A 97,082-nucleotide genomic window follows, 5' to 3' on the forward strand; every position below is an offset into this window, starting at 1 on the left:
GATGAAAACGGCATCACCAAGGATTGGGAGCCGCTCGACAATATCGATCGCAATCTTGTCGCCGCTGTGATCGCGGCCGAGGATTCGCGCTTCTGCGAGCATTCGGGCTTCGACACCGAAGCGATCGAGCAGGCGATGAAGGAAAACATGGAAGGCGGCCGTATCCGCGGCGGCTCCACCATCAGCCAGCAGACCGCCAAGAACGTGTTCCTGTGGCAGGGTGGCGGGTTCTTCCGCAAAGGCCTTGAGGCGTGGTTCACCTTCTGGATCGAGCTGGTGTGGGGCAAGCGGCGGATCATGGAAGTCTATCTCAATGTCGCGGAAACCGGGATCGGCACCTATGGCGCCGAGGCCGGGGCGCAGCGCTATTTCGGCAAGTCCGCCGCGCGGCTTTCCCCTGATGAGGCAAGCCGGATGGCGGCGGCCTTGCCCAGCCCCAAGAAGCGCTCGGTCAAGAACCCGCGCGGCTGGCTCGCCCGGCACGGCAACCGGATCGAACGGCGCATCGGGATCGTGAAGCGCGATGGGCTGGATGCCTGCGTCTATGACTAGGCCGGAACCGGCGCACCGGCCCATGCGTTCCGCGGACACCATGCCCGTCCCTTGTGACCTCCCCCGCCGCCGCGCATGATGCCGCAGCACGAGCGCCCCGCCGCCGCGGCCCCTGCGGCCTCGGCTGAAGCCCGAGAGGCGCTGCGCGCGGCGATGCTGCGGCTTGCCGAAGGCGACAAGGCCGCGCTCGAGGAAATCTACCGCGCCACGCGGGTGAAGCTATTTGGCATATGCCTGCGTATCTTGGGCGATCGGAAGGAAGCCGAGGACGCTTTGCAGGACGTGTACGTCAATCTCTGGCAGCGGGCTGACCGCTATGATCCCGCGCGGGCCAGCCCGATCGCGTGGCTGGCGGCGTTTGCGCGCAACCGCGCGATTGATCGGCTGCGCACGGGCAAGGTGCGGCAGGGCGCAGTGCCGGTCGATGAAGCGGCACCGCTGGCGGACGAAGCACCGCTCGCCGAAGCTTTGCTGATTGATCTTGAACGCAACGCACAAATCCACATCTGCCTGGGTGCGCTTGATGAGCGCACCCAGGGGCACATCCGCGCGGCCTTTTTCGAAGGCAAGACCTACGCCGAGCTGGCCGATCAGGCGGGCGTGCCGCTTGGCACCATGAAAAGCTGGATCCGGCGCGGGCTGATGCGGCTGCGCGCCTGTCTCGAAGCGAGCGAGCAGGCATGAGCAGCACCCCGCCCGACAGGGATGATGACGTGCGCCGCGACGATCCGCTGATCGCCGCGGAATGGTCGCTCGGCCTGCTTGAGGGCGAGGAACTGCTTGCCGCGCGCGGCAAGCATGCGGTCGATCCCGATTTCGCTTGGCGCAAGGAGTGGTGGGACAACTGGTTTGCCCCGCTGGCCGATGAAATCGCCCCGGCCGAGCCATCAACGGATTTGTGGGACCGGATCGCCACGGCGATTAACGCGCCTGCGCCCGTCCCGGCCGAAGTGATTGCGCTGCGCGCAGGGGTCAAGCGCTGGCGGATCATCGCGGCGCTGACCTCGGCGGCGGCAGCCGTGGTCCTGATGGTCGGTGTCCTGGGGCCGACACCAACGCCGCAGCCGCAACCGCAGGCCCCGGCGCTGGCTGCTGCGCCGCTCGTTGCCACCGTGCCGATTGGCGAGACCGGCCTGCGCCTCGATGTCACCTATATCCCCGCCTCGCGCCAGATGCTGGTGAGCGCGGCAGGGCTGACCGCCGATGGCGTGCATGATCACGAATTGTGGCTGGTGCCCAAGGATGGCGGCGCCTTGCAATCGCTCGGCGTGATCGCGCCGGGTGAAGTCAACAGCATGGCGCTTCCGGACGAGGTCACGCGCAATCTCGCGAGCGGGGCGCAGCTCCTGCTCACCCGCGAACCGCTGGGCGGCAAGCCGGCCGAGGCGCAGGCAGGGCCGGTGGTGGCGCGCGGCGCCTTCGCCCCCGTCTAGGTTTGGCGCGCGGCGAGCAATTCGTCGTGCACCAGCGGCAACTCGCCCGCTTTACACCGCTGCCGTGCATCCTTAACGCTGCTGGCGCGTAACTACCACACAGGGCGACAATGACGCTTTGTTATCCAAGGAGAATTCCATGTCCGCTACCCCCCGTCTGACATTCAAGGCCGCTGCCCTCGCAGTTCTCGCCGCCGCCACCCCGCTCGCCAGCGCCCCGGCGCTCGCCGACAACCACGCCAGCCATGCCGCGGCCAAGGGCAACATCGTGGAAACCGCGCAGAGCACCGGCATGCACAACACGCTGGTCGCCGCGGTGCAGGCTGCCGGCATCGCCGAAATGCTCGCCGCTCCCGGCCCGTTCACCATCTTTGCACCGACCGACGCGGCTTTCGGCAAGCTGCCAGCTGGCACGGTGGAAACGCTCGTCAAGCCCGAGAACAAGCAGATGCTGATCGGCATTCTCGCCTATCACGCCGTCGCGGGTGAAGTGAGCAGCACCGATCTCGTCAAGCTGATCAAGGACAATGGCGGCAAGGCCACTGTCAACACCGTCATGGGCGGCACGCTGACCGCCGAGATCGTCAACGGCAAGGTCGTGATCACCGATGCCAAGGGCGGCAAGTCGACCGTGACCATGGCCGACGTGAAGACCACCAACGGCGTGATCCACGTGACCGACGGGGTGTTCCTCCCGGCCTAAACCCGCATTGGGCTAGCGCAGCTCTAGCCATTCCCCACCTCCCACGGTTGGGGCTGCGCCTCTTGAACCCCGTCCGGCTCCTCCTCCACGGGCCGGGCGGGGTTTTTGCTGTGGGGGGCAGGCACACCAAGTGCCAAAGCCCACGCGCTTCGCAGGCCGGGCCGTTTGCTTCCGTGACAGCATGAAGTGGCCTCCCCATTGCTTGGCAACGGGGAGGAAACCGGCCGTCAGGCCAAGCCGCTTCGCTTAGGCTGCCGCTTCCTTCTGCTCTTTCGAGCCGTGAACGCGGATCGGGTCCTTCTTGCCAGCGACCACATCGGCGTCGATCACGATTTCGGTGACGCCTTCCATGTCGGGAAGATCGAACATCGTGTCGAGCAGCAGGCCTTCGACAATCGAACGCAGGCCGCGCGCGCCGGTCTTGCGCTTGATCGCGCGCTCGGCAATCGCCTGAAGCGCATCGTCGGTGAAGGTGAGTTCGACATCTTCCAGTTCGAACAGCTTGCGATACTGCTTCACCAGCGCGTTCTTCGGCTCCTTAAGGATCGTCACCAGCGCATCGACATCGAGATCGTGCAAGGTGGCGATCACCGGCAGGCGGCCGACGAATTCGGGGATCAGGCCGAACTTGAGCAGATCTTCCGGCTCGCTCTTTTCGAGCAGCTCGCCGACGCGCCGCTTGTCGGGATCGGCGACATGCGCGCCAAAGCCGATCGAACGCTTCTGCAAGCGATCAGCAATGATCTTGTCGAGCCCGGCAAAAGCCCCGCCGCAGATGAACAGGATGTTGGTGGTGTCGACCTGCAAGAATTCCTGCTGCGGATGCTTGCGCCCGCCCTGCGGCGGCACGCTAGCCGTGGTGCCTTCCATCAGCTTGAGCAGCGCCTGCTGCACGCCTTCGCCCGAAACGTCGCGGGTGATCGAGGGGTTTTCGGCCTTGCGGGTGATCTTGTCGATTTCGTCGATATAGACGATCCCGTGCTGGGCCTTTTCGACATTGTAGTCCGAGGCCTGGAGCAGCTTGAGAATGATATTCTCGACGTCTTCGCCGACATAGCCCGCTTCGGTCAGCGTGGTCGCATCGGCCATGGTGAAGGGCACATCGAAGGTGCGCGCCAGCGTTTGCGCCAGCAGCGTCTTGCCCGAGCCCGTCGGCCCGACGAGCAGGATGTTCGACTTGGCGAGTTCGACATCGCCTGCCTTGCCGCTGTGCTTCAATCGCTTGTAGTGGTTGTGCACCGCGACCGAGAGCACGCGCTTGGCGCGGTCCTGCCCGATGACGTAATCATTGAGCGTCGTGAAAATATCCATCGGGGTCGGAATTTCGCCTTCCTTGCGGCCGGCAATTCCTGCCTTGGTCTCTTCACGGATGATGTCGTTGCACAGCTCGACGCATTCATCGCAGATGAACACCGTGGGGCCTGCGATAAGCTTGCGCACCTCGTGCTGCGACTTCCCGCAGAAGCTGCAATAGAGGGTACTCTTGCTGTCAGAACCGCTCAATTTGGTCATTCCTGTGTCCTCGAATCCGCATGGACAAGCCGGGCTTCGTCTTGCGCGGATTCGTCAAGTGTATCTTCAGCGCCGGATGAATCAACCAACGGCGCGCTTTTTCCTGTCCACTGCGCCCTGACAAAAGAAGGGGGTGAGCCGGAGATCCGGCCCTTTTCCTTGCCCGTGTCCCGCAGTGACGCAGCTTTGGAGTCGCTTATTCCGGAGCGCCGCCCGAGCCGTCAGCCGAGGCCTCCTCGTTTTCGGGACGGCTTTCGAAAACCTTGTCGATCAGCCCGAAGGCCTTGGCTTCTTCGGCTTCGAGGAAGGTGTCGCGGTCCATCGCGCGTTCGATCTCTTCGAGCTTCTGGCCAGTGAACTTGACGTAGAGATCATTCATCCGCGAACGGATGCGCAGGATCTCGCGCGCCTGAATCTCGATGTCGGATGCCATCCCGCGTGCCCCGCCCGAAGGCTGGTGGATCATGATCCGGGCATTCGGGAGCGCGATGCGCATCCCCGGCTCGCCCGCTGCGAGCAGGAAGCTGCCCATGCTGGCGGCCTGCCCGATGCACACCGTCGACACGCGCGGCTTGATATACTGCATGGTGTCGTAGATCGCGAGGCCCGCTGTCACCACCCCGCCGGGCGAGTTGATGTACATGCTGATCGGCTTCGAAGGGTTTTCGCTTTCGAGGAACAGCAGCTGCGCCACGATCAGCGAGGCCATGCCATCTTCGACCTGCCCGGTCACAAACACGATGCGTTCGCGCAGCAGGCGCGAGAAGATGTCGAAGCTGCGCTCACCCCGGCTGGTCTGCTCGACCACCACGGGCACCAGTGCGCCGGTTACCGGATCACGGGTAAACTGGCCTTGGGTTCCGTAGGTCTCGCCGAGATTGCCGAACAGATCGATCATGGGGCTGTGCATCCTTTGTGTTTTCGCATCCCGCTATGTCGGAGCCGGGTAGGCAATTTCAAGTGCGTTTACCGCGTCGGCTGTGAATTGTGGGTGACGGATAGGCCGGGTGGGTGTTTTCCCGCTTGCATGGCACAGGCAGCGTGGCACACCTTGGCGCCCATGACCCATCACAGCCTTGCGCGCGCCGCGCTCGCCGCCCTTCTTGCCACCACCGCATCAGCCGCGCTCGCGCAGACGGCCGCGCCGGCAAGCCCCGATGCAGCCGCTGCCACCCACATCGAGCGGATCCGCACGCTGGATGATGCCGGGCCGCAGCTCAATGCCGTGATCGTCTATGATGCCGCTGCGGCCGCCAAGGCGAAAGCGGCCAAGGGCGCGCTGCAAGGGCGCACGGTGCTGGTGAAGGACAATGTCGAGACCGCCGAATGGCCGACGACCGCCGGCAGCCTCGCGCTCAAGGACAATGCGACAGGCCGCGATGCGCCGCTGGTCGCCAATCTGCGGCGCGCAGGCGGCGTGGTGCTTGGCAAGACCAACCTTTCCGAATGGGCCAACATCCGTTCAAGCGATTCGACCAGCGGGTGGAGCGCGGTCGGCGGATTGACCAAGAACCCCCACGCGATTGATCGCAATGCCTGCGGCTCGTCCTCGGGCAGCGGCGCGGCTATTGCCGCAGGGCTGGCCTGGGCGGCGATCGGCACCGAGACCAATGGCTCGATCACTTGCCCTGCCAGCGTCAACGGGATTGTCGGCTTCAAGCCGAGCGTCGGCATAGTCAGCCGCACGCATGTCGTGCCGATTTCGAGCACGCAGGATACCGCCGGGCCGATGACGACAAGCGTCCATGATGCGGCCCTGTTGCTCAATGCCATCGCCGGGCAAGACCCTGCCGATCCCATTACGCTCGAGGCCAAGCGCGTCGCGGATTACACCGCCGGGCTGGCCACCGCCTCGCTTCAGGGCGTGCGGATTGGCGTGCTGCGCAAGGCAGTGGGGGAACGGGCCGATATCGCCGCCCTGTTCGAAACCGCGCTGGCCGATCTGACCCGCGCGGGCGCGGTGCTGGTTGACCTCGATTACGAAACCCCGCCCACCTTCTGGCGCAGCACCTTGCCGGTACTGATGTATGAATTGCGGGAGGAGATGGACAAATACCTCTCGACCCGCCCGGTTGCCGATGGGCCGCGCAGCCTTGCTGATGTGGTGGCGTTCAACAAGGCCCAGCCACGCGATGAGCTGCGCTGGTTCGGGCAAGACCTGCTCGAACAGGCGCTCACCACCACCGACGCGGCCGCCTATCAGGAAAACCTCGCCACCATCCGTCGCATGACCCGCGCGGAAGGGATCGACAAGCTGCTGGCCGATAACCAGGTCGCCTTCCTGATCGCCCCGACGATGGGCCCGGCGTGGAGCACGGATCTGGTGCTCGGCGACAATTTCTCCGGGCGAACGGGCGCGGGCTATCTCGCAGCGATTGCGGGCTATCCGCATCTCACCGTGCCGATGGGCGCGGTGGAAGGCTTGCCCATCGGCCTCAGCATCATGGGCGGCCAATGGCAGGATCACGAGGTTCTGAAGGCGGGTGCCGCCTACGAAAAAGCGCGGACAGCCAAGCTGCCCACGCCTTCGTTCGAGCGGTGGAAACCTGCGGGGGAGTGATTATCGCCAACGCGGATAGCATTCCGGGGCGCGCCCCCTGATTAATTGTGGCATGTCTCGTGACGGCAGCAATTCCGCTGTCAGATCAACGAGGTAGCAAGCATGTCACTGGTTGAAATGTGCGTGTTGCTTGGATTGATGATCGCTTTCGCCACCCTCATTTTAAAGGTGGTCGAGGTGTCACGATCAAAGTAGCTGTCAGTCACGGTTCGGGGAGCTGGTTGCAGCCGGCTCCTCGGGCTTCTGAAACAATTGACCCCCAGCCGTTGCAGCGGCCGGGGGTCGATCAACAGGTACAACCTGTCACTGGTACGGTAAGACTATACGCAACGTCCGGAAAACGCAAGCATTCGTCCCTCGAGACGCTGATTGCGCCTTCGCCTTACTTCTTCGCAGCCGCCTTCTTGGCCGGAGCCTTCTTGGCCGCCGGCTTGTCAGCGCTCGCTTCGGCCTTCTTCGCCGGAGCCTTCTCGGCCTTGCCCGAAGCAGGCTTCTTGGCAGGCTTGGCTTCCGCATCGTCAGCAGCCGTTTCGGCCTTCTTGGCCGGGGCTTTCTTCTTGGCCGGAGCCTTCTTCGCAGCGGGCGCAGCTTCGGCGGTTTCGTCGGCTTCGATGGCAGCCTGCAGCTCTTCCACCGTCACTTCACGCTCAGTGATGTCGGCCTTGTCGAACAGGAAGTCGACGACCTTGTCCTCATAGAGCGGGGCGCGCAGTTGGGCAGCAACCATCGGCTCGGACTGGACATATTCGATGAACCGCTGGCGATCTTCCGGACGGTATTGCGCAGCCGCCTGCTGCACCAGCATGCCCATTTCCTGCGACGTCACTTCGACGCCATTGGCCTGGCCGATTTCCGACAGCAACAGGCCCAGACGCACGCGGCGCTCGGCGATGGTGCGGTATTCGTCCTTCTCGTCCTCGATCTGCTTGAGCGCAGCGGCAGGATCAGCATCCTGCGCCGCTTCCTGCTGGAGCTGGGTCCAGATCTGCTGGAATTCGGCTTCAACCATGCTCGGCGGCACTTCGAAGCTGTGACCGGCAGCCAGCTGATCGAGCAGTTGGCGCTTCATCTGGGTGCGGGTGAGGCCTGCGGTCTGCTGCTCGAGCTGCGCCTTCATGATCTCCTTGAGCTTATCAAGGCTATCGAGGCCGAGGTTCTTGGCGAAATCTTCGTCGATCACGGTCTCGGTCTCGGTCTTCACGGCCTTCACCGTGACATCAAAGGTCGCTTCCTTGCCGGCGAGGTGATCGGCCTGATAATCCGCCGGGAAGGTGACGGTGATGGTCTTTTCCTGACCGGTCTTCACGCCCACCAGCTGATCTTCAAAGCCGGGGATGAACATGTTCGAGCCGAGCACCAGCGCGGTGTCTTCCGCGGCGCCACCTTCGAACGGCTCACCATCCAGCTTGCCGACGAAATCAATGATCAACTGATCGCCTTCGGCGGCCTTCTTGGTCTTGGGCGCGTCCTTGTAGCTCTTGTTGTTGCCAGCAATCCCGGCGAGCGCTTCGTCGATTTGCGCGTCGGTGACCGGCACCACGAGGCGCTCGATCTTGAGGCCATCGGTGCTCGGCGCTTCGATCACGGGCAGCACTTCGAGGCTGATCGTCAGCTCGGCATCCTTGCCCTGCTCGTAACCGGCGCCGAGTTCGACTTGCGGCTGCATGGCCGGACGCAGCTGTTCATCACGGATCAGCTTGTCGAGCGAATCGCGAATCGCATCATTGACCACCTGGGCGTGGACGCTTTCCCCATGCATCTTCTTGAGCAGGTTGACCGGCACCTTGCCCGGCCGGAAGCCCGGCATCCGCACTTGCGGCGCGATCTTCTTCAGCTCGGCATCGACACGCGCGGTGATGTCACCCGCCGAAATCGTTACGGCGTAGCTGCGCTTCAAACCTTCATTGACAGTCTGCTTGGTTTGCATGGGATTGGGCAAAGCCTTCTTGAAGTGAAATCCGAATAAGCCAGGCGGCGCGGGATCAGGCGAAGTTGGTGCGGGCGAAGGGACTCGAACCCCCACATCTTGCGATACCAGAACCTAAATCTGGCGCGTCTACCAATTTCGCCACGCCCGCATTGCCCGAACGAAGCCGCGCGGGAAGCAAGGCCCCCCGCGCGTTCTTGCGTGCGCCTCTATCCCGCTTGGATCAAAAGGGCAAGCGCAACACGCTTGAAGGCAGGCCAAAGGCGGATTAGAGGCCCGCATCATGACCGACAGCACCGCAACCGACCTGCCGCCCGATCACCTTTCGGTGAACCCGGCGAGCCCCTATTTCAACGCCGAACTGCTCCAGCGCGGGATCGGCATCCGCTTCAAGGGCAAGCAACGCACCGATGTCGAGGAATATTCGATCTCGGAAGGCTGGGTGCGGGTGCAGGCGGGCAAGACCGTGGATCGCCGCGGCCAGCCGCTGCTGATCAAGCTGACCGGCGAGGTCGAAGCGTGGTTTGAAGACCTTGGCGAGGATGCTCCGGTCGCTCGCAAGGAGTAGCCCGAGGTTTCGCTAACGCGAACCGCGGTGCGCGCGGTCTGAGCCGCAACAAACTTGCCAAACCGCCTGTTTGCGCCCACTTGGGCCGCAATCATGAGCGTTCCCAGCAAACCGCAAGTCATCATCATCGGTCGGCCCAATGTCGGCAAGTCCACGCTGTTCAACCGGCTGGTGGGCAAGAAACTCGCGCTGGTCGATGATCAGCCGGGGGTGACGCGTGATCGCCGCATGGGCGATGCGGTGATCGCCGGGCTGCACTTCACGATTGTCGATACTGCCGGGTGGGAGGATGAAGACCCTTACACCCTGCCCGGCCGGATGCGCGCCCAGACCGAGGCGAGCCTTGAAGGTGCTGATGCCGCGCTGTTCGTGATTGACGCGCGTGCCGGGCTCACCCCGCTCGATGAAGAAATCGCCCGCTATCTGCGCGAACAATCCGTGCCGGTGGTGCTCGTCGCCAACAAGGCCGAAGGCGCGGCTGGCGAAGGCGGCGTGCTCGAAGCCTATGCGCTCGGGCTGGGTGATCCGATCGCGCTTTCCGCCGAACATGGCGAAGGCATTGCCGATCTGTTCGGCGCGCTGTGGCCGATCATCGGCGCACAGGCCGAAGCCTTTGAGGAAGCTCAGGAAGCTGCCAATGCGGCCTTTGATGACGACGAGGAGCGCCCGCGCGGCCCCTTGAAACTCGCGATTGTCGGGCGACCGAATGCGGGCAAATCGACGCTGATCAACCGGCTGCTTGGCGAGGATCGCCTGCTGACAGGCCCCGAAGCGGGCATCACCCGCGATTCGATTGCGGTCGACTGGCAGTGGACCGATCCGAAAACCGGCGACGTGCGCGAAATCCGCCTGATCGACACCGCCGGGATGCGCAAGAAGCGCAATGTTACCGAGAAGCTGGAAAAGCTTTCGGTCGCCGATGCGCGCCGCGCGGTCGATTTTGCCGAGGTGGTGGTGCTGCTGCTGGATGCCACCCAGGGCCTTGAGCACCAGGATCTCAAGATCGCCAGCCTCGTGCTCGAAGAAGGCCGCGCGCTAATGGTGGCGATCAACAAATGGGATGTCGCCGAGGACGCGAGCAAGCTGTTCAATGGCATCCGCGCCGCGCTTGACGATGGGCTGGCGCAGGTGCGCGGCCTGCCGCTGCTCGCGGTCAGCGCCAAGACCGGCAAGGGGCTGGATCAGATGCTCGGCGCGGCCTTTGAACTGCGCGAGACATGGTCACGCCGCGTGCCCACCGCTGCGCTGAATCGCTGGTTCGATGATGCGCTCGATGCCAATCCGCCGCCTGCGCCCGGCGGCAAGCGGATCAAGCTGCGCTACATCACGCAGGTCGGCACCCGCCCGCCGCGCTTTGTGATTTTCGGCACGCGGCTTGATGCCCTGCCCAAAAGCTACGAACGCTATCTGATCAACGGCATCCGCGCAAAGCTCGGTTTTGATGCCGTGCCCGTGCGCGTGACCTTCCGCCAGCCGAAGAACCCCTTTTCGAAGGAGAGCTGATGCTGCTGCTCGATCTGCTTTCGGCGGGGGCAAACCCGCTGCTGGCGCTGGAAATCCTGGAGCGCACGGCCTCGACCCCGCGGGTGCAGCAGGTGGTGCAGCTCAGCCTTGCGCCAGCCTTCCTGCTTTCCGGGATCGGGGCGATCATGAATGTGATCATGAGCCGGATGATCTGGATCGCCCAGCGCGTCGACAAGATCGAGGACAAGCTCGAAGACGAACGCACGCCCAAGCAGATGCGCGAACATGGCTGGCTGATGCGGCGCCGCAAGCTGGCGCAGGGCGCGATCCTGTTTTCAACCGCAGCGGCGGTGATGATCAGCCTGGTAATCGGCCTGCTGTTCATCTCGGCCTATATCACCGCGCAGATCGGCACGCTGATTGCCATGCTGTGGGTGCTGACCATGGCGCTGTTGGTGACGGGGCTCGGTTTCTTCCTGATGGAAACGCGGCTGGCGGCGCGCGGCGCAGACGAGATTGACTCCTTCTAGGCGGCGCACCGGATAGCAAAAGGGCGGCGCATCGCTGCACCGCCCTTTCACATGATCACGGATCTTTCAGCTTCAGCCTTCGCCGGCAGGCGCGCTCTGCAACTGGACGTAGTTGGGAAGGCCCATCAGCTTGATCATCTCGAACTGCTTTTCAAGAAAATCGACATGCTCTTCCTCGTTCTTGAGGATGCTTTCGAAAATCTGGCCTGAAGTAAAGTCTTTGACTTCCTGACAATAGGCCGAAGCTTCCTTGAGCAGCGGGATGGCTTCGTGTTCCAGCGCGAGATCGGCCTTGAGGATTTCCTCGACCGTTTCGCCCACTTTCAGCCGGTGGATCGCCTGGAAGTTCGGGAGCGCTTCGAGAAACAGGATGCGTTCGGCCAGTTGATCGGCGTGCTGCATTTCCTCGATCGATTCGTGGCGCTCATACTCGGCGAGCTTCTTAAGGCCCCAATTGTCGAGCACGCGATAATGCAGCCAATATTGGTTGATCGCGGTCAGCTCGTTGGTGAGCGCCTGATTGAGATAGTCAACGACTTTGGGATCGCCCTTCATGGGACACGCTCCTTGCGGTAAATCAAAGTGCCTCGCGGCTTGGCGCTCTAGATAGCGCCTGCCGGGCTGTATTCGCAAGGGGTATTAGGAAGTTTTTCTTTGTGAATCAGGCATTTGCGATCTGTTCGCAATCGCGCTGTCAGCAATTTATACTGCTAATACTTCGCAGGATTGAGCGGCGCGCTGCTCTTCAATAATTTCCTGCGCGTCTTCAAGGCACTGACCGCAATTCGGACGCTTGCCGAGCGCGGCATAGGTCGCTTCCGCGTCGCCCTTGCAACGCATGGCGGCATGGCGGAAGTCAGTCTCGCGGATTGCGTTGCAGATGCAGATATACATGGCCGCCGAATCACTCCTGCGAAGCGTTTGCAGGAGCAATATATGCGAGTTATTCGCAATAACAAGAGGTGTTTTGAAGCCCGCACGCCCTCCGGTGCCAGATGGCGTGCGCCTTGCCTGATCGGGAATGCTGCGCGCGGCCGCTATTTCCGCAAGGCAAACACCCGCCGATAGGTCAGGCAGCGCCACAGCCATTCGAGCGGACCATAGCGGAAGCGATCCAGCCACGGTTTGGACCACGCCAGCATCAGCACACAGGCCAGCACCACCACGATATAGAGCTGCGGGCGGTTCAGCTCGCCGAACAGGCCCAGCCCCCAGCCGTGGAATACCACCATCATCACCACCGAGGTGCCGAGATAATTGGAAAACGCTGCGCGGCCGGCGGCGCGCACCCGATCGCCCAACCACCCCGTGGCCAACGGCGCATAGATCACCAGCAGCGCCGCCATGCCCAACACCATCGCCAGGCGCGGCAGCGGCGTCCAGGCGACAAAGCCCGCGAGCGTTCCATAGTAAGAAAACCCGCTCGCCTTCACCACCAGCCCGAGCGCGAGATGCATCAGCGCGCCGCCGATCAGCCCCAGCCACCCCCATAGGCGCATGGCCCGCGGATCGAATCCGCCGCTGAAAAAGCCCATGCGATAGAGCGCCATGCCAATCAGCATCAGCGGCAGGGTCTCGAACCCGAACAGCATGGCATTTGTGATTGGCTCATACCATTGCTCGGAGATGCGGTGCGCCACCAACGTGCCGTAATCGCCCGCGGCAATCGCCGCATTGGGCACATCGCCGTGTGCCAGCGTCTCGTCGATGGCCTTGACCATCTCTTCGCGGGTTTCAGCCATCGCCGGATCATCGCCAAGGCTGGTGTCGACCATCAGATAGGGCATCGAGAGGCTGACCGCATACAGCACCGCGCCGAGCAGATAGCCGGTCAGCCCGACGGCAAATTGCCGCTTTACCGACCAGGTGATGCATGCAAGCGCAATCAGCCCGAACAGCCCGTAGTAGAACAGGATGTCACCCGCCCAGATGAAGAAGAAGTGCACCATCCCGAACAGCATGAGCAGGATCAGGCGCCACGCCTGAAGCTTGCGGGTCGCCCCGCTTGCCCAGGCCCGCTCCATGAAGAGATACATGCCTGCGCCAAACAGCAGGGTGAACAGCCCGCGCATCTTGCCATCGATCAGCACGAATTGCGCGATCCACAGCCACCCGCCCGGATCGCCCGGCTCGGTCAGGAAGGCAGCCGGATACATATAGGCATCGAATGGCTGGCCGAAGGCGACAATATTGGCCGCCAGAATCCCCATCACAGCAAGGCCACGAATGAAATCGAGTGTGGCGATCCGTTCGCCCGGCGCGACCGGAGCGATCGCTTCGCCCGCGCGCCATTCATCAGCAGTCTTTTCCACTCACCCACATCCCCTGTTGGAAAGCGCCCTAGCCTAGCAGCTTGATGCCGCAAGGATAGTGGCAATTCAACATCTTGATCGAAGCGGTTTGTCGTCCGGTCGAACGCAACCTTGCCCATTCAGCTTGCTATGGCTCGACCACCAGACAGGCCTGCCCTTCCTGCAAGAGCGCGTCGCAAGCCGCTTGCGCCGCCGCCGCGCTGGCAAAGCCCACGGCATGCAGGCGGGTCAGCCGCTTGCCGGGCACAAGGGCTTTGCCGGTGCCTGCCAAAGCGGGGCGATCGGCCAGCGTCCGCCAGAGCTTTTCGGCATTGGCCACCACGGCGAAGGCACCCAGTTGCACCCGCCAGCGCCCCGCGATTGCCTCATCCGGGACAGGGCCGACAAAGCGGCCTTCGTCGGCCGCGCCATCGGATGGTTCAGGAGCATTGAGCGCAATCACGTCGCCCTCCTCCGCAGAAGCCGCGAGCCGCGCCGCAAGCCGCGTGGCCTGCTCGCGCTGTGACTTCGGGATATGCTTGTCCATCTCGACGAGCGGCGCGGCCGCCTGCGGCAACCCCGCCTGATGTGCCAGCGTCATCAGCGCGTAGGCGCGCACCCAATCGCGGGTCACGAAGTCCCCGTTGTAATGGGCGAGCGCCACCAGATATTGCGCAGGCGGATCACCGCGATCAGCGGCGGCCATCAGCAGCGGCATGGCCTGCTTCTTCTGCCCTTCATGGAACAGGATCAGCCCGTAATGATCCGAGGCATCCCGATGCCCCTTGGCGCTGGCTGCGGCGTAATAGGCGCGCGCCTTGGCGCCGTCTGCCGCAACCCCGCGCCCGAGCCGATAGGCCTGCGCGAGATGGAACAGAGCGTCGGCATCACCCGCCGCCGCCGGCGCTTCCCATGCGGCGACCGCGCGCGCATAATCCCCCGCCTCCCAGGCTTCGATCCCGGTCGGGACATCGGCCCGAGCCGGGCCCACAACGAGCCCCAGCGCGCTTACCGCCGCAGCGGCGCGCAGGCACAAAAACAACCGGCCACGGCCACACGCCGCACTATCTTTCCGGATCTGCTCGCAAAGTCCCATCCGCGCCAACTCATCACGCCTTATCAATCAGTTACAAGCCATGCGCTGCATGCCAAGCAACCCACGGGAACGCCAGCAAAACTTTCGAAAAACCCTTCAAGGCGAGGATGTTAACCTTAAATTAGGGGTATCCTGCGATCCCATGCTCAATTCGCCGCAATCCAGCGGCTTACTTGATTGAAAGAGCAGGGGGACCCAGGCGTTGCGTGTACTCGCTTTGGCATCGCAAAAAGGTGGATCGGGCAAAACGACCCTGTCCGGGCATCTCGCCGTTCAGGCCCAGCGCGCTGGCGCTGGCCCGGTCGTGCTGATCGATATCGACCCTCAGGGCTCGCTGGCCGACTGGTGGAACGAGCGCGAGGCGGAATATCCTGCCTTTGCCCAGACCACGGTGGCGCGACTCGCCAATGATTTGCAGATCCTGCGGCAACAAGGCTTCAAACTGGCGGTCATCGACACCCCGCCTGCGATCACCATGGCGATCCAGTCGGTGATTTCGGTGGCAGAGCTGATCGTGGTGCCGACTCGCCCCAGCCCGCACGATCTGCGCGCCGTGGGCGCAACGGTTGATCTGTGCGAGCGCGCGGGCAAGCCGCTGGTCTTTGTCGTCAACGCCGCGACCCCCAAGGCCAAGATCACCTCGGAAGCAGCGGTTGCGCTGTCGCAGCACGGCACGGTTGCTCCGATCACACTGCATCACCGCACCGATTTCGCGGCCTCGATGATCGACGGGCGCACCGTCATGGAAATCGATCCCGAAGGCCGCAGCGCGGCCGAGATCACGGCGCTGTGGCGCTATGTCTCCGACCGGCTGGAGAAGAACTTCCGCCGCACCGTCTTCGCGCCCGCCCCGGCAGGTCAGCCCATGATGGGCGGTGTACCCCGCCCGGCTGGTGGCTTTGGCCGCCGAGTGGCCCAGTAGCAGGGTGATGCAAGCGATGTCCGACAGCGGATACGCCTCGCTCGGCCCCTCCTTGTTGGCGCGCAAGGGCGGAGCCAAGCCCGCCATGCGCCCCCAGCTTCCGGTGCTGGGCCAACTTTCCGATGCGCCCGCGCTTGCCGAGGAACAGCTCGAGGATCTCGGCTGGAACGACATGGGCGAGGATGATGATGACACCGCGCAGGTGGTCGTATCGATCGATCCCGACACCCCGTTCAACGCCGCCGCGGCTGCCGCCAGCCCGATCGTGCGGCGCCAGCAGCGCCGCCTTGAAGAGCGTCTGCTCGCCGATGCGGTGATGACCGGGCCGGAAGATTCCGAATCGGCCTCGGCTGAACTCGACGACGAGGACGAAGCCGGTTGGGCCGAAGACGAAACGGCCTACGCACCGCTTCATGATGACGCGCCCAAGCTGGCACCTGCGCCTGTTGTGCCCTTCGCGGCGCGACCGGCGCGCAAGCCTGCTGCGCCGGCCATCAGCCGTCGTGCCGCCTTTACCCTGCGGCTTGATCCGGAACGCCACCTCAAGCTGCGCCTCGCCGCCACGATGCGCGGGGTCAGCGCGCAGGCGCTGGTGACCGTCGCACTCGACGCCATGCTTGCCGAGTACGAAGAACTCGACACCATCGCAGCTCATTTGCAGCGCCACTGAGCCAAAGCCTACGCCGCTCGATTAACGAGGAAAGACACCATGGATCGCACATCGAATAGCCAGAACGCGCAACGCAGCCTTGGCAAGCGGGTAGCGCCGATGCTCGCGCTGGTGGCTCCTGCGGCGCTCGCCGGCGCGGCCCTTGCAACCTATGAAGTGGCAGCGGCGGCCCCGCAGCAGGATGGCCCTGCGCAGATTGCCAAGGCCGAAGCCGCGCTCAAGAACGGGCAGGCGAGCAAGGCCATTCCCCACGCCGAAGCAGCGGTGGCGGCCGATCCGCTCAACGCGCAATACCGCGCCTTGCTCGGCGCTGCCTATATGGGCGCAGGCCGCTTCATGGCGGCGGCCACCAGTTTTGAAGATGCGCTTGATCTTGGCAACGACGATGCGCGCACGGTGCTGAGCTATGCCCTCGCCAAGATCGCCGTGGGCGATTCGCGGGTGGCGATTGCCACGCTTGATGACGCGCGCGACCGCTTGAGCGCTGCCGATTATGGCCTCGCACTGGCGCTCGCGGGTGATGCCCAGCGCGGCGTGCAGATGCTGATCCAGGCCGTGCGTTTCGAGGAAGAGGTCACCCCCAAGTTGCGCCAGAACCTTGCCTATGCCTATGCGCTGTCGGGCAATTGGCGCGCGGCGCGGGTGATGGCGGCAGAAGACGTGCCTGCTGGCCAGATTGATGATCGCATGGTCGAATGGGCGGCGACCGCCGGGGCCGATCAGACCCAGCAGCGCGTCGCCAGCCTGCTCAAGGTCAAGCCGTCCTATGACATGGGTCAGCCGGCCCACCTCGCGCTTGCCAACTTCCGCAGCAATGCCGCGTTCGCAGCGGCGGAGCCGGGCATTAGTGATCAGCCCGAAGCCCCGCGCCAAAGCGAGGCGCTCGCCTTCGGCATGGCTGATACCGCACCCGTCCCGCAGCCGATCGAGCGGATTGATCCGACCCCGTCACAGGCGCCGGTCGCAGCCCCTGCTGCGCGCAGCAATGCGGTGCGGTTTGTTTCGAACCCGGTGGTGCAAGCCTTGCCGCGCGCGGGCAGCCGCCCTGCCCCGGCACCGCAGCGCCGCATGGCCGCCACCACCGTCGCCAGTGCCGAACCGGCACCGCGCGCCGCCGCGAGCGAGACGTCGCAGGACAGCCATCTGGTGCAGCTCGGCAGCTACAGCAGCCGGGTCGAGGCCGAACGCGGCTGGGCCGTGCTCAAGTCGCGCTTCCCGCAGCTTGCCGCGCATGATGTTGTGATCACCGAAGCCGTGGTGAACGGGCGCACCTTCTTCCGCGTCGCTGCCGCTGGTTTCGGCGCGCAGAGCGCCAAGAGCCTGTGCGGCACGGTGAAGTCCGCAGGGCGCGGCTGCTTCACTTACGCCGCGTCGAGCCCGCCGGCGGGTGCCGTCGACAAGGGCGTGCGGCTGGCCGCGCGCGCACGCTGAACCGATTCCTGATTAGCGCGAAATCGCGACTCCGCCCTTGAACAGGGCGGTGACGCGGCCCTGCGTCCCCTGCCGGTCAAACGGCGTGTTATCGGCTGTCGCCGCCATCTTGCGGCGATCGATGATCCACGGCGCTTCCGGGTCGATGATGGCGATATCGGCTTCCAGCCCCGGCACGAGCGCGCCAGCGGCAACGCCTAGCAGATGCGCGGGGTTGCGCGCCATCAGATCAAAGGCGCGCGGCAGATCAAGCACGCCGTCCCGCACCAGCCCGAGCACCATCGCCAGCAGCGTTTCCGCCCCCGCCATCCCCGGTGCGGCATCGGCAAAGGGCAAGCGCTTGTCTTCCGGCCCCTGGGGATCATGCCCGCTCGCGATCACATCGACGACGCCTTCGGCAAGGGCAGCGCGCGCGGCCTGACGATCCGCTTCAGTGCGTAAGGGCGGCGAAAGCCGCATGAAAGTGCGGAAATCGGCTGTCGCCAGATCGGACAGCATGAAATGGGCCGGCGTGATCCCGCACGTGACGGGAAGCCCGCGCGCCTTGGCCTCGCGCACCAGCGCAAAGCCCTTGGCGGTTGTCACCTGACGGATATGAAGCTGCGCGCCGGCCAGTTCGGCGAGCGTGATATCCCGCGCAATCGCGAGCGCTTCGGCCTCGGCAGGCGCGGCTGGCAGGCCGAGCCGGGTCGCGATTTCGCCCCCAGTGGCCGCTGCCTCACCGACGAGGGCGGCATCCTCGGCATGGGTTACGACCACCAGATCAAGCATCGCGGCATATTGCAGCAGCCGCAGCATGACCCCCGAATCAGCAATCCAGCGCCGCCCAGTGGCGATCCCGCGGGCACCCGCTTCTTTCATCAACGCGATTTCCGCAAGCTGCTGACCTTCGAGCGCGCGGGTCGCCGCAGCCAGCGGGTGCACCCACAGATCGGGCTTGCCGCTTTTGGCGATAAAATTGATCCGGCTGGGGTAATCCAGCGGCGGCGATTGATCGGGCATCAGCGCGGCGCGCGTGATCCCGCCAAAATGGAACGCGGGCTTGTCGATGGCGAAGACACCAAGATCGACAAGGCCGGGAGCGACAAGCTGGCCCTTGGCCGCGATGACCGCATCGCCTGCCTCGGGCGCAACATCGGCGCCGACCGCAACAATCATCCCGCCCGCGCAGCGCACCGCGCCTGCGATCACGCCTGCGGGCGTCACCACCTGCCCGCCGGTGATGGTGAAGGGCTGCACCTGTTTCATGCTGTCCAGCCTTCGACACCGCGCGCCGCGCGGGTCAGGATATCGAGGCAGGCCATGCGGATCGCCACACCCATTTCGACCTGCTGGGTGATGATCGCGCGATCAAGCATATCGGCCACCTCGCTATCGATCTCGACCCCGCGGTTCATCGGGCCAGGATGCATCACCAGCGCGTGCGACGCAGCCCGCGCGAGGCGCTGCCGGGTCAGACCATAGAGGTGATGATATTCGCGCGCCGAAGGGATGAACTGCCCGGCCATACGTTCTTGCTGCAAGCGCAGCATCATCACCACATCCACCCCTTCCAGCGCGGCATCGAAATCATGGAACACAGCAACACCCATCGCCGCAATCCCGGCGGGCATCAGCGCGGGCGGCGCGCAGACCCGCACGCAGGCCCCCAGCGCGGTGAGACTGAGGATATTCGAACGCGCGACGCGGCTGTGCAGGATATCGCCGCAGATCACGACTTTGAGCCCGGTGAAATCTTCGCTCGCCTGCCCCAGCTCTGCCAGCTTGCGCCGCAGCGCCAGCGCATCGAGCAAGGCCTGCGTCGGGTGTTCGTGGCTGCCATCGCCCGCATTCAGCACCGGACAATCGACCTTGTCGGCAATCAGCCGGGTTGCCCCTGACGAACCATGGCGGATCACGATCGCATCGGCGCGCATCGCGTTAAGCGTGATCGCCGTATCGATCAGCGTCTCGCCCTTTTTGACGCTCGAGGTGGCGGCATGCATGTTGACGACATCGGCGCCAAGCCGCTTGCCGGCAATCTCGAAGCTGAGAAGCGTGCGGGTCGAATTTTCGAAGAAGGCGTTGATGATCGTCAGCCCGGCGAGCAGATCGGAATGCTTGGACCGCTGGCGGTTCAGTTCGACCCACTGCTCAGCCTCGGCCAGCAGATAGAGGATTTCATGGCGGGCCAATTGGCCGATCCCGGTGAGATCGCGATGGGGAAATGCCAGCCGCCCTTCCGGAAAGCGGCCTGTCGCCTGAAAAGTGCCCTGTTCACCCATCGCGTCAACGCCCTTAGTCGAGCGCCATCGACTGCTCAACCCATAGGAACCTCGCTTTTGCTTGGAAGTTTGCTCTGGGCGCGTCACAACGCTGAAAAGACGCAGAATGCGCAAAAAGCGACGCCGTTGCGCGCAAAAGGGGCCCGTTGATGAATTTTGTCCGCACGATCTGGAAAGTACTGGTGGCGATCAAGGACGGGTTGGTGCTCCTGTTCATGCTGCTGTTTTTCGTGGTGCTGTTCGGCGCGCTGGCGTCCCGGCCGAGCCCCGGTCAGGTGCGCGAAGGCGCGCTCGAGATCGATCTGGCGGGCTTCATTGTCGAGGAAGCCTCGCCGGTTGATCCCTTTTCTGCCTTGTTGAGCGGCGAAGCGCCGGTCGAAGAATTCCAGGCGCGCGATCTGGTGCGCGCGCTTGATGCCGCTGCGGAAGACAAGCGGATCAAGGCGGTGGTGCTTGATCTCTCGCGCTTTCTTGGCGGCGGGCAAGTCAACATGCAGGAAGTCGGCGATGCGCTTGATCGGGTGCGCAAGGCCAACAAGCCGGTGCTGACCTATGGCCTCGCCTATGGTGATGATCACCTTCAGCTTGCGGCCCATGCCAGCGAAGTCTGGCTCGATCCGCAGGGCGGCGCGGTTATCAACGGGCCGGGCGGCAGCAGGCTCTATTACGCGGATCTGCTCGATCGGCTGGGGATCAACGCACGCATCTATCGTGTGGGCGAGTTCAAATCGGCGGTTGAACCCTATGCGCGCAATTCGATGTCGGATGAAGCGCGCCAGAACCTCGCCGGGGTCTATGACGCGCTGTGGAGCGAGTGGCAGGCCCATGTCAAAAAGGCCCGCCCCAAGCTCAAGCTTGACCTTGTGACCAGCGATCCGGTGGGTTGGGTCAACGCGTCGGGCGGCGACCTCGCCAATGCCTCGCTGGCGGCGGGGCTGGTCGACAAGCTGGGGGATCGGGTCGCTTTTGGCCAGCGTGTGGCCAAGATCGTGGGCGAGAGCCGGTCGAGCAAGCTTCCCGGCGCCTATGCCAGCAGCGACTATAGCGCCTTCCTTGCGGCCCATCCGGCGCCGAGCAAGGGCAAGGCGATCGGCGTTGTCACCATCGCGGGTGAGATCGTCGATGGCGAGGCCGGCCCTGGCACCGCTGGCGGCACGCGGATCGCAACGCTGTTGGATGAAGCGCTACAGGAAGATTTCGCCGCGCTGGTGGTGCGAGTCGATTCGCCGGGTGGCTCGGTGATCGCCTCGGAAGAGATCCGCCGCGCGATCCAGCGTCACCGTGACAAGAAAATCCCGGTCGCGGTCTCCTTCGCCAATGTCGCGGCAAGCGGGGGGTATTGGGTATCCATGTCGGCCGACCGGATCTTTGCCCAGCCCGAAACCATCACCGGCTCGATCGGCGTCTTCGCCGTGCTGCCGACGCTGGAGAAGGCGATCGGCAAGATCGGGGTCAGCGCCGATGGCTATCGCACCACGGCGCTTTCGGGCCAGCCAGACCTGCTCGCGGGCCTGACACCGGAAGCCGACGCGATGGTGCAGGCTTCGATCAGCGCGACCTATCGCGAATTCCTTGGCCTTGTCAGCAAGGGCCGCGGGATCGAGGTCGCCAAGCTTGATGCCATTGCGCAGGGCCGGGTGTGGGACGGCGGGACCGCGCGCCAGCTTGGCCTGGTGGATCAGTTCGGCGGACTTGAGGATGCGCTCGCGTGGTCAGCCAGCAAGGCGGGGCTGAAGGATGGCGAATGGCATGCGCGCTATCTCGGCAGCGAAAGCGGGCGGTATGATTCGCTGCTCCGCCAGCTCGTGATCGGCGAGGCGCAGGCTGCGCCCGCGGCGCAGCGCGCCGACCTGTTCGGGCTTGCCGCACGCCAGCAGACGATGCTGGCGCGCCAGCTCAGCGCCGATCTTGCGCGGCTGATGAATGGCGGCGGGGTGCAGGCGCTGTGCCTTGAATGCCCGGAGCGTCGCCCGGCACAGGTCACTGCGGATACGCAGCTTCAGGCTTCGGGCCCGTGGCTGATCACCGCGCTGCGCTGGCTGGCCTTGTAGCCCCGATCAGGAAATGGCGCCCTGCGCGCGCTTGACGCTTGCCAAGCGCGCGCGGCCTGATTAAAGGCGCCCCCCTGTCCGGGCCGTATCAGCCTTTTCGGACGGGCGCGTAGCTCAGCGGTAGAGCACACCCTTCACACGGGTGGGGTCACAGGTTCAATCCCTGTCGCGCCCACCATCTTTTCAGCAGCTGACGGAAAAAGATGGCGCGGTGGCCATGGCCTGCCGCCATCCCCATTGCGGGGCTAGGATCGCCGCGCGATCTGTGCAATTTTCGCATCATGGCGCTGTTCGAAGCCCTTGTTGTTGTCCACATCATCACCGGCACCACCGGCCTGATTGCCTTCTGGGGCCCGATTGCCACCCGCAAGGGTGCCGCCAATCACCGCAGCTGGGGCAAGGTCGCCTGCTATGGCTTTCTCGGCGCGGGGGTGCTCGCCATCGCGATGGCGCTGCTTTCGCTCTACGGCCCGGACAAGCGCATCCCTTCGATCACCGATCGTGAGCTGTTCGCCGGCCTGTTCGGCTGGATGATGCTGTACCTCGGCTGCCTGACGATCGGCTTTGTCGATTATGGCCTCGCCGTCGTGCGCCACGCGCGCGATCACAGCGCCTTGCGGCGGCTGCGCTATCAGGGCGTGATCGCAGCGGTGGTGATTTCGGGGGCGTGGTGCGGCTGGTTCGGCTGGAAGGTTGGCCATCCGCTGATGATGATTGTAGCAGGGATCGGCCTTGTCGCCATGGCGATGCAGCAGCGCTTCATCTGGAGCGCGGCCCCGCCGCGCAGCATGTATGTGGGCGAGCATTTCCGCGCGCTCATCGGGATGGGGATCTCGGCCTACACCGCGTTCCTTTCAGTAGGGCTGGTGCGCGCCTTTCCCGAGCATGTGTTCAATCCGCTGATCTGGGCCGGGCCAAGCACGATCGGGGTCGGCCTGATCATCTACTTCACGATCAAGGACAAGGCCTCACGCCGCCGCGCGCCATCACGGCTGCGCCCAGCGCCGCAGGAGATTGGCGATGGTCTTGTCCAGAGTGAGTGATTCGGGAGCCTGAGCAGGCAGCCGGGCGCGCAGCGCCACGCGCAGGTTTTCCAGATCGAACAGAATCTCGCGCGCGGCCGCATCTGCCACCATACTTTCGATCCAGCCAACGCAGACGACCCGCGCCCCGCGTGTGACAGGGCGCACTTCGTGCAGCGCAGTGGACGGATAGAGCACCAGCTCGCCCGGTGCGCCCTTCACCGCTTCGGTGCCGCTGGCGGAATGGATCACCAACTCGCCCCCGTCATAGGTCTCGGGCGGGGTGAGGAAGAGCGTGAAAGAGAGATCGGTGCGCATCGCTGCGCCGCTGGCGGCCTTCATCACGGCATTATCGACATGCAGGCCATAATGCCCGCCGCCTTCCGTCTTGCTGATGATGAGGTTTGAAAAGCGACGCGGCTGGGCCGCAGCCCGCAGCACGGGGTGTGCCGAGAGGATCGCCTGCACATCATCGGCGAGCGCTTTGGCCGCCGGGGTGCGCATCACCGCTTGCAGGTTGTGCTTGACGGCGCGCGCCACCGGCCCGGCTGTCGCCGCGCCGTCCTGCCAATCGAGCTGCGCGGCCCGCGCGGCCAAGGCCGCCGCGTCAGCAGGATCAGGCATGGCGGAGATGAGGAGGATCATGATGGGGTGGCTCTAGCGCGCCTTGCGCCCAAACGAAACCCGCACCCACGCAGGCGCAGCAGGGCTAGTCGCGCATCACGCCGCGCGCGATCAAAGCGTTGACCGTCGCCGCCACATCCTCAAGCGAACGACGCCCCGCGCCCGCCTCATCGCGATCATCCCACACCGCAAAGCGCAGGCCGACAAACACGTTCATGCCCATGAGCGCCCAGGCCTCGATCTCGCCCAGTCCCTCGCGAAATTCGCCGCGCGCGCTGCCCGCCGCCAGGCGAGCGGTGATGCGCTCGGCGACGGTTTCGTAATGCGCGCGGTAGCTGGCAGGATCGACGAATTCGGACTCGTCGATGATGCGGTAGATTTCCTTGTGCTCGCGGGCGAAGCGCAGGAAGGCGGCAAGCGCTGCGCGTTCAATCGCGATCGCGGGCATATCGGGAGCAATCGCGGCGCGCGCGCTGGCGCGCACGTTCTCGCTCATATCCTGCACCAGCGCGCGGAACAGCGCCTCCTTGCTATCGAAATAGGTGTAGAAGCTGCCGAGCGCGACACCGGCGCGGCGGGTGATCGAGCTGACCGAGGCTTCGTGAAAGCCTTTCTCGCCGAATTCGATGGCCGAGGCATCGAGCAGCTTGCGCAAGGTCCGGCGGCCACGCTCGGTGCGCGGGGTCTTGGCCTCGCTCCCCGCACGCGGATGCGGCCCTTTGCCCGGGCCCGACAAGGGACCGTGCTTGTCGCTGGCAGCCATGGGACTGTTGCTCATCGGCATCTCCCTCCCCCTTTCGCTAGCCCGCCTTAGGGAGCGGCGCAACGATTAACTTGAAAGATGGTTCAACTTTCAATATCACCGCGGACATAAGGGTAGGAGAGGAACCAATCCATGAATTATCGGGCTACCACGTTTCGTAGCTGCCGCCGGGCAGCCTTGCTTGCCGGATGCGCCGGCATGGCCGCTTTTGCCGCCCCTGCCGCCGCGCAGGACGTGGCCGAGGAAAGCGCCGAGGCCGCTGTCGCTGTCAATGATGGCGAGATTGTCGTCACGGCACGCCGCCGCGAGGAACGCCTGCTCGATGTGCCGCTGTCGATCACGGCCTTCACCGGCGAAGCGCTGCTCCAGCAGGGCATTCAGGATCTCACCCAGATCGGCCAGCAGGTGCCCAACATCACGCTCGAAGTGAGCCGCGGCACCAACACCACGCTCACCGCCTTTATCCGCGGCGTGGGTCAGCAAGATCCGGTCGCCGGTTTCGAAGCGGGCGTGGGCCTCTATATCGACGATGTTTATCTCAACCGCCCGCAGGCTGCGGTGCTCGATATCTACGAGGTTGACCGCGTCGAAGTGCTGCGCGGCCCGCAAGGCACGCTGTACGGACGCAACACCATCGGCGGCGCGATCAAGTATGTGACGGCGGCCCTGCCGGATGAAACCCGGCTCAAGGTGCGCGGCACCTATGGTTCGTTCGATCAAGCCGATCTGATCGTGACCGCATCGACCCCGATCACTGATGGTCTCAAGATCGGGGCAACCGGTGCACGCCTGTCGCGCGGCGGGTTCGGGCGCAATCTCAATCTCGGCACCGAGAATTACAACAAGGATATCTGGGCCGGGCGCGGCACGATCGAATTTAACAGCGGCCCCGTGGCCGTGCGGCTCACGGGTGATTATCTCAAGGACACCAGCGAGCCGCGTCAGGGCCATCGCCTGATTCCCGGGCTTGTCAGCGGTGCGCCCGTCCTGCGCAATGTGTTCGACACCCGCGCCGGGCTCAACATTACCGACCAGCAAGTCGAAGCCTATGGCGGCGCGCTCAATATCGCGATCAATCTGACCGACACGCTCACTTTCAAGTCGATCACCGCCTATCGCGAGGACAAGTCGACCACGCCGATCGATTTCGACAGCTTGCCTGCCGTGGATGTCGATGTGCCGGCAGTCTACAACAACGATCAGTTCAGCCAGGAATTGCAGCTGCTTTATGAAGGCGAGCGGCTTTCGGGGGTGCTCGGGTTCTATTACCTCAATGCCAATGCTTTCACCGCGTTTGATGTGGGCCTGTTCACCACTGGTGCGCTGATCGGGGTGCCGGGGCTGACCGCGCAGACGCTGGGCGATGTCAACACCGATACCTGGTCGGTCTTCGGCGACTTCACCTACAAGCTGACCGATCAGCTCAGCATTTCGGCAGGCGGCCGCTACACCCGCGACAAGCGCACTAGCCAGGTGCTGCGCACCAGTTTCGCAGGTGGCTTCTCCAACCTGTTCAATGGCGCGGGCGTGCCCTTTGCTGTCACCAGCAATTTCAACGGCAGCGCCACCTTCGAGGATTTCAATCCGCGCGCCTCGATCAGCTACCAGCCGAACCGCAATCACAATTTCTACCTGACCTATTCGCAGGGCTTCAAGGGCGGCGGGTTTGACCCGCGCGGCCAGACGACCGCCTGCCGCAACCCGACCGGCGGGCTATGCACCCCGGATCAGATCTTCGACTTCATGAGCTTCGAGCCGGAAACGGTCGACAGTTATGAAGCGGGGTGGAAGGCCTCCTTGCTCGATAACCGCGTGAATATCCGCCTCGCGGGCTTCCTCGGGCAGTACAAGAACGTCCAGATCCCCGGCTCGGTCGGGTTCGACAGCAATGGCGACGGGATCAACGACAGCTTTATCGGGATCACCTCGAACGCGGCGAGCGCCGATATCAACGGGGTTGAGTTCGAAGGCTCGGCGCTGGTCGGCAAGGATTTTGCCGGGGCAGGCAGCCGCTTGTCGATCAACTGGTCGCTGGGTTACATCGATGCCAAGTTCAACACCTTCATCGACAATTTCGGCCGCGATGTGGCGAGCCAGCGGGTGTTCCAGAACACCCCTGATCTGACTGCGCACATGGGCTTCAACTTCGGTGTGCCGGTGGCCAAGGGGATGCTTGATTTCATTGGCACCCTGTCGCTGCGCTCGGATGCGAGCCAGTTCGAAGTGCCGAGCCCCTTCCTCGATCAGGATGGCTTCGTGCTGGCTGATGCCAGCATCGTCTACACTCCGAACAACAGCCGTTTCACCATCGGGGTGCATGGCAAGAACCTGTTCGACAAGGAATACCTCGTCGCCGGGTACAACTTCACCGTGGGCGGTTTCCCGCCGGGCACGCCGATCATCCCGACACTGGGCCGCGAAGGCACGCTGACCGGGTTCTACGGCGATCCGCGCCGGATCTTTGTCACGGGCGAAGTGCGCTTCTGAGGTCTCTCCCCGGAAAAGCATAATCGCTCATGATCGGCAGGCGCGCACAATGGCTGGGGGGTCTTGGTGCGCCTGCCGATCAACTCTTTTCATGGGCAGCACGAGCGGGCATAGGCGCTGGCCATGCATGATATCCGCTTTATCCGCGAAAACCCGGAAGCCTTTGACGCAGCGCTCGCGCGCCGTGGGCTGGAGCCGCTGGCCGCGCATCTGATCGCGATCGACGAGGAACGCCGCGCGCTCACCACCGAAGTGCAGGTGGCGCAGAGCCGCCGCAACGAGGCGAGCAAGCTGATCGGCGCGGCGATGGCCAAGGGCGACAAGGACGCAGCCGAAGCGCTGAAGGCCGAAGTCGCGACCCTGAAGGACACGATGCCCGCGCTTGAGGCCAAGGCGGATGAGGCAGCGGCAAAACTCAAGGCCGCGCTCGACGTGATCCCGAACCTGCCTGCCGCCGATGTGCCCCAGGGCGCGGGCGAGGAGGAGAATGTCGAGGTGACCAGCTGGGGCACGCCGCGCACCTTTGACTTCACGCCCAAGGAACACGCCGACCTTGCCCAGGCGCTCGGCATGGATTTCGAAACCGGCGCACGGCTTTCGGGTGCGCGCTTTACGTTCCTGCGCGGTGACATGGCCCGGCTCCATCGCGCGCTCGGCCAATTCATGCTCGACGTGCAGACCCGCGAGCATGGCTATGAGGAATGCAACCCGCCGGTGCTGGTGGGCGACGATGCCATGTATGGCACCGACAAGCTGCCGAAGTTCGACAACGGGTTCCAGACGACGGATGATCGCTGGCTCATCCCCACATCGGAAGTCTCCCTCACCGCCAGCGTCATGGGCGAGCTGCTCGACGAGGCGGCACTCCCCATGCGCCTCACCGCGCTCACCCTGTGCTTCCGTTCCGAAGCGGGCGCCGCCGGGCGCGACACGCGCGGCTTCATCCGCCAGCACCAGTTCGAGAAATGCGAACTCGTCAGCATCGTGCGCCCTGAGGACTCCGAGGCAGAGCACCAGCGCATGGTCCGCGCGGCGGAGACCATCCTCGAACGCCTCGCCCTGCCCTATCGCAAGCTGCTGCTGTGCACCGGCGACATGGGCTTCGGCGCGCGCAAGACCTATGATCTCGAAGTCTGGCTGCCCGGCCAAGGCGCCTTCCGCGAGATTTCCTCGTGTTCGAACACCGGCGATTTCCAGGCCCGCCGCATGGGCACCCGCTACCGCGTGGCGGGTGAGAAGAAGACCGAATTCGTCCATACCCTCAACGGTTCGGGCCTTGCGGTGGGCCGCACGCTGGTGGCGGTGATCGAGAATTACCAGAACGCCGATGGTTCTGTCACAGTGCCGGACGCCTTGCTGCCCTATATGGGCGGGGTCACCAGGCTGGAGCCGCACAACTGATGCGTATCCTCCTCACCAATGATGATGGCTATCACGCACCGGGGCTTGAAGTGCTCGAAGCGATCGCGCGGCAGTTTTCCGATGACATCTGGATCTGCGCCCCTTCGGAAGAACAATCGGGCGCAGGGCACGCGCTGACGCTCAATCGCCCGGTGCGGCTGGTGAAGTTTGCCGAGCGGCGCTTTGCCGTCACCGGCACGCCGACGGACAGCGTGGTGATGGCACTGCGGCAGGTGCTCGACAATCCGCCCGATCTGATCCTGTCAGGCGTCAACCGCGGGGCGAACCTCGCCGACGACATCACCTATTCGGGCACGGTCTCCGCCGCGATCGAAGGCGCGCTCGCCGGCATCCGCTCGGTCGCGTTCAGTCAGGTGCACACGGCGGCGAGCATCGCCTCGGGCAATCTGTTCGAAGCGGCGAGCCAGTGGGGCGCCAAGGTGCTTGCGCCGCTGCTCGATGCGCCGCTCGCTGCGCGCACGCTGATCAATGTGAACTTCCCGCCCGTTGCCGCCGCCGCAGTCAAAGGCATCCGCGTCACCCGGCAGGGGTTCCACGATTATGCGCGCGGCACGGTGATCGAAGGGCGCGATCCGCGCGGCTACAAATATTACTGGTTCGGGCTTGATCCGATCGAACACACGCTTGATCATGGCACCGATCTGGAAGCCATCGAGGAAGGCTTTGTGTCGGTGACCCCGTTGCAGCTTGATCTGACTCACTATTCCACCATCGGCGTGCTGGCCGAGCGGTTCGGGGACTGATGCCACCGCCCACACGCTCGGGCGGGCCGCTGCGGCGGCAGGTCAAGGTGCCGGTGTGGGCCGATATCGGCGTGCGCATGAGCATTGCGCTCGGGCTGATCCTGCTCCTGATCCTGATCCACTGGCTCGGCCGCGACGGGCTGAAAGACAGCCACGATGGCACCATCACTTTCCTTGATGTGGCCTATTTCACCGTGGTTTCGATCACCACCACCGGCTTTGGCGATATCACGCCGATTTCCGAACAGGCCCGTCTGATCGAAACGCTGGTGGTGACACCGATCCGGCTCGCCGTGATATTCATCTTTGTCGGCACGGCCTATACTTTCGTGATCCGCCGCAGTTGGGAGAATTGGCGCATGGCGCGCATTCAGAAGAAATTGAGCGGCCATGTCGTGGTGCTGGGCTACGGCGTGTCCGGCTCGCAAAGCGTGCGCGAGCTGATCGATCGCGGGATTGAGCCGGAAAACGTCGTGGTGGTGGATCCGGGTGAGGATCGCCTCGCCGAAGCGGAAAAGCTCGGCGTCAATGTGCTGTGCGCCGATGCAACGCGCGACGACACGCTGCGCGCGGTGCGGATCACCAATGCGCAAAGCGTGCTCGTCTCCGCCGGGCGCGATGACACGTCGATCCTGATCGTGCTGACAGTGCGGCACCTTGCGCCCGATGTCCCGATCAGCGTGGTGGTGCGCAACGAGGACAACGAAGTGCTCGCCCGGCAGGCGGGGGCGAATAATGTGATCAACCCGGTGCGCTTCACCGGGCTGTTGCTGGCGGGCAGTGCCAGCGGAACCTATATCGCGGATTATCTCGCCGATCTCGCCAGCGTCAGCGGGCGGGTGCAATTGGTGCAGCGCGTTGTCAGCGATGCGGAATGTGGCTGCTCGCTCGAAACGCTCAAAAGCGGCGGACGGGGCTTGCGCGTCTATCGCAATGGCCGCGCCATCGGCTTCTGGGAAGACGAATGCCAGACCTTGCAGGCAGGTGATGTGATCGTCGAGATCGTGCCGACCGCAGGGAGCGAGAGTTAGGCTAAGCCCCGCCTGAGAATCCGATCCTCAAGTCGCGAAGCCGTGGGATTTAACGAAACAGCACAAATACGCCGCCCATCGCCGCCATGCCGATGATGAAGTGCCCGGCATCGATCAGGAACAAGGCAAAGCGTTTTCTCAGGAACAGGTAATTGATCCCGATGGCCGGGATCATCACCCCCACGGCAAAACCCACCGCCATCATCATCACCACATGCGGGGCGGGATCAGTGCGGGCGATAAGGTGCCACAACACCATCGCGACCAGCACTTCAAAGGCGAAGGTCAGGCCGAAAATCACGGCCATATTGCCCGATTGCAGATCGCGGTCGGAAAGCCCCGCCGCGCGCTGCCACGGCTTGGCGAACAGCACGCCGTACCACAGCGCCCCGACCACAAAGAACGCCGCGGCTCCGGCCAGCACGGGCCATAGGGCAAAATCACTCATCGGCGCGGCTCCTTATGTGGGCATGGCAGGGGCGCACAGCGCGCTAGATCACATAGGCGAATTCTTCCTCGGCGGGCGTTGCCTTGCGACCGCGCATCTCGGCATCGAGCTGCACCACCGTGCGGCTGGCGGTCTTGACGAACAGCCCGGGCACGATGGCGTGCACCATGCAGGCAAGTCCGCCTGTAACCATGCGCCAGCCAAAGCGCCACGCGGTGCGGGCGTGCTGAGTGTAGGTTTCGCCAATGGCGCGCGGGTGTTCGGTGAAAAGCTTTGCGATCATGCGCGCGACATTGCCTCTTAGGCCAGCCCGAGGTCAAGCCCGGCGAGACTGGGCGCGGCGCGGCCTCTAGCGCTGGGGCCGCGCACGGTGTAGAGGCGCGCCGCTATGAACGCCCCCGCAACCACACTTCCCGAGCCCAAGAAGATCGGCATGGTCAGCCTTGGCTGTCCCAAGGCTCTGGTCGACTCCGAGCGCATCCTCACCCGGCTGCGCGCCGATGGCTATGCCTTTGCCGAAGATTACGCGGGCGCCGATGTGGTGCTGGTCAACACCTGCGGGTTCCTCGACAGTGCCAAGGAAGAAAGCCTTGCCGCCATTGGCGAGGCGATTGCCGAAAACGGCCGCGTGATCGTGACGGGCTGCATGGGCGAGGAAGCGGACGCGATCCGCGCCGCCCATCCGCAAGTGCTCGCGATCACCGGGGCGCATCAATATGAACAGGTGGTCGAGGCGGTGCACACCCACGCTCCGCCCGCGCAAGGCCCGTTCATCGACCTGATCCCGCAGCCGTCCGATACGGATATCAAGCTGACGCCGCGCCACTACAGCTATCTCAAGATTTCCGAAGGCTGCAACCACGCCTGTGCCTTCTGCATCATCCCGGCGCTGCGCGGGAAACTCGCCAGCCGCCGGATCGATGCCGTGCTGCGCGAGGCGGAAAAGCTGGTGGCAGCGGGGACGCGCGAATTGCTGATCATCTCGCAGGACACCAGCGCCTACGGGGTCGATACCCGCCACGAGACCCGGTCGTGGAAGGGGCGAGAGGTGCGCGCCCATATGACCGATCTCGCCCGCGAACTGGGCGGTCTGCGCACGCCCGATGGCCAGACCCCGTGGGTGCGGCTGCACTATGTCTACCCCTACCCCCATGTCGATCAGGTCATCCCGCTGATGGCAGAAGGGCTGCTGACGCCCTATCTCGACATCCCGTTCCAGCACGCGAGCCCCAAAGTGCTCAAACTGATGAAGCGCCCCGCGAACGAGGCCAAGGTGCTCGAACGGCTCAAATCGTGGCGCGCCATCTGCCCCGACATCGCCATCCGTTCCTCCTTCGTGGTGGGCTTCCCCGGCGAGACCGAGGAGGATTTCCAATACCTGCTCGACTGGCTGGAAGAAGCCCAGCTTGATCGGGTCGGCGCCTTCCGCTTCGAACCGGTCGAGGGTGCTGCCGCGAACGCGCTGCCCGATCAGGTGCCCGAAGCGATCAAGGAAGAACGCTACGCGCGGATCATGGAAGTGACCGAGCGTATCTCGGCCGCCAAGCTTGCCGCCAAAATAGGGCGCACGCTGCCTGTCATTATCGACGAGGTGGGTGAGCCGGACGAAGATGGCGACATCGGCGCGACCGGCCGTTCACAGGCCGATGCGCCGCAGATCGACGGAGCGGTGTATCTGCGCAACGTGCCCGCGACCCTTGTACCGGGTGACATCGTGCAGGCCACCATCGAAGATGCCGATGCGCATGATCTGTTCGGCGTGATTGGCTGATCTGCTGCGCCGTCAATGCAAGCGGCGCGGCGGCTCGGGCGCAAAGCGCCAGCAGCGCAGTTCCACGCCGACACCCTGCATCCGCTCGATCCCCGGCACGGCCAGCACCCCACTGAGCGAGGCATTCTCCCCGCGCCACAACCGATCAAATGCGCGCGCAGCCTCGCTGCGGGTGCAATGCCCGCCCAGTTCGCGGATGATGCGGCAGATCGTTTCGATCGCCACCACCCGCGGCACATTGGCGTAATAGACGAGGCCAGGGCTGGCATCGGGCCGGTCTTCATCGGGGTGCACCATTTCGTCCCAATCGAGCCCGGCATACCATTCGATTGCGCGCCAGCCTTCGGCAAGATGCGCCGCACTGGTCGCCAGCGCGCGCACATCAAGCCAATCGCTGTTCGCGAGATGCGCGCGCATCTGCACCCGGTCGAAATCGCGGTTGGCGTTCGAAGGGTCTTGCGCCGCGATGATCCCGGCGCGCGCGGTCACCTCGGCCAGTTCGCCCTTGCGCCAGCCCAGCAGCGGACGCAGCAGCAGCAATTCATTATCATCGAGCAAGCTGACCGAGCGGACCGCCGCCAAGCCTGACAGCCCGCTGCCCCGGTTGAGCCGCAGCAACAGGGTTTCGGCCTGATCATCGGCATGGTGCGCCGTGGCAAGCGCCCCCAGCCCGCGCGCCTGCGCCCATTCGCCCAGCACGGCATAGCGGGCGCGGCGCGCCTGCGCTTGCAGATTGCCGGGCGGGACATCGGCTTGGAGCGCGGCAAAGGGGATCTTGCGTTCGGCACAGACCTGCTCGACCAGCGCCACTTCGCCCGCAGCCTCGGGTCGCAGCCTGTGATCGACACTCGCCACCGCGATGCGCCCCGGCAAGGCGGCATGGGCCAGCAGCAGCAAGGCGAGGCTATCCGGCCCGCCCGACACTGCTAGCCCGAGCGCGGCCCCATCGCGCACATCGCGCGGCCAAAGCGCTTCGAGATCAGCGGCAAAGCGCTCGACCAGATCGGGATCGATCAGCTGCACTTCACCTTGGCGCGATTGGCCTGATACTCACCGGCCAGCCGCCCGGTTGCAACCGCCGGATAGGTCTCGCCAAACTCGGCAAGCGCGATGCAGGCGCGCTTGGTGTCCTTCATAGCGATCATCGAGACCCCGAGATACAGCAGGCTGTCGGCGGCGCGATCGCCATTCTTGTCGGCCTGATAATTGCGCAGGAACCAGCGCGCCGCTTCTTCGGCCATGCCATCATCGAGGTAGGCGCGTCCGAGCAGGTTGCGGCCAAAGCTGATCCGGCGATGACGCGGGTATTGTTCGACAAACAGCGTCAGCTGCTGGCGAGCTTCGGGGTAGAAACCGGCATTCCACAGGCGGAAACCATAGGAATATTCATCATCGCCGGGGTCTTCGGTCTGTGGCTTGGCAATCGCCTGCACCGCGGCCAGCCGGGCAGCATTGGGCGCGGGCGCCGCTGCCGAGGTTGCCGGACGGGTGGCGGGGGCAGTGCCCGACATGGCAGCGAGATTGCCCGCGGTCGCGTTGGGGGCGGCAGGCAAGGCCGCCGCTGGCGCGCCCGCCGTGGGCGTAACACCCGGCATGCCAGCCGGATTGCTTGGCCCGCCTGCTTCAAGCGCGGCGAGCCGCCGCTCCATTTCGGACAGGGTGTTGGCCTGTTCTTCCGAGCGCGCTGTAAGACGCTGCATCTGCAATTCGAGCGCATCGAGCCGTGCCAGCACATCGGTCAGCGCGCTCGCCGTCGGCGCGGTCGTGGCGGGCATGGTCGGCGCTGTCTGGCTGCCCGGCTGGATCTGCGGTTCGAAGAAACGGGCATCGCCGCCCGGAAAGACCTTGCGCTGGAGCGCGCGGACTTCGGCTTCGAGCTTGCGGATGCGGGTTTCATCGGCGCTGTCCTGCGCGGCAACCGGCAGCGGTGCAGCGGCCAGCACGGCACCGACAAGCAGCGCTCCGGCCGTCCGCTGCACGAGAGTCTGCAAGGTGATTGTCATGGCGTCTCAAGCTCCCTTTGGCTGCCCTGGGTGATGCCAAGCCCCGGATGAATGACAGCGAAACTCCTGCCGCCTTGCGTCCGCCAAGTCGAGCCTTGCCCCTGCGCTATTCACCGCAAAATTGGCGTTATGTTGCGGCTTATTCGCCACTTTCCGCCGAGGCGGTCGGTTCGGCGGCAGGCGCCGGGGCTGTGACCGTCTCCGCTTCGGGAGCAGGCGCCGAATTGGTGACGACCGGAGGCCGCGTCGCGGCCCTGCGCTGGCGCATCACCGGGGCTGAATTCGCAGGGGTCACCGCTGCCGGCACTGTGCCTGCACGGGCCAGCAGAACAGCGGCGGCAACCGGCTCGCTTGCGAGCACCACGGGGCGCTCGGCCAGGGGAGCAGCGGGCTGGCCATCGATAGTCAGCGCCAGTGCATCGGGCCGCGCGGTGTTGAGCCGCGGATCACGCGCCGTGGTCGGCACGGTAAAGCTTTCGCCCTTGGTGAGGGTCTTTTCGAGATAACGCGCGCCGCCTTCCTCGAACAGGCGCACCCAGACGCCATCGTCCAGCGCGGTGAACACCACCGTGTCGCCGCCGGTCGGCGCGGGGAGCGCGGCAGGCGTCGGCTCCGTCACCACCGGCTCCGGGGTTTCGGCAACGACGGGCGGCGCGCCCTCGCCAGCGCGGAAATACTCCGAAAACCACGCAAACAGCCCGGCAGCGAGCAGCACGGCCGCCAAAGCGCCTGCCCAGGCGAGCCCTTGCGACGGCAGCTTGGCGGGATCGCCTGGCTCCATGCCGCCAGCCATGGCACCGCGCGGTTCGCTGCTATCGCCCAGCTCGGCGCGCACCGCCTTGGTGACCTCCGCCTCGTTGAGCCCCATGGCCCGCGCATAGGTGCGGGCAAAGCCGATCGCATAGGTGCGCGAGGGCAGGGAATCGAACGCGCCCGCTTCGATCACCTCAAGCTGACGGATGGGGATGCGGGTGCGCGTCGCAATATCGGCGAGCGAAAGCGATTGTTCCTCGCGGGCGCGACGCAACATCCCGCCGGCACCCGAGTGGGTTTGTTCAGGCTCTGCGCCCGCGCTGTTATCCTGTTCGCTGTTCATGACCCGATCCGCTTTGCTGGGCCGCCGTTGCCCATCCATGGAAGCTGTGCACACAGCCGATGAGAGCTTGCCAAGTCAAGGGCGCTGTGCCCGCTTTCGCCAAGCCGTGCAGCAACCCCGATCAATCATATTCAATGCCCCGTTCATCGGCCCATAGCGCCAGTTCATAGCGCAGGTTTCGCCCCGGATCGGAAAGCCAGCCATTCATGGCAGTGGTGATCTCGTCGAGATCCACCTTGCGGATCAGCTCTTTGATCGGGCCCACCGCGGCGGGCGTGATAGAGAGGCGGCGATACCCGATCCCGAGCAAGGCCAGCGCTTCGAGGCGGCGCCCGCCCATTTCGCCGCAGACGCCGACATCAACACCTGAACCAATGCTCGTCTGCATCACCCGCTTGAGGAACCGCATGATCGACGGGCTGAGCCAGTCATAACGTTCCGCCAGCTTGGGATTGGCGCGGTCAGCCGCGAACAGGAACTGGGTCAGATCATTGGTGCCGATCGACAGGAACGACAGGCGCGGCAGGAGATGATCGAGCACTTCTGCCAAGGCCGGCACTTCGAGCATCGCGCCGAAATGAATGCGCTCGGGCAGCAGCCGCTTCTTGGCGCGCAGGAAGGCGAGCTGTTCATCGAACACCGCCTTGGCATCGTCAAACTCCCACGGTTCGGAGACCATCGGGAACATCACATAGAGCGAGCGTCCGGCAGCAGCCTCGAGCAGCGAGCGTGCCTGCGCCTTCATCAGGCCTTCGCGTTCGAGCGCAAGCCGCAGCGCGCGCCAGCCCATTGCCGGGTTTTCATCATGCTCGCCGCTGCCCGCAGCCAGGTAGGGCACCGATTTGTCGCCGCCGATATCGACCGTGCGGAAGATCACCGGCTTGTCGCCCGCGGCATCGAGCACGTCGCGGTAAAGCCGCGTCTGGCGCTCGCGCTGCGGCAAGGTGGCGGAGACGAGGAACTGGAATTCGGTGCGGAACAGACCCACGCCGTCCGCCCCTGTCATCGCCAGCGCGCTCATATCATCGCGCAGACCCGCATTCATCATCACCTGGATGCGCGTGCCGCAACGCGTGAACGGCTCGACATCCCGCAGCGACGCATAGGCCGCCTGCTTTTCGCGCGATTTGGCAAAGCGGGTCTGAAACGCCTCGGCCACCTGCGGCAAGGGGCGAATGATCGCGTGGCCCGCATTGGCATCAAGCAGCACTTCATCGCCTTCGCGGATCACACCGCGCAGGCTCTTGGCGCGGCCCAGCACCGGCACATTCATCGCCCGCGCGACAATCACCACATGCGCGGTGAGCGAGCCTTCCTCGAGGATCACGCCCTTGAGCCGTCGGCGATCATATTCGAGCAATTCGGCAGGCCCGAGATTGCGCGCGATCAGGATGGTATCGCGCCGCAGGCCCTGCGATGCGGCTGTGCCGAGCTGGCCCGACACGATCCGCAGCAGGCGATTGGAGAGATCTTCGAGATCGTGCATCCGTTCGGCGAGCAGCGGATCATCGATCTCGCGCATCCGCATCCGGGTGTGCTGCTGCACCCGCTCGATTGCCGCTTCGGCGGTAAGGCCACTGTCGATCGCCTCGTTGATACGGCGGGACCAGCCTTCGTCGTAAGCGAACATCTTGTAGGTTTCGAGCACCTCTTCATGCTCGCCCCCGACGCCGAATTCGGCTTGCCCGGCAAGACCATCAATCTGCTCGCGCATCCGGGCAAAGGCGCGATAGACCCGCTGGCGCTCGGCCTCGGTGTCCTCGGCCATCACCTGCGTGATTTCGACGCGCGGCTGGTGATAGACGGCAAAGCCCGAACCCAGCCCTTTAACCAGTGTCAGGCCGGAGACAGTCTGCGGCCCGGTCTGCTCGGCGGTGAGCCCGCGGGCTTCTTCCTCGTCGACCAGTTCGGCATTGGCGATCAGCTCGCTCAGCACCATCGCAGTGGTCTGAAGCGCCTCGATCTCGACCTCTTCGTAGCGGCGCGGCTCGACATGCTGGACGCACAGCACGCCCACCGCGCGTTCGCGATAGACAATCGGCACCCCGGCAAAGGAATGGAACTTTTCCTCGCCCGTTTCAGGGCGATACTGGAAATCGGGATGGGCCTTGGCCTCAGCAAGATTGAGCGTCTCGACCTTCTGCGCAATCGCGCCGGTCAGCCCCTCGCCGATCGCCATGCGGGTGACGTGCACCGCGCTCTGGTTGAGGCCGCGGGTCGCGAACAATTCGAGCATGCCTTCGCGCAGGAGGTAGATCGAGCACACCTCGCTCGAAAGGCATTCGCCGATGATTTCGACGACCTGATCGAGTTTGCCCTGCGCATGGAGGCGCGAGGCCATGACTTCCGTGAGGCGGGTAAGAATCTGGCGGGCGGCAGCAGCAGCGGTCATAGGCCCCAAGGCTTAAGGCCAGTGGGCGCGAAAAGCAAAAGGGGGTTTTGCCGCCGCGCTGCCATCCGCCTGCCCGTCAGGCGCGGGCAATTTCCTCCTTGAGCCGGAGCTTCTGCTTTTTCAGAGCTTGGAGTGTTCCGGCATCAGGGATGGGCCGTGCCATTTCCTCTCGCAAGCGGGCTTCGAGCCCGGCGTGCTTGGCGGTGAGAGCCTCGAGGTGGGAAGACAGGGCTTGTGATGCCATAATCGCATACTCCTTCCAGTTCGGGGGTCTGCCCCCGGGAAAGCGACTCGGCGCACAACGCGGCCGAGCCGCAGGTTCAAGTTGAACCATATTCAGGCTAGCTTTGAAAGCACTTCCGGATGATGAACGGATGTCTTGCGGTTGACTTGCGGCCAAACGAGCATGGCGCATCTTTTGCGCAGCGCGAATGCGGCGCGAACGGGTTGCACGCTTGCTCATTGGCGCGCTTCATCGCATAGCGCCTCGGGCACGGCTTTGGGACACGGGTTTCACAACAGATGAACGAGCAGGAACTGCGCAAACGGCTTGAATTGCTGCGCACCGAGCACCGTGATCTTGATGCGGCGATTGCCGCGCTCACCGAAGCCGCCCGGCAGAATGCCTTTGCCGATCAACTCCAGATCGCCCGCCTCAAGAAGCGCAAGCTGCGCCTCAAGGATCAGATCGCGATCATCGAGGATACGCTGCTGCCCGACATCATCGCGTGAGGCGGAGCGGGCGCGTGCAATACGCGCAAAAACGTACCGCAGCGGGACGGATCCAAATAGGGGCGGGAAATTAACCATGCACCGGTGGCGTGCTAGCCTGGGAGCGGATATTCTTCGCCCCAATGACAGCGCGAACCACCAATCTTTCCCGCCCGATCATCGAGGCGCTTTACACCGAAGCACTGTTGCTGACGGATGATGTGCGCGCGGTGTTTGCGCTCGGCATCCGGGAGCCTGTCGGGCCCGAGGATACGATGATGCGGCTTGCGCTCTCGACCGAGGGGCTGAAAACCACCACCCGCATGATGCATGTGCTGGCATGGCTGCTCAACCAGCGCGCGCTGTTCGCCGGGGAACTCAACGAAACCCAGATGCGGCGCCACGGCGCGCTGCCACCCGATCGCGGTTCCGATCCCGAGCATCTGGCGATGCTCGAGCCGGAAACCCGCGCGCTGATTGCCGAGACCGAACACCTGCATCGCCGGATTGCCCGGCTGGATGAGGCGTGGCGCCAGCGCTTCACGATGGATTCGCCGGCGCGCGCCTTTCAGGAACGGATTGGCCGCGAACTTGGCCGATTGAGCGACCGCACCGGCTAGGCCGCGCGCAAGGCGTGTTGCCAGCGGGCGAGCCGCTCGTCACGCACCGCATCGGCCATGGCGGGCTCGAACCGCATCGCCTGTCCGCGCATCGCCGCGGCCGCGCTGCCAAGCGCGGGATAGAGCCCTGCCCCGGTCGCAGCCAGCATTGCCGCGCCGAGCGCGGTGGTCTCGACAAAGGCTGGCCGTTCGACCGGCACGCCGAGCACATCGGCAAGATCCTGCGCCATCCAGTTATTGGCCGACATCCCGCCATCGATCCTGAGCGTCTGCCATTCGGCCCCGTCCGCCGCAAAGGCCCGCGCGAGATCATAGGTCTGATGCGCCATGGCCTCGAGCGCGGCACGTGCGAGCTGCGCCTTGCCGCTCGAGAAGCTGAGCCCGGCAATCACCCCGCGCGCCTCGGCCCGCCAATGCGGCGCGCCAAGCCCGGACAGGGCAGGGACGATCACCACCCCGCCGCTATCGGGGATCGAACGGGCGAGTTCCTCGGTCTGGCTGGCGACTTCGACAATGCCGAGCGAATCCCGCAGCCACTGGACAAGGCTGCCCGCGACGAAAACCGAACCTTCAATGGCGTAAATGCGCTCGCCGCCAAGCTGGGTCAGCACAGTGCCGAGCAAGCGATTGGTCGAACGGGGGATCGCGCTGCCACGGTTCGCCAGCACAAAAGCGCCCGTGCCATACGTCGCCTTGGTCTCGCCCGGGGCAAGGCAGGCCTGCCCGATCGTGGCTGCCTGCTGATCGCCGACAAGGCCGGTGATCGGGATGGCACGCCCGAACAGCGCGCTTTCGGTAGCAGCCAGTGCGCCTGCCATATCGGTCACCTGCGGCAGCGCGTTCATCGGCACACCGATCAGATCGCACAGCCCCGCATCAAAGCCGGGCGCGGCAAGATCCATCAGCAGCGTGCGGCTGGCATTGCTCGCGTCGGTGATATGCGCCCCGCCCGAAAGCTTGAAGGTGAGCCAGCTTTCCACTGTCCCGAAGGCGAGCGTGCCGCGCTCGGCCGCCGCACGGACTTCGGGCACATTATCCAGCATCCAGCGCATCTTGGTGCCCGAGAAATAGGGATCGAGCAGCAAGCCGGTGCGCGCCTGTACCTCGGCCTCGTGCCCGGCCTCGCGCAGCGCCATGCAGAAGGGCTCGGTGCGGCGATCCTGCCAGACAATGGCGCGGGTCAGCGGCTCGCCGCTCGCCTTGTCCCACGCCACCACCGTCTCGCGCTGGTTGGTGATTCCGATGGCGGCGATCCGTTCCGGCCCGCCGGCGCGCGCGATCATCTCGGCCGCACAATCGCGGGTGCGCTCCCAGATTTCGTGCGGACAATGCTCCACCCAACCGCTTTGCGGATAATGCTGGGTCAACTCGCGCTGGCTGGTGCCGATACAAGCCCCCTCGGGCGTAAACAGCATCGCGCGCGTGGACGTGGTGCCTTCATCGAGCACCAGAATATTCTGTGACATGGGATCTCCCTCTCTCGCACGTGACTTCTGCCACGCTGCCCGGCATATGCAAGGGCATGGCCGATATTCCTCCCAAGCCCTGGCCGACAGGCCTTGCCGAACAGGTTGAACCGCTGGTGCTGCGCGTGCTGGCGCCCAATCCGTCGCCCTACACCTACACCGGCACGCAGACCTATGTGGTAGGCCCGGTGGATGGGCCGGATTGCGCGGTGATCGATCCCGGCCCCAACGAGGCCGCGCATATTGATGCGATCATCGCGGCGATCGGCGGGCGCAAGGTGGTGGCGATCATGTGCACGCATACCCACCGCGATCACTCCCCCGCCGCCGCGCCGCTCGCCACCAGGACGGGCGCGCCGATTGTCGGCTGCGCGCCGCTGATGCTGCAAGTCGCCGGGCCGCGTTCGGACGAGGCTTTCGATCCGACCTATGCGCCCGACCGGGTGCTGGCCGATGGCGAAGGGATGCGCGGTGCGGGCTGGACGCTCACCGCCGTCGCCACACCGGGGCACACCTCGAACCACCTGTGCTTCGCGCTCGAAGAAAGCGGCGCGCTGTTCACCGGCGATCACGTGATGGGCTGGTCAACCAGCGTCGTCATCCCGCCCGATGGCGACATGGGCGATTACATGGCGAGCCTCGAGAAATTGATGGCGCGCGATGACACGCGCTACCACTCGGCTCACGGCGCGGCGATCGAGAAGCCCAAGCAATTGGTGCGCGGCATGATCGGCCACCGCCGCCAACGCGAAAACCAGATCATGCGGCTGCTGGCCGAGGAAGCCCGCCCTGTCAGCGCTTTCATTCCGGCGATGTACAAGGGGCTCGACCCGCGCCTGATCCCCGCTGCGGAGATGAGCGTGACGGCCCATCTGCTCGATCTGGAGAAGCGCGGGATGGCGCTTTGTGCAGGGGACATCTGGCAAGCAGCCTAAAGTCTTGTTTATTTGATTTATTTCTGCTGCAATCCGCCTTCGGTGAACCATCAGGAGGGTATCGCCATGGCTACGAATGTACCTGCCGCCGCTGCTGTCGTGACGGAGCGCGAGGCGCGATTTTACTTCCTTCTGGCCTGCGCGATGGCGCTGGTGCTGGTTGGCGGTTTCTCCTTTCATCTAGCGATGGGCTGGTCGAGCTTTGCTGCGCCACTTGTTGTGCATGTCCATGCCGTGCTGTTCATGGGCTGGCTCGGCTTCTACGTCTTTCAGAATTATCTCGTCGCCAGCGGCAACGTGGCGGTTCACCGCAAGCTCGGCTGGGTGGCCGTGCCATGGATGATCGGATTGCTGGGCATGGGTGTGGCGATCACAGTGCACACCACGCAGCAGGGCCGGGCGCCGTTCTTCTTCCTGCCGCAGCACTTTCTCCTCGCCGACATCGCGATGCTGCTGTGCTTCCTGATCCTTACGAGCGCTGCCCTCGTCATGCGCCGCAGCACCGACTGGCATCGCCGCTTGCACTTGTGCGCGATGGCCGCGCTGCTGGGGCCGGGTTTCGGGCGGGTGCTGCCCATGCCCTTCATGGGGCCCTACAACCTTGAGATCGCATCCGGGCTCGGCGTGATCTTTCCACTCGTGGCCATGGCCCGCGATGCGCGGAGCGGAGCCTTGCATCCCGCCTGGACCTGGGGCCTGCCTGCAATCCCGCTGACGCTGCTTGCTGTCCATCTCCTCGCCCACTCGGCGCTGGGTGCTGCCATCTACACGGCAACAGGTGCCGGGACGCCGGGCGAGCTTGTCTCGGGCCTGTCTTATGGTCCACCCCCGCCCGACATGTAAGGCCAGCGTTTTTCGCTCGAAAATCGCGGGCCGTTCCCTATATCGCGGGCAACACGTGATCACGGGGACCGACGCATGAGCATCCTGACCAAGAACCCGACCGGCGCCGATCTGCTGGCCGAAATCGATCGCCTGCGCAAAGAGCGCAATGCCGTGATCCTCGCGCATTATTACCAGACACCCGATATTCAGGACATTGCCGACTTCGTGGGCGACAGCCTCGAATTGTCGCGCAAGGCGGCGGCAACCGATGCCGATGTCATCGCCTTTTGCGGGGTCAAGTTCATGGCCGAAACCGCCAAGATCCTCTCGCCGGAAAAGACCGTGATCCTTCCCGACATGGACGCCGGCTGCTCGCTTGAGGATTCCTGCCCGCCCAACAAGTTCCGCGCCTTCCGCGAAGCGCACCCCGATCACATCGCGCTCACCTACATCAATTGTTCGACCGAGGTGAAAGCACTCTCCGACATCATCGTCACCTCGTCCTCCGCCGAGACGATCCTTGCCCAGATCCCGCCGGAACAGAAGATCATCTTCGGGCCCGACCGCCACCTTGGCGGCTACCTTGCGCGCAAGTTCAACCGCGAGATGCTGCTGTGGCCGGGCGTGTGCATCGTGCACGAGGCGTTCAGCGAAACCGAATTGCTCAAGCTCAAGGAGCAATATCCCGATGCCCCGGTCGCCGCGCACCCCGAATGCCCGCCCTCGATCATCGATCATGCCGATTATGTCGGCTCGACCAGCGGCATTCTCCAGTTCGCCAAGACCTTCCCCGGCGACACGCTGATCGTGGCGACCGAACCCCACATCATGCACCAGATGGAAAAGGCCCTGCCCGAGAAAACCTTTATCGGCGCGCCGGGCGCTGACGGGAACTGCTCATGCAACATCTGCCCTTACATGGCGCTCAACACCATGGAGAAGCTCTACGTGGCGCTGCGCGACCTCGCACCGCAGATCCACATCGAGGAAGGCGTGCGGGTGAAGGCCAAGCGCAGCCTTGACCGGATGCTTGACATGGCGAGCGGGACTGTCGGGCTGGGCGATCTGGGGAAGGTGGCGTTCAGCGGGGATTGAGGGGGCAGCGTTAAATGAGCACAAGTGCGACATTAAGGCGATACACTAACGCCCTATCACTGCTTGATATTCTGAGGCACCAGCGCCTCACACTGCTTAATCCTTCCCGATGGTATGATCAGAATGACGCACTCGGCCTCAAGAGCTATGGTAGACATTTTGATAATATGTCGGTCTTTGCCGCTTGCTTCGCTGAAGGCGCAGAGCAAGCACATCATTGGCAAATTTTTGCTGGCGATGCTCATGGTGTCGCCATTATCTTCAATAAGGACAGACTTCTTCAAATATTTGATGCTTTAAAAGATTTTTACGAAATCCGTCACGGGCCAGTACTATACTGCAACCTCAAGCAATTGAGAGACCGAAGTCCGATACCCATTGAGCAGCTACCATTTCTAAAGCGCGAGACCTTCAAGGCGGAAGAGGAGTATCGTGTGGTAGCCCTAGACAATGCAATCTTTGGCACCGAGCTAATGCATATCCCGATCAGGTTAGATTGTATCGAAAGGGTGGTCTTAGGTCCGGGTATGCCTGACAGCCTTGCAAAGTCGCTCCGCGAGATCTCGATTGACCTGGAAGGTTGCTCCGAAATGAACTTCTCGAAATCGCGGTTGGTAAACAATGAGAGTTGGGCAGAAGCGCTCTCAGAGGCATTAGGCAAAGAGGCCCGCGAGAAGCTTGCCTAGGCCTTCGCCCGCGCCACCGCCAGCGCTGCGCCCACCAGCACCATGCCGGTGATATCCAGCGGCGAGAGCACTTCGCCGAACGCGAAGTAGCCATAGAGCGCCGCCACTGCAGGCTGGGTCAGCAAGGCCAGCCCGATGATCAGCGGCGGGAAATGCCCCAGCGCATAGACCATCAGCCCTTGCCCCACGAGCTGGCTCGAAATGAACAGGATGAGGATGGGCGTCCAGTCGGTCGGCCAGACTGGCTCACCCAGCATCAGCGCCACTGCCAGCAGCACCGGGCAGCCGAAGATGCTCACCCAGACAAGCAGGCTCCACGAACCGAACGCCTTGCGCGCATCCTGCAAGGTCAGCAGATAGACCGCATAAAGCAGCCCGGCAGCCAGGCAGAACAGATCGCCGATCAAGGTGCTGGTCGAGATTTCGAGACTGCGGCCCATCAGGATCGCCGCGCCCGCCAGCGCGAACAGGATCGCCAGCCCTTCAAGCGGCTTGGGCAAGACCCCGCGCGAAAGGAACACCCAGAACAGCAGCACGATCGAACCGGCATTGCCGAACAAGGTCGCATTGCCGATCCGGGTCATCTCGATCCCGATGTGCCAACTCGCCAGATCGAGCGCGAAGGTCACCGCGCCGAGCGCCACCAGCGCCAGCGTTTTCGCGCCCATCCCGGTGATCGGCTGGCGATTGATCCGCGCCAGCAGCACGAGGAAGGGCAACGCGAGGAATAACCGCCAGAACCCGGCCGAGACCGGCCCGGTATCGGCCAGGCGCACGAACCACGGCCCCAGCGCCAGCGCGATATTGCCCGCCAGCAGCGCGGCCAGCAGCAGCGCCGCCCGCCAACCGTGCGGGACGCTCAAAACTTTTGCTTGGACCGACCCGTCATTTTCCATGCTTGCGCCCTAGCCGCATCGCGCCCTAGTGCAAGTTGCAAAGAGCAATCGAAGGAGATCTCCCCCATGCACGAAGCCCTGTTCCAGCCGCTCCAGATGGGCGCGCTCCATGCCAAGAACCGCATCCACATGGCCCCGCTCACCCGCGGGCGCGCGGCCGATCCGATGTTCACGCCCAACGCATTGATGGCGACCTATTACCGCCAGCGCGCGGGCGCAGGCATGATCCTGACCGAAGCGACCGGCATCAGCCGCGAAGGCCTCGGCTGGCCGAGCGCCCCCGGCATCTGGAGCGACGAGCAGACCGAAGCCTGGAAGGCCACCACCACAGCGGTGCATGAAGAGGGCGGCCTCATCGTCATGCAGCTGTGGCACATGGGGCGGATCGTCCACCCGGTGTTCCTCGATGGCCAGCCGCCCGTCTCGGCCAGCGCCACCACCGCGCCGGGCGAGGCGCACACCCCGCAAGGCAAGCAGCCCTATGCGCAGGCGCGCGAAATGACGCATGAGGATATCAAGCGCACCATCGCCGATTATCGCCGCGCTGCCGAAAACGCCAAAAAGGCGGGCTTCGACGGCGTGCAGCTGCACGGCGCGAATGGCTATTTGGTGGACCAGTTCCTGCGCGACAGCACCAATCTGCGCACCGATGAATATGGCGGTTCGCCCGAAAACCGCACCCGTTTCATGCGCGAAGTGCTCGAAGCGCTGATCGATGTGTGGGGCGCGGACCGCGTTGGGATCCGCCTCTCGCCCAACGGCGAGACGCAAGGCGCCGATGACAGCAACCCGCCCGCAACTTTCGGTGCGGCGGCCAAGGTGTGCGAAGAGCTGGGCCTTGCCTTCGTCGAACTGCGCGAGCCGGGCCCGGACGGCACCTTCGGCCAGACCGATGTGCCCAAGCAGAGCCCGCTGATCCGCCAGATCTACACCGGCAAGCTGATCCTCAACAGCGACTACACCGCCGAGCAGGCGGAGGCCGACGTCACCAGCGGCAAGTGCGATGCGGTGAGCTTCGGCCGGCCCTACATCTCCAACCCCGATCTTGAAAAGCGGATCGCGGTCGGCGCGCACTGGAACCCGAACAAGGATGTGCCCAAGAGCTGGTACTTCCCGATCCCCGAAGGCTATGTCGATTATCCGACGCTCGCGGAAGAACAGGCGCAGGCAGCGGAGTAAACCGGTGCCCGGCAGCGTCCACTTGGGGCGCTGCCGGGAGCATCCTTGCGGTCCGCAAAGCGGCCTGAAAATCGCTCGTCCGGCGGACATCCATTCACACGGCATTCAGCGCAGCAACGGCTTTATTTCCCCCTCTTCATAGGGGGTTACGGTCACATGCAGCGGTTCGTATCGGTTCTCATAGTCATGGCGCTCGCGGCCGCGCAGCAGGCTAGCGCCAAGCCTGCCGCACCTGCGCAAAACGAGCTTAAGCTCCGGGTCGGCGAGACCCTTGCAGTCACGATCAACGATCAGCCCGTGCGCATCCGCCTCGAGCCGGACGCCATCTCCGTTCCCACCCTCAATGCCGACGTTGCGCAGCGCCTCGGGCTCAAGCCGAGCATGATCGGCTATATCTATGTCATCGGTCCCGAGCGGATCAGGTTCGGCACCGACAACGTGCCCTATCGCGCGGGCGATGCCGCCTTCAAGCGCCGCACCGCCTTCAGCAATCGGCAGCTGGTCGAGGGGGCGGACGGCGTCGCGGGCCCGGCGACCTTCCCCTTCCGCCGCACCGTCCTGACCCTGCGCGATCCGCAGCCCGGCGACCGCGCGGTCACCTTCCCGCTCGACGAGGAGATGGGCCGCACCCAGACCGGCACGACGATTGATGTCGGCGGGCGTCCCATCTACGTCGCCTTCAGTTTCGCCCGCGCGGAAAGCCTGGTGACCGCAACCGGGGGCAAATGGATTGCGGACGCGAATGGCGGGCAATTCAACGGCGAGGCACGCGAGGCGCCCGTTCTTTACGGCGTCTCCCGCCCCATCCGGTCGCTCAAGCTCGATCGGCCGCTGATGCTGGGCGAGCTCGAAGTCCGCAAACTCGCCGTGCGGGTGTCGGACATGGGCAATGCGCGCGGCATCGCCGAAGCGGCCCCGCCCGAACAGGACCCCAATGAAATCGTGGTGACAGCCGTGGGCAAGGGCAAGGTCCCGAGCCAGCGGCTTTACGCGGGGCTGGATACCATCGGCCACTGCGCATCAATCACCTATGATTTCGACGCGAAGACGATCACGCTGATGTGCCCCGCCCAGCCGTGAGGGGCGGCGGACGGGTGACGGCCTATTCCTGCGGCTGATCGCCAGCCGGGGCGGCGGGGGCCGCAGCGGGTTCGGCCGGCGCGCCCTCGGTGCCTTCCATCGGGGTGACATCAGGTTGCTGGGCGTCAACCTCGCTCGGCACCGGCCCCTCGCGCGGGGCGAGCGGCGCTTCGCTGCGCAATTGTTCAAGCGGGATCATGTCATCGCTGATCGCACCGCCAAGCACTTCGCCTTCGGCCCGTCCGCCCTTTTCCCCTGACGTGCCGCCGGGCCCGCTATCGCAGGCGGCAAGCGGAAGCAGCAGGCTGAAAGCAAGGGCGAGGCGTTTCATGAACATGTCTTTCGCGCGGCGCGATCAAGCGCGTCAAGAAAATCATCGCTGCGCGCCATCAGCGCTGCATCCCACGCCTCCTTGCTGACCGCGAGACCGAGCTTCGCCAGACTGGTGACGCCATATTCGGCAATCCCGCAAGGCACGATCCCGCCAAAATGCGCAAGATCGGGCGCGAGATTCACCGAGAAGCCGTGCATCGTCACCCAGCGCCGCACCCGAACCCCGATCGCGCCGATCTTGGCCTCGGAGCCGTCAATGTCGCGGGTCCAGATGCCGACCCGCCCTTCGGCGCGCCAGCTTTCCACTCCGAAATCGCGCAAGGTCGCGATCACCCAGCCTTCGATGGCATGGACAAAGCAGCGCACATCCTTGCCGCGCCGGGCAAGATCCAGCACGAGATAGCCGACCCGCTGACCCGGCCCGTGATAGGTGTAGCGCCCGCCGCGCCCGGCTTCGATCACCTCGAACCGCGGATCGACCAGTTCGGCTGGGTCGGCGCTGGTGCCAGCGGTGTAGACGGGGGGATGTTCGAGCAGCCAAATCAGTTCCGCTGCCGTACCCGCATGGACCGCGGCATTGCGGGCGTCCATTTCGGCCAGGGCCTGCGCATAGGGAACCTGCGCCGTTTCACGCCGCCATTCAATCGGAGCGGGCGCGGAAGGATGTTCTGCAACGCTTGCCATGGTGCGGCGGTGCAGGCATTCAGCATGGAGTGCAAGAGGGATTGTGGGCCGCGCGCGGTGCAATCCGGCTTGCTGTGTGAACGCAAGGGATAAACGGGCATGGCTGGCAAGAAACTCGATATGGGCGCAGCATGGAGCAGCGCCATGAGCCTGATCGCGCAGAACAAGGATACGGTGGGCGCGATTGTCGGCCTGTTTTTCTTCCTGCCCTATCTTGCCGTGGCGCTGCTCGTGCCCGAGGCGGCCAATCCGCAGCCCGCCGAGGTGGCGCCCGGTGCGAGCCCGGATGCAGCAGCCAAAGCTGCGATGGAACAGCTCACGGCAGCCTATGCCGATAACTGGCCCGTGCTGCTGGGCGTGACGGTGGCCCAATTCGTCGGCTCGCTGAGCCTGCTGGCGTTGCTCGGCAATCCCGACAGCCCGACCGTGGGGCAATCGCTGAAGCGCGGCCTTGGTGCAGCGCCGTCCTATTTCGTGGCGCAGATACTCTCAGCCCTGTTTATCGCGGTGGTGGTGGGCGTGCCGCTCGGGCTGGTGATGGCGGCAGCGCCCGGCGTGGCTGTGGCGGTTGCCGTGCTGGTGGCGATGGTGGCCGCGATCTATCTGTTTGTGAAGTTTTCGCTGCTCGCCCCCGTCATCGCCATCGAGGGTTTCCGCAACCCGATCACGGCGCTTTCGCGCTCGTGGAAGCTGACCAAGGGCAATTCGGTGCGCATTGCGATCTTCATGGCGTTGCTGATCCTGACAGTTGGGATCATCTCGTTGCTGGTCACGCTGGTGCTGGGACTGGTGTTCGCGCTGTTCAGCCCCGCGGCTGCGCAAATCGGCAATGCCGTCGCAGCGGGCCTCGTCAACACCGCGCTGGGCGTGATTTTCGTGCTGGTGCTCGCCGCGGTGCATCAGCAGTTGGCCGGGCCGAGCGGCGATCAACTCGCCGCGACCTTCGAATAGGGCTGATGATAGCGCGCCGCCATGGCCGACACTGACCCTGCTTTGACGACCGCGGCGCGCGGGCGCGCAACAACCGGCGCGATCCCGCCCTCGCGCATGGCGTTGCTGTTCACCGTCATGCTGGTGACGGCAGCGGGCAACACCGCGATGCAATCGGTGATGCCCTCGATCGGCACCGCCTTGCAGGTTGATGATGTGTGGATCAGCCTTGCCTATTCATGGTCAGCGCTGTTGTGGGTGGTGTGCGCGCCGATCTGGGCGCGGCGATCCGACAGGCGCGGCCGCAAGGCGATGATGGCGCTGGGCTTGATCGGCTTTGTGGTCTCGATGCTGCTGTGCGGGCTTTCGCTGTATGCAGGTCTCAACGGCTGGCTTTCGGCGCTTTGGACGCTGGTTGCCTTTGCCGCCGCGCGCAGCCTTTATGGCGGGTTCGGCAGCGCCGCCCCGCCTGCGGTGCAGGCCTATGTCGCGGCCCGCACACCGCGCGCGGAACGCACGCAGGCGCTCTCGCTGATTGCGTCCAGCTTCGGCCTTGGCACGGTGATCGGCCCCGCGCTCGCGCCGCTGATGGTGCTGCCGCTGCTTGGCTTCGGGCTGACCGGGCCGTTCATCTGCTTTGCCGTGATCGGGCTCGCCGCGCTGGTGCTGCTGCGCCTGCGCCTGCCCAATGATGAGCCGCAATTTGCCGCCAAGGCGGGGCCCACGCCCTATTCGAGCGGATCGGGCGCGCCGAGCGATCCGGGTGAAGGGGGGGCAGATCCCGAAAACGGGGAAGAGCCGCCGCGCCTTTCGTGGCTCGATCCGCGCTTGCGCCCATGGATCATCGCCGGTTTTTTCGGCGGCCATGCCCAGGCGATGGTGCTCGGGGTTTCGGGTTTTCTGGTGCTCGACCGGCTGGGGCTGCGCGATACGCCCACTGAAGGGGCCGGGCCCGTCGGCCTCGTGCTGATGAGCGGCGCGATTGCCACGCTGCTCGCGCAATGGGGCTTGATCCCGCGCTTCGATCTTGGCCCGCGCGCGGCGACCTTGTGGGGAATCGTGACGGCTGCCTTTGGCACGCTGGTGCTTGGCCTTGGGGAGAGCCTGCACACGATCGCGCTCGGCTATGCGATTGCCTCATTGGGCTTTGGCCTGTTCCGGCCCGGCACCACAGCGGGCACCTCGCTCGCGGTGAGCCGCGCCGAACAGGGGCAGGCCAGCGGCATTGTCGCCTCGCTCGCAGGCGCGAGCTACATCTATGCGCCCGCACTGGGCGTGTGGCTCTATGGCGTGTCGGACTGGCTTGGCTTCGGGCTGATGATCGCGCTGTGCGCGATTGTGCTGATCCTCGGCTGGCGCGGTTTGCAGGCAGATGAGGTGCTCACGCGCGAGCGGGCCTAGATCGCCCGCGATGATCGGCGGCAGAGCCGCCGCAAGCGCGACCGCACGCCCGCAGGTGCTCAAACCCGCAGGGTTTGAAACGCACCGAGGATGTGCCCGCAGATGCGGGCACACTCATCAAACAATCTCCAGCACCACATCCTGCGGCCGGCACAGCCGCACGCCCTTGTCGGTTTCGACCAGCGGGCGCTCGATCAGGATGGGATCGGCCACCATCGCGGCCAGCACCGTGGCCGCATCAGCATCGGGCAGGCCGCGCTCGGCCGCATCGGTGCCGCGCAGCCGCAAGCCCTGCTGCGGCGTGATTCCGGCATCACGATAGAGCTGGGCAAGCTTTTCGGCGGTTGGCGGCGTCTTGAGATACTCGATCACCGTCAATTCGACCCGCGAGAGGCTTTCCAGAATCGCCAGCGTCTTGCGCGATGTCCCGCAATTGGGATTGTGCCAGATCGTTGCTTTCATGCGGGGTCTCCTGCGGGTGTGCTGCGCTGCGCTTTAGGCAAAGGCGCGCAAAAATACCACAGATCAGGCGCGATCGCCGATCATGATATTTTTCCTTTGCACCTGCGAGTGAGTTGCAATAACGCGCTCTCGAATATCTGAAGCTGCAAAGGATTCTCATGATCAATTCGGCCTTCCGCACCGCTCTTCTGCTTGGTTGCGCAAGCCTGTGCCTACCCGCCCATGCCGCCGATACCAGCGCGGACGCGGAAAACGTGGCGGGCGAAACCCCGGTCGGCACCGAGATCGTCGTGGTTGGCGATAACGAAACGGCGAACACCATCAGCGGGTCCTTCAGCACCGTAACGGCGCAGGATCTGAAGCGCAGCCGCGTGCTCAATGTCAACGACGCGCTGCGGCAGGTTGCCGGGGTTTTTCCGCGCGACGAGGAAGGCGCGGGCGCGCGTCCCAATATCGGGATTCGCGGTCTCAACCCCATCCGTTCGACCAAGGTGCTGCTGCTCGAGGATGGTATTCCGCTCGGCTTTGCGCCCTATGGCGATAATGCCGCCTATTATCACCCGCCGATCCAGCGTTTTTCGGGTGTCGAGGTGCTGAAAGGCGCCGGACAGATCCGCTTTGGCCCGCAGACCATCGGCGGCGTTGTCAATTACATCACCCCCGATGTGCCCACAGAGCTGATGGCGCAAGGCACTGTCGCTGGCGGCAACCGCGATCAGTTGACGTTGGATGGGCAGCTTAGCGGACGTCTGCTCGGCGGGGGCGTGATGCTCCATGTCAATCACAACCAGACTGACGGCAATCGTGACAATCAGGCGATCAAATTCACGGATATCTTCCTTAAAGGCGCCTGGGAGCTTGGCCCCGATCACGGCCTCACCATCAAGCTCTCGCGCTTCCGCGAAGATAGCCAGCTCACTTACTCTGGCCTGACCCGCGCCGAATTTGCCATCAATCCGCGCGGCAATGTCTTCATCAATGATGATTTCCAGACCGAGCGGCTCAATGCGACCCTTGCCCATCGCTGGGATCTGACCGGCGACCTGACGCTGCGCACCACGGCCTATTACCACCACTTCGCCCGCGACTGGTGGCGGCAATCCTCCAATTCCGGCCAGCGCCCCAATGATGCGAGCGACCCGGCTTGCGGCGGCCTTGCCAATCTCTCGACCACCTGTGGCAACGAAGGCCGATTGCGCGATTACGACACCTTCGGGATCGAATCGCGGCTGACCATCGATCACGCCCTGCTGGGCATCAGTGGTGCGACCGAGATCGGCGTGCGCGCCCATCAGGAATATCAACGCCGCCGCCAGTGGAATGGCGATACGCCCACCGCACGCACGCCCGGCACGGGCCTCAATGCGGGAGTGCGCGAGAACAGCGAGCGCGATGCGTTCGCCTTTTCCGCCTTCGTCCAATCGCGCCTCGAATTCGGCGATTTTGCCCTTACGCCGGGCGTGCGCGGTGAATTCATCAAGAATGAGCGCCGCAGTCTGCCTGTCGATATGATCGCCGGGGGACGCCCGACCGGTTCGCTCACCGCAGCAGTGAGCGGGAGCGAGCGTCTGAACAAGGTGCTGCCCGGTCTGGGTGCGACCTGGAACATCACGCCGGACGTGACCCTCTACGGCGGCGTGCACCGCGGCTTTGCCCCGCCCCGCGTTGAAGATATCATCACCGCAACGGGCGGATCGGTTGATCTTGATCCTGAACTCAGCACCAACTGGGAGCTTGGGGTGCGGGGAACGATCACGCCCGGTCTGCGCGGCGATGCGACATTCTTCGTGATGGATTTCGACAACCAGATCGTGGCCCAATCAGTTGCCGGAGGCATTGGCACCCAGCTGACCTCGGCCGGGCGCACCCTGCACAAGGGTGGTGAATTGTCGCTGACAGCATCATCGCGCGATGCCGGCTGGACCGCGCCCGAGACGGATGTCTTCGCTCGGCTGGCGACCACATGGGTCGCCGAGGCGCGTTACAACAGCACCCGGATTGCCAGCGCGCCCTGTTTCGATGGAGCCGCTCCCGGTTCGCTGGTTGCCACCGGTGCGGGCGCCGTGCCCTGCGGCGTGGCGCGCGATGTGAATGGAAACCGCTTGCCTTATTCACCCGAATGGCTGCTCTCGGCGGCTCTCGGGGTCGAGCACAAGGGCTTTACCGGCCAGCTCGAACTCGTCAGCCAGTCCGAGATGTTCGCCGATGATGTGAACCTGATCCCGGTCACCCCGGATGGCCAGCGCGGCCTGATCGAAGGCTGGACCCAAGTCAACGTCGCGCTGTCCTATGGCCCGCCCAACGGCAAGTGGGAGGTTTTCACCACTGCCCGCAACCTGTTCGATCGCACCTTCATCATTGATCGCGCGCGCGGCATTCTGCCGGGCCAGCCCTTCACCATCCAGGCCGGGTTGACCGTGCGTTATTGATCTGTCCGGGCGGCAGGCGCCGAAAGCGCCGGAACCGCCTGCGCGGCGTCTTCGGCGCTGATACCCGGAGCCGGCGCAGCGCTCAGCGCTTCGCGGCGCTGCGCCACCCGGCCTGCCAGCTCGATCGCGCGCACCAGCCGGGGATAGACTCCGCAGCGGCAGAGATTGGGCACGGCGGCCTCGATCTCTTCACGGGTCGGGGCGGGATTGCGCGCGATCAGTGCCGCCGCGGCCATCACCATCCCCGGCGTGCAGAAGCCGCATTGGATCGCCTGTTCGGCCACCATCGCCTGCTGCACCGGATGCGCGCGATCCCGCGACAGCCCTTCGATGGTGGTGACATAGCGCCCCTCGGCCTCGGCCAAGGACACCCGGCAGGAACGCAGCGCCGCCCCGTCGATGATCACGGTGCAGGCCGCGCCGATGCAATCATTCCCGCTGCCGCAGCTTTTGGTGCCGGTGAGGTTCGCCGCCTCCCGCAGCGCAAACAGCAGCGGGGTGCGCGGATCGAGATCGAATTCGACCGGCCGCTCGTTGACAATCATGCGGGGCATGCAGGCAGTCTGCCCTAGCTGCGCCAGCTGTTGTCGATGCGATCGATCCGGCGCTTCCACGCCTCGAAATCGAACAGGCCAGCGCCGCCCTGCCCCGCCATCACGGCGAGATCGCGCTGGTGGACGTTGACCACTTCTTGCGGCACCAGCGTGGGATTGCCCATGCCGAGCGTCGCAACCTGGATTTCGCAGGCCCGCTGGACCGCCCACATCTTCACGAACATGCCGGGGATGGTGCGGTCCATCACCACCGGGCCATGGTTGCGCAGCATCAGGATCGACTTGTCGCCGAGGTTCTGGACGAGCCGCTCACCCTCCTCTGCGCGCACGGTGACGCCTTCGAAGTCGTGATAGCCGATCTGGCCCTGAAAATTGCAGGCGTAGAAATTGCACGGGACGAGGCCATCCTTGTGACTCGCCACGGCCATCGTCGCGGTGGTGTGGACGTGGCAGATCGCCGCGGCCCTATCACCCAGATGCTTGTGGAAATAGGCGTGCTGGGTGAAGCCAGCCTTGTTCACCATATATTGCGAGGGGCCGACATTGTTGCCCTCGACATCGATCTTGACGAGATTGCTCGCAGTCACCTCGTCATAAAGCAGGCCGAAGGGATTGATGAGGAAGGTGTTCTCTTCCCCCGGCACTTTCACCGAGATGTGGTTGTAGATCGATTCCGACCAGCCGAGATGATCGAAGATGCGGTAGCACGCCGCCAGATCAAGCCGCGCCTGCCATTCTTCCTTGCTGCAATGGTCCTGCACGCTGGTGCCGCCGTGAAGCTGCGTTGCCATGGTATGTCCTCTCCGCAAAAGCTGCTTTGTCCCCTTAAACCCCGCTTGGATCACGCCCGCAAGCCCGTGCTTGCAAGATATTGCTTTGCCAAGGGCCGCTCTGCTCGCTAGCCCTGTCACTGCATGTCCGCCACTGCCTCTCCACCAGTTCCGCCCTTGCCTGCCGCCGGTGCGAGCGCGCAGGCGCGCCTGGTCACGGGCAGCATCCCGCGCCATCTGCTTGAACAGACCCTGCCGATGATCATCGGCGTGGCGGCGGTGATGTCGATCGGGCTGGTGGATGCCTATTTCATCGGACAATTGGGCCGCGATGCGCTGGCGGCGATTTCGTTCATTTTCCCGGTTTCGGTCGCGCTGACTTCGCTTGGCGTGGGCGTGATGGTGGGGATCAACGCCGTGGTCGCCCGCGCGCTGGGCGAAGGCGATGGCACCCGCGCCGCGCGGCGGGCCAATTTCGGGATTGTTTTCGCGCTGGCCTGCGGGGCGGTGATGGGCGGGGCGCTTTACCTGCTGATCGACCCGCTGTTCGAGGCGATGAATGCCCCGCCCGCCCTGATGCCGCTTATCCGGCTCTACATGGAGCCGCTGGCGCTCGGCTTTCCGCTGATCCTGTTGATTATGGGCTTCAACGGGGTGCTGCGCGGGCAAGGGGAAGCCCGCCGCACCAGTGTGATCAGCATCACCTATGCTGCCGCGAACTGGGTGCTTGATCCGCTGCTCATCACCGGTGCTTTCGGGATCGAGGGTTTTGGCATGGCTGGCGCCGCCTATGCCACGGTGATCGGCTGGGGCGCGGGCGTGGCCATGTGCCTGTGGCTGACCCGCACCACGCAATTGCCGCTTGATCTGTCGCTGCTCAAGGATTGCAACATGGCCGAACAGGCCCGCGCGATCATGCGCATCGGCCTGCCCGCGGCGTTCTCCAACGCGATCAATCCGATGGGGCTTGCGATCCTGACCGCGCTGGTCGCGCTCGAAGGGGACGCGGCTGTCGCCGGCTTCGGCGCGGCGGGCCGGCTGCAAAGCTTCGTGATCGTGCCGCTGCTTGGCCTGTCGGGCGCGATCGGCGCGATCATCGGACAGAACTGGGGCGCGCAGCAATATGGCCGCGCCCGCGAGGCGGCCCTCTATGCAGGCGGTTTCTGCCTCGTCTATGGGCTGGTTGTTGCGCTCGCCATGATCAGCTTCGGTGAATGGTTTGCCTATCTCTTCACCGGCGATCCGGCGGTGATTGCCGAATTTGCACTCTACCTCAAAATCGCGGCATGGGGCTATGCCGGATTTGGTTTGCTGATTGTCGGCAATGGCATCATGAACGCGGTTGACCGGGCGAGCCTTGCGCTGATGCAATCGGTTGGCCGGGTGTTCCTGATCATGCTGCCGACCGCGCTGGTGCTGCGCCCGGCCTGGGGCAGTGCAGCGATCTTCACCGCAGAACTCGCCGCCAATCTGTTTGGCGCTGTCACCGCGATCCTGCTGGTGCGCCATGTGCTGGCCCGCGGCTATCGGCCTTGGGTAAAGACCTGAAAACGCGCATTGCGCTAGGCCAAATTTAACCATCTCGCGGCATAGCAGACCGTATGGATGACCTGCTGGCAGAATTCATCGCGGAAACGCGCGAGATGCTCGAAGCAACCGGGGGCGAGCTTGTCGCGTGGGAAGCCGATCCGGCAGACCGCGCGCGGCTCGACAGCGTGTTCCGCTTCGTGCACACCGTCAAAGGCAATTGCGGCTTCTTCGATTTCCCGCGATTGGCCGCGCTCAGCCATGCAGCCGAGGATGCCCTTGCCGATCTGCGCGCCGGGCGGCGCGAGGCTTCGGCTCCACTGGTTTCCGCCGTGCTCGCGATCATTGATCGCATCGCCGAGATGGTTGAAGCGATCGAGGCGGGCGAGGAGCTGGATAGCGGGGATGATGCCGCGCTGATCGCGGCTCTGGCGGCGGACCATGCGCCGGATAGCAGCGCGGATGCGCCCGAAGCGCCTGCCCCGCTGCTGCCCGAACAATTGATGATGCGGCGCAGCGATCCGGCGGCGAACCTGATCGCGCCGCGCACGATCCGCTTGCCGGTCGAACTGCTGGACCGGGTGATGATCGGCGTCTCCGATATGGTGCTGGCGCGCAATGATCTGGCGCACCGCCTGCGGATTGCCGGCACCCAGCCCACCATCGACGGTCCGTTCGAACGCCTGACAGCGATCCTCTCGGATGTGCGCGATGCCATCACCCGGATGCGGATGCAGCGCATCGAGACGCTGTTCGGCGCGCTGCCGCGCTTGGTGCGCGATCTGTCCGCCGAACTCGGCAAGCAGGTGCTGATCGATCTGGAAGGCGGCAATGTCGAGCTTGATCGCGAGATGATCGAGACCATCCGCGATCCGCTCACCCACATCATCCGCAACGCGATCGACCATGGGATTGAAACCCCTGCTGCCCGCCTCGCAGCGGGCAAGCGCGAGATGGGGCTGCTGACGCTGTCGGCGCACCAATCGGGCAACACTATCGCCATCGTGGTGAGCGATGACGGGCGCGGGCTCGATGCCGAAAAGATCGCCGCCAAGGCGGTGAGCTCGGGCCTGATCACGGCTGCCGAGCGCGCCACCCTGTCGCGCGAGAAGGTGCTGCAACTGATCTTCGAGCCCGGCTTTTCGACCGCGGAGGCTGTCAGCAACATATCGGGCCGCGGGGTCGGCCTTGATGTGGTGCGGCAGAATCTCGAAAAGGTCGGTGGCAGCATTGCCGTGTCGAGCCAGCCCGGAGTGGGCACCCTGTTCACATTACAGATCCCGCTCACGCTCAGCATCATTGCCGGGCTGACCGTCGAGGTTGCGGGCCAGCGGCTCGCCATTCCGCAAGGCTATATCGAGGAAATCATCGAGGCTTCGGCAGAAGCGCTCGATTATGCCCGCATGGGCGAAACCGCGCTGGTCACCTTCCGGGGCGAACGCGTGCCCTGCCTGCTGCTCGCCGATGTGCTGGGCCTGCCCGCGCCGGAGATGACGCAGGGCAGCCACACGCTCGCGCTGCTGCGGCTGGCGAGCGGCGATCTCTTCGCGCTCGCGATCGAGCGCATCCACAGCCACGGCGATCTGGTGGTCAAGCCGCTTGCGCCTGCCGTCATGAAATGCGGGCTCTATGCCGGATCGGCGCTGCTTGATGATGGCCAGCCGGTGCTGCTGCTTGATGTGACGCGGATTGCCGCTGAACACCATCTCCTGTCGGATACCCGCGCGCGTACCGCGCCGCGCAAGGCGGAAATCGCGGGCGATATGGCACAAAGCGCGGGGCGGGTGATGCTCTTTACCGGGCTTGATGGGCGGCGGGCGGCGATCCGGCTCGAACTGGTGCAGCGGATCGAAACCATTCCCGCGAGCGCGATCGACCGCTCGGGCGCGCGCCCACGCGCGGTGATCGACGGGGTGATCTTGCCGCTGACCGGGCTGGGTGACGAGCCGCTTGTGCGCGCCAAGCTGCGCCTGCTGCGGCTGTCTGACGGGCTGACCGAGCTGCTGTATGCCGTGCGCGATGTCGAGGATGCGACCGAACTGCCCGCCAGCCTCGGGGCGGCGGAAGACGATCCGCTGGTCGAAGGGCTTGCACTGATCGGGGGGCGGCCCGTGGCGGTGCTTGATGGCCATGGCCTGTTTGCCCGGTTCGGCGATGCACCCCGCCCGGCGACACGGCCGCAGTGCCTGCTGCCCGACACCGAATGGGCGCGCAGCATCCTTGGTCCGCTGGTGGAAGCGGCGGGCTATCAGGTGGCCGACCCTGCCGAAAGCGATGCCAGCAAGGCGGTGACCATCCTGATGGAAGACGTGTACGAGGCGGCAAGCCATGTCGGGCAATTGCCCGCAGGGCCGATCATCCGGCTGCGCGATCATCCCGATGCTGCGCCCGATTCGCCAAGCATTTACCGCTATGACCGCGAAGCGCTGATCAAGGCGCTGCGCGAAGTCCGCGACAGCGCACCGCTGGCGCGCGCCGCTGCCATGGGAGCCGTGGCATGAGCGCGCTTTTGCTGATGGTTCAGATTGGCGGACGGCGCTGCGCGATCGAGGCACAGGATGTCAAATCCGTGATCGATCTCGGCGTGATCGCGCCGGTCCCGCGCGCACCGTCCTTTATCGCCGGGATCACCGCGCTGCGCAGCCAAGCCCTGACAGTGATCGATTGCCGGCTTGCAATGGGCCTGTCGGACGAGGTCTGGCCCTGCGACAGCCGCGCCGCTGTCGTTGCGGTGGAAGGCCATTCCTATGCGCTGATGGTCGATGCCATCGAGGACATCACCACCGGCTTGAGCGAACCGGGGCAGATCCCCGGCGGCTTCGGGGCGCAATGGTCACGCGCGGCCGATGGCATGATTGAAACGGGAATCGGCCCTGCCCTGCTGCTCAACCTGCCCGCGCTGATCGTCGGGCCCGAGACAAGCATCAGCAGAAACGTCCATGCGGCTTAAGGCGATGGTTACTCCTCGCGTCCTAGCTTGGGTCCGCTTCGAGTTAAGGGGTTTGCATGAATACCTGCCTGATCGTCGATGATTCCCGCGTGATCCGGAAGGTATCGCGGCACATTCTCGAAACCCTCGGCTTTGCAGTGTCCGAGGCCGAAAACGGCCAGCTCGCGCTTGATGCCTGCGCCGAAGCCATGCCCGATGTCGTCCTGCTCGACTGGAACATGCCAGTGATGACCGGCATCGAATTTCTTGTCGCCCTGCGGCAGCGCCCGGGAGGCGACCGGCCCAAAGTGGTATTCTGCACGACCGAGAACGATGTCGCCCACATCCGCGAAGCGATCCAGGCCGGTGCCGACGAATATGTGATGAAGCCGTTTGATCACGAAACGCTCCAGATCAAACTGCAATTGGTCGGCTTTGCGTGAGGACAGCGCCCGCCTCGCCCCGTGCGGCGCCCTTGGCGAGCCCGCCGCGCCTGCATTCGCATGGCGAGAAGGCGGCCCCCATCAAGGTGATGATTGTCGATGATTCGCTGACCGTCCGCACCGCGATCAAGCGCATGGTCGAAAGCGATGCCGGGCTGGCGGTGGCGGCCACGGCCAGCAGTGCTGAAAGCGCGCTGCTCCAGATGAAAGCCGAAGCCCCCGATGTGGTGCTGCTCGATCTCGAAATGCCGGGCATGGGCGGGCTCGATGCCCTGCCCGCGATCCTGCGACTTGTCCCCGATGTGCGGGTTCTGGTGGTGTCGTCGCTAACCGAGGAAGGTGCCGAGGCGACGCTTGCAGCGCTTGCCATGGGCGCGGCCGATACCATGCTCAAGCCGCGTCCCGGCGAATTCAACGAAGGCTATCGCACAGCGCTGATCGAGCGGATCCGTGCGCTCGGTGACAGCAAGACAAGCGAGCAGGGCGAGGCCGATCTGCCCCGGCCCGCGTCAGAAGCGCCGCCAATCAGCGCCACCCTTGCGCAAGCGCGCAAGACCCCGGCGGCAGGCGCGTTCTCCCCGCCGCGCCCGGACGTGATCGCCATTGGCGCTTCGACCGGCGGCATTCATGCGTTGGGCCTGCTGCTGGGGCAACTCAGCCCCGCGCTCGCCCAGCCGATCCTCATCACCCAGCATTTGCCTGCCTCGTTCATGCCGGTGTTCGCGCGTCAGATCGAGAAAACCTGTGGGCGCCAGGCCGTGCTGGCACGCGATGGTCTGGTGCTCGCGCCCGGGCAGATCGTCATCGCCAGCGGCGAAGGGCATCTGGTGGTGCGCCGCCAAGGCGAGGCCTTGGTCGTCGATGTCTCGACCGCTCCCGCCGCAAGCGGCTGCCGTCCTTCGGTTGATCCCATGCTGGCGAGCCTTGCCGAGACCTGCGGCGCGCGCGCGCTGGCGATCATTCTTTCCGGCATGGGCAGCGATGGCCTTGCCGGTGCACAGGTGCTCGCCGCAGCCGGCGGCACGATTCTCGCGCAGGATGCCGCGAGCAGCGCGGTCTGGGGCATGCCCGGTGTTGTCGCGCGTGCCGGGCTGGCCAGCCTTGTCGCTCCGCCCGATGCGCTCGGACAGGCCATCATGGCCTGCGCCACGCCCGCGCGTGCCCTGAGCTGACGGCAAGGCCCCGACCATGATGGAACCGAGCCCCGCTGCCCTTCAAATCATCGCCGATCTGTTGACGATGCACACCGGACAGGAACTGACCGAAAGCCGCCGCTGGCGGATCGGTTCGGCGCTGGCCGGACTGTTCCGGGAACATGGCATCACCAATGTCGAACAGCTTGTCTGCCTGCTCGATGAGCAGCCGGGCGTGCCACCCAATTACGAATTGGTGCGCAAGGTGGTCGAAGCGCTGCTCAACAACGAAACCTATTTCTTCCGCGACAAGCCGACCTTCGATCAATTGCCCAACTCCATCCTGCCCGCGCTGGCCAAGCGCCGGGCGCACACGCGGCGGCTATCGATCTGGTCGGCGGGCTGTTCGACCGGGCAGGAAGTCTATTCGCTTGCCATGCTCTTTGCCGAACAGCGCGAAAAGTGGGAGGGGTGGACCATCGAAATCCTCGGCACCGATGTCTCGCAGCGCGCAATCGCTGCGGCACGGGCCGGGCGCTACAGCCAGTTCGAAGTGCAACGCGGGCTGAGCGTGAGCCAGATGCTCACCCATTTCGATGAACAGGGCGGGGCCTGGCAGATCCGCGACGAAGCCCGGGCCTTTGCCCGGTTCGAGCAGCATAATATCCTGGAGCAGTTCCCCGGACGCAAGTCCTTCGATCTGATCCTGTGCCGCAATGTCCTGCTCTATTTCAACCAGCAGACCCGCACGCATACCTTCAACCGGCTGGCCGAAGCGCTTGCCGGTGATGGCTTCCTGATGCTGGGCGCGGGCGAGACCGTGGCCGGACAGACCGATCAATTCGTGCCCTCGGCGCAATTGGTCGGGCTGTTCCAGCCGCGCACACCGCTGACCATCGGGCATTTGGCCGCTGCCGAATAGGCCACGGTCAGGTACGCGGCGCCATTTTTTACCCCAGATTCACCATGACGATTCAGCAAATCTTGCGGTTGGCCTGATAGACCGAAGGTTCGAAGGATGCGGGCGTGCGTGCCGCAAGCAGCGAAGGCGGTGGAAGTGAGCCCATGCCCCTGAACGCAATGCCATTGCGCCGGACAGCGATTGTCATTGTGCTGGTGCCGCTCGCGGTGCTCAGCATGGTATCGGGGCTGATCCTGATGGTCGCGATTGCGAGCGATCAGATCACGGTCCGCTCGCCGCTGCCCCTGCTTATCGCTGCTGCACTGGTCTATGCCGCCACGCTGGTATTCCTCAGCTGGAACAGCATCACCAATGCGCGCGATCTCGCCGCCATGGGCTCGCTCGATCCGCTGACCCGCCTGCCCAACCGGCGCAGCCTTCAGGAGGATATCGAGTATTTCTCGCGCGGGAATGCGGAAGTTGCTGTCGCCCTGATTGATCTCGACAGCTTCAAGCAGGTCAATGATCATTACGGGCATGCCGTTGGCGATCAATTGATCCAGGCTCTCGCCACCATGCTGCGCGAGGCCTGCGGCGAGGAGGCCCGCGCCTACCGTCTCGGCGGCGATGAATTCGCCGCGATCATGACAGGGCAGGCGGCAGGAACGATACTCGAAGGAATGTCCCGCGCACTGCTGGAACGGCTGGCAGAGCCGGTGTCGATCGGTGACCGGCTGATTGCGATGGGAGCCAGCATCGGGCTGGCGCGCAGCACGGCGCAGGTGCGGCTCGGTTCTTCTGAAATGCTGCGGCGCGCGGATGTCGCGATGTATATGTCCAAGCGCGGCGGCAAGATGCGCTGCACCTGGTTCAGCGAGAATTTCGATCGCCGGCGCGAACGGATGCGCGCGATCGAGGATGAGATCCGCGAAGGGATCACTCGCGGCGAATTCACCGTTGCCTATCAGCCGCTGGTGGATGCCGAAGGGGGCGCGATTGTCGCGGTCGAGGCCTTGCTGCGCTGGGAACGCCCCGACCAGCGCTTGATCGGCCCCAACATCTTCATTCCGATTGCCGAGGATTCCGGGCTGGTCAATCCGCTTGGCCTGTTTGCCATGCGGCAGGCAATGACCGATGCCAAGGCGTGGGGGATTACCCTGTCGGTCAACATTTCCGCGGCGCAATTGCGCAACCCGGAATTTCCGATCCGGCTTGGCGAGATCATCGAGGAAACGGGCTTTGCCCCGGACATGCTCGAACTCGAAGTCACCGAAACCTGTCTGGTGCTCGATCCGGTGGTGGCGGAGCGCACGCTTGATGTGATCCGTAGTTTCGGGGTGCGGATCGTGCTGGATGATTTCGGCACCGGCTATGCCTCGATCGGATTTCTGCGCCGCTTCCGGTTTGAAAAGCTCAAGCTGGATCGCTCGCTGGTGATTCTGGCGGGCGAGGATGATGGCAGCCGCGCCATGATGCTTTCGAGCATTGCCATGGCCCGCGCACTCAACATGAGCGTGACCGCCGAAGGAGTGGAAACCTCGCAGCAGGCCGAGATGGTGCGACAGGCGGGCTGCGATCAGATTCAGGGCTGGCTCTATTTCAAAGCCGTCCCGGCGGCCGAAGTGGATCGCCTGATCAACCACCAGCGCGTCGCCGCTGCGGCCGCCAGCGCGGTCGTGACCCATCTGCCCACACCGGCGATCAAGAACGCCAAGCACTGACCGCACGACTCCGCGGCACTCACCAGACCGGGCCAACCGCCTGACCGGAAAGCTTTTGGAAAGTATTTTCGTTCAGGAAAGATCGCGCAGGATCTGGGGAGTTTTCCATGAATATGATGGCCAAGCACGACCGCCGCGAATCGCAGCAGGTGCCTGATCTCATGCGCGAATTGGCCGCCGAAACGCTTGAAGAAGGCGATATGGCCAACCGGTTTGCGGGGACGACTTCGGCACCCACAAGCCTGTTTGAACGCGTGGCATGGTTTCGCGATCTGACGCTTTCGGGCAAGATCAACGCGATTTTCGGCAGTTTCTTCGCGATCGGCTTTGCCATTGCGCTGGTCATGACGCTCGGCATGTCGGATATCTGGCAGCGCTACCAGACCTCCTATGCGATGCAGAAGGGGGTGATCACGGCCACGGCGCTGCACGGCACCACCGGGGAAATGCGGCTCCACGCCCTGCGCTTTGCTACCGATGGCGATGCCGCGCAGCGTGTGCGCCAGAGTGACAGCGCGCAGGCCGCCAGAGAGCAGCTTGCCGCCATTGCCCCCGTTATTGCCACCACCGCGCCTGATCTCGCGGGTCGGATCGATGATCTCGAACAGCAGCTCAAGGATTATGATGCGAGCTTTGCCCGCATCGCTGCTGGCGGCACCGGCGAGGCGCAACGCGCGGCCATCGGGGCTGACCTGACGCGGCAAGGCGATGCTCTCTTCACCGACACCCGCGCTTTCGCCGCCGAACTGACCGCGCGCAGCGAAGCGCTCAGAGCGGCAGGGATCAGCCACTTCTTTGGCATCGTCACCTGGATTGCGGGGCTGGCCGCGCTCGGGATTGCCGTTCTGGTGGTCGGGCTGGCCTATCTCTCACGCGATTTCTCGCACAAGATCGGCGAGATCACCAGCGGGATGACCCTGCTCGCACAGGGCAACCGCAACTTCGATATCACCGGTGCCGAGCGCAAGGATGAAATCGGCGCCATGGTGCGCGCGCTCGACCTGTTCAAGCGTGCCAGCAAGCGGCTCGAAGACTGGGCGCGCGAACGCGCCGAGCGGGCCGAGCAGGAAATCCGCAATCAGCTGGAACGCGAACGCGAACGCCAGGAAGCGGAAGAGCGCAAGGCCGTGCTGCTCGACGAAGTGGCGCGCCAGTTCGAACGCACGGTCGGCGAAGTGGTCGAGCGCGTTGCCAGCGCCTCGAGCGAGCTCAACACCACCGCCTCGAAGATGGCGGAAAGCGCAGAGGAAGCCAGCCGCCGCACCAGCGAGGTCGCGGTCTCGATGGAAGAAGCCAATGCCGGCGCCACTTCGGCCGCAGCAGCAAGCGATGAATTCGCGCTGTCGATCAACGAAATCAGCCGTCAGGCCGCCTCATCGAGCGAGCTGGCACGGCTGGCGAGCGAAGCCACCGGCGAGGCTGATGAGACCATCTCGGCGCTGTCGGCCTCGGCCGAGGAGGTCGGCCAGATTGTCGAGCTGATCCAGACGATCGCGCAGCGCACCAACCTGCTTGCCCTCAATGCCAGCATCGAGGCCGCGCGCGGCGGCGAAGCGGGCCGGGGCTTTGCGGTGGTTGCCAGCGAGGTCAAGGAACTCGCCATGCAGACCAGCCGCGCCACCGAAAAGGTCGCCGAGCAAATCCGCGCCATGCAGGACACCACCGGCGCCAGCGTCAAGGCGCTGCGCGCGATTGCCGGGCAGGTGCAACAGCTCGAAACCACCGCGGTCTCGATTGCAAGTGCGGTCGATCAGCAATCGGTGGCGGGGCAGGATCTCGCGCGTTCGATCGATCTCGCCGCGCGCGGCACAGAGCGGGTCGCGGGCCATATCGAGGATGTGCGGCAATTGTCGCTCTCGACCGGCGCCGCCGCCTCGCAGGTGCTGACAAGCGCGACCGAGCTCGATCAACAGGCCGCGCATCTCAGCCAGCAAGTGAAGGATTTCCTGCGGCGCGTGCGCGACGCCTGAGGATTGCCCGCCGCAGCACAGCGGCGTAAGGCAAAGGCCTCTCACCCACAGGGGCCTCGCTTTCGATGACCACCTGGCGCCTTGCCGCCCAGATCGATGATATTCGCGCACCGCTGCGCGAGGCTGCGGCGGCGGGGGTGACGCGCTGCGCCATCGCCACGCTGGTGGAAATCAGCGGTTCGGCCCCGCGCGATCCTGGCGCGCAAATGCTCATCACCGAAGCCGCCCATTGGGGGTTCCTGTCGGGCGGCTGCATCGAGGATGATGTCGCCCGCCACGCGCGCGAAGCGATGGCGGCGGGCGCGCCGCGCCTGCTGCGCTACGGGGAGGGCAGCCCGTGGCTTGATATCAAGCTGGCTTGCGGCAGCGGGATCACGGTGCTGGTCGAGCCGGTAAGCACCGATGAGCCAGCGGTCGTCGCATTACTCGACGCTGACGCAGCACGGGCGCCGCTTGCATGGTCAAGCAATGGCAGCGCGCGCCAGACCATGCCTGCCAGCGGGATTGGCTTTGCATGGGACGGCACGGGCTATACCCGGCTTTACCTGCCCGCCCCCCGTCTGGTGCTGATCGGCGCGGATGGCGCGGCCCTTGCCGCAGCCGAGCTAGCGCAGACGCTTGGCTGGGAGGTCGCGCTGATCACGGCTGGCGGACCGGAACAGCCCCCCTTCCCCGGTCTTGCCTATCATCGCGGCGATCCCTGCGCAGCGCTTGCCGCTCTCGCGCCCGATCCGTGGACAGCCATCGCGGTGCTTTCGCATGACCGCGATGATGATGAGGCCGCGCTTGCCGCGGCGCTTGTGAGCGACGCATGCTATGTCGGCGCCGTCGGCGCGCGGGCGCGGCTTGATGGCCGGATAGTCAAGTTGCGCGGCCATGGTGTCGGTGATGCACAGCTGGCGCGGCTTCACGCGCCGCTTGGCCTGTCCGGCTTGGGGAAAGCCCCGCGGGAAATTGCGCTGTCGCTGGTGACCGATGTGGCACGCACCTTCCATGCCGCTTCTGCGGCCGCAAGATCGCCCGGCGCATCAATATCGATCAGCGCCCCGACTTCGTGCGTCGCGCGATAGGCCACGCCGCTGGCCCGCCCCGCCAGCAAGCGGTTGGCCCCGCCATCCCCGCGCAAGCCTGCCAGATCAGCAAAGGCCGCGCGGGTGAAGGCGGCAGGATGGCCGGGCTTACCGCTGACAACCGGCCGCGCGGCATAGCCTGCATCTTGCGCCAGCGCGGCCAGTTCGTCGCACAGGGCAACAGGCACCAGCGGCATATCGCCGAGGAAGATGAACACCCCTGCCGTGTCTGGCGCGAGCGCACCGATCCCGGCGCGCAGGCTGGCGGCCATCCCTTCCTGCCAGTCGGAGGCAGCGATAATCCGGCAGGGCAGGCCATCAAGGGCTGCCGTGATCGTAGCAAGGTCTGCTCCCGCAACCGCTACGACTTCGGCAAAGCCGCCTTCGCAAACAGCCTCAACCGTGCGACGGATCAGCGGTGCACCGGCAACGGGCGCGAGCAGCTTGCCGCCGCCGAACCGGCGACCCGCACCAGCGGCCAGCACCAGCGCTGACCAGCGCGCCGCTCGCGATGCGTGGCTCAGGCCTTGGCCTGCGCGAGGATCGGCAGGGTACGGATACGCTGGCCACTGGCGGCAGCAATCGCATTGGCCAGCGCGGGCGAGGCAGGCGGCACGCCCGGCTCCCCGATCCCGCCCATCTTGGCCCCGCTATTGAGGAAATGCACATCCACCGCAGGCGGCGCATCGGCCAGCTTGATCAGGGGGTAATCGGTGAAATTGCTCTGCACCACCGCGCCCTTTTCGAGCGTGATCGCTTCGCCCAGCGCCGACGAAAGCCCCATGATGAGGCCGCCCGAAATCTGCGCTTCGGCATTGAGCGGGTTCACCACCGTGCCGCAATCCACCACCGCGAAAGCTTTCACTACCTTGGGCGTGCCATCGGGGCTCATCGCCACTTCGACCACTTCGGCGACGATCGTGCCGAAGCTTTCGACAATCGCGATCCCGCGCCCGCTGCCTTCAGGCAGGGGATTGTCCCACCCGGCCCGCGCGGCCACCGCATCGAGCACGGCCAGGTGCCGCGAACCTTGCGGCAGATGCTTGCGGCGGAAGCGATAGGGGTCTTCGCCCGCCGCAGCGGCGAGTTCGTCCATGAAGCTTTCGTTGTAGAAGCCGATCTGGGTCGAATTGACCGAACGCCACGGCCCGTCGATCTGGTTCGATCGGTACTCGAAATGCCGCCGCGATGTCGCGGGGACATCGTAGATGAAGGTCGTCTCGCCCTCGGCATTGTCGCTCTGCACATAGTCGGCGCGCCAGGCCGTGATCTTGCCATCGCCATCAAGCGCCGCAGACAGCCGGGCAGAGGATTGCGGGCGATAGGTGCCATGGCGCACCTCTTCCTCGCGGCTCCAGATGAGCTTGACCGGATAGGGTACCTGCTTTGCCAGCGGCCCGATCTGATCGAGAATTTCGGTGACACCGGGGAAGCGCCGTCCGAAGCCGCCGCCCATGATCATCGGATGGAACACCACCTCGTCCATCGTCAGGCCAGCAGCCTTGGCCGCACGATCGCGCGCGCCGAGCGGATCCTGCAAACCGCCCCACAGGTGCAGCTTGCCTTCGGTGAAGTGGCCGGTGATGGCGAAAGGCTCCATCATCGCATGGTGGAGGAAGGGCACGCGGTATTCGGCGCTGATCAGCTTGTCGCCCGCCGCCTTGAAGGCCACATCGACATCGCCTTCGCCCGCCTCGTTGGTCGGCTTGCCCGCCTTGCGCAAGGCGTCCTGCGCGGCATAGATCGACGCCGTCGACACATCCGCGTTCCCGCCATCGGAAAATTCGGGGTTGAGCGCGGCAAGCCCCTTGGACGCCTGCCAGTAACCCTTGGCGATCACCACCACCGCATCATCGAGCTTCACGACCTTCTCGACGCCCTTGACGGCAAGCGCGGGCGCTTCGTCGACGGCGACCAGCTTGCCGCCGCGCACCGGCGCCGCAGCGATGGTTGCCACCCGCATCCCGGGCATGGTGAAATCAATGCCATAGACCGCGCTGCCATCCACCTTGGCGGGAATATCGCCGCGCGGCACGCCCGTGCCGATCAGCTTGAAATCCTTGGGATCCTTGAGCGTCGGCGAGCCATCGAGCGAACGTTCCGCCGCCCCTGCGGCCAGTTCACCATAGCGCAGGCTCCGCCCGGAAGCGGTGTGTGTCACCGCGCTGTTGGCGGTGACGAGTTCGCCGGCGGGCACGCCAAGCCGCGCCGCCGCCTCTTCGATCAAAGCGAGCCGCACCGCTGCGCCGACCACCCGCATACCCATCTGCCCGGTGAAGCGCACCGCGCTCGAACCGCCGGTGATCTGGATATTCTGCGTGCGGGTAAGCATCCCCACCACCGGCGCTGGCAACGCGTTGATCACCCCCGGCATGCCCGTCATCTCGCCGAGGAAACTGGTGACCAAGGCGGTGTTGGCAAAGGCGCTGTCGGCGGGGGCCTGTTCAACCACCACTTTCTTCCAATCGGCATCAAGCTCATCGGCCAGCATCTGGCCAAGCGCCGTGTGCGAGCCCTGTCCGAAATCGATATGCGGCGAATAGACCGTGACTGTGTCGTCCTCGGCGATTTTCATCCAGGTAAGGAAATTGTGGCCCCCGCCTGCTTCGGTCAGGGCCTTGGCGCGCGACCGCACGGTGTTTTCGGCGAGATAGAGGCCGAATGCACCGCCCCCGATCAGCAGGGCGCTGCCGACCAGGAAAGCCCGGCGTTTGACGCCTGTCTTCTTCGGCTTGGCCTCGGGCGCGGCGGTGTTTTCATCGAGATGCGGGGTGGGATTGTCAGCCATCATGCCGCTCCTGCATTGGTGGCCTTGGCCGCCTGACCTGTCGCCGCAAGGATCGCCTGACGGATGCGCGGATAGGTGCCGCAGCGGCAGATATTCGTCATCGCGGCATCGATCTGCGCGTCGGTTGGCGTGCCGACCGCGTTGATCAGCGCGGTGGCAGCCATGATCTGGCCCGACTGGCAATAGCCGCATTGCGGCACCTGCGCGGAGATCCACGCCTGCTGCACGGCATGGAGCGTGCCATCCTCGCCCCTGAGCCCTTCGATGGTGGTGATGGCCTTGCCCGCAACCGCGCTCACAGGAACGCTGCACGAACGGGTGATCTGGCCGTCGACATGCACCGAGCATGCGCCGCAGGCAGCGACACCGCAGCCGAACTTGGTGCCGGTCAGCGCGAGATCCTCGCGCAGCACCCAGAGCAAGGGCGTATCCGCCTCAGCCTCGACGCTGACATCCTTGCCGTTGACCTTGAAACTGATTGCCACTGTGCAAACCTCGCCCGCTTTGCTCTGGAACAGCGGCGGGCATAGCAGGCCTAAGCCGGGGCGACTATGGGAAAGACGCCCCATGTACGGGGGGGATCGGTTACTGCGAGCGGGCAGCCTCGCCCGTGATTTCGGCATCCTGCGCGGCGACCATGTAATCAACGATGGCAGGGATCGCGGCTGGGTCAATCGGTGCCTTGTACGTGGTGATCATCTTGCCGACCGTGGCTTCCCACTTCTCGCGGCTGAGACGCGGCTGTTGCAGCATGGTCGAAGGCGAATGGCACGCCGTGCAGTTGGCGATTACCGCCTCACGCCCAGGCAGATCGGGCAGATCAAGCGGATCATCGGGCAGGGTGATGCTGGCATCGGCAAAGGTCACTGCGGGGGCACGCTCGCACCCTGCCAGCGCCAGCACAAGGATCAGCACAAGCGCTCTCATACCGCCCTCAGGGTGATGCGTTCGATCACATTGCGGGCATAGCCCGAAGGGTTCCAGTTGAGGGCCTCGGGCTGGACTGCGCCGTTGATATTGGCGGCGCGCACCCCGATCCCGACAAGGTCTTGCCGCACCTCGGGGATCGTGACTTCCCACAGGCGGAAGGCATAGGGCCCTTCATCCGGTCCCAATGTGCAGGGCCGTTCAAAGCCTTCGCCCACCAGATCAACCCGGCTCAGCGCCGCCTCACCGCCCAGCGCAAGCCCGCGTAAGGTCAGCGGTGCGCCGCGCTTGACCACTGCGCCGTCGGCGTGGCTCGTAATCAGCGCGCGCGGCGGCATGGCGGTGATCGAAACCGTCGGGAAATCCTTGTCCTCCGGTGTGATCGGGCGCGCTGGGATACGGTAGGATTTGGCGACGTAGTAACTGTCATCCTCACCGCTGAGCACTTCGATGGTGGCGAGCATCTTGACCCAATAGGTCGAAAACCACCCCGGCACCACGATCCGCAAGGGATAGCCGTGCAGCATCGGCAGCGGCGCGCCGTTCATGCCCCAGGCCACCAGCACATCATCGCGCAGGGCAATATCGAGCGGCACGGATTTGATGAATTGCGGCGCGCCCTCCATCGGCGGGACATCGAGCCCGGCAAAACGCACCCGCTTTGCCCCCGGTGCAAGCCCCGCCTTGGCGAGCACATCCTTGAGCCGCACGCCTGTCCACTTGGCACAGCCCATCGCACCATTGCCCCATTGCGTGCCGGTGACGCGCGGCTCGGACAGGCCGCGGCCATTGCCCGCGCATTGGTTGACCGCAACCACCTCGACAGGCTCGCCCGCGTTGACGATGTCATCAAGCGAGAGTTCGACCGCCTGCTTCACGGCGCCGCCCACCGCCACGCGGTAATTGGCGACATTGATCGCGGTCGGGAAATCCCAGTTCCAGCGCACGAAAAAGTGCTCGTTAAGGGTGATCGCGCTCTCCCCCAGCACGCCAAGTGGGGTTTCGAGCAACGGCGGGCGGATGCGCTGCACGATCATGGCATCCTTGCCGGGAAAGGCCGGCGCAAGCGGGCGCAGGCTCGGCCCGCCGGGCAGGCCGAGATCAACCAGCTTTTGCCCGATGGCGGGCGCCGCCAGCGCCGCCCCGCCTGCCCCCGCGATCAGCGCGCGCCGGGTGATCCTGCTTTCGCTCACACCGCTGCTCCTTCAAGCCGGGCAATCAGCTCGCCAATATCAGCAACCGCAAGATGATGCTCGCGCAGCAGATCGCCAATATCCTCAAGCCGCGCCATTTCGCCATCATCGCGCATGATCGAACAGATCACCGCCGCATCGCCCGCACCGGCAAGGCGGGCAAGGTCGATCGAAGCCTCGCAAGCCGAGGGCCGCGCCCGCACACCGCCAGCCTGCGCGATCAGCGGGAAGACATGGCCGGGCGAATGAACATCAGCCGCGCTCGCGCCCTCAGCGATGGCGACAGCAACCGTATGCGCGCGATCCGCCGCCGAAATTCCGGTCGAAACCCCGCTCGCCGCCTCGATCGAGCGGGCAAAGGGCCGCCCCGTCTGGCGGGCCGTGCCCGGGTTGACGAGGCTGAGACCAAGCTGTTTGGCGCGCGCAGGCGTAACCGCCAAGCAGATCAGCCCGCGCCCGTGCGTTGCCATGAAGTTGATGACCTGCGGGGTAACGTGGCGCGCGGCGCACATCAGATCAATGTCACCGCCGCGCAGCCGATCGCCCCCAATCACCACGATGCGGCCGGCCGCAATTTCTGCAAGGGCGTGATCGAACGCCGCCGCGCTCATGCCAGATCCCTTCCCGCCGCAAAGCTGCGCGCACCCAAAACGACTTGCTTGCCGACCAGTTCGAGCTGGCCACGCGCGCGTTCATCAAGACATTCGCCATCGGGCGAAAACAGCCCGTGATAGGTGCGGATCGTGGCGCCCATCGGGGTCGGCCAGCCGCGCAGGGCATGGGTAATCGCACGCATTGTCAGCAGGGTCGACATCGAGGCCTGATCGCCGAACGCGGTGGCGATCAGCCCGACCGCACGGCCATCGAGATAGGGCCGTTCGTCACGGGCAAGATCTTCGAGATAGTCGAGCGCATTCTTGACGACCCCTGAAATCGTCCCGTGATAGCCGGGTGCGGCGATGAGCAGCCCATCCGCCTCGCGCACGGCGGCGACCATCTCTGCACCTTGCGAAGCATCGTGCTGCGGCCCGAGATAGTGGGGCAGCGCAGTCAGATATTCCCCGCCGAATACCTGCACCTCGGCCCCTTCGCCTGCGGCAATGGCAGCGGCAAGGCGCAAGGCCTGCTCGGTCGAGCTGCCGGGATTGACCGTGCCGCCGAGGGCCACGATTTTCGTCATGCGGGGATTGTCCTTTCGGTGAGGTAGGCCGCGAGCCTTGCGGTCTCGGCGGGCGTGAAATGCAGCCCAAGCTTGGTGCGCCGCCACAGGATATCATCAGCCGTGCGCGCCCATTCCTGCACGATCAGGTAATCGACTTCGGCCGCGGTGAGGCCGTGTCCGAAATCCTCGCCGAGGTCAGCCTTGCTGGTCGCGGCACCCAGGAACAACGCCGCGCGGGTGCCATAGAGCCGGATCAGGCGGTGTGCCTCGGCCTCGGACAGGAAGGGATAGCGCGCGGCAAGTTCTGCCATTTTCGCGCCCGCGTCGGTCATGCCGAATTCCCCGCCCGGCAGCGGCGCCTTGCCTGTCCAGTCTGCCCCATCCAGCACGGGGAGGAAGGGCACAAGCCGTTCGACCGCTTCGGCCGCGAGATGGCGATAGGTCGTGATCTTGCCGCCAAAGATCGAGAGCAAGGGCGCACTGCCATCGTCCCCGCCATCAACTTCAAAGCGATAGCCACGCGTTGCCGCTTCGGGCTTGCCCGATCCGTCATCGACCAGCGGGCGCACCCCCGAATAGGTCCACACCACATCGGCAGGGGTGATCGGCGTGCGGAAATATTCCGATGCGCCTTCGCACAGATAGGCGATTTCCTCGGGGCTGGCGCGGACTTCATCAAGCCCGGCCTTGTGATCGACATCGGTGGTGCCGATCAGGGTGAAGTCCTGCTCGTAAGGGATGGCGAAGAAAATCCGCCCGTCGGGCAGCTGGAAGAAATAGGCAAAATCGTGGTCGAACAGCTTGCGCACCACGATATGCGATCCGCGCACGAGGCGCATTTTCTGCGTCGTCGGCTCACCCGCCCGGCCGAGCAGATCGAGCACCCGCGGCCCGGCAGCGTTGACGACCGCACGGACACGGAACGTCGTCCCGCCCGCCTCGATCCGCCACAGCGCCCCTTCGCGGGCCAGCCCGGTCACTTCGCAGCGGGTGCGCACCTGCGCACCGCGATCCGCGGCATCGCGCGCGTTGAGCACCACCAGCCGCGCATCATCGACCCAGCCATCCGAATAGGCAAAGGCGCGGGTGTACGCAGGCTTCAAAGGCGCGCCGGCCGGGTGCCGGGTGAGATCGACGCCCTCTGCTGCGGGCAGCCGCTTGCGCCCGCCGAGATGATCGTAAAGGAACAGCCCCAGCCGGACGAGCCAGCGCGGGCGCAGGCCGGGGCGATGCGGCAGGATAAAGCGCAGCGGCCAGATGATGTGCGGCGCGATGCTCCACAACACCTCGCGTTCGGACAAGGCCTCACGCACCAGCGCAAATTCATAATGCTCAAGGTAGCGCAGGCCGCCGTGGATCAGCTTGGTGGAGTTGGACGAGGTGCCCTCGGCCAGATCGCCGCGTTCAAGCAGCAGCACCGAAGCACCGCGCCCGGCAGCGTCACGCGCGATCCCGGCGCCGTTCACGCCCCCGCCGATCACCGCAATATCGAAGATCGTCTCGCTCATAGCGCCACCTGCGCAAAGACCAGCGCCGCGCCGAGCGAAGCCAAAGTCGCCGCCAGCACCGGCATCACCGAACGCCAGCCGAGTTCGAGCAGCAAATCGGTCCGGGTGCGCATCGCTGTCGCCGTCACCGCCAGCAGCAGCATGGTCTTGGAGGCGACCAGCGCGCTCGCCGCGACGGCTTCGGGCAAGCTGATGAGCGAATTGATCACAACCAGCGCGAGAAAGGCGAGGATGAAACTCGGCATCAGCGGCACGCGCGCGGCTCTGGCCGACGCAGGCAGCGGATGCGCACGGGCGATCCATAGCGCAGCCAGCGTCACCAGCGGAGCCAGCAGGGCCACGCGGGTCAGCTTGACGACGGTGGCCTGCGCGCCCGCGCTGTCGGAAATGGCAAAGCCAGCCCCGATCGCCTGCGCCACATCATGGATTGATGCGCCCACCAGAAAGCCCGCTTGCGCCTCGCTGAACGCAAGCGCCGTGGTCAACGCGGGGTAGGTGGCCAGAGCAATCGCGCTCGCTGCCGCAAGAATCACCAGCGTCAGCGTGAATTGCGCCTGTTCGATCCGCTCCCGCCCGATCACGCCGTAGAGCGCGAGCGCTGCCGATGCGCCGCAGATCGCGGTGGCCCCGCCCGCCAGCAGGCCGACGCTCGGCCCCTGCCCCGTCAGCCGCGCGGCGAGCTGCGCAGCCATCACCGCCGCCGCCATCACCAGCGCAAGCCCGGCGAAGGGCACCACCCCCATCGCCCCGACCTGCATCAGCGTGACTTGCAAGCCGAGCAGCACGATGCCGAGCCGCAGCCCGTGGCGCGAAACTGCATCAAGCCCATCATGGGTGCGCGGATCACCCGCTGCGAAGTTGAGAGCGAGGCCCAGCAGCAGCCCGGCGAGGATCACCGGCACCCCATAATTCTGGCTCAGCCATGCCGCCGCCGCGCTCGCGATCGCCGCGATCGCAAAGCCCGGCACAAAACGGGTCAGCGGCTTGCGGGCAAGCGGGGTTGCCGGCGCGGTTTCGGCAAGCACCAGCTCGCCGAACAGATCTCCGGCATAGGCGTCAAAATCAGCGCGCTGCCTGCCTGTCATCGATCTGTGGCCCTGCCCATGATCCGCCGTTTCCGCCCCTGTGCCCTGCTGTGTCCTACGGTGTCACACACCTACCCCGCACACGGTCCCATTGCAACCGCGCGCCGTGTCACGCCCCGGCGGCTGTGCCTTCGGCCCGGCGCATATCGGGCAGGAGCCATTGGAACCACGCCAGCGCGATCAGATAGGATGCCGCAGCAAACACGAAGAGCGGCACAAAGCCAAGCCCGGCATCGAGCACCCGGCCCGTCACCAGGCTGATCGCGACCCCGCCCATATTGCCCATGAAGGCGCCGAAGGCTGTCACCTGTCCGACCTTCGCCCCCGGTACGACATCGGTGATGGTCGAGAAGATCGAGAGCGAAAAGCCCTGATGGCCAGCCATCACCACACCCACCATCATCGCAACCGGCCAGAACGAATCAAGCGCCAGCACCAGCGGCAGCGGTGCCACCATCAGCGCCGACACCAGCATCACCCCCTTGCGCACGCGGTTGGGCGTGTAGCCTTTTTCGAGCAGGCGGGTTGAGGCCCAGCCCGCGAGCAGCGCACCCAGCCCCGATCCGGCAAAGGCAATCGCCAGCGGCCACGCCAGTTCGAGCGTGGTGAGCCCGAATTCGCGGCGATAATAATCCGCCAGCCAGAAATTGATGAACCACCACGTCATGTCGGACAGCGCCTTGGCGCCAACAATCGCCCAGGTCTTGCGGTTGACGAGGATCGCGCCGTAGCCCGCACCGTCGCTTGTGGTAACGGGGCCATTCGCGCTGCGTTCGCGCAATTGCGCAATCCCGCGGGCGAACCACAGCCAGGCGGCGAGCGCGATAAAGCCGCCGATCCCGCCTGCCACCAGCGCACCGCGCCAGCCAACCGCAAGCGCCAGCGCCGGGATCACAAAGGGCATCGCAATCGTGCCCGCCCCTGCCAGCAGCGTGGCGAAGCCGAAGGCGAAGGAACGCTTGTCGGGTGCAAACAGGGTGGCAACCGTCTTGATGGTGAGCGGGGTCTGCACCGCTTCCGTCGCGCCTAACCCGATCCGCGCGGCGACAACATGTGCGGTGGTCATCGCCCAGCCATGCGCCATCGCGGCAAGGCTCCACGCGGTCGCACCCACCTGCATCGAACGGTTCACGCCGAGCCGGTCGACCAGCCAGCCGGTGAAGAGAAAGGCAAAGGCGGCGGAAAACTGTGTCACCGCAGCCAGATCGCCGAAGTCGCTGTCGGTCCAGCCGAAATCGGCCATCATGTCGGGCTTGAGGATGGCGATGATCGGACGATCCATCGCATTGAACACCCCCGCCACGCACAGCACCGTGAACAGCGACCAGCGCAGCCGATCAGACAGGGGCGAAGGAGTGGCAGCCATCAGAGGGGTTCCTAGCGACAGGGCGCAAGCAGCGGCAAGCCCGCAGCGCGAAATGAGAGGGCCGCCGGATTGCTCCGACGGCCCGATGCTTCATGGTGCGGCCCGAAGCAGGGTAATCCCATTCACAATCACATCCGTGCGCGCAGGCTGACCCCGAAATAGCGATCCGCATCGCGCGGGATCTGGAGGCGCCGCCCATTCTCGACATTGAGCAGGACGTAGCTTTCATCGGTAATGTTGCGCGCGTGGAAGGTCACGCGATACTTGTCATCAGCATCCGAGAAGCCGAGCGAGGCGTTCCAGATGCCATAGGGATCGATCCGCCCCTGCTCGCCCAGATCGGAGAACTGGGTGCTGGTGTGGCGGAAATCGGTCGAGAAATACATCCGCACACTGGTGCCGAGCGCGGTTTCGTAATCGGCGCCGATGTTCCAGACGAATTCCGGTGCCAGCGGCAGGCGCGTGCCATTGCGGGCATCGGGGGCGTTGGTCTGCGGGTTGGGGTTGAATTCCTTGACCCGTGCATCGGCATAGGCCCCGCTTGCACGCAAGGTCAGGCCGGTGGTCGGCACCAAAGCAAGATCGGCCTCGAACCCGCGGCTGCGCACGGTGCCGGCATTGGTCAGGTTGGAGACCACCGCGCCGTTGAGCAGGACGAAGTTGTTCGCCTGGAAGCCATCATACTCGACGGTGAAGGCCGCCAGATTGAACCGCCCCTTGCGATCCCAGAACTGCGATTTGAGGCCCACTTCAAACGAATCCGACAGCTCTTCATCAATCGGCAGGGCGTTGGTGGGGGCCGTGTGGTTGAAAAAGACGTTGAACGCCGGCCCCTTATAACCGCGGGTGTAGCTACCATAGAGCATGACATCGTCGCTCGGCTCATATTGCAGCACCGCCCGGCCCGAGAGATTGCCCGTCTTGGTCGAACCTGCCGAGGTATTGGTGCCATTGCCGCCACTGGCGATCGTGCCGCCCGCCGGATTGGGCGAAACCCCCGGCCCAACCGCAGGCTGGCCGTTGGTGGCATTCACCCCCGGCGCGCGGGTGTGGGTGAATTCCAGATCATCCCAAGTGTAGCGCAAGCCCCCGGTGAAGGAGAGCTGTTCGGTAAAGCGGTAGGTCGCCTGACCGAACACCGCGAAGTTGGTCGAGGTCACATCGCTGAGCGAGGTCGCGGTGGGGAAGATGGTGTTGACGGTATCCGCCAGATTGCACGGGGTCGCCCCGGTGCGCGGATCGACCGGCAAGGTCGAGCTGTTGCACACCACATTGCGGCGGGTGAAGACCTGGCTGTTCTCCGATTGCCATGCGAACACACCGGCCTGATAGAAGAACCGCTTGGTCTGATCGGAAGCGATGCGGACTTCGGCGGAAATCTGCTCGGTCCGCACCTCGCCTTCGTCATGCAGCTGCGGCGTTCCGACAATCGGCCGCGGCAGGAAGTCGCCTTCGCGGAACTCCTGGTTGAACCAGTTGCGATAGCCGAGGATGACGCTGAGCGTGTGCGCCTCGCCCACGCCGAAGTCGCCCGAGCCGGTGATGCTCCATTGGCGATCGCGGGTGCGGGTCACGAGGTTGTTGTTCACGAAGCGCTGATCCGCGCCCAGCGCGACTCCACCCGGCAGGTTGAGCTCGGCATCGAGCACGGCACCGCGGCTGGCACCGGTCACATCGGCGCAGCAATCATTATCGGCTTCGAAATAATCCGCGATCAGGCGCAGATCGGTGCGCCCGCTCGAATAATCGAGGATGCCGCGCGCGCCGTAATTCTCGAAGCCGTTGATCTTCTGATCGCCATTGGCGACATTGGTGATGTTGCCATCGAAGGAACCGTAGAAACCAGTCACGCGCGCGGTGAGATTTTCGGCGAGCGGGCCGGACAGCGCGGCGCGCATGCGCACTTCATTGCCTTCGAACCAATCGGCGCGGGCTTCGCCTTCGAACTCATCGGTGCCGCCCTTGGACACGATGTTGACAAGGCCTGCCGAGGCATTGCGCCCGAACAGGGTGCCCTGCGGACCGCGCAGCACTTCGAGGCGTTCAATATCCACCAGATCCGTGAAAGCCTGGCCCGAGCGCGACAGCACGACGCCATCGACAACGGTGGACACACTCGGCTCGGCCGCGATCGAGAAGGTGATGGTCCCCACACCGCGCATCACGATGGCGCTGTTGGCGCTGGTGGTGCCCTTGCGGAAGGTCACCGAGGGCACGACCGTGGCGATATTCTCAAGCGAGAACACCCCGGCCTGCTCCAGACGCTCCGACGACACCACCGAAATGGCGATCGGCACATCCTGCACATTTTCCTTCACTTTCTGTGAAGTCACAATGATTTCGCCGAGTCCTTCGTCCTGAGCGAACGCGGGCGCGGCATGGGCAAGCGCCAGAACGCTGACCGATGCGGCAAGTGATTGGAACGCAATTTTGGTGCTGGCAGGCATGTTGGTTTTCTCCCTCCCCTGTGTGTGTCGACTGTTGGGATGATGACGGGATCATCGCTCGTGCGGTCGATCTTGTGGGCCGACGGTTGCGCTTTCTGTCTCGTTATGTCAAGCGGTGTCATAAGAGGACACAAAGGGGGACCCGGCAAAAGTGGGCCTGCAACTGGCAGCACGTGACGACGGATTCGACCTGCTGATAGGCGGGCGCACCGTGCTGTGTCATCGGTCTGAATATCCTGCAATTTCCGTGGCTTCTGGTGATGCCTTGGTGACGATGGTGCGCGGCAATTTCCGTCTGTCGGATACCCCTGTGGCAGCAAGGCCACTGTCGGTCTGCGAAGTGGTGGGAGAGGGGGCGGCCGTGCTCTCCAGCGCCGATGGCGCCGCGAAAGTGGCGCTGAGTCTTGCGCCCGACGCGGCGCGGCTGAGCGTGACCGCGCTCTCTGGACACGATCGCATCACGCTGGATGTTTTGCTTGCGCCTGACGATGTGCTGTGGGGCGGGGGTGAGCAGATGAGCTATCTTGCTCTGAACGGCCGCACATTCCCGATCTGGACGAGCGAACCCGGCGTCGGGCGCGAACCCGGGACGCCGCTCACCGATCAGGCGAGCGCTGACGGCTCTTTCGCGGGCGGGGATTACTGGACAACCAATTATCCCGAACCCACCGTGCTGTGCTCGGGCGGCTGGGCACTGAGCCTCCCCAATGCCGAATATGTCGAACTCGATGCGCGCGAGCCCGGTCGGCTCAGGGTCCACGTATGGTCGGGTGCAGTCACCATCGACCTGTTCGAAGGCGCGCCTGCCGATCTCACCCGCCAGCTCGGCGCGCGCTTCGGTCCGCGTCAGGCGCTCCCCGAATGGGCATTGGGCGGAGCCATTGTCGGCCTCAAGCAGGGCGAGGCCAGCTTCGACCGGCTGGAGCGGCTGATCGAGGCAGGCGCTGCCGTCTCGGGCCTGTGGTGCGAAGACTGGGTCGGCATCCGCGAGACCAGCTTCGGACGCCGGTTATTCTGGGACTGGCAGTGGAACGCGGACCGCTACCCCGATCTGCCCGCCCGGATCGCGGCGCTGAAGGCGCGCGGCATTCGCTTCCTTGGCTATGTGAACCCCTACCTTGCGGTCGACGGCCCGCTTTATCCGGAAGCCGCAGCCAAAGGCTACTTCGCCCGATGCCTCGACAGCGATGAGCCCTATGTTGTCGATTTCGGCGAGTTTCATGCAGGCGTGGTCGATTTCACCAACCCTGCCGCTGCTGCATGGTTTGCCGAGGAGGTGATCGGCAAGCGGATGCTCGATTTCGGGCTTGATGGCTGGATGGCGGATTTCGGCGAATATCTTCCCACCGACCTGCGCTTGCACAATGGCGACCCGATGCAGGAGCACAACCGCTGGCCGGTGCGCTGGGCGGAAGTGAACGCCCGCGCCGTCGCTTCACGCGGGCGCACCGGCGATGTGCTGTGGTTCATGCGCGCCGGGCATACCGGGGTGCAGGGCCATTGTCCCTTGCTGTGGGCGGGCGACCAGTCGGTCGATTTCAGCCGCCATGACGGCATCGGCACGGTGATCACCGCCGCGCTGTCATCCGGCCTCGTTGGCAATGCCTTCAGCCATTCCGACGTCGGCGGCTACACCAGCCTGTTCGGCAATGTCCGCACCGAAGAGCTGATCCTCAGGTGGTACGAGCTGGGCGCCTTCAGTCCCGTGATGCGCACCCACGAAGGCAACCGCCCCGACGACAATCTCCAGATCGACAGCAATGCCGAACTGATCGATGGCTTTGTCAGGTGGAGCAAGGTCCACGCGCGGCTTGCGCCCTATGTCCGGCATCTCGTCGCGGAGGCGCAGGCCACGGGCCTTCCGGCTCAGCGCGCGCTGTTCCTCCACTATCCCGAGGATCGCGAAACCTTCACGATCCAAGACCAGTTTCTCTATGGTGCGGACCTGATGGTTGCACCGGTGATCGAAGCGGGAGCGGTGACGCGGACAGTCTATCTGCCGCAGGGCGACTGGCGGCATGTGTGGAGCGGCGTGGACTTCGCCCCCGGCTGGCACGATGTGCCTGCGCCCATCGGTGAGCCGCCCGTGTTCTACCGCCGCACCAGCGCTTTTGCGCCCCTGTTTGCGGAGCTCGCCCGATGAGCCGCGCCAATATCCGCGATGTCGCCGCCCGCGCGGGGGTGGCGGTCAAGACCGTCAGCCGCGTGCTCAACGGCCACCCCTATGTCAGCGCCGAACTGCGCGAGCGGGTGGAAAAGGCGATGGCCGAACTCGACTACCGTCCCTCGGTGGCGGCGCGCATCCTCTCGGGTGCCAAGTCCAACCAGGTCGCGCTGATCTACGACAATCACAGCCCCTATTACATGTTCCAGATCCAGAAAGGCTGCTGGGAGGTGTGCCACGAAAACGGCATCCGCCTGCTCGCCCAGCCGGTCGACGTCGCCGATCCGCGGGTGGGCGATCAGGTGCGCGGCCTTGTCAGCGAAACGCATGTGGACGGTATCATCCTGTCCTCGCCCGTCACCGATTGCGATCCCGTGCTACGCGCGCTGGAGACGATGGACGTGCCCTTCGTGCGCATCTCGCCGGGCACCAACCACGCGCTGACCTCCAGCGTGTTCATGGACGATGCGCAGGCTGCCGACGACATGACCACCCACCTGATCAACGCCGGGCACCGCCGCATCGGGTTCATCAAGGGCCACACCAACCACATGGCATCCGACGACCGCCTGTTCGGATACCGCCGCGCGCTGGATCGGGTTGGCATCCCGTTCGAGCCGCAACTGGTGGTCGATGGCGAGTTCGACTTCGATTCCGGCGTGGCGGGCGCGAAGGCACTGCTCGATCAGCCCGAACGGCCGACCGCGATCTTCGCCTCGAATGACGACATGGCCGCCGGCGTGCTCGCCGTGGCGCATGATCGCGGTATCAATGTGCCGGGCGATCTGTCGGTCGTCGGGTTCGACGACACCACGCTCGCCCGCACCGTCTGGCCACCGCTCACCACCATCCGCCAGCCGATGGCCGATCTGGCGCGCACCGCCACCCAAATCCTGATCGCCGGCGGGGATATCACCCACAAACGCCTGCCCCATGACCTTGTCGAGCGCGCTTCGGTCGCTCCGCCAAAAAGGAATCCCTAGATGAGTGAACTGCCCCTTCCGCCTGCCACCCGCAGCCTTGGTGCGAGCGGCATTGAGGTGTCTCCCCTTGCCTGGGGGATGTGGCGGCTGACCGAGAATGGCCGCACCGCGGCCGAAGCGGCCAAGCTGGTGCACGCGGCGCTGGATGCCGGGATCACGTTCCTCGACACTGCGGACATCTATGGCTTCGACGGCGCAGGCGGGTTTGGCGATGCCGAGGTGCTGCTGGGCGAAGTGCTGGCGGCTGATCCTTCCCTACGGGGCAAGATGGTGCTGGCGACCAAGGGCGGCATCCTCCCGCCGCTGCCTTACGATCAGAGCGCGGATTATCTGCGCGCCGCTATCGACGCCTCGCTTGCCCGGCTGAAGGTCGACAGCGTCGATCTGTGGCAGATCCACCGGCCCGATATCCTCGCCCATCCGCAAGAGGTGGCGCGGGTGCTGGACGATGCGCTGGCGAGCGGCAAGATCCGCAGCCTTGGCGTCTCGAACTTCACGATGGCGGAGACCGCTGCGCTCAATCACTTCCTCGGCACCAAGCTGGCGACGACCCAGCCCGAGATCAGCCCCCTGCGGATCGACTGCTTCGAGAACGGCGAGCTCGACCAGGCGATGGTGCTCGGCCTGACCCCGCTCGCGTGGTCGCCGCTCGGTGGCGGGCGTCTTGCCGCGCCGCAGAGCGAGCGTGACAAGGCGGTGGCGGCAGCGCTCGATGCCGTGGCCGAGGCGCAGGGCGTCTCGCGCACCGTAGCGGCCTATAGCTGGCTGATGGCGCATCCGGGGGGGATCATCCCGATCATCGGCTCGCAGAATGCGGCGCGCATCGCCGAGGGCGCGCAGGCGCTCACAGTGCGGTGGACGCGGACCGCATGGTACGCGGTGCTTGTCGCCGCGCGCGGCGTGCCTTTGCCGTAAGGAAGAAATCCCACCCCGTTCGGGCTGAGCCTGTCGAAGCCCTGCCCTTTCTTGGGATAGCGCGGGTGGATCGAAGAAAAGTGCAGCCCTTCGACAAGCTCAGGGCGAACGGAGTTCGGGAGGATTTATGACCCAACAATGCGAAATCGCGTGGTTCTCCGCGCTGTGTGACGACGATTACGAATTCCTCGGCGTTCCCGATCCCTATCTCGCTTCAAGCTGGGAGCATTGCCGCAACCTCGTGCTGCGCGCCGAGGAAGGCGGGTTCGACAATATCCTGCTGCCTTCGGGCTATCAGCTGGGCGTCGACACAACGATCTTCGCCGCCGCCGTCGCCACGCAGGTCAAGCGCATCAAGCTGCTGTGGGCGACGCGCATGGGCGAGGACTGGCCGCCGCAACTCGCGCGCCGGATCGCCACGCTCGACCGCATCCTCGGCCCGAATGCTGCCGGCACCGGAGGCAGGCTCAACGTCAACATCATTTCCTCGGACATGCCGGGCGAGAAGATCGAGAGCGGCCCGCGCTACCGCCGCGGCACCGAGATCATGAAGATCGTCAAGACGCTGCTCAATGGCGAGCACCTCGATTTCGACGGCGAGTTCTACAAGCTCAAGCTCGATCCGCCGCGCATCACGACGCTCTCGGGCAAGTGCCCGCCGTTCTACTTCGGCGGCCTCAGCCACGAGGCGCGCGAATGTGCGGCCGAGGCGGCGGACGTCTACCTGATGTGGCCCGATACGATGGACAAGGTCCGCGAGAACATCGCCGACCTCAAGGCGCGTGCGGCCAATTACGGGCGCACGCTGAAATTCGGCTACCGCGTCCACGTGATCGTGCGCGAGACCGAGGACGAGGCGCGCCACTATGCCGACCGGCTCCTGTCCAAGCTGGACGATGAAGCAGGCCGCGCGATCCGCGAAAAGAGCCTCGACGCCAAGAACTACGGCGTCCAGCGCCAGCAGGAACTGCGCGGGGCGGCGGATGGCGACGGCTTTGTCGAGGCAAACCTGTGGACCGGCATCGGCCGCGCGCGCTCGGGCTGCGGGGCAGCGATCGTCGGCACGCCCGATCAGGTGCTCGCCAAGCTTCGCGCCTATCAGGCCGAAGGGATCGAGGCCTTCATCCTCTCGGGCTACCCGCACATGCAGGAAGCCGATCTGTTCGCGCGCCATGTGCTGCCGCATATCCAGCACGGTCCGCTGGAAATGTGAGGGACGGTTCAGCTGTCGCTGGTGGCGGCTGCGTCCTTCGTCGTGACGAAACGGACTCGCTCAACGCATTGGGTGACAGCCGCGTCGCCCGCTTCGAAGCGACCGGATCGCAGCACCGCTGCGCCCACCTCGCCGAATTCCTCGCTCGGCTGGACAGACAGAACGCGGACATTGCCGACTGTCCCATCGGCTGCAATGTCGAAACCCAGCACCGCCCAGCCTTCGATCGCCCGTTCGTTATAGGCCTGCGGATAGGTAAGCTTGGGCTTCTTGTCCCAGCTGCGTAGTTTTTCGCAACTGCGGAAGTCGGGAAAATCGCTGTCCTCAGGTGCAGGCGGAGCGGGAATGACGCCAGGGTTACGCCACCATGCGGCCACGCAGCCCGTGCGCGGCCCGCCGGCAAAGCGGTTGTCTCTGAATGCAAGCAGGCTTTGCGCATCCAGATCCGCATCGCCCGAGGAAAAGATGACGCTGACGTTCGCCGGGGCGCCATTTTCATCAATGTCGAAGCGCACCCAGCTCCACTTCCGCGCGCCGTCGCGCGCCGAAACTTTGCGAAAATCAGGAAAGCCCCGGAACAGCGGAGCGGGCCAACCAACCGTGCTGCAATCGCCGCCGCCCAGCTGATCGCGCAGCGCAGTATTGAGCAACATCCTCGGCACCACCCCGAGGATTGCCAAGGTGTCCCGTGGAACCCGCGCTGCCTCGACATATTGCGGGCTATAGACGACGCGGCATTCGGATCGCCGTGCACCCTCGACAAAACGGCTGGCTCGCAGCGAAGGCATCAGGTCGCGGACCGCAAACCTTGCGAGAAAGCGTTTGGTATCGATGCGCATGGTCTTAGCCTCGGTATCAAAGGAGGCTTCGAGCTCGCCTTCGACATAGCCGCCTTCCAGCACCCGCATATCGACCGCGCGGCCGGTTTCATCGACAGAGAACCCGATCGTGACCGGAAAATTGAGCAGCTTTTTCGCGATCAATTGCGGGTGCGGGGCGATCCGTTCAACCGCTGACACTGCCTCACCATTGCAAGTGATCGTGTCGTTATTCCACGACAGAACGAAATCGCCCTTCGAAAACGGCGTTGCGCTGATCATCGCCGGGTTCAGGCCGCGCAACAACGGCACAGACGTCGGTTGTGCTGCAAGCCGGGCGGGTTGCGCGATCAAGGCGCAGACCAGTGCGGACAAGCTTACCATCAGGGCATTTCTAAGCATCGGCGCACTCCAGCCATTGGCCTCATCAAGGGCTGTGAGGCTAGCAGGCAAAGCCGACGCCTGTGAAGGAATAATCGAATTTCAGCCGCTTATGCGGGCAGGGGAGGGAGCGACTCGGATCGTCAACAAGAGGCCACGGGTGCAAGGCACAACAGGCTCTCGGGGAACAAGCAGCCGGATCTGCTCAAGAGTACAAGGCAATAAGCACCACGCCAGAAACAACAAGGGCCGCCAACCCAACGGGTCAGCGGCCTTTTGAATGTCTTGTCTGGTTGCGGGAGTTGGATTTGAACCAACGACCTTCAGGTTATGAGCCTGACGAGCTACCGGGCTGCTCCATCCCGCGATACCGGTGCCTGCACACCTCAGACGCCAAAAGGGCCGCCCTTGCGGGACAGCCCTATTGACTATGTGAATGGGTTTGAACACGCACCCACCAGCTGCAATGCCTGGCGACGACCTACTCTTCCGGACCTTGAGGCACAGTACCATCGGCGCGGTCTGGTTTCACGGCCGAGTTCGAGATGGGATCGGGTGGGTCACAGACGCTATGGTCACCAAGCAATGAAGCTAGTGGATGCGGGTTTTAAATCGATGCACACTCTTAATGGAGTGGTTTGAAGACGTATCTGGCTGGAGACATTCTCCACCAACGCAGACCAACAGGCCTGTCGTTGACAGTGCGAATTCTCAAGCGCGATATGAACTATTAGGACCGGTTAGCTGCATGCATTACTGCACTTCCACACCCGGCCTATCAACGTGATGGTCTATCACGGTTCAAAGATACCTAATCTTAAGGGAGGCTTCCCGCTTAGATGCTTTCAGCGGTTATCCCGTCCGTACATAGCTACCCTGCGGCACCCTTGGCAGGATGACAGGTACACCAGAGGTACGTTCACCCCGGTCCTCTCGTACTAGGGGCAACTCCTTTCAAGTATCGACGCCCACGGCAGATAGGGACCAAACTGTCTCGCGACGTTCTGAACCCAGCTCACGTACCACTTTAATTGGCGAACAGCCAAACCCTTGGGACCTGCTCCAGCCCCAGGATGTGATGAGCCGACATCGAGGTGCCAAACGATTCCGTCGATATGAGCTCTTGGGAATCATCAGCCTGTTATCCCCGGCGTACCTTTTATCCGTTGAGCGATGGCCCTTCCACGAGGGACCACCGGATCACTATGACCGACTTTCGTCTCTGCTCGACTCGTCAGTCTCGCAGTCAGGCAGGCTTATGCCATTGCACTCTAACAGACGGTTTCCAACCGTCCTGAGCCTACCATCGCGCGCCTCCGTTACTCTTTAGGAGGCGACCGCCCCAGTCAAACTACCCGCCACAGAGGGTCCCTACACCGGATAACGGTGCGAGGTTAGACATCAGAAAACAGCAGGGTGGTATTTCACCTATGGCTCCACGACAGCTGGCGCCGTCGCTTCAAAGCCTCCCACCTATGCTACACAACTCTTTCCTAATGCCACTCTGAAGCTGCAGTAAAGGTGCACGGGGTCTTTCCGTCTAACCGCGGGTACTCCGCATCTTCACGGAGAATTCAATTTCGCTGAGCATATCCTGGAGACAGTGGGGAAGTCGTTACGCCATTCGTGCAGGTCGGAACTTACCCGACAAGGAATTTCGCTACCTTAGGACCGTTATAGTTACGGCCGCCGTTTACTGGGGCTTCAATTCGGAGCTTGCACTCCTCCTCTTAACCTTCCAGCACCGGGCAGGCGTCAGACCCTATACGTCGTCTTGAAGCCGACTTAGCAGAGTCCTGTGTTTTTGATAAACAGTCGCTACCCCCTGGCCTGTGCCCCCCACCAAAAGTTGCCTTAAGATGGGGCCTCCTTCTTCCGAAGGTACGGAGGCAATTTGCCGAGTTCCTTCAGGATACTTCTCTCAAGCGCCTTGGTATACTCTACCTGACCACCTGTGTCGGTTTCGGGTACGGTCTATACGGTGGGGCTATTTCCTGGAACCTCTTCACCGCCCCTACCAATCCAATAAGGAGGAACGATTTACGAGATCCGTCACACACCACCAGGCCCACGAATATTAACGTGGTTCCCATCGACTACCCCCTTCGGGCTCGTCTTAGGGGCCGGCTCACCCTACGCTGATTAGCATTGCGTAGGAACCCTTGGTCTTTCGGCGACAGGGCATCTCACCCTGTTTGTCGCTACTCATGTCAGCATTCGCACTTCCGATACGTCCAGCGTCGGTTACCCTTCGCCTTCACTCGCCTACGGAACGCTCCGCTACCGCTGCAGTAAACTGCAACCCTAAGCTTCGGTGCATATCTTTAGCCCCGTTACATTTTCGCCGCAGGAACCCTTATTTAGACCAGTGAGCTGTTACGCTTTCTTTAAAGGATGGCTGCTTCTAAGCCAACCTCCTGGTTGTTTTGGGATTCCCACATGCTTTCCCACTTAGATATGACTTGGGGACCTTAGCTGTAGGTTAGGGCTGTTTCCCTTTTGACGACGGACCTTAGCACCCGCCGTCTGTCTGCCAGACAAGACTCGATGGTATTCGGAGTTTGGTTAGGTTTGGTACCGCTCGCGCAGCCCTAGCCCATCCAGTGCTCTACCCCCATCGGCATACATCTGACGCTCTACCTCAATAGATTTCGCGGAGAACCAGCTATTTCCCGGCTTGATTGGCCTTTCACCCCTAAACACAAGTCATCCGAGCATTTTTCAACATGCAACGGTTCGATCCTCCAGTGCGTGTTACCGCACCTTCAATCTGCTCATGCCTAGATCGCCGGGGTTCGGGTCTAATCCAACATACTCAGTCGCCCTATTCAGACTCGCTTTCGCTTCGCCTACACCTAACGGCTTAAGCTCGCATGCTAGATTAAGTCACTGACCCATTATGCAAGAGGTACGCTGTCACCCCCTATGGAGCTCCAACTGCTTGTAAGCATCCGGTTTCAGGTACTGTTTCACTCCCCTAATCGGGGTGCTTTTCACCTTTCCCTCACGGTACTGTGTTCGCTATCGGTCATGTACGAGTATTTAGGCTTGGAGGGTGGCCCCCCCATGTTCAGACAGGATTTCACGTGTCCCGCCCTACTCTAGTCCTTCATCATCACTTTCGCATACGGGGCTGTCACCCGCTACGGCCAAACTTTCCAGAATGTTCTGCTAGTTGAAATGAAGGCACTGGCCTGGTCCCGGTTCGCTCGCCACTACTACGGGAATCTCTGTTGATGTCTTTTCCTCCAGGTACTGAGATGTTTCAGTTCCCCGGGTTCGCTTCACCAAACCTATATATTCAGTCTGATGATACCTTATCCACCTCGCCCGGCCTGCCCGAGGGCAGACTGGAAGAAATGGTGAAGGTGGGTTTCCCCATTCGGAAATCGCCGGATCAAAGTTTGCTCACAACTCCCCGACGCTTATCGCAGCGTGCCACGTCCTTCTTCGCCTGTACATGCCAAGGCATCCACCAAATGCTCTTACCTCACGCTTGAGAATCCACACCATCAACGATAGGCCTGCATAAAAGCCTGTGCGCTTAAAGACGGTGGGAGAATTATCTCAGCCAGATAATCAATTTGATTGATTTGTGATGCACGAAAGATCGCACAGGCCAGAGCCTGTTCGATACAATCCATGCGCCACGGCATCGATTTAAAAACCCATTCACAATGTCAAAGAACGGCAATCCCATATGAAATATGGCGATCGCCTGACCCGCATAATGCGGGATCCGCTTTCGTTTCATCTATCGGACGGTGGTACCTGGTGGAGCCTATCGGGATCGAACCGATGACCCCCTGCTTGCAAAGCAGGTGCTCTCCCAGCTGAGCTAAGGCCCCATGTAGGTAATGGTGGGCCTGAGAAGATTCGAACTTCTGACCTCACCCTTATCAGGGGTGCGCTCTAACCGACTGAGCTACAGGCCCATTCCACCAAACGCCGACCGCCAATTCCCGAAGGAACAGGCTGCCGCGAGGGGCGTGAGCCGGCTCAGGCACACAACAAGCCAGAAGGCTTGTTGCATCCGATTGATGAAAGGACATGAGGACGACGGCAATGTTCTTTGGAGATCACGAAGCACTTTCAGAGGCCAGCCCTGACGCTTTCGTGAAAATCCTTAGAAAGGAGGTGATCCAGCCGCAGGTTCCCCTACGGCTACCTTGTTACGACTTCACCCCAGTCGCTGAACCCACCGTGGTCAGCTGCCTCCTTGCGGTTAGCGCACTGCCTTCGGGTGAATCCAACTCCCATGGTGTGACGGGCGGTGTGTACAAGGCCTGGGAACGTATTCACCGCGGCATGCTGATCCGCGATTACTAGCGATTCCGCCTTCATGCTCTCGAGTTGCAGAGAACAATCCGAACTGAGACAACTTTTGGAGATTAGCGCACCCTCGCGGGATAGCTGCCCACTGTAGTTGCCATTGTAGCACGTGTGTAGCCCAGCCTGTAAGGGCCATGAGGACTTGACGTCATCCCCACCTTCCTCCGGCTTATCACCGGCAGTTTCCTTAAAGTGCCCAACTTAATGATGGCAACTAAGGACGAGGGTTGCGCTCGTTGCGGGACTTAACCCAACATCTCACGACACGAGCTGACGACAGCCATGCAGCACCTGTCACTAGGTCCCCGAAGGGAAGAAATCTGTCTCCAGAAGTCGTCCTAGGATGTCAAAGGCTGGTAAGGTTCTGCGCGTTGCTTCGAATTAAACCACATGCTCCACCGCTTGTGCAGGCCCCCGTCAATTCCTTTGAGTTTTAATCTTGCGACCGTACTCCCCAGGCGGATAACTTAATGCGTTAGCTGCGCCACCCAAGTTCTGTGAACCCGGACAGCTAGTTATCATCGTTTACGGCGTGGACTACCAGGGTATCTAATCCTGTTTGCTCCCCACGCTTTCGCACCTCAGCGTCAATACTTGTCCAGCGAGTCGCCTTCGCCACTGGTGTTCTTCCGAATATCTACGAATTTCACCTCTACACTCGGAATTCCACTCGCCTCTCCAAGATTCTAGCTTCCCAGTTTCAAGGGCAGTTCCGGGGTTGAGCCCCGGGATTTCACCTCTGACTTAAAAAGCCGCCTACGTGCGCTTTACGCCCAGTAATTCCGAACAACGCTAGCTCCCTCCGTATTACCGCGGCTGCTGGCACGGAGTTAGCCGGAGCTTATTCTCCAGGTACTGTCATTATCATCCCTGGTAAAAGAGCTTTACAACCCTAAGGCCTTCATCACTCACGCGGCATTGCTGGATCAGGCTTTCGCCCATTGTCCAATATTCCCCACTGCTGCCTCCCGTAGGAGTCTGGGCCGTGTCTCAGTCCCAGTGTGGCTGATCATCCTCTCAGACCAGCTATGGATCGTCGCCTTGGTAGGCCATTACCCCACCAACTAGCTAATCCAACGCGGGCCCATCCAAAGGCGATAAATCTTTGGTCCGAAGACATTATCCGGTATTAGCTCAAATTTCTCTGAGTTATTCCGAACCTAAGGGCAGGTTCCCACGCGTTACGCACCCGTGCGCCACTAGACCCGAAGGTCTCGTTCGACTTGCATGTGTTAGGCATGCCGCCAGCGTTCGTTCTGAGCCAGGATCAAACTCTCAAGTTTGTGTCACACACCAATCAGGCATGGGGAAAACCCCATCGACCGGACTGGCATGAGCTTCAAGGAGCCGATACCTGCACTGTCAAACGTAATGGATACGAATGAACATGCTTATCATCCGGCCAGGCGTGGAGCCCAAAACGGATGTGGCAATCGGCTTGGTTACTGGTATCCGGAGCCTTAAAACCCCCGGACCAGGCGCCGTCGCCCACATGTCCCTTCATCAAAAACCAACAATGTCAAAGAGCCGCCAGACAGTAATAGGGGACAGCGCTTGGTTCCCCGATTTACACCGGGGGACCGGCTATCCGAATTTCTTGGCGACCGAGCGTTGCGGTGGCGGTGGAAGCCGTCAGCGCCGCGTCGGTGGAGCCCATCTATGCGTGGTTCGGGATTCGGTCAACGGCTTTTTGCAATTTTATTTCAAATTTTGCGAAAGGCGAGGAAATCCAAGGATTTGAGCGGGTATTTTTGCCGTCCAAAGGCATCTTTCCTCCCATTCCAGCCGTCCTGACAGGGCAGAATCGCTGATTCACGAGCCGATCCGGTGCTGAATCAGCGCTCCGCCACACCGATGGCGGCACGTAGCCGCCAGAGACTCGCCGCACCCGATTCATGATCGCGCCATGGGGCGCATCCTTTGCCATGGTGGGACCGTCTCTGGCTGTGATACATTCCTCCCATCCAAGCCGCTCTTCGCCCCTGCATGGTGATGCGGCTCCTATAGGACTATATAATGCGCGCTTCGCACCTGGCCTTGATCGCGATTGCTTTGGCTCTCAGCGGGACGCCCGCCGCCCATGCCGCAGGCCCTGCCGCCGGTGCTGCGTCGAATCTCCCTGCCGAGACCATCGCCCCGGTGCTGACAGATCCGTTGACGGATATCCTCGGGCTTCAGGAACAAGGCGACCGCCGGCTGACCTTGCCGGTGATGATCGACGGCCAAGGCCCGTTCCACTTCATGATCGACACCGGCAGTCAGGCCACCGCCGTCGCGCATGAGATCAACGCCGTGCTCGCCCTCCCACCCGCAGGCCGGGCCAACCTGCTTGGCATGGCGAGCATCCGGCCGGTTGATCTGGTCTCGATCGGGCGGCTCGATGTCGGCAAGCACTATATAGAAGGGCTGGCAGCCCCGCTGCTCGAACGCGACAATATCGGCGCAGATGGAATCATCGGGCTCGACAGCTTGCAGGATTTCCGCGTGCTGATCGATTTCCGTGCGCCCTCGATTGCCCTGCAGGACATGCGCGGCAATCGGGGGAAACGCGACGGCTTTGAAATCGTGGTCCGCGCGCGCCAGCAAGCGGGGCAACTGCTGATCACCAACGCGCTGGTCGAAGGCATTGCCACCACGGTGATCATCGATACCGGCGCGCAGGCCAGCCTTGCCAACCCCGCCTTGCGGGACAGGTTGCGCAGCAAGCGCGAGGCCGAAGTCATCACCACGGATGTGAACGGTGTCGATCTGGTGGGCCACCTTGCCGTCGTGCGCTCGCTCAAGATCGAATCGCTCCAGCTCAACAACATCCCGCTGACCTTTGCTGATTCGCCGGTGTTCGCGGCGCTGGGGCTGGCCAACACGCCGGTGCTCGCTTTGGGGATGCAGCATTTGCGGCTGTTTGACCGGGTGGCGATCGATTTTGCCAACAGCCGCATCCTGTTCGATCTGCCGCGCGATGTCGCGGCAGCGCAGCGCGAGGCACAGCGCATTCCCTTCTCCTTCTAGACGCAAAAGGAATGGCAGCTTGCGCTGACCCCTGCGCGCGCCCACATGCAGGGGCCTATGCCTCCTGACAGCACCCAGACCGCCGACGACCGCCGCCAGATTGAAAGCTGGCCCACGATCAAACGCTTCCTTCCCTATCTGTGGCCGCGCGAAGATGCTTCGTTGCGGCGTCGCATTGTCATTGCGATGGGGCTGGTGCTGGCGGGCAAGGGCGTCACGCTCGCCCTGCCCTTTGCCTATAAGGGCGCGGTCGATCAGATGGCGGGGCCGCCGTCCGGCAGCGCGGGCGAGCAGGCGCTGATTGTTGCCGCGGCGCTGGTCACTGCCTATGCGCTCGGGCGCTTTACCGCCGTGGTGTTCGACAACCTGCGCAACATCGCCTTCGAACGAGTCGGCCAGCTGGCGACGCTGCATCTTGCCGAGGACGTGTTCCGGCGCTTGCACCAGCTTTCGCTGCGCTTCCATCTCTCGCGGCGCACCGGCGAGGTGACCAAGATCATCGAGCGCGGCACCAAGAGTATCGGCATGATGCTCTACTTCCTGCTGTTCAATCTCGCCCCGACTGCGATCGAACTCGTGGCGGTGGGCATCATCTTCTACATCAATTTCGGGATCGAGCTGGTGCTGGCGACCGCCGTCACAGTGATGGCCTATATATATGTCACGCGCTGGATCACCGATTGGCGCGCCAAACTGCGGCGCGAGATGAATGATCTTGATGGCCGCGCGCTGCAACGCGCGGTTGATTCGCTGCTCAATTTCGAGACCGTCAAATATTTCGGTGCCGAACACCGCGAAGAAGAACGCTATTCAGGCGCAGCACGCGCCTATGCCGAGGCCGCGATCAAATCGGAAAACTCGCTCGCGCTGCTCAATATCGCGCAATCGCTCATCACCAATGCGCTGATGGCAGGCGCCATGGCCTACACGGTGTGGGGATGGCAGCAGGGGCGGCTGAGTGTCGGCGATCTGGTGCTGGTCAACACCTTCCTGCTCCAGCTGTTCCGTCCTCTGGATGTGCTGGGCTGGGTCTATCGCACGATCCGCCAGGGGCTGGTTGATATGGCCGACATGTTCCGCCTGATCGATACCGAGATCGAGGTGAAGGATGCCCCGGGTGCGCCCGCCCTGATCGTGCAGCGCCCGACCGTCGCCTTCGATAACGTCACTTTCGGGTATGAGGGCGAACGCACGATCCTGCATGGCCTGAGCTTCGAAGTGCCCGCCGGTTCGCATGTTGCGATTGTCGGGCCTTCAGGCGCGGGCAAGAGCACGATCGGACGGCTCCTGTTCCGCTTCTATGATCCGCTCGCCGGGCGGGTGCTGGTCGGCGGGGATGATATTGCCGGGGTCACGCAGGAAAGCCTGCGGGCGCTGATCGGGATTGTCCCGCAGGACTCGGTGCTGTTCAACGATACGCTCGCCTACAATATCGCCTATGGCGCGGAAGGCGCGGATATGGCGGCGGTGGAACAGGCTGCGCGCGATGCCGCGCTGATGCCGCTGATCGAACGCCTGCCCGATGGCTTTGACACCATGGTGGGCGAACGCGGGCTCAAACTGTCGGGCGGAGAGAAGCAGCGGGTCGCCATCGCGCGCACGCTGGTGAAGAACCCGCCGATTCTCCTGCTCGACGAGGCGACCAGCGCGCTCGACACCCGCACCGAACAGGAAATCCTCGGCACGCTGAAACGCGTCGCGCAGGGGCGCACCACGATCGCGATTGCCCACCGCCTTTCGACCATCGCCGATGCCGACCGCATCCTCGTGCTCGATCACGGGCGGCTGGTGGAAAGCGGCGATCACGGCGCGCTGCTCGCCATGGGCGGGCTCTATGCCGACATGTGGGCGCGCCAGCTCGCCGAACAGGGCGAGGAACGCGAAGCCGCGGAGTGAGTCGATCAGGCGCAATTGCCGTGCGGCATCCTGCGCCCTAGGAATTGCTCCCGACCCAAATCAAAACAAGCCACGGAGAGCCTGAAACACCTATGCCTCGCAACCTTTTTGCTGCCGCCTTGCTGGCGACCACCACCCTGTCCCTTGGTTTTGCCCTGCCTGCCCATGCGCAGGATACAGCCGCCCCCGAACCCGCGGTCGCCTTGCCCGCCGCGCTCACCGCCGAACAGATGCCGCCGATCCCGCTGGCCATGGCAGAACGCGCGCGGCCCTATCTCGAAGCGCGCGGCGCGGGCTTTGCTGGTTGGGATCCCAACGCGCGCGCGGTGCTGGTCAGCACCCGCTTTGCCAACACCAACCAGCTTCACCGCGTGGCCCAACCGATGGGCGCGCGCACCCAGATCACCTTCGAGGCCGAGCCGGTCGGCGGACGCTATGCCCCCAAGCGCGGCGATGTGATCGTGGTCCGCAAGGACCGGGGCGGGGATGAATACTTCCAGCTTTACACCCTCAAGGATGGGCGCCTCACCCTGCTGACCGATGGCAAGAGCCGCAACCAGCAGGGCGCGTGGAGCGCCGACGGGCACTTGCTGGCCTTCAGCTCGACCCGCCGCAACGGCGTCGATTCGGATCTCTACGTGATGGACCCGCGCGATCCGGCCTCGGCGCGGATGGTGTTCCAGAGCAATGGTGGCGGCTGGGCGGTGCTCGGCTTCTCGCCGGGCAAGCAGGAAGCCTATGTCGCCGATTACAATTCGGTGCAGGATGTCGATCTCTACCGGCTCGATATGGCAAGCGGGACGATGCTGCCGATCGGCAATCCGGCCGATCAGGTGGCGCATGGTTCGTTCCGGGTCGGGCCGGATGGCACCTTGTGGGTGACCAGCGACCGCGATTCGGATTTCCAGCGGCTTGGACGGCTCGATCCGATCACCGGCAATTTCACCCCGGTGACCAACGAGCGCTGGGACGTTGATGGCTTTGATATCAGCCCCGACGGCAAGACCATCGCCTATGTGGTGAACGAGGCCGGGACCGACAGGATGCGCCTGCTCGATGTCGCCACCGGCAAGGTGCGCAAGGTTGATGCCCTGCCCGCCGGGTTGATCGGCGGCGTGGAATTCGCGCCGTGGGGCGAGATCGGCTTTTCGCTAAGCTCGGCCAAGAGCGCATCGGACGTCTGGTCGCTGGATCCCGCCACGATGCTGCTCACCCGCTGGACGCAAAGTGAGACCGGCGGGCTCGATGTTTCGGTCAATGTCGAACCGGAAATCCTCACCACCAGGAGCTTCGATGGGCTGGAAGTATCCGGCATTCTCTACCTGCCGGATCCGGCGAAGTTTCCGGGCAAGCGCCCGATGCTGGTGAGCGTCCATGGCGGGCCGGAAGGGCAAAGCCGCGCAGGCTTCCTCGCGCGCAACAACTACTACCTCAACGAGCTTGGCATTGGCCTGTTCTACCCCAATGTTCGCGGCTCGACCGGCTATGGCAAGGTGTTCGTCAGCCTCGACAATGGCCCGTTCAAGCGCGAGGATTCGGTCAAGGATATGGCGGCGCTGATTGATGCTGTGCGCGCGCACAAGCGGGTCGATGCGGCCAAGGTCGGGCTGACCGGCGGCTCCTATGGCGGATACATGTGCTATGCGGCAGCCGTGCAGCTCAAGGACAAGCTCGCCGCCACGCAATGTACCGTCGCGATCAGCAATTTCGTGAGCTTCCTCGAGAACACCAATCCCTACCGGCAGGATCTGCGCCGGGTCGAATATGGTGACGAACGCGATCCGGTGCAGCGCGCCAAGCTGACCGAGATCAGCCCGCTGACCCGCGTCAACGAGATCGCAAAGCCGATGTTTGTCATCACCGGCGCCAATGATCCGCGCGTGCCCAAGTCGGAAGCCGATCAGATGGTCGCCGCGATCCGCGCCAAGGGCGGTGAAGCATGGCATCTGGTTGCGGCTGATGAGGGCCACGGCTTCGCCAAGAAGGCCAATGCCGATTACGCCTTCCTCGCCCAGCTCGCCTTCTGGAAGAAGCACCTGCTGGGGGAATGATTACCCGGATTGCGAGAGGCGCTGGAGAATAGCCAGCGCCTCTTCGCGCCGCGGCCATGGCACGAACAGATGATCGTGGTAAAAACCCGCCACGACATTGCAGGCGATCCCCGCTTCGGCCAGCGCGGCGGATACGGCCGCTGTCAGCCCCACGCCTTCAAGCGCGGAATGCACCATCAGCGTGATCCGTGCGAAATCTCCGCCTGTCGCCGGGGTGATCGCGGTGAGCCCTTCATCTTCGCGGATCAGCGCAAAGGCCTCTGCGGGCAAGCCATCGCCCGCCACCACGTCAAAGCGCCACGCCCGCCCGTCCAGCAC

82 protein-coding genes, 5 tRNA genes, 3 rRNA genes and 1 pseudogene (1 of these 91 cut by a window edge) are annotated in these 97,082 nt (G+C 64.1%); 46 read left to right on the top strand and 45 right to left on the bottom strand.

Going from position 1 to position 97,082, the window contains the following annotated elements:
• The 4 genes from mtgA to SOQ14_RS01305 all read left to right on the top strand — a co-directional run.
• Positions 1–552, top strand: partial view of a monofunctional biosynthetic peptidoglycan transglycosylase gene (mtgA, locus tag SOQ14_RS01290; protein WP_416232712.1) — the 3' portion only. Its footprint begins 99 nt before the window's first position; the window shows 552 of its 651 coding nt (coding positions 100–651); its start codon lies beyond the left edge, outside the window; the stop codon is at positions 550–552.
• Between the two features lie 75 nt (positions 553–627).
• A complete protein-coding gene (locus SOQ14_RS01295) occupies positions 628–1,236 on the top strand; it encodes a sigma-70 family RNA polymerase sigma factor (RefSeq protein ID WP_322896088.1) in 609 nt (202 codons plus the stop codon).
• On the top strand, positions 1,233–1,985 hold the full coding sequence (locus SOQ14_RS01300; RefSeq protein ID WP_322896090.1) for an anti-sigma factor: 753 nt from the start codon (positions 1,233–1,235) through the stop codon (positions 1,983–1,985). Before SOQ14_RS01295 ends, SOQ14_RS01300 begins: the two co-directional genes overlap by 4 nt.
• A gap of 139 nt (positions 1,986–2,124) precedes the next feature.
• Positions 2,125–2,688 (top strand): fasciclin domain-containing protein, encoded by a 564-nt coding sequence (locus tag SOQ14_RS01305; RefSeq protein WP_322896092.1) that lies wholly within the window; start codon positions 2,125–2,127, stop codon positions 2,686–2,688.
• 246 nt (positions 2,689–2,934) lie between these two features.
• On the opposite strand, the gene clpX is transcribed toward SOQ14_RS01305, so the two are convergent.
• Together clpX and clpP are read right to left on the bottom strand one after the other, a co-directional pair.
• Positions 2,935–4,200, bottom strand: coding sequence for an ATP-dependent Clp protease ATP-binding subunit ClpX (gene clpX / locus SOQ14_RS01310; RefSeq protein ID WP_322896094.1), 1,266 nt, complete (start codon positions 4,198–4,200; stop codon positions 2,935–2,937).
• A gap of 196 nt (positions 4,201–4,396) precedes the next feature.
• A complete protein-coding gene (gene clpP / locus SOQ14_RS01315; protein ID WP_322896096.1) occupies positions 4,397–5,098 on the bottom strand; it encodes an ATP-dependent Clp endopeptidase proteolytic subunit ClpP in 702 nt (233 codons plus the stop codon).
• 162 nt (positions 5,099–5,260) lie between these two features.
• Between clpP and SOQ14_RS01320 the strand changes: the two genes are divergently transcribed.
• Positions 5,261–6,760: an amidase gene (locus SOQ14_RS01320; protein ID WP_322896098.1), complete on the top strand. Its 1,500-nt coding sequence runs from the start codon at positions 5,261–5,263 to the stop codon at positions 6,758–6,760.
• A gap of 382 nt (positions 6,761–7,142) precedes the next feature.
• On the opposite strand, the gene tig is transcribed toward SOQ14_RS01320, so the two are convergent.
• On the bottom strand, positions 7,143–8,687 hold the full coding sequence (gene tig, locus SOQ14_RS01325; RefSeq protein WP_322896100.1) for a trigger factor: 1,545 nt from the start codon (positions 8,685–8,687) through the stop codon (positions 7,143–7,145).
• Between the two features lie 66 nt (positions 8,688–8,753).
• Positions 8,754–8,838, bottom strand: a tRNA-Leu gene (locus SOQ14_RS01330).
• Positions 8,839–8,970: 132 nt separating this feature from the next.
• Between SOQ14_RS01330 and SOQ14_RS01335 the strand changes: the two genes are divergently transcribed.
• From SOQ14_RS01335 to SOQ14_RS01345, 3 genes are all read left to right on the top strand, one after another.
• A complete protein-coding gene (locus SOQ14_RS01335) occupies positions 8,971–9,255 on the top strand; it encodes a DUF3297 family protein (protein ID WP_322896102.1) in 285 nt (94 codons plus the stop codon).
• A 93-nt stretch (positions 9,256–9,348) separates the two neighbouring features.
• Positions 9,349–10,758: a ribosome biogenesis GTPase Der gene (gene der / locus SOQ14_RS01340; RefSeq protein WP_322896104.1), complete on the top strand. Its 1,410-nt coding sequence runs from the start codon at positions 9,349–9,351 to the stop codon at positions 10,756–10,758.
• Positions 10,758–11,249 (top strand): DUF2721 domain-containing protein, encoded by a 492-nt coding sequence (locus SOQ14_RS01345; protein WP_322896106.1) that lies wholly within the window; start codon positions 10,758–10,760, stop codon positions 11,247–11,249. The genes der and SOQ14_RS01345 overlap by 1 nt, the downstream gene beginning before the upstream one ends.
• 72 nt (positions 11,250–11,321) lie before the next feature.
• Here SOQ14_RS01345 and bfr read toward each other — a convergent pair whose 3' ends face one another.
• The 4 genes from bfr to SOQ14_RS01365 form a co-directional block, all read right to left on the bottom strand.
• Positions 11,322–11,804 carry a bacterioferritin gene (gene bfr, locus SOQ14_RS01350; protein WP_322896108.1) on the bottom strand — a complete coding sequence of 161 codons (483 nt, stop codon included), beginning with the start codon at positions 11,802–11,804 and terminating at the stop codon, positions 11,322–11,324.
• Between the two features lie 147 nt (positions 11,805–11,951).
• Positions 11,952–12,338, bottom strand: a complete 387-nt coding sequence (locus SOQ14_RS14440; protein WP_416232713.1) for a (2Fe-2S)-binding protein — start codon at positions 12,336–12,338, stop codon at positions 11,952–11,954.
• Entirely contained in the window at positions 12,287–13,561 is a 1,275-nt protein-coding gene (locus tag SOQ14_RS01360) for a DUF418 domain-containing protein (RefSeq protein WP_322896112.1), read from the bottom strand. Before SOQ14_RS01360 ends, SOQ14_RS14440 begins: the two co-directional genes overlap by 52 nt.
• A 127-nt stretch (positions 13,562–13,688) precedes the next feature.
• Complete coding sequence (locus SOQ14_RS01365) at positions 13,689–14,531, bottom strand: SPOR domain-containing protein (RefSeq protein ID WP_322896114.1); 843 nt, start codon at positions 14,529–14,531, stop codon at positions 13,689–13,691.
• Positions 14,532–14,838: 307 nt separating this feature from the next.
• Between SOQ14_RS01365 and SOQ14_RS01370 the strand changes: the two genes are divergently transcribed.
• The 3 genes from SOQ14_RS01370 to SOQ14_RS01380 are packed head-to-tail and all read left to right on the top strand — an operon-like array spanning position 14,839 to position 17,659.
• Positions 14,839–15,558 (top strand): AAA family ATPase, encoded by a 720-nt coding sequence (locus SOQ14_RS01370; protein ID WP_322896116.1) that lies wholly within the window; start codon positions 14,839–14,841, stop codon positions 15,556–15,558.
• 16 nt (positions 15,559–15,574) lie between these two features.
• Positions 15,575–16,228, top strand: a complete 654-nt coding sequence (locus tag SOQ14_RS01375; RefSeq protein ID WP_322896118.1) for a type II toxin-antitoxin system HicB family antitoxin — start codon at positions 15,575–15,577, stop codon at positions 16,226–16,228.
• A gap of 39 nt (positions 16,229–16,267) precedes the next feature.
• Positions 16,268–17,659: an SPOR domain-containing protein gene (locus SOQ14_RS01380; RefSeq protein ID WP_322896119.1), complete on the top strand. Its 1,392-nt coding sequence runs from the start codon at positions 16,268–16,270 to the stop codon at positions 17,657–17,659.
• A 12-nt stretch (positions 17,660–17,671) separates the two neighbouring features.
• Here SOQ14_RS01380 and SOQ14_RS01385 read toward each other — a convergent pair whose 3' ends face one another.
• Together SOQ14_RS01385 and SOQ14_RS01390 are read right to left on the bottom strand one after the other, a co-directional pair.
• The gene (locus tag SOQ14_RS01385; RefSeq protein WP_322896121.1) at positions 17,672–18,907 is read right to left on the bottom strand and encodes a dihydroorotase; all 1,236 of its coding nucleotides are present in this window, start codon (positions 18,905–18,907) and stop codon (positions 17,672–17,674) included.
• Complete coding sequence (locus SOQ14_RS01390; protein WP_322896123.1) at positions 18,904–19,923, bottom strand: aspartate carbamoyltransferase catalytic subunit; 1,020 nt, start codon at positions 19,921–19,923, stop codon at positions 18,904–18,906. The genes SOQ14_RS01385 and SOQ14_RS01390 overlap by 4 nt, the downstream gene beginning before the upstream one ends.
• 149 nt (positions 19,924–20,072) lie before the next feature.
• Here SOQ14_RS01390 and sppA point away from each other — a divergent pair, with 149 nt between their 5' ends.
• From sppA to SOQ14_RS01405, 3 genes are all read left to right on the top strand, one after another.
• The gene (gene sppA / locus SOQ14_RS01395) at positions 20,073–21,974 is read left to right on the top strand and encodes a signal peptide peptidase SppA (protein ID WP_322896125.1); all 1,902 of its coding nucleotides are present in this window, start codon (positions 20,073–20,075) and stop codon (positions 21,972–21,974) included.
• Positions 21,975–22,077: 103 nt separating this feature from the next.
• Positions 22,078–22,152 (top strand) — tRNA-Val (locus tag SOQ14_RS01400).
• Positions 22,153–22,177: 25 nt separating this feature from the next.
• Complete coding sequence (locus SOQ14_RS01405; RefSeq protein WP_322896127.1) at positions 22,178–23,017, top strand: hypothetical protein; 840 nt, start codon at positions 22,178–22,180, stop codon at positions 23,015–23,017.
• On the opposite strand, the gene SOQ14_RS01410 is transcribed toward SOQ14_RS01405, so the two are convergent.
• Positions 22,961–23,620 carry a Fe2+-dependent dioxygenase gene (locus SOQ14_RS01410; protein ID WP_322896129.1) on the bottom strand — a complete coding sequence of 220 codons (660 nt, stop codon included), beginning with the start codon at positions 23,618–23,620 and terminating at the stop codon, positions 22,961–22,963. The genes SOQ14_RS01405 and SOQ14_RS01410 overlap by 57 nt on opposite strands.
• 85 nt (positions 23,621–23,705) lie before the next feature.
• Positions 23,706–24,398: a TetR/AcrR family transcriptional regulator gene (locus tag SOQ14_RS01415; protein ID WP_322896131.1), complete on the bottom strand. Its 693-nt coding sequence runs from the start codon at positions 24,396–24,398 to the stop codon at positions 23,706–23,708.
• Positions 24,399–24,515: 117 nt separating this feature from the next.
• On the opposite strand from SOQ14_RS01415, the gene SOQ14_RS01420 reads away from it, so the two are divergent.
• The 4 genes from SOQ14_RS01420 to SOQ14_RS01435 all read left to right on the top strand — a co-directional run bounded on the left by SOQ14_RS01420 (position 24,516) and on the right by SOQ14_RS01435 (position 30,066).
• Positions 24,516–26,870, top strand: coding sequence for a TonB-dependent receptor (locus SOQ14_RS01420; RefSeq protein WP_322896133.1), 2,355 nt, complete (start codon positions 24,516–24,518; stop codon positions 26,868–26,870).
• 123 nt (positions 26,871–26,993) lie between these two features.
• The gene (serS, locus tag SOQ14_RS01425) at positions 26,994–28,271 is read left to right on the top strand and encodes a serine--tRNA ligase (RefSeq protein ID WP_322896135.1); all 1,278 of its coding nucleotides are present in this window, start codon (positions 26,994–26,996) and stop codon (positions 28,269–28,271) included.
• Positions 28,271–29,035 carry a 5'/3'-nucleotidase SurE gene (gene surE, locus SOQ14_RS01430; protein ID WP_322896137.1) on the top strand — a complete coding sequence of 255 codons (765 nt, stop codon included), beginning with the start codon at positions 28,271–28,273 and terminating at the stop codon, positions 29,033–29,035. Before serS ends, surE begins: the two co-directional genes overlap by 1 nt.
• Positions 29,035–30,066: a potassium channel family protein gene (locus SOQ14_RS01435; protein WP_322896139.1), complete on the top strand. Its 1,032-nt coding sequence runs from the start codon at positions 29,035–29,037 to the stop codon at positions 30,064–30,066. The genes surE and SOQ14_RS01435 overlap by 1 nt, the downstream gene beginning before the upstream one ends.
• Before the next feature lie 49 nt (positions 30,067–30,115).
• Here the strand turns inward: SOQ14_RS01435 and SOQ14_RS01440 are convergent, their stop codons facing one another.
• Positions 30,116–30,514 (bottom strand): DUF1761 domain-containing protein, encoded by a 399-nt coding sequence (locus SOQ14_RS01440; RefSeq protein ID WP_322896141.1) that lies wholly within the window; start codon positions 30,512–30,514, stop codon positions 30,116–30,118.
• 43 nt (positions 30,515–30,557) lie between these two features.
• Positions 30,558–30,797 (bottom strand): DUF6356 family protein, encoded by a 240-nt coding sequence (locus SOQ14_RS01445; protein ID WP_322896143.1) that lies wholly within the window; start codon positions 30,795–30,797, stop codon positions 30,558–30,560.
• 105 nt (positions 30,798–30,902) lie between these two features.
• Here SOQ14_RS01445 and rimO point away from each other — a divergent pair, with 105 nt between their 5' ends.
• The gene (gene rimO, locus SOQ14_RS01450; RefSeq protein WP_322896145.1) at positions 30,903–32,285 is read left to right on the top strand and encodes a 30S ribosomal protein S12 methylthiotransferase RimO; all 1,383 of its coding nucleotides are present in this window, start codon (positions 30,903–30,905) and stop codon (positions 32,283–32,285) included.
• Positions 32,286–32,297: 12 nt separating this feature from the next.
• On the opposite strand, the gene tilS is transcribed toward rimO, so the two are convergent.
• The 5 genes from tilS to SOQ14_RS01475 all read right to left on the bottom strand — a co-directional run bounded on the left by tilS (position 32,298) and on the right by SOQ14_RS01475 (position 38,020).
• Positions 32,298–33,308 carry a tRNA lysidine(34) synthetase TilS gene (gene tilS, locus SOQ14_RS01455; RefSeq protein ID WP_322896147.1) on the bottom strand — a complete coding sequence of 337 codons (1,011 nt, stop codon included), beginning with the start codon at positions 33,306–33,308 and terminating at the stop codon, positions 32,298–32,300.
• Complete coding sequence (locus tag SOQ14_RS01460) at positions 33,299–34,288, bottom strand: tetratricopeptide repeat protein (RefSeq protein WP_322896149.1); 990 nt, start codon at positions 34,286–34,288, stop codon at positions 33,299–33,301. The genes tilS and SOQ14_RS01460 overlap by 10 nt, the downstream gene beginning before the upstream one ends.
• A 139-nt stretch (positions 34,289–34,427) precedes the next feature.
• Positions 34,428–35,384 (bottom strand): helix-turn-helix domain-containing protein, encoded by a 957-nt coding sequence (locus SOQ14_RS01465; RefSeq protein WP_322896151.1) that lies wholly within the window; start codon positions 35,382–35,384, stop codon positions 34,428–34,430.
• A 121-nt stretch (positions 35,385–35,505) separates the two neighbouring features.
• Positions 35,506–37,776, bottom strand: a complete 2,271-nt coding sequence (ptsP, locus tag SOQ14_RS01470) for a phosphoenolpyruvate--protein phosphotransferase (protein WP_322896153.1) — start codon at positions 37,774–37,776, stop codon at positions 35,506–35,508.
• A 76-nt stretch (positions 37,777–37,852) separates the two neighbouring features.
• Positions 37,853–38,020, bottom strand: a complete 168-nt coding sequence (locus tag SOQ14_RS01475; protein WP_322896155.1) for a YdcH family protein — start codon at positions 38,018–38,020, stop codon at positions 37,853–37,855.
• A 278-nt stretch (positions 38,021–38,298) separates the two neighbouring features.
• Between SOQ14_RS01475 and SOQ14_RS01480 the strand changes: the two genes are divergently transcribed.
• Positions 38,299–38,508 (top strand): DUF465 domain-containing protein, encoded by a 210-nt coding sequence (locus SOQ14_RS01480; protein WP_322896157.1) that lies wholly within the window; start codon positions 38,299–38,301, stop codon positions 38,506–38,508.
• A gap of 122 nt (positions 38,509–38,630) precedes the next feature.
• Complete coding sequence (locus SOQ14_RS01485; protein ID WP_322896159.1) at positions 38,631–39,107, top strand: DUF1465 family protein; 477 nt, start codon at positions 38,631–38,633, stop codon at positions 39,105–39,107.
• On the opposite strand, the gene glpK is transcribed toward SOQ14_RS01485, so the two are convergent.
• The gene (gene glpK / locus SOQ14_RS01490; RefSeq protein ID WP_322896160.1) at positions 39,104–40,573 is read right to left on the bottom strand and encodes a glycerol kinase GlpK; all 1,470 of its coding nucleotides are present in this window, start codon (positions 40,571–40,573) and stop codon (positions 39,104–39,106) included. The two genes, SOQ14_RS01485 and glpK, sit on opposite strands and share 4 nt — an antisense overlap.
• A 56-nt stretch (positions 40,574–40,629) precedes the next feature.
• On the opposite strand from glpK, the gene SOQ14_RS01495 reads away from it, so the two are divergent.
• The 4 genes from SOQ14_RS01495 to SOQ14_RS01510 all read left to right on the top strand — a co-directional run bounded on the left by SOQ14_RS01495 (position 40,630) and on the right by SOQ14_RS01510 (position 44,114).
• Positions 40,630–41,508 (top strand): MBL fold metallo-hydrolase, encoded by an 879-nt coding sequence (locus SOQ14_RS01495; RefSeq protein ID WP_322896162.1) that lies wholly within the window; start codon positions 40,630–40,632, stop codon positions 41,506–41,508.
• 66 nt (positions 41,509–41,574) lie between these two features.
• Positions 41,575–42,351: a hypothetical protein gene (locus SOQ14_RS01500; RefSeq protein WP_322896164.1), complete on the top strand. Its 777-nt coding sequence runs from the start codon at positions 41,575–41,577 to the stop codon at positions 42,349–42,351.
• Between the two features lie 75 nt (positions 42,352–42,426).
• Complete coding sequence (gene nadA, locus SOQ14_RS01505; protein WP_322896166.1) at positions 42,427–43,428, top strand: quinolinate synthase NadA; 1,002 nt, start codon at positions 42,427–42,429, stop codon at positions 43,426–43,428.
• A 14-nt stretch (positions 43,429–43,442) separates the two neighbouring features.
• Positions 43,443–44,114 (top strand): DUF2971 domain-containing protein, encoded by a 672-nt coding sequence (locus SOQ14_RS01510; RefSeq protein WP_322896168.1) that lies wholly within the window; start codon positions 43,443–43,445, stop codon positions 44,112–44,114.
• On the opposite strand, the gene SOQ14_RS01515 is transcribed toward SOQ14_RS01510, so the two are convergent.
• A complete protein-coding gene (locus tag SOQ14_RS01515; protein WP_416232711.1) occupies positions 44,111–44,977 on the bottom strand; it encodes a DMT family transporter in 867 nt (288 codons plus the stop codon). The two genes, SOQ14_RS01510 and SOQ14_RS01515, sit on opposite strands and share 4 nt — an antisense overlap.
• Before the next feature lie 99 nt (positions 44,978–45,076).
• Between SOQ14_RS01515 and SOQ14_RS01520 the strand changes: the two genes are divergently transcribed.
• Together SOQ14_RS01520 and SOQ14_RS01525 are read left to right on the top strand one after the other, a co-directional pair.
• Positions 45,077–46,189 carry an alkene reductase gene (locus tag SOQ14_RS01520; RefSeq protein WP_322896172.1) on the top strand — a complete coding sequence of 371 codons (1,113 nt, stop codon included), beginning with the start codon at positions 45,077–45,079 and terminating at the stop codon, positions 46,187–46,189.
• A gap of 156 nt (positions 46,190–46,345) precedes the next feature.
• Complete coding sequence (locus SOQ14_RS01525; protein ID WP_322896174.1) at positions 46,346–47,269, top strand: hypothetical protein; 924 nt, start codon at positions 46,346–46,348, stop codon at positions 47,267–47,269.
• A gap of 22 nt (positions 47,270–47,291) precedes the next feature.
• On the opposite strand, the gene SOQ14_RS01530 is transcribed toward SOQ14_RS01525, so the two are convergent.
• Positions 47,292–47,600, bottom strand: coding sequence for a hypothetical protein (locus SOQ14_RS01530; protein WP_322896176.1), 309 nt, complete (start codon positions 47,598–47,600; stop codon positions 47,292–47,294).
• A complete protein-coding gene (lipB, locus tag SOQ14_RS01535) occupies positions 47,597–48,286 on the bottom strand; it encodes a lipoyl(octanoyl) transferase LipB (protein WP_322896178.1) in 690 nt (229 codons plus the stop codon). The genes SOQ14_RS01530 and lipB overlap by 4 nt, the downstream gene beginning before the upstream one ends.
• Before the next feature lie 99 nt (positions 48,287–48,385).
• On the opposite strand from lipB, the gene SOQ14_RS01540 reads away from it, so the two are divergent.
• A complete protein-coding gene (locus tag SOQ14_RS01540) occupies positions 48,386–49,237 on the top strand; it encodes a hypothetical protein (RefSeq protein WP_322896180.1) in 852 nt (283 codons plus the stop codon).
• A gap of 21 nt (positions 49,238–49,258) precedes the next feature.
• Positions 49,259–50,617 (top strand): MFS transporter, encoded by a 1,359-nt coding sequence (locus tag SOQ14_RS01545; RefSeq protein ID WP_322896182.1) that lies wholly within the window; start codon positions 49,259–49,261, stop codon positions 50,615–50,617.
• Between the two features lie 117 nt (positions 50,618–50,734).
• Here SOQ14_RS01545 and SOQ14_RS01550 read toward each other — a convergent pair whose 3' ends face one another.
• Complete coding sequence (locus SOQ14_RS01550) at positions 50,735–51,079, bottom strand: arsenate reductase family protein (protein WP_322896184.1); 345 nt, start codon at positions 51,077–51,079, stop codon at positions 50,735–50,737.
• 158 nt (positions 51,080–51,237) lie between these two features.
• Here SOQ14_RS01550 and SOQ14_RS01555 point away from each other — a divergent pair, with 158 nt between their 5' ends.
• Positions 51,238–53,508: a TonB-dependent receptor family protein gene (locus tag SOQ14_RS01555; RefSeq protein ID WP_322896186.1), complete on the top strand. Its 2,271-nt coding sequence runs from the start codon at positions 51,238–51,240 to the stop codon at positions 53,506–53,508.
• Here the strand turns inward: SOQ14_RS01555 and SOQ14_RS01560 are convergent.
• On the bottom strand, positions 53,502–54,062 hold the full coding sequence (locus tag SOQ14_RS01560) for a (2Fe-2S)-binding protein (protein WP_322896188.1): 561 nt from the start codon (positions 54,060–54,062) through the stop codon (positions 53,502–53,504). The two genes, SOQ14_RS01555 and SOQ14_RS01560, sit on opposite strands and share 7 nt — an antisense overlap.
• A 14-nt stretch (positions 54,063–54,076) precedes the next feature.
• Complete coding sequence (locus tag SOQ14_RS01565; protein ID WP_322896190.1) at positions 54,077–54,853, bottom strand: class II aldolase/adducin family protein; 777 nt, start codon at positions 54,851–54,853, stop codon at positions 54,077–54,079.
• Positions 54,854–54,976: 123 nt separating this feature from the next.
• On the opposite strand from SOQ14_RS01565, the gene SOQ14_RS01570 reads away from it, so the two are divergent.
• The 9 genes from SOQ14_RS01570 (at position 54,977) to SOQ14_RS01610 (ending at position 66,526) form a co-directional block, all read left to right on the top strand.
• Entirely contained in the window at positions 54,977–56,380 is a 1,404-nt protein-coding gene (locus tag SOQ14_RS01570; RefSeq protein WP_322896192.1) for an MATE family efflux transporter, read from the top strand.
• 53 nt (positions 56,381–56,433) lie between these two features.
• On the top strand, positions 56,434–58,860 hold the full coding sequence (locus SOQ14_RS01575; RefSeq protein WP_322896194.1) for a chemotaxis protein CheA: 2,427 nt from the start codon (positions 56,434–56,436) through the stop codon (positions 58,858–58,860).
• On the top strand, positions 58,857–59,309 hold the full coding sequence (locus tag SOQ14_RS01580) for a chemotaxis protein CheW (protein WP_322896196.1): 453 nt from the start codon (positions 58,857–58,859) through the stop codon (positions 59,307–59,309). The genes SOQ14_RS01575 and SOQ14_RS01580 overlap by 4 nt, the downstream gene beginning before the upstream one ends.
• Before the next feature lie 56 nt (positions 59,310–59,365).
• Positions 59,366–59,731, top strand: a complete 366-nt coding sequence (locus tag SOQ14_RS01585) for a response regulator (protein ID WP_322896197.1) — start codon at positions 59,366–59,368, stop codon at positions 59,729–59,731.
• Positions 59,728–60,903 (top strand): chemotaxis-specific protein-glutamate methyltransferase CheB, encoded by a 1,176-nt coding sequence (gene cheB, locus SOQ14_RS01590; protein WP_322896199.1) that lies wholly within the window; start codon positions 59,728–59,730, stop codon positions 60,901–60,903. The genes SOQ14_RS01585 and cheB overlap by 4 nt, the downstream gene beginning before the upstream one ends.
• A 16-nt stretch (positions 60,904–60,919) precedes the next feature.
• Complete coding sequence (locus SOQ14_RS01595; protein ID WP_322896201.1) at positions 60,920–61,786, top strand: CheR family methyltransferase; 867 nt, start codon at positions 60,920–60,922, stop codon at positions 61,784–61,786.
• 143 nt (positions 61,787–61,929) lie between these two features.
• Positions 61,930–63,486, top strand: a complete 1,557-nt coding sequence (locus SOQ14_RS01600) for a putative bifunctional diguanylate cyclase/phosphodiesterase (protein ID WP_322896202.1) — start codon at positions 61,930–61,932, stop codon at positions 63,484–63,486.
• A gap of 107 nt (positions 63,487–63,593) precedes the next feature.
• Positions 63,594–65,456 carry a methyl-accepting chemotaxis protein gene (locus tag SOQ14_RS01605; protein WP_322896204.1) on the top strand — a complete coding sequence of 621 codons (1,863 nt, stop codon included), beginning with the start codon at positions 63,594–63,596 and terminating at the stop codon, positions 65,454–65,456.
• A gap of 65 nt (positions 65,457–65,521) precedes the next feature.
• A complete protein-coding gene (locus tag SOQ14_RS01610; RefSeq protein WP_322896206.1) occupies positions 65,522–66,526 on the top strand; it encodes an XdhC family protein in 1,005 nt (334 codons plus the stop codon).
• Positions 66,527–66,558: 32 nt separating this feature from the next.
• Here the strand turns inward: SOQ14_RS01610 and SOQ14_RS01615 are convergent.
• The 11 genes and pseudogenes from SOQ14_RS01615 to SOQ14_RS01665 form a co-directional block, all read right to left on the bottom strand.
• Positions 66,559–67,011: pseudogene (locus SOQ14_RS01615) on the bottom strand (nucleotidyltransferase family protein); the annotation flags it as partial.
• A gap of 35 nt (positions 67,012–67,046) precedes the next feature.
• Positions 67,047–69,314, bottom strand: coding sequence for a xanthine dehydrogenase family protein molybdopterin-binding subunit (locus SOQ14_RS01620; RefSeq protein ID WP_322896207.1), 2,268 nt, complete (start codon positions 69,312–69,314; stop codon positions 67,047–67,049).
• Positions 69,314–69,799: a (2Fe-2S)-binding protein gene (locus SOQ14_RS01625; protein WP_322896210.1), complete on the bottom strand. Its 486-nt coding sequence runs from the start codon at positions 69,797–69,799 to the stop codon at positions 69,314–69,316. Before SOQ14_RS01625 ends, SOQ14_RS01620 begins: the two co-directional genes overlap by 1 nt.
• Positions 69,800–69,899: 100 nt before the next feature.
• Positions 69,900–70,241, bottom strand: a complete 342-nt coding sequence (locus SOQ14_RS01630) for a cytochrome c (RefSeq protein ID WP_322896212.1) — start codon at positions 70,239–70,241, stop codon at positions 69,900–69,902.
• Positions 70,238–71,434: a molybdopterin-dependent oxidoreductase gene (locus SOQ14_RS01635; RefSeq protein ID WP_322896214.1), complete on the bottom strand. Its 1,197-nt coding sequence runs from the start codon at positions 71,432–71,434 to the stop codon at positions 70,238–70,240. Before SOQ14_RS01635 ends, SOQ14_RS01630 begins: the two co-directional genes overlap by 4 nt.
• The gene (locus SOQ14_RS01640) at positions 71,431–72,045 is read right to left on the bottom strand and encodes a 3,4-dihydroxy-2-butanone-4-phosphate synthase (protein ID WP_322896216.1); all 615 of its coding nucleotides are present in this window, start codon (positions 72,043–72,045) and stop codon (positions 71,431–71,433) included. The genes SOQ14_RS01635 and SOQ14_RS01640 overlap by 4 nt, the downstream gene beginning before the upstream one ends.
• On the bottom strand, positions 72,042–72,614 hold the full coding sequence (locus tag SOQ14_RS01645; protein ID WP_322896218.1) for an NADPH-dependent FMN reductase: 573 nt from the start codon (positions 72,612–72,614) through the stop codon (positions 72,042–72,044). The genes SOQ14_RS01640 and SOQ14_RS01645 overlap by 4 nt, the downstream gene beginning before the upstream one ends.
• Complete coding sequence (locus SOQ14_RS01650) at positions 72,611–74,104, bottom strand: glycerol-3-phosphate dehydrogenase (protein WP_322896220.1); 1,494 nt, start codon at positions 74,102–74,104, stop codon at positions 72,611–72,613. The genes SOQ14_RS01645 and SOQ14_RS01650 overlap by 4 nt, the downstream gene beginning before the upstream one ends.
• On the bottom strand, positions 74,101–75,189 hold the full coding sequence (locus tag SOQ14_RS01655) for a YeiH family protein (RefSeq protein ID WP_322896222.1): 1,089 nt from the start codon (positions 75,187–75,189) through the stop codon (positions 74,101–74,103). The genes SOQ14_RS01650 and SOQ14_RS01655 overlap by 4 nt, the downstream gene beginning before the upstream one ends.
• 109 nt (positions 75,190–75,298) lie before the next feature.
• Positions 75,299–76,555, bottom strand: coding sequence for an MFS transporter (locus tag SOQ14_RS01660; RefSeq protein ID WP_322896224.1), 1,257 nt, complete (start codon positions 76,553–76,555; stop codon positions 75,299–75,301).
• Between the two features lie 128 nt (positions 76,556–76,683).
• Complete coding sequence (locus SOQ14_RS01665; RefSeq protein WP_322896226.1) at positions 76,684–79,002, bottom strand: TonB-dependent receptor; 2,319 nt, start codon at positions 79,000–79,002, stop codon at positions 76,684–76,686.
• Positions 79,003–79,153: 151 nt separating this feature from the next.
• Here SOQ14_RS01665 and SOQ14_RS01670 point away from each other — a divergent pair, with 151 nt between their 5' ends.
• The 4 genes from SOQ14_RS01670 (at position 79,154) to SOQ14_RS01685 (ending at position 84,277) form a co-directional block, all read left to right on the top strand.
• Positions 79,154–81,145, top strand: coding sequence for an alpha-glucosidase (locus SOQ14_RS01670; protein ID WP_322896228.1), 1,992 nt, complete (start codon positions 79,154–79,156; stop codon positions 81,143–81,145).
• Positions 81,142–82,149 carry a LacI family DNA-binding transcriptional regulator gene (locus SOQ14_RS01675; RefSeq protein WP_322896230.1) on the top strand — a complete coding sequence of 336 codons (1,008 nt, stop codon included), beginning with the start codon at positions 81,142–81,144 and terminating at the stop codon, positions 82,147–82,149. Before SOQ14_RS01670 ends, SOQ14_RS01675 begins: the two co-directional genes overlap by 4 nt.
• Positions 82,150–83,064: an aldo/keto reductase gene (locus SOQ14_RS01680; RefSeq protein ID WP_322896232.1), complete on the top strand. Its 915-nt coding sequence runs from the start codon at positions 82,150–82,152 to the stop codon at positions 83,062–83,064.
• A 127-nt stretch (positions 83,065–83,191) separates the two neighbouring features.
• Positions 83,192–84,277, top strand: a complete 1,086-nt coding sequence (locus SOQ14_RS01685) for an LLM class flavin-dependent oxidoreductase (RefSeq protein WP_322896234.1) — start codon at positions 83,192–83,194, stop codon at positions 84,275–84,277.
• Between the two features lie 8 nt (positions 84,278–84,285).
• Here SOQ14_RS01685 and SOQ14_RS01690 read toward each other — a convergent pair whose 3' ends face one another.
• The 7 genes from SOQ14_RS01690 to SOQ14_RS01720 form a co-directional block, all read right to left on the bottom strand.
• Entirely contained in the window at positions 84,286–85,377 is a 1,092-nt protein-coding gene (locus SOQ14_RS01690; RefSeq protein ID WP_322896235.1) for an energy transducer TonB, read from the bottom strand.
• A 389-nt stretch (positions 85,378–85,766) separates the two neighbouring features.
• Positions 85,767–85,843: transfer RNA gene (locus tag SOQ14_RS01695), tRNA-Met, on the bottom strand.
• Positions 85,844–85,944: 101 nt separating this feature from the next.
• Positions 85,945–86,059, bottom strand: a 5S ribosomal RNA gene (gene rrf, locus SOQ14_RS01700).
• 127 nt (positions 86,060–86,186) lie between these two features.
• Positions 86,187–88,975, bottom strand: a 23S ribosomal RNA gene (locus tag SOQ14_RS01705).
• Between the two features lie 273 nt (positions 88,976–89,248).
• Positions 89,249–89,324, bottom strand: a tRNA-Ala gene (locus tag SOQ14_RS01710).
• A 10-nt stretch (positions 89,325–89,334) separates the two neighbouring features.
• Positions 89,335–89,411 (bottom strand) — tRNA-Ile (locus tag SOQ14_RS01715).
• A gap of 195 nt (positions 89,412–89,606) precedes the next feature.
• Positions 89,607–91,091 (bottom strand): 16S ribosomal RNA (locus SOQ14_RS01720).
• Together the 16S, 23S and 5S rRNA genes with 3 tRNA genes alongside form the textbook arrangement of a ribosomal RNA operon.
• A 733-nt stretch (positions 91,092–91,824) precedes the next feature.
• Between SOQ14_RS01720 and SOQ14_RS01725 the strand changes: the two genes are divergently transcribed.
• The 3 genes from SOQ14_RS01725 to SOQ14_RS01735 all read left to right on the top strand — a co-directional run bounded on the left by SOQ14_RS01725 (position 91,825) and on the right by SOQ14_RS01735 (position 96,764).
• Positions 91,825–92,817, top strand: coding sequence for a retroviral-like aspartic protease family protein (locus tag SOQ14_RS01725; RefSeq protein ID WP_322896237.1), 993 nt, complete (start codon positions 91,825–91,827; stop codon positions 92,815–92,817).
• 57 nt (positions 92,818–92,874) lie between these two features.
• Positions 92,875–94,713, top strand: coding sequence for an ABCB family ABC transporter ATP-binding protein/permease (locus tag SOQ14_RS01730; protein ID WP_322896239.1), 1,839 nt, complete (start codon positions 92,875–92,877; stop codon positions 94,711–94,713).
• A gap of 92 nt (positions 94,714–94,805) precedes the next feature.
• A complete protein-coding gene (locus SOQ14_RS01735; protein ID WP_322896241.1) occupies positions 94,806–96,764 on the top strand; it encodes a S9 family peptidase in 1,959 nt (652 codons plus the stop codon).
• On the opposite strand, the gene SOQ14_RS01740 is transcribed toward SOQ14_RS01735, so the two are convergent.
• The coding region (locus SOQ14_RS01740) for an ACT domain-containing protein (protein WP_322896243.1) at positions 96,765–97,082 on the bottom strand (318 nt) is incomplete at its 5' end.

Source organism: Erythrobacter epiphyticus (assembly GCF_034653295.1).
GTDB lineage: Bacteria > Pseudomonadota > Alphaproteobacteria > Sphingomonadales > Sphingomonadaceae > Erythrobacter.

Excerpts from the sequence above, each read along its gene's own strand:
- SOQ14_RS01295 (WP_322896088.1), top strand. The coding sequence starts at position 628 with ATGATGCCGCAGCACGAGCGCCCCGCCGCCGCGGCCCCTGCGGCCTCG.
- SOQ14_RS01300 (WP_322896090.1), top strand. The coding sequence starts at position 1,233 with ATGAGCAGCACCCCGCCCGACAGGGATGATGACGTGCGCCGCGACGAT.
- SOQ14_RS01305 (WP_322896092.1), top strand. The coding sequence starts at position 2,125 with ATGTCCGCTACCCCCCGTCTGACATTCAAGGCCGCTGCCCTCGCAGTT.
- clpX (WP_322896094.1), bottom strand. The coding sequence starts at position 4,200 with ATGACCAAATTGAGCGGTTCTGACAGCAAGAGTACCCTCTATTGCAGC.
- clpP (WP_322896096.1), bottom strand. The coding sequence starts at position 5,098 with ATGATCGATCTGTTCGGCAATCTCGGCGAGACCTACGGAACCCAAGGC.
- SOQ14_RS01320 (WP_322896098.1), top strand. The coding sequence starts at position 5,261 with ATGACCCATCACAGCCTTGCGCGCGCCGCGCTCGCCGCCCTTCTTGCC.
- tig (WP_322896100.1), bottom strand. The coding sequence starts at position 8,687 with ATGCAAACCAAGCAGACTGTCAATGAAGGTTTGAAGCGCAGCTACGCC.
- SOQ14_RS01335 (WP_322896102.1), top strand. The coding sequence starts at position 8,971 with ATGACCGACAGCACCGCAACCGACCTGCCGCCCGATCACCTTTCGGTG.
- der (WP_322896104.1), top strand. The coding sequence starts at position 9,349 with ATGAGCGTTCCCAGCAAACCGCAAGTCATCATCATCGGTCGGCCCAAT.
- SOQ14_RS01345 (WP_322896106.1), top strand. The coding sequence starts at position 10,758 with ATGCTGCTGCTCGATCTGCTTTCGGCGGGGGCAAACCCGCTGCTGGCG.
- bfr (WP_322896108.1), bottom strand. The coding sequence starts at position 11,804 with ATGAAGGGCGATCCCAAAGTCGTTGACTATCTCAATCAGGCGCTCACC.
- SOQ14_RS14440 (WP_416232713.1), bottom strand. The coding sequence starts at position 12,338 with ATGGCTGTGGCGCTGCCTGACCTATCGGCGGGTGTTTGCCTTGCGGAA.
- SOQ14_RS01375 (WP_322896118.1), top strand. The coding sequence starts at position 15,575 with ATGTCCGACAGCGGATACGCCTCGCTCGGCCCCTCCTTGTTGGCGCGC.
- SOQ14_RS01380 (WP_322896119.1), top strand. The coding sequence starts at position 16,268 with ATGGATCGCACATCGAATAGCCAGAACGCGCAACGCAGCCTTGGCAAG.
- SOQ14_RS01385 (WP_322896121.1), bottom strand. The coding sequence starts at position 18,907 with ATGAAACAGGTGCAGCCCTTCACCATCACCGGCGGGCAGGTGGTGACG.
- SOQ14_RS01390 (WP_322896123.1), bottom strand. The coding sequence starts at position 19,923 with ATGGGTGAACAGGGCACTTTTCAGGCGACAGGCCGCTTTCCGGAAGGG.
- sppA (WP_322896125.1), top strand. The coding sequence starts at position 20,073 with ATGAATTTTGTCCGCACGATCTGGAAAGTACTGGTGGCGATCAAGGAC.
- SOQ14_RS01405 (WP_322896127.1), top strand. The coding sequence starts at position 22,178 with ATGGCGCGGTGGCCATGGCCTGCCGCCATCCCCATTGCGGGGCTAGGA.
- SOQ14_RS01410 (WP_322896129.1), bottom strand. The coding sequence starts at position 23,620 with ATGCCTGATCCTGCTGACGCGGCGGCCTTGGCCGCGCGGGCCGCGCAG.
- SOQ14_RS01415 (WP_322896131.1), bottom strand. The coding sequence starts at position 24,398 with ATGAGCAACAGTCCCATGGCTGCCAGCGACAAGCACGGTCCCTTGTCG.
- SOQ14_RS01420 (WP_322896133.1), top strand. The coding sequence starts at position 24,516 with ATGAATTATCGGGCTACCACGTTTCGTAGCTGCCGCCGGGCAGCCTTG.
- serS (WP_322896135.1), top strand. The coding sequence starts at position 26,994 with ATGCATGATATCCGCTTTATCCGCGAAAACCCGGAAGCCTTTGACGCA.
- surE (WP_322896137.1), top strand. The coding sequence starts at position 28,271 with ATGCGTATCCTCCTCACCAATGATGATGGCTATCACGCACCGGGGCTT.
- SOQ14_RS01435 (WP_322896139.1), top strand. The coding sequence starts at position 29,035 with ATGCCACCGCCCACACGCTCGGGCGGGCCGCTGCGGCGGCAGGTCAAG.
- SOQ14_RS01440 (WP_322896141.1), bottom strand. The coding sequence starts at position 30,514 with ATGAGTGATTTTGCCCTATGGCCCGTGCTGGCCGGAGCCGCGGCGTTC.
- SOQ14_RS01445 (WP_322896143.1), bottom strand. The coding sequence starts at position 30,797 with ATGATCGCAAAGCTTTTCACCGAACACCCGCGCGCCATTGGCGAAACC.
- rimO (WP_322896145.1), top strand. The coding sequence starts at position 30,903 with ATGAACGCCCCCGCAACCACACTTCCCGAGCCCAAGAAGATCGGCATG.
- SOQ14_RS01460 (WP_322896149.1), bottom strand. The coding sequence starts at position 34,288 with ATGACAATCACCTTGCAGACTCTCGTGCAGCGGACGGCCGGAGCGCTG.
- SOQ14_RS01465 (WP_322896151.1), bottom strand. The coding sequence starts at position 35,384 with ATGAACAGCGAACAGGATAACAGCGCGGGCGCAGAGCCTGAACAAACC.
- ptsP (WP_322896153.1), bottom strand. The coding sequence starts at position 37,776 with ATGACCGCTGCTGCTGCCGCCCGCCAGATTCTTACCCGCCTCACGGAA.
- SOQ14_RS01475 (WP_322896155.1), bottom strand. The coding sequence starts at position 38,020 with ATGGCATCACAAGCCCTGTCTTCCCACCTCGAGGCTCTCACCGCCAAG.
- SOQ14_RS01480 (WP_322896157.1), top strand. The coding sequence starts at position 38,299 with ATGAACGAGCAGGAACTGCGCAAACGGCTTGAATTGCTGCGCACCGAG.
- SOQ14_RS01485 (WP_322896159.1), top strand. The coding sequence starts at position 38,631 with ATGACAGCGCGAACCACCAATCTTTCCCGCCCGATCATCGAGGCGCTT.
- glpK (WP_322896160.1), bottom strand. The coding sequence starts at position 40,573 with ATGTCACAGAATATTCTGGTGCTCGATGAAGGCACCACGTCCACGCGC.
- SOQ14_RS01495 (WP_322896162.1), top strand. The coding sequence starts at position 40,630 with ATGGCCGATATTCCTCCCAAGCCCTGGCCGACAGGCCTTGCCGAACAG.
- SOQ14_RS01500 (WP_322896164.1), top strand. The coding sequence starts at position 41,575 with ATGGCTACGAATGTACCTGCCGCCGCTGCTGTCGTGACGGAGCGCGAG.
- nadA (WP_322896166.1), top strand. The coding sequence starts at position 42,427 with ATGAGCATCCTGACCAAGAACCCGACCGGCGCCGATCTGCTGGCCGAA.
- SOQ14_RS01510 (WP_322896168.1), top strand. The coding sequence starts at position 43,443 with ATGAGCACAAGTGCGACATTAAGGCGATACACTAACGCCCTATCACTG.
- SOQ14_RS01520 (WP_322896172.1), top strand. The coding sequence starts at position 45,077 with ATGCACGAAGCCCTGTTCCAGCCGCTCCAGATGGGCGCGCTCCATGCC.
- SOQ14_RS01525 (WP_322896174.1), top strand. The coding sequence starts at position 46,346 with ATGCAGCGGTTCGTATCGGTTCTCATAGTCATGGCGCTCGCGGCCGCG.
- SOQ14_RS01530 (WP_322896176.1), bottom strand. The coding sequence starts at position 47,600 with ATGAAACGCCTCGCCCTTGCTTTCAGCCTGCTGCTTCCGCTTGCCGCC.
- lipB (WP_322896178.1), bottom strand. The coding sequence starts at position 48,286 with ATGGCAAGCGTTGCAGAACATCCTTCCGCGCCCGCTCCGATTGAATGG.
- SOQ14_RS01540 (WP_322896180.1), top strand. The coding sequence starts at position 48,386 with ATGGCTGGCAAGAAACTCGATATGGGCGCAGCATGGAGCAGCGCCATG.
- SOQ14_RS01545 (WP_322896182.1), top strand. The coding sequence starts at position 49,259 with ATGGCCGACACTGACCCTGCTTTGACGACCGCGGCGCGCGGGCGCGCA.
- SOQ14_RS01550 (WP_322896184.1), bottom strand. The coding sequence starts at position 51,079 with ATGAAAGCAACGATCTGGCACAATCCCAATTGCGGGACATCGCGCAAG.
- SOQ14_RS01555 (WP_322896186.1), top strand. The coding sequence starts at position 51,238 with ATGATCAATTCGGCCTTCCGCACCGCTCTTCTGCTTGGTTGCGCAAGC.
- SOQ14_RS01560 (WP_322896188.1), bottom strand. The coding sequence starts at position 54,062 with ATGCCCCGCATGATTGTCAACGAGCGGCCGGTCGAATTCGATCTCGAT.
- SOQ14_RS01565 (WP_322896190.1), bottom strand. The coding sequence starts at position 54,853 with ATGGCAACGCAGCTTCACGGCGGCACCAGCGTGCAGGACCATTGCAGC.
- SOQ14_RS01570 (WP_322896192.1), top strand. The coding sequence starts at position 54,977 with ATGTCCGCCACTGCCTCTCCACCAGTTCCGCCCTTGCCTGCCGCCGGT.
- SOQ14_RS01575 (WP_322896194.1), top strand. The coding sequence starts at position 56,434 with ATGGATGACCTGCTGGCAGAATTCATCGCGGAAACGCGCGAGATGCTC.
- SOQ14_RS01580 (WP_322896196.1), top strand. The coding sequence starts at position 58,857 with ATGAGCGCGCTTTTGCTGATGGTTCAGATTGGCGGACGGCGCTGCGCG.
- SOQ14_RS01585 (WP_322896197.1), top strand. The coding sequence starts at position 59,366 with ATGAATACCTGCCTGATCGTCGATGATTCCCGCGTGATCCGGAAGGTA.
- SOQ14_RS01595 (WP_322896201.1), top strand. The coding sequence starts at position 60,920 with ATGATGGAACCGAGCCCCGCTGCCCTTCAAATCATCGCCGATCTGTTG.
- SOQ14_RS01600 (WP_322896202.1), top strand. The coding sequence starts at position 61,930 with ATGCCCCTGAACGCAATGCCATTGCGCCGGACAGCGATTGTCATTGTG.
- SOQ14_RS01605 (WP_322896204.1), top strand. The coding sequence starts at position 63,594 with ATGAATATGATGGCCAAGCACGACCGCCGCGAATCGCAGCAGGTGCCT.
- SOQ14_RS01610 (WP_322896206.1), top strand. The coding sequence starts at position 65,522 with ATGACCACCTGGCGCCTTGCCGCCCAGATCGATGATATTCGCGCACCG.
- SOQ14_RS01620 (WP_322896207.1), bottom strand. The coding sequence starts at position 69,314 with ATGGCTGACAATCCCACCCCGCATCTCGATGAAAACACCGCCGCGCCC.
- SOQ14_RS01630 (WP_322896212.1), bottom strand. The coding sequence starts at position 70,241 with ATGAGAGCGCTTGTGCTGATCCTTGTGCTGGCGCTGGCAGGGTGCGAG.
- SOQ14_RS01640 (WP_322896216.1), bottom strand. The coding sequence starts at position 72,045 with ATGAGCGCGGCGGCGTTCGATCACGCCCTTGCAGAAATTGCGGCCGGC.
- SOQ14_RS01645 (WP_322896218.1), bottom strand. The coding sequence starts at position 72,614 with ATGACGAAAATCGTGGCCCTCGGCGGCACGGTCAATCCCGGCAGCTCG.
- SOQ14_RS01650 (WP_322896220.1), bottom strand. The coding sequence starts at position 74,104 with ATGAGCGAGACGATCTTCGATATTGCGGTGATCGGCGGGGGCGTGAAC.
- SOQ14_RS01655 (WP_322896222.1), bottom strand. The coding sequence starts at position 75,189 with ATGACAGGCAGGCAGCGCGCTGATTTTGACGCCTATGCCGGAGATCTG.
- SOQ14_RS01660 (WP_322896224.1), bottom strand. The coding sequence starts at position 76,555 with ATGGCTGCCACTCCTTCGCCCCTGTCTGATCGGCTGCGCTGGTCGCTG.
- SOQ14_RS01665 (WP_322896226.1), bottom strand. The coding sequence starts at position 79,002 with ATGCCTGCCAGCACCAAAATTGCGTTCCAATCACTTGCCGCATCGGTC.
- SOQ14_RS01675 (WP_322896230.1), top strand. The coding sequence starts at position 81,142 with ATGAGCCGCGCCAATATCCGCGATGTCGCCGCCCGCGCGGGGGTGGCG.
- SOQ14_RS01680 (WP_322896232.1), top strand. The coding sequence starts at position 82,150 with ATGAGTGAACTGCCCCTTCCGCCTGCCACCCGCAGCCTTGGTGCGAGC.
- SOQ14_RS01685 (WP_322896234.1), top strand. The coding sequence starts at position 83,192 with ATGACCCAACAATGCGAAATCGCGTGGTTCTCCGCGCTGTGTGACGAC.
- SOQ14_RS01690 (WP_322896235.1), bottom strand. The coding sequence starts at position 85,377 with ATGATCAGCGCAACGCCGTTTTCGAAGGGCGATTTCGTTCTGTCGTGG.
- SOQ14_RS01725 (WP_322896237.1), top strand. The coding sequence starts at position 91,825 with ATGCGCGCTTCGCACCTGGCCTTGATCGCGATTGCTTTGGCTCTCAGC.
- SOQ14_RS01730 (WP_322896239.1), top strand. The coding sequence starts at position 92,875 with ATGCCTCCTGACAGCACCCAGACCGCCGACGACCGCCGCCAGATTGAA.
- SOQ14_RS01735 (WP_322896241.1), top strand. The coding sequence starts at position 94,806 with ATGCCTCGCAACCTTTTTGCTGCCGCCTTGCTGGCGACCACCACCCTG.